This is a genomic window from Vibrio sp. 1-Bac 57, assembly GCF_037546855.1.
GTDB lineage: Bacteria > Pseudomonadota > Gammaproteobacteria > Enterobacterales > Psychromonadaceae > Psychromonas.
Map to the genome: position 1 here is coordinate 115,343 of NZ_JALAAC010000002.1, position 115,343 is coordinate 230,685.

99 protein-coding genes (2 of these 99 running past the window's edge) are annotated in these 115,343 nt (G+C 38.1%); 70 read left to right on the forward strand and 29 right to left on the reverse strand.

Going from position 1 to position 115,343, the window contains the following annotated elements; translation table 11 throughout:
• The 10 genes from ccmI to MT391_RS01895 all read left to right on the forward strand — a co-directional run.
• Positions 1-477, forward strand: the final stretch of a protein-coding gene (ccmI, locus tag MT391_RS01850; protein WP_499496754.1) for a c-type cytochrome biogenesis protein CcmI. It extends 864 nt beyond the left edge of the window; 477 of the gene's 1,341 nt are visible here — the last part of the coding sequence; its start codon lies off the left edge, out of view; it ends in the stop codon at positions 475-477.
• Between the two features lie 277 nt (positions 478-754).
• Positions 755-1,543: an MlaA family lipoprotein gene (locus MT391_RS01855; protein WP_499496755.1), complete on the forward strand. Its 789-nt coding sequence runs from the start codon at positions 755-757 to the stop codon at positions 1,541-1,543.
• Positions 1,544-1,753: 210 nt separating this feature from the next.
• Positions 1,754-2,440 carry a (d)CMP kinase gene (cmk, locus tag MT391_RS01860; RefSeq protein WP_166371890.1) on the forward strand — a complete coding sequence of 229 codons (687 nt, stop codon included), beginning with the start codon at positions 1,754-1,756 and terminating at the stop codon, positions 2,438-2,440.
• Between the two features lie 102 nt (positions 2,441-2,542).
• Complete coding sequence (rpsA, locus tag MT391_RS01865; protein ID WP_166371889.1) at positions 2,543-4,213, forward strand: 30S ribosomal protein S1; 1,671 nt, start codon at positions 2,543-2,545, stop codon at positions 4,211-4,213.
• Between the two features lie 83 nt (positions 4,214-4,296).
• Positions 4,297-4,584, forward strand: coding sequence for an integration host factor subunit beta (gene ihfB, locus MT391_RS01870; RefSeq protein WP_028867438.1), 288 nt, complete (start codon positions 4,297-4,299; stop codon positions 4,582-4,584).
• 218 nt (positions 4,585-4,802) lie between these two features.
• Positions 4,803-5,090 (forward strand): LapA family protein, encoded by a 288-nt coding sequence (locus MT391_RS01875; protein ID WP_166371888.1) that lies wholly within the window; start codon positions 4,803-4,805, stop codon positions 5,088-5,090.
• Between the two features lie 6 nt (positions 5,091-5,096).
• Positions 5,097-6,269: a lipopolysaccharide assembly protein LapB gene (gene lapB / locus MT391_RS01880; protein ID WP_499496756.1), complete on the forward strand. Its 1,173-nt coding sequence runs from the start codon at positions 5,097-5,099 to the stop codon at positions 6,267-6,269.
• A 106-nt stretch (positions 6,270-6,375) separates the two neighbouring features.
• A complete protein-coding gene (gene pyrF / locus MT391_RS01885; RefSeq protein ID WP_499496757.1) occupies positions 6,376-7,080 on the forward strand; it encodes an orotidine-5'-phosphate decarboxylase in 705 nt (234 codons plus the stop codon).
• 30 nt (positions 7,081-7,110) lie between these two features.
• Complete coding sequence (locus MT391_RS01890) at positions 7,111-7,797, forward strand: MaoC family dehydratase (protein ID WP_299660195.1); 687 nt, start codon at positions 7,111-7,113, stop codon at positions 7,795-7,797.
• Between the two features lie 728 nt (positions 7,798-8,525).
• Positions 8,526-10,637 (forward strand): flagellin N-terminal helical domain-containing protein, encoded by a 2,112-nt coding sequence (locus MT391_RS01895; protein WP_499496758.1) that lies wholly within the window; start codon positions 8,526-8,528, stop codon positions 10,635-10,637.
• A 668-nt stretch (positions 10,638-11,305) separates the two neighbouring features.
• On the opposite strand, the gene MT391_RS01900 is transcribed toward MT391_RS01895, so the two are convergent.
• Positions 11,306-11,683, reverse strand: a complete 378-nt coding sequence (locus tag MT391_RS01900) for a GxxExxY protein (RefSeq protein ID WP_499496759.1) — start codon at positions 11,681-11,683, stop codon at positions 11,306-11,308.
• Positions 11,684-12,683: 1,000 nt separating this feature from the next.
• On the opposite strand from MT391_RS01900, the gene MT391_RS01905 reads away from it, so the two are divergent.
• The 3 genes from MT391_RS01905 (at position 12,684) to fliD (ending at position 18,395) form a co-directional block, all read left to right on the forward strand.
• Positions 12,684-15,101, forward strand: coding sequence for a flagellin N-terminal helical domain-containing protein (locus MT391_RS01905; protein WP_499496760.1), 2,418 nt, complete (start codon positions 12,684-12,686; stop codon positions 15,099-15,101).
• 91 nt (positions 15,102-15,192) lie between these two features.
• Entirely contained in the window at positions 15,193-15,609 is a 417-nt protein-coding gene (locus MT391_RS01910; RefSeq protein ID WP_499496761.1) for a flagellar protein FlaG, read from the forward strand.
• 704 nt (positions 15,610-16,313) lie between these two features.
• Positions 16,314-18,395 carry a flagellar filament capping protein FliD gene (gene fliD / locus MT391_RS01915; RefSeq protein WP_499496762.1) on the forward strand — a complete coding sequence of 694 codons (2,082 nt, stop codon included), beginning with the start codon at positions 16,314-16,316 and terminating at the stop codon, positions 18,393-18,395.
• 497 nt (positions 18,396-18,892) lie between these two features.
• Here the strand turns inward: fliD and MT391_RS01920 are convergent, their stop codons facing one another.
• Complete coding sequence (locus MT391_RS01920; protein ID WP_499439932.1) at positions 18,893-19,192, reverse strand: hypothetical protein; 300 nt, start codon at positions 19,190-19,192, stop codon at positions 18,893-18,895.
• Positions 19,189-19,584, reverse strand: a complete 396-nt coding sequence (gene fliS / locus MT391_RS01925) for a flagellar export chaperone FliS (protein WP_499439934.1) — start codon at positions 19,582-19,584, stop codon at positions 19,189-19,191. Before fliS ends, MT391_RS01920 begins: the two co-directional genes overlap by 4 nt.
• Positions 19,585-20,015: 431 nt before the next feature.
• On the opposite strand from fliS, the gene MT391_RS01930 reads away from it, so the two are divergent.
• The 6 genes from MT391_RS01930 to MT391_RS01955 all read left to right on the forward strand — a co-directional run bounded on the left by MT391_RS01930 (position 20,016) and on the right by MT391_RS01955 (position 28,235).
• Positions 20,016-21,467, forward strand: a complete 1,452-nt coding sequence (locus tag MT391_RS01930) for a sigma-54 dependent transcriptional regulator (protein ID WP_499496763.1) — start codon at positions 20,016-20,018, stop codon at positions 21,465-21,467.
• 274 nt (positions 21,468-21,741) lie between these two features.
• Positions 21,742-22,860, forward strand: coding sequence for a sensor histidine kinase (locus MT391_RS01935; RefSeq protein ID WP_499496764.1), 1,119 nt, complete (start codon positions 21,742-21,744; stop codon positions 22,858-22,860).
• Between the two features lie 2 nt (positions 22,861-22,862).
• The gene (locus tag MT391_RS01940) at positions 22,863-24,416 is read left to right on the forward strand and encodes a sigma-54-dependent transcriptional regulator (RefSeq protein WP_499496765.1); all 1,554 of its coding nucleotides are present in this window, start codon (positions 22,863-22,865) and stop codon (positions 24,414-24,416) included.
• Positions 24,417-24,542: 126 nt separating this feature from the next.
• Positions 24,543-25,562, forward strand: a complete 1,020-nt coding sequence (locus MT391_RS01945; protein ID WP_166371086.1) for a Fe(3+) ABC transporter substrate-binding protein — start codon at positions 24,543-24,545, stop codon at positions 25,560-25,562.
• On the forward strand, positions 25,555-27,183 hold the full coding sequence (locus tag MT391_RS01950; RefSeq protein ID WP_499496814.1) for an ABC transporter permease: 1,629 nt from the start codon (positions 25,555-25,557) through the stop codon (positions 27,181-27,183). Before MT391_RS01945 ends, MT391_RS01950 begins: the two co-directional genes overlap by 8 nt.
• Positions 27,183-28,235, forward strand: coding sequence for an ABC transporter ATP-binding protein (locus MT391_RS01955; RefSeq protein ID WP_499496766.1), 1,053 nt, complete (start codon positions 27,183-27,185; stop codon positions 28,233-28,235). The genes MT391_RS01950 and MT391_RS01955 overlap by 1 nt, the downstream gene beginning before the upstream one ends.
• A gap of 288 nt (positions 28,236-28,523) precedes the next feature.
• Here the strand turns inward: MT391_RS01955 and glnD are convergent, their stop codons facing one another.
• A complete protein-coding gene (gene glnD / locus MT391_RS01960) occupies positions 28,524-31,139 on the reverse strand; it encodes a [protein-PII] uridylyltransferase (RefSeq protein WP_499496767.1) in 2,616 nt (871 codons plus the stop codon).
• A gap of 178 nt (positions 31,140-31,317) precedes the next feature.
• A complete protein-coding gene (gene map / locus MT391_RS01965; protein ID WP_166371078.1) occupies positions 31,318-32,106 on the reverse strand; it encodes a type I methionyl aminopeptidase in 789 nt (262 codons plus the stop codon).
• 398 nt (positions 32,107-32,504) lie between these two features.
• Here map and rpsB point away from each other — a divergent pair, with 398 nt between their 5' ends.
• From rpsB to tilS, 17 genes are all read left to right on the forward strand, one after another.
• Entirely contained in the window at positions 32,505-33,236 is a 732-nt protein-coding gene (gene rpsB / locus MT391_RS01970) for a 30S ribosomal protein S2 (RefSeq protein ID WP_028867456.1), read from the forward strand.
• Positions 33,237-33,335: 99 nt separating this feature from the next.
• Positions 33,336-34,205: a translation elongation factor Ts gene (gene tsf / locus MT391_RS01975; protein WP_299660245.1), complete on the forward strand. Its 870-nt coding sequence runs from the start codon at positions 33,336-33,338 to the stop codon at positions 34,203-34,205.
• Between the two features lie 196 nt (positions 34,206-34,401).
• Positions 34,402-35,142 (forward strand): UMP kinase, encoded by a 741-nt coding sequence (gene pyrH / locus MT391_RS01980; protein WP_028867458.1) that lies wholly within the window; start codon positions 34,402-34,404, stop codon positions 35,140-35,142.
• A 190-nt stretch (positions 35,143-35,332) separates the two neighbouring features.
• Positions 35,333-35,890, forward strand: a complete 558-nt coding sequence (gene frr, locus MT391_RS01985; protein WP_028867459.1) for a ribosome recycling factor — start codon at positions 35,333-35,335, stop codon at positions 35,888-35,890.
• A 68-nt stretch (positions 35,891-35,958) separates the two neighbouring features.
• Positions 35,959-36,699, forward strand: a complete 741-nt coding sequence (gene uppS, locus MT391_RS01990) for a polyprenyl diphosphate synthase (RefSeq protein ID WP_499496815.1) — start codon at positions 35,959-35,961, stop codon at positions 36,697-36,699.
• A 32-nt stretch (positions 36,700-36,731) separates the two neighbouring features.
• Entirely contained in the window at positions 36,732-37,583 is an 852-nt protein-coding gene (locus MT391_RS01995; protein ID WP_166371074.1) for a phosphatidate cytidylyltransferase, read from the forward strand.
• A 2-nt stretch (positions 37,584-37,585) separates the two neighbouring features.
• Complete coding sequence (ispC, locus tag MT391_RS02000; RefSeq protein WP_499496816.1) at positions 37,586-38,827, forward strand: 1-deoxy-D-xylulose-5-phosphate reductoisomerase; 1,242 nt, start codon at positions 37,586-37,588, stop codon at positions 38,825-38,827.
• Positions 38,821-40,221: a sigma E protease regulator RseP gene (gene rseP / locus MT391_RS02005; RefSeq protein WP_499496768.1), complete on the forward strand. Its 1,401-nt coding sequence runs from the start codon at positions 38,821-38,823 to the stop codon at positions 40,219-40,221. Before ispC ends, rseP begins: the two co-directional genes overlap by 7 nt.
• A 142-nt stretch (positions 40,222-40,363) precedes the next feature.
• Positions 40,364-42,781, forward strand: a complete 2,418-nt coding sequence (gene bamA / locus MT391_RS02010; RefSeq protein ID WP_499496769.1) for an outer membrane protein assembly factor BamA — start codon at positions 40,364-40,366, stop codon at positions 42,779-42,781.
• A 110-nt stretch (positions 42,782-42,891) separates the two neighbouring features.
• A complete protein-coding gene (locus MT391_RS02015) occupies positions 42,892-43,410 on the forward strand; it encodes an OmpH/Skp family outer membrane protein (RefSeq protein ID WP_299660267.1) in 519 nt (172 codons plus the stop codon).
• 9 nt (positions 43,411-43,419) lie between these two features.
• Positions 43,420-44,445: a UDP-3-O-(3-hydroxymyristoyl)glucosamine N-acyltransferase gene (gene lpxD, locus MT391_RS02020; protein WP_499496817.1), complete on the forward strand. Its 1,026-nt coding sequence runs from the start codon at positions 43,420-43,422 to the stop codon at positions 44,443-44,445.
• A gap of 50 nt (positions 44,446-44,495) precedes the next feature.
• On the forward strand, positions 44,496-44,909 hold the full coding sequence (gene fabZ, locus MT391_RS02025; protein WP_220485876.1) for a 3-hydroxyacyl-ACP dehydratase FabZ: 414 nt from the start codon (positions 44,496-44,498) through the stop codon (positions 44,907-44,909).
• Entirely contained in the window at positions 44,909-45,697 is a 789-nt protein-coding gene (gene lpxA, locus MT391_RS02030; RefSeq protein ID WP_166371067.1) for an acyl-ACP--UDP-N-acetylglucosamine O-acyltransferase, read from the forward strand. The genes fabZ and lpxA overlap by 1 nt, the downstream gene beginning before the upstream one ends.
• A 76-nt stretch (positions 45,698-45,773) precedes the next feature.
• Positions 45,774-46,922, forward strand: coding sequence for a lipid-A-disaccharide synthase (lpxB, locus tag MT391_RS02035; protein ID WP_499496770.1), 1,149 nt, complete (start codon positions 45,774-45,776; stop codon positions 46,920-46,922).
• Positions 46,922-47,542 carry a ribonuclease HII gene (gene rnhB / locus MT391_RS02040; RefSeq protein ID WP_299660282.1) on the forward strand — a complete coding sequence of 207 codons (621 nt, stop codon included), beginning with the start codon at positions 46,922-46,924 and terminating at the stop codon, positions 47,540-47,542. The genes lpxB and rnhB overlap by 1 nt, the downstream gene beginning before the upstream one ends.
• A 29-nt stretch (positions 47,543-47,571) precedes the next feature.
• Positions 47,572-51,114: a DNA polymerase III subunit alpha gene (gene dnaE / locus MT391_RS02045; RefSeq protein ID WP_499496818.1), complete on the forward strand. Its 3,543-nt coding sequence runs from the start codon at positions 47,572-47,574 to the stop codon at positions 51,112-51,114.
• 8 nt (positions 51,115-51,122) lie between these two features.
• Positions 51,123-52,511 carry a tRNA lysidine(34) synthetase TilS gene (gene tilS, locus MT391_RS02050; protein WP_499496771.1) on the forward strand — a complete coding sequence of 463 codons (1,389 nt, stop codon included), beginning with the start codon at positions 51,123-51,125 and terminating at the stop codon, positions 52,509-52,511.
• Here tilS and MT391_RS02055 read toward each other — a convergent pair.
• Positions 52,491-53,384 carry a GGDEF domain-containing protein gene (locus MT391_RS02055; RefSeq protein WP_499496772.1) on the reverse strand — a complete coding sequence of 298 codons (894 nt, stop codon included), beginning with the start codon at positions 53,382-53,384 and terminating at the stop codon, positions 52,491-52,493. The genes tilS and MT391_RS02055 overlap by 21 nt on opposite strands.
• An 849-nt stretch (positions 53,385-54,233) precedes the next feature.
• On the opposite strand from MT391_RS02055, the gene frsA reads away from it, so the two are divergent.
• The 4 genes from frsA to MT391_RS02075 all read left to right on the forward strand — a co-directional run bounded on the left by frsA (position 54,234) and on the right by MT391_RS02075 (position 58,586).
• A complete protein-coding gene (gene frsA / locus MT391_RS02060) occupies positions 54,234-55,493 on the forward strand; it encodes an esterase FrsA (RefSeq protein ID WP_499496773.1) in 1,260 nt (419 codons plus the stop codon).
• A gap of 57 nt (positions 55,494-55,550) precedes the next feature.
• Positions 55,551-55,925 carry a sigma factor-binding protein Crl gene (crl, locus tag MT391_RS02065; RefSeq protein WP_166371055.1) on the forward strand — a complete coding sequence of 125 codons (375 nt, stop codon included), beginning with the start codon at positions 55,551-55,553 and terminating at the stop codon, positions 55,923-55,925.
• A 261-nt stretch (positions 55,926-56,186) separates the two neighbouring features.
• On the forward strand, positions 56,187-57,296 hold the full coding sequence (gene proB, locus MT391_RS02070; protein WP_499496774.1) for a glutamate 5-kinase: 1,110 nt from the start codon (positions 56,187-56,189) through the stop codon (positions 57,294-57,296).
• Positions 57,297-57,338: 42 nt separating this feature from the next.
• On the forward strand, positions 57,339-58,586 hold the full coding sequence (locus MT391_RS02075) for a glutamate-5-semialdehyde dehydrogenase (RefSeq protein ID WP_499496775.1): 1,248 nt from the start codon (positions 57,339-57,341) through the stop codon (positions 58,584-58,586).
• A gap of 199 nt (positions 58,587-58,785) precedes the next feature.
• Here the strand turns inward: MT391_RS02075 and xseA are convergent, their stop codons facing one another.
• Entirely contained in the window at positions 58,786-60,114 is a 1,329-nt protein-coding gene (xseA, locus tag MT391_RS02080) for an exodeoxyribonuclease VII large subunit (protein WP_499496776.1), read from the reverse strand.
• A 177-nt stretch (positions 60,115-60,291) separates the two neighbouring features.
• Here xseA and guaB point away from each other — a divergent pair, with 177 nt between their 5' ends.
• The 12 genes from guaB (at position 60,292) to lpdA (ending at position 77,626) form a co-directional block, all read left to right on the forward strand.
• A complete protein-coding gene (gene guaB, locus MT391_RS02085) occupies positions 60,292-61,758 on the forward strand; it encodes an IMP dehydrogenase (protein ID WP_166371047.1) in 1,467 nt (488 codons plus the stop codon).
• A 190-nt stretch (positions 61,759-61,948) separates the two neighbouring features.
• A complete protein-coding gene (guaA, locus tag MT391_RS02090; protein WP_166371045.1) occupies positions 61,949-63,529 on the forward strand; it encodes a glutamine-hydrolyzing GMP synthase in 1,581 nt (526 codons plus the stop codon).
• A gap of 200 nt (positions 63,530-63,729) precedes the next feature.
• Complete coding sequence (gene ampD / locus MT391_RS02095) at positions 63,730-64,275, forward strand: 1,6-anhydro-N-acetylmuramyl-L-alanine amidase AmpD (protein ID WP_166371043.1); 546 nt, start codon at positions 63,730-63,732, stop codon at positions 64,273-64,275.
• Between the two features lie 696 nt (positions 64,276-64,971).
• Positions 64,972-66,258, forward strand: coding sequence for a glucose-1-phosphate adenylyltransferase (glgC, locus tag MT391_RS02100; protein WP_499439964.1), 1,287 nt, complete (start codon positions 64,972-64,974; stop codon positions 66,256-66,258).
• A gap of 679 nt (positions 66,259-66,937) precedes the next feature.
• The gene (locus tag MT391_RS02105) at positions 66,938-67,411 is read left to right on the forward strand and encodes a hypothetical protein (RefSeq protein ID WP_166371039.1); all 474 of its coding nucleotides are present in this window, start codon (positions 66,938-66,940) and stop codon (positions 67,409-67,411) included.
• Positions 67,412-67,446: 35 nt separating this feature from the next.
• Entirely contained in the window at positions 67,447-68,373 is a 927-nt protein-coding gene (locus tag MT391_RS02110; protein WP_166371037.1) for a tripartite tricarboxylate transporter substrate binding protein, read from the forward strand.
• 82 nt (positions 68,374-68,455) lie between these two features.
• Entirely contained in the window at positions 68,456-68,932 is a 477-nt protein-coding gene (locus tag MT391_RS02115) for a tripartite tricarboxylate transporter TctB family protein (protein WP_166371035.1), read from the forward strand.
• 9 nt (positions 68,933-68,941) lie between these two features.
• Positions 68,942-70,432, forward strand: coding sequence for a tripartite tricarboxylate transporter permease (locus MT391_RS02120; RefSeq protein WP_166371033.1), 1,491 nt, complete (start codon positions 68,942-68,944; stop codon positions 70,430-70,432).
• A gap of 403 nt (positions 70,433-70,835) precedes the next feature.
• On the forward strand, positions 70,836-71,585 hold the full coding sequence (gene pdhR, locus MT391_RS02125) for a pyruvate dehydrogenase complex transcriptional repressor PdhR (protein ID WP_028867485.1): 750 nt from the start codon (positions 70,836-70,838) through the stop codon (positions 71,583-71,585).
• Between the two features lie 202 nt (positions 71,586-71,787).
• Positions 71,788-74,448 carry a pyruvate dehydrogenase (acetyl-transferring), homodimeric type gene (aceE, locus tag MT391_RS02130; RefSeq protein WP_166371029.1) on the forward strand — a complete coding sequence of 887 codons (2,661 nt, stop codon included), beginning with the start codon at positions 71,788-71,790 and terminating at the stop codon, positions 74,446-74,448.
• Between the two features lie 57 nt (positions 74,449-74,505).
• Positions 74,506-76,089, forward strand: a complete 1,584-nt coding sequence (aceF, locus tag MT391_RS02135) for a dihydrolipoyllysine-residue acetyltransferase (protein ID WP_499439970.1) — start codon at positions 74,506-74,508, stop codon at positions 76,087-76,089.
• Between the two features lie 106 nt (positions 76,090-76,195).
• Positions 76,196-77,626 (forward strand): dihydrolipoyl dehydrogenase, encoded by a 1,431-nt coding sequence (gene lpdA / locus MT391_RS02140; RefSeq protein ID WP_299660339.1) that lies wholly within the window; start codon positions 76,196-76,198, stop codon positions 77,624-77,626.
• Positions 77,627-78,162: 536 nt separating this feature from the next.
• Here the strand turns inward: lpdA and MT391_RS02145 are convergent.
• Positions 78,163-80,967, reverse strand: coding sequence for a bifunctional aconitate hydratase 2/2-methylisocitrate dehydratase (locus tag MT391_RS02145; RefSeq protein ID WP_499496777.1), 2,805 nt, complete (start codon positions 80,965-80,967; stop codon positions 78,163-78,165).
• Positions 80,968-81,805: 838 nt separating this feature from the next.
• Here MT391_RS02145 and MT391_RS02150 point away from each other — a divergent pair.
• On the forward strand, positions 81,806-82,639 hold the full coding sequence (locus MT391_RS02150; protein ID WP_166371020.1) for a winged helix-turn-helix domain-containing protein: 834 nt from the start codon (positions 81,806-81,808) through the stop codon (positions 82,637-82,639).
• A gap of 192 nt (positions 82,640-82,831) precedes the next feature.
• Positions 82,832-83,194: a YacL family protein gene (locus MT391_RS02155; protein WP_166371018.1), complete on the forward strand. Its 363-nt coding sequence runs from the start codon at positions 82,832-82,834 to the stop codon at positions 83,192-83,194.
• A 130-nt stretch (positions 83,195-83,324) separates the two neighbouring features.
• On the opposite strand, the gene mgtE is transcribed toward MT391_RS02155, so the two are convergent.
• The 9 genes from mgtE to kdsC all read right to left on the reverse strand — a co-directional run bounded on the left by mgtE (position 83,325) and on the right by kdsC (position 90,263).
• On the reverse strand, positions 83,325-84,686 hold the full coding sequence (gene mgtE, locus MT391_RS02160; RefSeq protein WP_166371016.1) for a magnesium transporter: 1,362 nt from the start codon (positions 84,684-84,686) through the stop codon (positions 83,325-83,327).
• 15 nt (positions 84,687-84,701) lie between these two features.
• Positions 84,702-84,977, reverse strand: coding sequence for an HPr family phosphocarrier protein (locus MT391_RS02165; RefSeq protein ID WP_028867492.1), 276 nt, complete (start codon positions 84,975-84,977; stop codon positions 84,702-84,704).
• A gap of 6 nt (positions 84,978-84,983) precedes the next feature.
• Positions 84,984-85,826 (reverse strand): RNase adapter RapZ, encoded by an 843-nt coding sequence (gene rapZ, locus MT391_RS02170; protein WP_166371014.1) that lies wholly within the window; start codon positions 85,824-85,826, stop codon positions 84,984-84,986.
• A 16-nt stretch (positions 85,827-85,842) separates the two neighbouring features.
• On the reverse strand, positions 85,843-86,286 hold the full coding sequence (gene ptsN / locus MT391_RS02175; RefSeq protein ID WP_166371012.1) for a PTS IIA-like nitrogen regulatory protein PtsN: 444 nt from the start codon (positions 86,284-86,286) through the stop codon (positions 85,843-85,845).
• A gap of 94 nt (positions 86,287-86,380) precedes the next feature.
• Positions 86,381-87,826 carry an RNA polymerase factor sigma-54 gene (locus MT391_RS02180; RefSeq protein WP_166371010.1) on the reverse strand — a complete coding sequence of 482 codons (1,446 nt, stop codon included), beginning with the start codon at positions 87,824-87,826 and terminating at the stop codon, positions 86,381-86,383.
• Positions 87,827-87,875: 49 nt separating this feature from the next.
• Positions 87,876-88,601 (reverse strand): LPS export ABC transporter ATP-binding protein, encoded by a 726-nt coding sequence (lptB, locus tag MT391_RS02185; RefSeq protein WP_499496778.1) that lies wholly within the window; start codon positions 88,599-88,601, stop codon positions 87,876-87,878.
• Positions 88,602-88,603: 2 nt separating this feature from the next.
• A complete protein-coding gene (gene lptA, locus MT391_RS02190; protein ID WP_499496779.1) occupies positions 88,604-89,164 on the reverse strand; it encodes a lipopolysaccharide transport periplasmic protein LptA in 561 nt (186 codons plus the stop codon).
• The gene (gene lptC / locus MT391_RS02195) at positions 89,151-89,714 is read right to left on the reverse strand and encodes an LPS export ABC transporter periplasmic protein LptC (RefSeq protein WP_499496780.1); all 564 of its coding nucleotides are present in this window, start codon (positions 89,712-89,714) and stop codon (positions 89,151-89,153) included. Before lptC ends, lptA begins: the two co-directional genes overlap by 14 nt.
• Entirely contained in the window at positions 89,715-90,263 is a 549-nt protein-coding gene (gene kdsC / locus MT391_RS02200; RefSeq protein WP_499496781.1) for a 3-deoxy-manno-octulosonate-8-phosphatase KdsC, read from the reverse strand.
• Between the two features lie 370 nt (positions 90,264-90,633).
• Here kdsC and MT391_RS02205 point away from each other — a divergent pair, with 370 nt between their 5' ends.
• From MT391_RS02205 to murA, 7 genes are read left to right on the forward strand one after another with little or no spacing between them, the layout of a single operon-like run.
• Positions 90,634-91,440 (forward strand): ATP-binding cassette domain-containing protein, encoded by an 807-nt coding sequence (locus MT391_RS02205; protein ID WP_499496782.1) that lies wholly within the window; start codon positions 90,634-90,636, stop codon positions 91,438-91,440.
• Positions 91,440-92,228, forward strand: a complete 789-nt coding sequence (mlaE, locus tag MT391_RS02210) for a lipid asymmetry maintenance ABC transporter permease subunit MlaE (protein WP_166370998.1) — start codon at positions 91,440-91,442, stop codon at positions 92,226-92,228. The genes MT391_RS02205 and mlaE overlap by 1 nt, the downstream gene beginning before the upstream one ends.
• A gap of 1 nt (position 92,229) precedes the next feature.
• Positions 92,230-92,703, forward strand: coding sequence for an outer membrane lipid asymmetry maintenance protein MlaD (gene mlaD / locus MT391_RS02215; RefSeq protein WP_166370996.1), 474 nt, complete (start codon positions 92,230-92,232; stop codon positions 92,701-92,703).
• Complete coding sequence (locus MT391_RS02220) at positions 92,703-93,323, forward strand: MlaC/ttg2D family ABC transporter substrate-binding protein (RefSeq protein WP_166370994.1); 621 nt, start codon at positions 92,703-92,705, stop codon at positions 93,321-93,323. The genes mlaD and MT391_RS02220 overlap by 1 nt, the downstream gene beginning before the upstream one ends.
• Entirely contained in the window at positions 93,320-93,571 is a 252-nt protein-coding gene (locus MT391_RS02225; RefSeq protein WP_166370992.1) for an STAS domain-containing protein, read from the forward strand. Before MT391_RS02220 ends, MT391_RS02225 begins: the two co-directional genes overlap by 4 nt.
• Positions 93,572-93,580: 9 nt before the next feature.
• Positions 93,581-93,829: a BolA family protein gene (locus MT391_RS02230; RefSeq protein WP_166370990.1), complete on the forward strand. Its 249-nt coding sequence runs from the start codon at positions 93,581-93,583 to the stop codon at positions 93,827-93,829.
• Between the two features lie 19 nt (positions 93,830-93,848).
• Positions 93,849-95,108: a UDP-N-acetylglucosamine 1-carboxyvinyltransferase gene (murA, locus tag MT391_RS02235; protein WP_166370988.1), complete on the forward strand. Its 1,260-nt coding sequence runs from the start codon at positions 93,849-93,851 to the stop codon at positions 95,106-95,108.
• Positions 95,109-95,239: 131 nt separating this feature from the next.
• Here murA and MT391_RS02240 read toward each other — a convergent pair whose 3' ends face one another.
• The 4 genes from MT391_RS02240 to MT391_RS02255 all read right to left on the reverse strand — a co-directional run bounded on the left by MT391_RS02240 (position 95,240) and on the right by MT391_RS02255 (position 99,638).
• Positions 95,240-95,371 carry a hypothetical protein gene (locus MT391_RS02240; protein WP_499496783.1) on the reverse strand — a complete coding sequence of 44 codons (132 nt, stop codon included), beginning with the start codon at positions 95,369-95,371 and terminating at the stop codon, positions 95,240-95,242.
• Between the two features lie 45 nt (positions 95,372-95,416).
• Positions 95,417-96,481: an outer membrane-stress sensor serine endopeptidase DegS gene (degS, locus tag MT391_RS02245; protein ID WP_499496784.1), complete on the reverse strand. Its 1,065-nt coding sequence runs from the start codon at positions 96,479-96,481 to the stop codon at positions 95,417-95,419.
• A gap of 176 nt (positions 96,482-96,657) precedes the next feature.
• Positions 96,658-98,067 (reverse strand): pyruvate kinase PykF, encoded by a 1,410-nt coding sequence (gene pykF, locus MT391_RS02250; RefSeq protein ID WP_166370982.1) that lies wholly within the window; start codon positions 98,065-98,067, stop codon positions 96,658-96,660.
• Between the two features lie 224 nt (positions 98,068-98,291).
• Positions 98,292-99,638 (reverse strand): DegQ family serine endoprotease, encoded by a 1,347-nt coding sequence (locus MT391_RS02255; protein ID WP_166370980.1) that lies wholly within the window; start codon positions 99,636-99,638, stop codon positions 98,292-98,294.
• A 247-nt stretch (positions 99,639-99,885) separates the two neighbouring features.
• Here MT391_RS02255 and zapE point away from each other — a divergent pair, with 247 nt between their 5' ends.
• The 9 genes from zapE (at position 99,886) to MT391_RS02300 (ending at position 106,851) form a co-directional block, all read left to right on the forward strand.
• On the forward strand, positions 99,886-100,995 hold the full coding sequence (gene zapE, locus MT391_RS02260; protein WP_499496785.1) for a cell division protein ZapE: 1,110 nt from the start codon (positions 99,886-99,888) through the stop codon (positions 100,993-100,995).
• A 341-nt stretch (positions 100,996-101,336) separates the two neighbouring features.
• Positions 101,337-101,765, forward strand: coding sequence for a 50S ribosomal protein L13 (gene rplM, locus MT391_RS02265; protein WP_028867510.1), 429 nt, complete (start codon positions 101,337-101,339; stop codon positions 101,763-101,765).
• A 15-nt stretch (positions 101,766-101,780) separates the two neighbouring features.
• A complete protein-coding gene (gene rpsI / locus MT391_RS02270) occupies positions 101,781-102,170 on the forward strand; it encodes a 30S ribosomal protein S9 (RefSeq protein ID WP_025565144.1) in 390 nt (129 codons plus the stop codon).
• 111 nt (positions 102,171-102,281) lie between these two features.
• The gene (gene ftnA, locus MT391_RS02275) at positions 102,282-102,806 is read left to right on the forward strand and encodes a non-heme ferritin (protein ID WP_499496786.1); all 525 of its coding nucleotides are present in this window, start codon (positions 102,282-102,284) and stop codon (positions 102,804-102,806) included.
• A 248-nt stretch (positions 102,807-103,054) separates the two neighbouring features.
• Positions 103,055-103,645 carry a ubiquinol-cytochrome c reductase iron-sulfur subunit gene (petA, locus tag MT391_RS02280; RefSeq protein WP_166370973.1) on the forward strand — a complete coding sequence of 197 codons (591 nt, stop codon included), beginning with the start codon at positions 103,055-103,057 and terminating at the stop codon, positions 103,643-103,645.
• Between the two features lie 17 nt (positions 103,646-103,662).
• Positions 103,663-104,922, forward strand: coding sequence for a cytochrome b (locus MT391_RS02285; RefSeq protein ID WP_499496819.1), 1,260 nt, complete (start codon positions 103,663-103,665; stop codon positions 104,920-104,922).
• Positions 104,922-105,659, forward strand: coding sequence for a cytochrome c1 (locus MT391_RS02290; protein WP_166370969.1), 738 nt, complete (start codon positions 104,922-104,924; stop codon positions 105,657-105,659). Before MT391_RS02285 ends, MT391_RS02290 begins: the two co-directional genes overlap by 1 nt.
• A 106-nt stretch (positions 105,660-105,765) precedes the next feature.
• Complete coding sequence (gene sspA / locus MT391_RS02295) at positions 105,766-106,401, forward strand: stringent starvation protein SspA (RefSeq protein WP_499439989.1); 636 nt, start codon at positions 105,766-105,768, stop codon at positions 106,399-106,401.
• 24 nt (positions 106,402-106,425) lie between these two features.
• Positions 106,426-106,851, forward strand: coding sequence for a ClpXP protease specificity-enhancing factor (locus MT391_RS02300; protein ID WP_499496787.1), 426 nt, complete (start codon positions 106,426-106,428; stop codon positions 106,849-106,851).
• Positions 106,852-107,168: 317 nt separating this feature from the next.
• On the opposite strand, the gene MT391_RS02305 is transcribed toward MT391_RS02300, so the two are convergent.
• From MT391_RS02305 to MT391_RS02340, 8 genes are all read right to left on the reverse strand, one after another.
• Positions 107,169-108,137, reverse strand: a complete 969-nt coding sequence (locus MT391_RS02305) for an alpha-L-glutamate ligase-like protein (protein ID WP_166370963.1) — start codon at positions 108,135-108,137, stop codon at positions 107,169-107,171.
• A 3-nt stretch (positions 108,138-108,140) separates the two neighbouring features.
• Entirely contained in the window at positions 108,141-109,667 is a 1,527-nt protein-coding gene (locus tag MT391_RS02310; protein WP_166370961.1) for an inactive transglutaminase family protein, read from the reverse strand.
• Between the two features lie 9 nt (positions 109,668-109,676).
• Positions 109,677-110,468: an ATP-dependent zinc protease family protein gene (locus tag MT391_RS02315; protein WP_499496788.1), complete on the reverse strand. Its 792-nt coding sequence runs from the start codon at positions 110,466-110,468 to the stop codon at positions 109,677-109,679.
• Positions 110,469-110,569: 101 nt separating this feature from the next.
• Positions 110,570-111,940 carry an MATE family efflux transporter gene (locus tag MT391_RS02320; RefSeq protein WP_499496789.1) on the reverse strand — a complete coding sequence of 457 codons (1,371 nt, stop codon included), beginning with the start codon at positions 111,938-111,940 and terminating at the stop codon, positions 110,570-110,572.
• 64 nt (positions 111,941-112,004) lie between these two features.
• Positions 112,005-113,639: an apolipoprotein N-acyltransferase gene (lnt, locus tag MT391_RS02325; protein WP_499496790.1), complete on the reverse strand. Its 1,635-nt coding sequence runs from the start codon at positions 113,637-113,639 to the stop codon at positions 112,005-112,007.
• Positions 113,636-114,508, reverse strand: coding sequence for a CorC family transporter (locus tag MT391_RS02330; protein WP_166370953.1), 873 nt, complete (start codon positions 114,506-114,508; stop codon positions 113,636-113,638). The genes lnt and MT391_RS02330 overlap by 4 nt, the downstream gene beginning before the upstream one ends.
• A 9-nt stretch (positions 114,509-114,517) precedes the next feature.
• A complete protein-coding gene (ybeY, locus tag MT391_RS02335; RefSeq protein ID WP_499440000.1) occupies positions 114,518-114,982 on the reverse strand; it encodes an rRNA maturation RNase YbeY in 465 nt (154 codons plus the stop codon).
• 11 nt (positions 114,983-114,993) lie between these two features.
• Positions 114,994-115,343 carry the end of a PhoH family protein gene (locus MT391_RS02340; RefSeq protein ID WP_499496791.1) on the reverse strand. It continues 685 nt past the right edge of the window, so only the last 350 of its 1,035 coding nucleotides appear in the window; its start codon lies off the right edge, out of view — the gene reads right to left on this strand; it ends in the stop codon at positions 114,994-114,996.

Consider the following 115,343-nt stretch of genomic DNA (forward strand, 5'->3'; position numbering starts at 1 on the left):
TTAGCACAGCAGCAATTAGCACAGCAACAATCAGAACAAGCCGCTGCTACTGGTACACAAGCAGAGGGTGTTGATAGTGAGCAGACGCTGAGCACAAATCAAGCGACTGCAAAGGCACAAGCTTCGCCTGCTGTAGTAGGTGCTGCTTACCAAGTTAATATTACTGTTGCACAGCAAGTTAGCTATACTAAAAACAGTACGCTATTTGTTTATGCACAGGCAGTGAATGGTCCGGCTATGCCGATTGCGGCAGTTAAGTTACCCGTTAATGAATTTCCTGTGAAGGTTGTTTTATCCGATGCTAATGCCATGATGCAAGGTATTAAATTAAGTGATCATAAACAGTTTATTATAAAAGCACGTATTTCTGCCGATGGCACCGTAAATAAAACTAACGGGCAATGGTCTGGTGTAAGTCAGGTTATAAAAGCAGGTCAGAAAGCGGCGGTTAATATCGAAATAAATCAACAATCTTGATCACTTACATTTATCGGTCCTTTATAGTTGATGATTTATACTGGTGCTTTAATAACAGTTACTTTAATAACAGTGACTTTAATAACCGATAGCTTAATAACAGTCTAAAATAAGCAATTAACATCAACAGATAACAGTCATCATTACATACTGTTATCTGTTGGTTATTCAAACGACTTAACTTTTAGCCACAATAAAGTGGAGGCAGTTATTTCTTATAATAAGTTATTTCTTACAATAAGTTATCTCTTACTTAATTTGTCGCAAGGTACAGCATATGCTTAAACATTCTTTTCTACTTTCTCTGGTGCTCCTCGCTAGCAACTCTGTGTATGCGCAAAGTGTGCAGGGCGACAAAGAAACTTATATGAGTGACCCGATTGAACCCGTAAATCGCTTGGTTTGGGATTTTAACTATTATGTTTTAGATGGTTACATTTACAGACCAGTTACTGAAACCTACGTTGATTGGGTACCGGATGGCGGCAGAACAGCGCTTAATAACATGGTGCTTAATTTAGACGAACCCTCAAACATTGTGAATAACTTATTACAGTTAGAGTTTAAACAGGCTACCAATGCCTTTTTCCGCTTTACCTTTAATTCAACGTTTGGCTTGCTAGGCTTATTTGATATCGCTAAGTACGGTGGTATCGAACGCCGTCGAGAAAGTTTTGGTGATGTATTAGGACATTGGTATGTGCCGCACGGCCCGTATCTTATGGTGCCTGTTATTGGACCGCGAAGTACCAGAATATTAGTGGGCAATGTGGTGGATGGGTTGTACTTTCCAATGAGTTATTTGAACTTATGGCAATCAGGTGTGGTATGGGGTTTAAATGGCTTAGATGTACGTGAAGGTTTATTAGGTCAAGAAGCGTTAATCGATCAATCTCTAGACCCTTATACTTTTGTGAAAGAAGCTTACATACAATACGAAGCCTTTAAATTTTATTCGCAGGGAGCGAGTTCGGATGAATTTATTAAACTGCAACAGCAAAAATCACAACGTTCACAAAAACAAACAGAACAAGAGCTGAATGATTTCCTAGATGAAATTGATTAATAGCCGTGCAAACTAATAGCAGATCATGCTTCTTGGTTACAATTCATTGCAGATTGTTCCTGGTAACCTTTGCTCCTGACAATATTTGATCAAGCACTTAAATGAGTTGTTACAGCACAGTAAAAACAATATAAATACTAGTAATATAAGCACTAGCAGTATAAATAAAAAAAGACTAAAAACTAATTTAATCAAAGACTCGGGGTTGATATGTCAGTTGAAAATTTAATTACCATTGATGGACCAAGTGGTTCAGGTAAAGGGACCGTATGTCACATTTTAGCGAAAAAGCTAGGATGGCATTTATTAGACAGTGGAGCGCTTTATCGTATTTTAGCTTATGCCGCATTACAACAAAAAGTCGCATTAAACGACGCTCAAGCATTAGCGGATTTAGCATTAACATTAGATGTTTCATTTGTCTCTAATGGTAGCGGTGTAGATACCTTATTAAACGATGAAAATGTCGGTGATAAGTTACGCACTGAAGTGGTTGCACAAGCTGCATCCGAGGTCGCTTCTATTGAGCTGGTACGATCAGCCTTGCTAGCACGTCAAAAAGCATTCTTACAACAACCTGGTTTAATTGCCGATGGCCGAGACATGGGCACAGTGGTATTTCCAGAGGCTAAGGTCAAGATATTCTTAGATGCAAGCGCCGAGGAGCGAGCCCAACGCCGTTTTAATCAGTTGCAAGATAAGGGCTTTAATGTTAGCATCGCGCAAATTTTAAGCGAGATTAAAGAGCGTGATTATCGTGATCGTAACCGAGCTGTTGCTCCATTACGACCTGCTGATGATGCATTGGTTATTGACTCAACGACATTAACGATTGATCAAGTTGTAGACAAAGTATTAACCTTAACTGAACTTAAATTAAAAATTTCAACTGAATAATCAGTTGTTTACTAATACTACTTTATGGATGAAGTGGTAACTCTCTTGCCTCCCGTACGAATGGATTGTATGTGGTTGTATAAAATAAGTGTGAATAAATAGATGATGGAATCTTTTGCTGAACTATTTGAAGAATCTCTTCAACAAGTAGAAACTCGCCCAGGAACAATTGTTAAAGGTACAATCGTACGTATTAGCAATAATTTAGTATTCGTTGATGCTGGTCTTAAATCTGAAGCTGCTATCCCAGTTGAAGAATTCAAGAACGCTGCTGGCGAAATTGAAGTTGAAGTTGGCGATGTTTGTGATGTAGCTCTAGACGCTGTAGAAGATGGTTTCGGTGAAACTAAACTTTCTCGCGAAAAAGCTAAACGTCACGAAGCTTGGATCCAGTTAGAAAAAGCGTACGAAGACCAAGAAACTGTTATCGGTGTTATCAACGGTAAAGTTAAAGGTGGTTTCACTGTTGAATTAAACGGTATCCGTGCTTTCCTACCTGGCTCATTAGTTGACGTACGTCCGGTACGTGACACTGCTCACCTTGAAAACAAAGATATTGAATTCAAAGTGATCAAGCTAGACCAAAAACGCAACAATGTTGTTGTATCCCGTCGTGCTGTTATCGAAACTGAAAACAGTGTTGAACGTGATGAGCTTCTTGAGAACCTTCAAGAAGGTCAAGAAGTTAAAGGTATCGTTAAGAACCTTACTGACTACGGTGCATTCGTAGACTTAGGCGGCGTAGACGGCCTACTACATATCACTGATATGGCTTGGAAACGTGTTAAACACCCAAGCGAAATCGTAACTGTTGGTGAAGAAATCAACGTTAAAATCCTTAAGTTTGACCGTGAGCGTACTCGTGTATCACTAGGTCTTAAGCAATTAGGTGAAGATCCATGGGTTGCAATCGCTAAGCGTTACCCTGAATCAACTCGTCTAACTGGTAAAGTTACAAACTTAACTGATTACGGTTGTTTCGTAGAAATTGAAGAAGGCGTAGAAGGTCTTGTTCACGTTTCTGAAATGGATTGGACTAATAAAAACATCCACCCATCTAAAGTTGTTAACTTAGGCGATATGGCTGAAGTTATGGTTCTAGACATCGACGAAGAACGTCGTCGTATTTCTCTAGGCCTTAAACAATGTAAAGCTAACCCGTGGGAAGAGTTCTCTTCAACACACGATAAAGGCCAAAAAGTTTCTGGTAAGATTAAATCTATCACTGACTTCGGTATCTTCATCGGTCTTGACGGCAACATCGACGGTCTAGTTCACCTTTCTGACATTAGCTGGGAAGTTGAAGGCGAAAAAGCAGTACTTGACTACAAAAAAGGCGACGAAATCGAAGCTGTTGTATTACAAGTTGACCCAGAGCGCGAACGTATCTCTCTAGGTATCAAACAAATTGCTGCTGACCCATTCAACAATTACTTAGCAGAATTCAAGAAAGGAACTATTGTTACTGGTACTATTTCTGAAGTTGATGCTAAGGGTGCTACAGTTACTCTTACTGAAGGCGTTGAAGGTTACATCCGTGTTGCAGATATCTCACGTGATCGTATCGAAGATGCATCTACAGTATTAAAAGCTGGCGAATCTGTTGAAGCTAAATACGTTGGTGTTGATCGTAAAAACCGCGTAATCAGCTTGTCTATCAAAGCTAAAGATGAAGCAGATGAGAAAGATGCTATCGATAGCTTGAAGCAACAAGATGAAGCAAGCATGGGTAATGCAATGCTTGACGCGTTTAACGCTGCTAAAGGCAAATAATTAAAAGTGGCTGGTAACAGCCACCTTTAATAGCATTAACTGGTGTCTTTTTTAATTTGTATTCACATAATACGAGGTAAGTTATGACTAAGTCTGATTTGATCGAAAGGCTAACCAGCAAACACTTTCAATTGTCGGTTAAAGAAGTTGAAGATAGTGTTAAAGAAACATTAATGTTGATGACCAATTCCCTTGCCTCAGGCGAGCGTATTGAAGTCAGAGGCTTTGGTAGTTTTTCTTTACATTACCGTGCTCCACGCATTGGCCGTAACCCTAAAACAGGGGATAAGGTTGAACTAGGTGGGAAGTATGTTCCTCACTTCAAACCGGGTAAAGCATTGAGAGAACGTGTTAATGCAATAAATGCCTAAATAAAAATGGTGCTGAAAAGCACCATTTTTTTTATCTATTATTTCTTCTTAATTGCTTCCAATCTTTTTTAAAGTCCACTTCTGTCACCATTTCATCCCTAATAGTATTAATTTGATCAATATCCTAGAGGATAATGGCAAAGGAATCATATCAATGATTTATTCCCTGCTTGATTTATAATACACTCATCACTTCTTATTCTTGTGTGGGTATCAGTATGAAACGCTTTCTAACTATATTAATCACAGTGGTATTTTTTATTATTGTGATTGTAATAGGTTTAAAAAACCAACAACTCGTCACCTTAAATTATCTCATTGCGCAAAATGAATTACGCTTATCAACATTATTAGCGATTGTTTTCTCAATGGGTTTTTCAATGGCGATATTTATTGCTAGCTACTTTTATTTAGCATTAAAAATGAAGGCTCGTCAGCTACGTAAATTAACCGTTAAACAACGTAGAGAGCTGAATGATTTGCGCGCCAATATTGAAAAAGATTAATTCTTAGTGCAAGAAATATTCTTTCTCTTACTGCCCGTGGCTGCCTTTTATGGTTGGTACATGGGCGTGCGCAGCGTTTATCAGAAAAAACAGCAGAAAGGCAATAAATTAAGCCGTGATTATGTTCAAGGCTTAAATTTTTTATTAAATGAACAACCCGATAAAGCCGTTGATCATTTTATTGCATTGTTAGATGTTGATGATGAAACCATTGAAACACACCTCGCCCTAGGCAATCTATTTCGTCAAAATGGCGAAGTCGACCGTGCGATCCGTATTCATCAAAACTTAATTGCACGTCCTAACTTAACACTTGAGCAACGCGACCTTGCTATGTTGCAATTGGGTAAAGACTTCTATCAATCGGGTTTATTTGATCGCAGTGAAGAAACCTTTATTCAACTCAAGGAATCACCTGAGTACAGACAAGTTGCGCTAGAAAACCTATTACTTATCTACCAACAACTAAAAGATTGGCAAGAGGCGATTAACTGTACCGAACAGTTAAATAAAATGGGCCAAGATAAAGCCAAACCAAGAACCTTATCTTACCTGTATTGCAGCTTAGCGGATCAATTGAAAAAGCCTGATCAACAAAAGCAAGCCATCAAGTTATATCAAAAAGCATTAGTGACTTACCCTAAGTGTATACGCGCTTGTATCGCCATAGCCGATTATTACGATCAAGAACGCCAGCAGAAAAAAGCCTTAGAAGTATTACAACGTGTGCCTGAATTAGATATCGACTTTACCGAAGTGATATTAGAAAAATTATATGACCTACATAAAGAGCTACATACAGAACAAGCGTTAATAGATTATTTGTATCATATTGTTGGGTTGGGCGGAGGCGCAAGCGCGGTTATCCTGCTAGCTAGCTTAATTGCGGAATTTAAAAGCGTTGAAGAAGCCCAGGCATTTATGCTGCAAGAGCTAAGACGTAATCCGACCATGAAAGGCTTTAATCACTTAATGACTTATCACTTGCGATTAGCACAGTCAGATAATGAGAAAGAAAGTTTAGTCTTTCTTCATACCTTAGTGAGTGAGCAAATTAAATCTCGCTCTCAATATCGCTGTCAAAAATGTGGCTATTCCACTAAAAAACTATTCTGGCAGTGCCCATCTTGTAAAAGCTGGGGACGCATTAAACCGATTCGAGGTTTAGATGGCGAATAGTCGATTGTGCATTTACAATCACGTCGCTTTCATTCACGATCACACAGTAAATTCACAATCACGCATTATAAATATTTAATTACATCCGTTTGATATAGGAATAAAAATGACTCAGCTTACCGACCCTAAAGTGGTTATCGCATTAGATTACGATAACAAGCAACAAGCACTTGCTTTTATTGAGCAACTTGATCCTAGTACTTGCCGCTTAAAGATTGGTAAAGAGATGTTTACTCACTTTGGGCCTGAATTTGTTAAGTTAGTAGTGGCTAAAGGATTTGATGTATTTTTAGATTTAAAGTTTCACGATATTCCTAACACCGTCGCAAAAGCCGTTAAAGCAGCCGCAGACTTAGGTGTGTGGATGGTCAATGTGCATGCCAGTGGTGGCCGTCGTATGATGGAAGCCGCAAAAGAAATATTAATCCCCTACGGTGATAAAGCGCCTCTGTTAATTGCCGTTACCGTATTAACCAGCATGGATCAAAGCGACCTCGCAGAACTAGGCATTGAGTTAACACCTGCCGAGCAAGTGATACGTCTTGCTACATTAACCAAATCATCAGGGTTAGATGGCGTTGTTTGTTCATCACACGAAGCACAACAGTTAAAAGCCTTGTTAGGCGAGTCATTTAAACTGATCACGCCGGGTATTCGCCCAGCAGGCTCTGCAGCCGGTGATCAACGCCGTATTAAAACACCAAAGCAGGCAATTGACAGTGGATCCGACTATTTAGTCATTGGACGTCCTATTACTCAAGCGCAAGATCCCGTTGCCGTATTAAATGAAATTAACGCATCGCTAGGTTAATTAAGCTCCGTTAAAGGATCGCCAGTTTTTATGAAAAAAATAGATATAACTAAATACAAAGCAGATTTTATACAAAAAATTGCTTTTGATTTCAAACAATGGATGTCACCGGCAATACGTGATTATTATTCATTGTTTTTGAAAAATGCACATCAAAACCGTGAGCAGCTATTGTCGTGGGTAAAGGAATACTCAGTACTAGAGAATGGCCGCTCCGTTAAAGTAGCGCAAAAACCAATACAAGTTTCCTCGGAAGCCCGTGAATTGTTTTTATGTTTACAAACCAGAATCGGAGAAGAGGTGCACGTTGGTGAATGGCTAACAATCACACAGGATCGTGTAGATCAATTTGCACATGTCACTGAAGATCATCAATGGTTACATAATGATGTAGAACGTGCTGAAAAAGAATCACCCTTTAAAACCACCATTGCTCACGGTTTTTTGACGTTATCCTTACTGCCGCATTTAACTGACAGTGTGGATGCCAGTCGTCCTGCGTACCCTAATGCAAAAATGACAGTGAATTACGGACTTAATCAAGTACGTTTTCCTTACCCAGTGAAAACCGGCAGTGTGATCCGTGCGCATAGCCGCTTAATTAAAGTATCACCGATCAAACGCGGTTTAGAGATCGAAAAAGAGATCTCTGTAGAAATCCAAGGCACACGCCGCCCAGGTTGTGTGGCCGTTTCCGTGGTAAGGGTTTATTTCTAACTAGTTTTATAAGACCAACTAAACCGAGTGGTTACAATAAATTGACACTTTTTATTGTCACTACTCATTACCTGAACCTAGTTCGATTATAAAGCGCGTGAATTCAAACAATAAGCGGATAAAAGGACATTATTGCCACTTTATACAAGCTAATCATTATTTATTACTTATTAAAAACGTATAATTACACTCAGCCTTAATTCAGATAGAACGAAAGTAACCCCCTAAAACTCCCGCTATCTAAGATCCATTGAAGATCTTTTTTGTTTCAGTTAGCCTCTCTGCCGTTATTGTTTATCATCGCTTCTCAATACTTATTGTTAATATTCACGGACTTTATAGCACTCCTGAATTCGCATAAGTAGTTTGATAATACCCCACTAATACCATTGCCCCTTCTTTAATATCAATCCTCTAAATTTCTATCCTTTTAGCCACTAAAGCTATCGAGTCATTTTTTAGTAGCGGTAACAACACACCACCTCTATTTTTTGACTTTCTGAATATCTTCATCGAATTGAGTATTTATTTAATATCAACAACTTAATGTTGTAATTGTAAGTTACTAATATTAAATAAATTTATTTTACTTGTTCTCGATAGAACAGTAAAAATAAAAGTTGGCATAAAAATCGCTTTATAACCCTTGAGAGTAAAAATTGACGGCAAAACGAACAAATCTTGCCGATTTTCCCGATAAGGGACTGAAAGGAACAAAGGAGTAATTTATGGCCCAGGTAATTAATACAAATATCATGTCGCTAAATGCGCAACGCCAATTAAATAAAAGCCAACTCACACAAAACGAAGCCATGGAGCGTTTATCCTCTGGTTTACGTATCAACAGTGCAAAAGATGACGCGGCGGGGCTTGCTATTTCCACGGGAATGCAATCACAAATTAAAGGCATGAATCAAGCGGTTCGTAATGCCAATGATGGTGTATCAATGGCTCAGACTGCTGAAGGGTCAATGGATGAAATGACCAACATACTGCAACGTATGCGAGAATTGTCAGTGCAATCTGCCAATGCCACTAATTCATCTGATAATAGACAATCGATTCAAACAGAAGTGGACCAACTATACGCTGAGTTAGGCCGTATTTCTGAATCGACACAGTTTAATGGAACTAATTTACTCGATGGTTCTTCAGAGAATGTCACACTACAAATTGGCGCAAATAATGGCGATACCATGAAGGTTAATTTTACCGATGTCACCGCTCATGCCTTAGGTATTGATGGTGGAGTGACCAAAGGTGATTTAAATGGTGGTCGTGTCGAAGGTGGGGAAATACTTAAAGATACCGTACAAATTAACGGCATTGATATTGGCGCGGTCAATAACAAGAATAAATTAGGCGCGGCAGGTATTGCTGAAGCGATCAATAAAAAAACCAATGATACAAACGTAACAGCTGAAGCTTATAACTCTATAGAAGGTGCAATAAGCGACGATGCCGACGGTATGACCGTTGGTTTAGAAATAACTGTTGGAACAGGCGCTACAGTGACTCTAAACCCAACCAATAGTATGGAAAACCTCAGAGACACTATCAACAAAGAAGTATCAGGTGTTCAAGCCACTATTAGCTCTGAAGGGCAATTACAGTTAACCAATACAACAGGTGAAAGTATTGAAATTGGCGGAACAGATATTGCTGGTTCAGGTCTTGAAGCGGGTAAATTTGAAGGTTATGTTGCATTATCAAATACTAATGAGCAACCTATCAAAGTGGAAGGATCAACAACTAGTTTTGGTTTAATGGAAACTAATGGTGCGAGTAGTATAAAAGGGGCTAATGTTACAGGTCAATCTGATATAGAAGTTGCTGATAAGATTTCAATTAATGGTGAAATGTTAACTGTAACGGGAGCTGGGACTGGTGCTACTACTACTGCTACTATGACTGAAAAAGCGGAAGCAATTAATGCACTAACGGAAAAAACAGGAGTAACAGCTACAGTTATAACTGAAACAGCCGCTACTGCTGACTATGAGACTGGTGTAGCCGCAAAATCAGAAACTACCATTACAAATGCTCAAATCAAAGCTTTAAGTGATGATATAGCAGACCCTACGGCTGGGAGTGCAACTGCCTTAACCTTTGGGGGAGACCCTGTTGCTATGACTGGTGTGGAAACTTTAGATGATATGATTGGTGCGTTAAATGATTCCACTAGTGCTTATACGTTTGCCGCAAATGCTGATAATACAGGTTTCATCGCGACAGCTGTAGATACAGATACTGGTGCAGATACAATGCCTGGTTTTGTGGTTAAAGATGATGCTACAACTACTAATACTGTTGCAGTAGAAGCTGAAACAGCTCTATTAAATCCTACACTCGGAGATAATACGGCTCTTGGATCTAACGTAATTGGTACGGCTGGTGTAGAAAAACTTGTTTTAACAGCGACTGAAGGTACGGAAATTGTTATTACTAGTAATGCTGATACTGTACAGGGTCAAACAGATGCACTTGCTAAACTTGGTATGATTGAAACCGGTGGAGCTAAAGCCGATGATTTAGGTATTGATGTTACTACTGCTGAACATGCTGGTCGTAGTTTGGAGATGATTGATAAAGCATTAAGCACGATTTCATCTGCGCGTGCAGACCTCGGTGCAGTGCAAAACCGTTTAGACTCTACTATTTCTAATCTAGAGAATGTATCACAAAATTTATCGGCGTCTAACTCACGTATTCAAGATGCAGATTTTGCCGCTGAAACGTCTAAAATGAGTAAAGCGCAGATATTACAACAAGCAGGCACCTCAATGTTATCGCAAGCGAATGCAAGTACACAAAACGTACTGTCATTACTGCAAGGATAAAGTGAGTTGATAAAATCGTTTAATAAAGGCAATTTATTGCCTAATTAATTCGATTTATCATTACAAGTAAAATGGGTGAATATCTTACAGGTTTTTACTCTCATTTTCTCCTCAGTTCCCACCCATTTAAAGGCAGCCTAGGCTGCCTTTTTCTATTCTAGTTACCACCAAAGCCATTAACCACAAGAAAACCTTTAAAAAATTAAAAAACATTAAAGGGTTAAAAATAAATAAAGTGTTTTAATATTTTGACCTTAAAACCACAAACCCCATTAACCAAGAAGCCGCTCCGCTGCACAGAGATCACGAAGAAAACCCTTAAAAATTAAAAAACTTAATAAAGTTAAAAAATAAAAAAAGTGTTTTAGGTTTTTGACCTTACTTCTTCACCCTTCGTGCCTTCGTGGTTAAATCGCTTTTGACCTTGAAACCGCAAACCCATTAACCACGAAGCCGCTTCGCTGCACAGAGGACACGAAGAAGTGACTTAAAGAGGTTAAAAGATTAAAAAAATAAACAAAGTATTTTAGGTTTTTGACCTTACTTCTTCACCCTTCGTGCCTTCGTGGTTAATTAGCTCTTGACCTTGACCTTGAACTTTACCCCCCATAATTTCGTGGTTAATAGCTTTTGGTTTGGTATATCAGAGTCATCCGATTGCAGATAAATTAAAGCTTAAATCGCTTAATACCATTTTTCAAAGCAACGGTATTAAAATTGATTAATAACCCTGTTTGTATATTAGCTAGCTTCATATAAGTGATAATTTGCGCTTCATGTATCGCAGTTAAATGCTGAACACTTTTAAGTTCGACAATAAGCTCGCCTGCGATAACTAAATCAAGTCGATAAGCACAATCAATTTCAACGGACTTATATTTGATGGGTAAAGCAAGCTGTTGTTGATAAGGTATATTGAGGCATGATAATTCATAGGCTAGGCATTTTTCATAACTAGACTCCAGTAACCCTGGGCCTAATTGTTTATGAACCTCAATCGCACATCCAATCACTTGATACGATAAATCATCAAAATCGATATTCATATCCTCCGTATTTAAAGTAATTATGAGTATAGGTAGCTAATGCTAATCCCACCATTAACCTAGAGATCCATTTACATGAAGAAAACACTTAAAAAGCTAAAACCGTAAAACCCATTAACCACGAAGCCGCTGCGCTGCACAGAGGACACGAAGAAAACCCTTAGAAAATTAAAAAACGTTAAAGGGTTAAAAATCAATAAAGTATTTTAAGGTTTTGATCTTCCTTCTTCACCCTTCGTGCCTTCGTGGTTAAATTGTTTTTGATCTTGAAACCGCAAACCCCATTAACCACGAAGCCGCTACGCTGCACAGAGAACACGAAGAAAACCCTTAAAAATTAAAAAACTTAATAAAGTTAAAAAATAAAAAAAGTGTTTTAGGTTTCCCTAATAAATTTTTTTTGTGTCTTAGGTCTTGACCTTACTTCTTTACCCTTCGTGCCTTCGTGGTTAATTTGCTCTTGACCTTGACCTTGACCTTGACCTTTACAACCATAATTTCGTGGTTAATCGCTTTGATTCCCAAGGAAGTCCACAGAGTAGCTATCGCCACACAAAGAACACGAAGAAAAACCTAATAAAATTATTTTTTAGGTTTTTGACCTTACTTCTTCACCCTTCGTGCCTTCGTGGTTAATTAGCTTTTGACCTTGACTTTGATTTGGCTTTTACACGTAAAATTTTGTGGTTAATGCTTTTGATTTTCACCCCAGAAACCCTCGGTGGTTAAGGGTTTTAGATCCTTTTGAAAAATAAAACGATCTTTTTTTAATCTACCCCTAAAGTAATTGTTTTGTCGGTCGATAAAGTTATTAAGTCCGAACATCGACTGTTTTGAAAATGAACCGTTTAGCTAGAAAATTTTTAATTAAACAAAAACATTAAAGTTATTTTTTAAGCGGTCGATACTAATTACATACTTAATCAAACTGATTAAAAGTTTTAAAAACAACTTATTGAATCAGAAATAAATAATGAAATAAATAACCAAGGAGCACATCATGGCCTCAGTAGTAAATACAAATGTAATGTCAATCAACGCTCAGCGTCAATTAGGCAAATCACAAGCAACACAAAATGAAGCAATGGAACGTTTATCTTCTGGCTTACGTATCAACAGCGCAAAAGATGATGCCGCAGGTCTTGCTATTTCAACCGGCATGCAATCACAAATTAAAGGTAATACACAGGCCGTACGGAATGCCAATGATGGTGTGTCAATGACACAAACCGCTGAGGGTTCAATGGATGAAATGACTAACATCCTACAACGTATGCGTGAACTTTCTGTGCAATCTGCCAATGCCACTAACTCATCTGAAAACAGACAGTCTATTCAAACTGAAGTGGACCAACTTTACGCTGAATTAGGCCGTATTTCTGAAGCAACAGAGTTTAATGGTGTTAAATTATTAGATGGCTCTGCTGAGGATATAACACTACAGATTGGTGCTAATAACGGTAATACGATGCAAGTAAGTATTAAAGATGTATCTGCAGGTGCGCTAGGAATTGATGGCGGAGTCACTAAAGGTGATTTAAATGGTGGCCGAGTTTCTGGTGAAGAAATAACTGCTGGCACAGTACAAATTAATAATATCGATATCGATGCTGTAACTGAGGCTGATGGTGGAGCCGCTGGGATAGCTGAAGCTATCAATGCAAAATCCGACAAGACCGGTGTGACAGCAAGAGTTTATAATTCAGTTGAAGGCCAGTCACTTTCTGATGATGCAACTGTAACAGGACTTACTAATGGGCTTGAGATTACTGTTGGAAACAGTGAAAAAGTGAAGCTTGGTGCAACTTCTGATATGACATCTTTAAGAGACACCATTAATAAAGAAGTTTCAGGTGTTAATGCAACACTGAGCTCTGAAGGTCAATTACAATTGACCAATACTACTGGTGAAAAAATAGAAATTGGTGGAACAGTAACAGGCTCAGGTCTGGAAAAAGGTGTTTTTGAGGGATATGTTGCGTTAGATAGCACTGATGGCTCTCCCATTAAAGTTGACGGTAAAGATACAACTGATTTTGGTTTTGCAATCTCAAATGGAGCAGGTAGCATCACTGGTTCAGTAGCTGTGCCTAAAGAATTATATAATAGTTTAGATAATGATATCAAAGCAACAGATGCAGTTAAAATTAATGGCGTTGATTTAGTCGTTGAAGGCACTGGAGCTGTTACACAGGCAATGGTTGATGCAGGCGAAGGTGACGCAGTAGCCGCTGCTAAAGGTGCAACTATCCAAGACAAAGTGGATGGAATTAACAAATTAACCGAGCAAACAGGTGTTACGGCAGCAATAGATATCCATGATACGGGTGTGGCAAAGCAAACTGCCAGTGCAACGTTAGATTTTGAAGTTTTGGGAGGTACTGATACTGGTACGGTTTCTATCACAGTTGGTGGCAAGGACTATAAAACTGATTTAGGATCCGCTACTACCGCTGCTCAGGTAGCTACTGCACTAAATGCATTTGCTGATGAATCTGGGATAAATGTTACTGAGGACAGTGGTGCTTTGGTATTCACCTCTGCAACAAGTGATGGAGATGCCGCTGATTTTACGATTAAAGGCACCTCTACTGCTGCTGATAAGGGGCTTGTTGGTACCACAAATGGTAATGTGACTGGCTCAACTGACTTCACGCAGGCAGTGAACGCTCATGCTACGCAAGTAGTAGGTGAAGATGTCGCTACTATTGATATGAGTGCTAGTACAATAACTATTAATGATGTAGAAATAACGATGGGAACGGGAACAGATATCGCGGCTAGGGTTTCTGAATTCAATGCTAAATCCGCAGACACAGGTGTTACAGCTGAAAGAGTTGGTAAAGATATTGTATTTTATAATACAGATGAGTCTTCAGATGAAATCAAGTTTAGTGGCGTGAGCGAAGCATTGTTTACAGGAGGAACTGGGACAGGCGACCCTGCTACAGCAAGTAGCACAGCAGGAAATGTACAAGAACAACGTTTAGTATTGACAGCAGAGGCGGGGACGGAAGTAGTTATTACCAGTGATGCTGAAGGTGCTATCGCCCAAAAAGCGGCACTGGATAAACTAGGCATGATTGAAACCGGTGGTACTAAAGCTGATGATTTAGGCATTGATGTTACCACTGCTGAACATGCTGGCCGAAGCTTAGAGATGATTGATAAAGCGTTAAGCACTATTTCATCTGCGCGTGCGGACCTTGGTGCGGTGCAAAACCGTTTAGGCTCTACTATTTCTAACTTAGAAAATGTAACACAAAATTTATCAGCGTCTAACTCACGTATTCAAGATGCAGATTTTGCAACTGAAACGTCTAAAATGAGTAAAGCACAGATATTACAACAAGCAGGTACGTCAATGTTGTCGCAAGCTAATGCGTCTGCACAGAGTGTATTATCTCTTCTTGGTTAATCAACGAAGGGTCGCTAGTTAAATAATAATATAGCTCCCTAGTCATAGGGGGCTTTTTTGCCATTAAAGAGACAATAAAGTAGGAGGTAGTATGCCTGATTTAAGTGTTAATAGTGCATCCATTAGCTCGTTGAGTGTTGATACAAGCACTGATAAAAATATATCTCAACACAATATTACTAATGCGACTAATGATGTTAGTCAATCATCGTTTAGCGCAGATGCTGCTACAAAAGTAACTGACAACGCGCAGGTTCAAAATGTACATCAAGAAAAAAAAGTGTCTGCAGAAGAAGCTGAAAAAGCCGTTAATGAAATGAATAATTTTATGACAAGCATGCAGCGTAACTTATCTTTTAGCTTTGATGATGACCTAGGGCGAAACATCGTGTCAGTTAAAGATATTGAGAGTGATGAAGTGATTCGTCAAATTCCATCGGAAGAGTTGGTCGTATTAATTAAAAAAATGGATGATGTTGCTGGGATATTGTTCGATAAAAAAGTGTAGCAGTGGGAGGGGGAGTCATATTAACGCCAGTATCTACCCTGTATAAGTAAGCGTTTGATTAATAACAGAATAAAGAGTTACCCTGTTTACTATTTTTGGCTACTATTTAAATTGCTATTTTAGTTGATATTTTAACTTGGATTTTAACAAAAGTTTTAACCATGACTTTAACTGCAGGCTTAACTATCACAGCAGCGGTAAGTTTATTAAATATGTTGACACTATTGATAATAAGTCGCTTAGGCTTAATAACCTTATTGTTTTTAATGTGGTAAGCACAGTAAGGTTAATCAATTTTTTTGTTAAATTTAATAAGTCGGCAGAACTTAGAAGCTACTCGCTAATTGCATTTGTTAATAATAGAAAGACAGTGAAAATAAATAACAAAAAGGTAAATAATATTTACAATTAATATTGTTCACCCTTATGTTATTCAAAGCGTGATGTGAAAATACTTATTGGTAAAGTTGTATCAGTAAAAGCTATCGATAAAACTATTGATAAAAGTGCTGATAAAGCTCGAGTGTATCAGTAGCCACAAGGTTATATGGCTCGATTATTGCTTTTAATTATTGGTTGTTAGTCATTATTGTTTCTTATTCTTCATATGTTTTCAATATTTCTACCAATAAGAGTTGCACTGACATCAGTGTTAACAAATAAGTGAAATAGTACATTAAGTTAATTGTCATTAAGGAGTAGGTATGTCTACCATTACATCAACAGGTTTAGGCTCAGGGCTAGATATTAACAGTATCGTTACTGCTATTGTTGATGCAGAAAAAGATCCTGCTTTAGCGACGATTACGGAAGGTACTGCAGAAGCAACGGCTAAAATTTCTGCCTATGGTTTGCTTAATAGCGAACTAACTTCTTTTAAATCCTCTTATAAAGAGCTGGCTTATACCTCTAGTTTTTCAGCCACGACTTCAACCAGCAGCGACAGTGAGATTTTAGATGCAACATTAGGGTTTGGTGCTGAAACAGGTCAATGGGAGTTTGAAGTTAATCAGCGTGCACAGGCACAAACCTTAGTCTCTGCTGAAAGTAATGAATTTACTGCTGTTAACGATGAAGTGGGCGAGGGGATCCTTAAACTATCATTTGGTACCTATAGCGAAGACGGTACTACTTTTACCGCTAATCCAGATAAAGCCTTTGAAAGCATCACTATTAGTAATGAAATTGACCCCGTTACAGGGCAAAGTAATAACTCGTTGGAAGGTCTTAGAGATCAAATTAATGACGATGAGAATAATTACAGCGTATCAGCATCGATTATCAATGATGGTAGTAACTACCGTTTAATCTTAACCAGTAAAGAGACCGGTGAACAAAGCGCTGTTGAAATAACCGCAACAGACCTTAATGGTGACCCTCTTGATGCAGGCACAGGGCTCGATCGTTTTACCTATGGTGCTGATAATCAAAATATGACGCAGACGGTAGTGGCACAGGATGCAGAGATAATGATGAATAATATCTCCATCAGTAGTGCAAGTAATGAAGTTAGCAGTGTTATTCAAGGGGTAACCTTAAACTTAAAAACTGCCGAAATTGGTAAAACTGTTACGTTAACAATAGAAAGTGATACCAGTGAAGTTAAAGAAAAGATTAATGCTTTTTTTGAAAGTTATAACAGTACCGTTGCTAAAATGACGGAGTTAACGGCTTATAACAGTGCGGATTCTTCTAGTAATGGTATTTTGAATGGTGACTCGACGGTCAGAAATATTCAAAATATGATGCGTAGTGTTTTGAATACACCGATGGATCATATTGAAGGCTCTATTCATAGTTTTGCTGACCTCGGTATGCTAACGCAACGAGACGGTACCTTAGAGTTAGATGAAGATAAGTTTGCTGAAGCACTTAAAAATGATTTAGCCGGCGTGGCAGATTTTTTTACGGCTACGGGAGCCGCTAGCGACGCTAATATTTTATATGACAGCCATACCAGTGCCACTACTCCGGGGACCTATGATGTTGAGGTGACTCAAGTTGCCACCCAAGGTACTTTGGCTGGCCTAGCAGAGCCTGGTTTGTTGTTTGATGACAGTAATAATAGTTTTCAAATCAAAGTGGATGGTTATGAATCAAGTTCAATCGATTTGCAGATAGGCTCTTATGTCAGCATTGATGAAATGATTATCGACTTACAGTCTAAAATAAATTCAGATCCCAATTTTGTGAGTAATGGTGTTGCTGTCAATATCACTAATGAAGACGGTAAGTTGTCAATCAACTCCACTAAGTACGGTGCTTTCTCCAATGTGTCATTTACTAATAGCGACGCAGATTTTATATCTAACCTAGGATTTACAGGTGCGAGTAGTGTAGATGGAGTAAATGTTAAAGGCACAATTGGTGGCGAAAGTGCGACCGGTAGCGGCCAATATTTATTATCTTCCGCTGGTGATGCAGAGGGTATAAAACTGCTTATTGAAGGTAGCTTATTAGGCAGTCGTGGCTCGGTGACCTATAGTGAAGGCATTGCGCAGACGATGAATAATGTTTTAGATAGTATTATTGATTTAAGTGTGTCGGAGTCTAGTGTTGATGTAGATTCAAGTTCTGGCACTATTGATAGTAAAATCGATTCATTTTATAAAAAAATAGAAACATTAGGTGAGCAACAAGAGGCGCTAACATTACGCATGGATAGTTATGAAACTCGTTTATATGCAGATTTTAATGCCATGGATATTGCGGTATCGACTTTAAATAATACCATGAGTTATTTAGAAGCAACCTTAGATGCGTTACCAGGTTATACCAACGATTAGTATTAGCAGCTATGTATTATTCAATACATAGCTGCTTTCCTCCTCAAAGTTCCATTCCAAAGCATCAATAGTATTTCACCACTAGCCTTTCGGTTAAAAGCCAAAGTCTAAAGTTAAAAGCTAATTAACTACGAAATTGAGGGCTGTAAAGGTCAAAATCAATATCAAAGTCAAAAGCAATTTAACCACGAAGGCACGAAGGGTAAAGAAGTAAGGTCAAAACATAAATGCTTTATTTTTTTAAATTTTTTAAGGTTTTCTTCGTGTTCTCTGTGCAGCGCAGCGGCTTCGTGGTTAATGGGTTTTGTGGTTTTAAGGTCAAAAGCGGATTAACCACGAAGGCAGGAAGAGTGAAGAAGTAAGGTCAAAAACATAAAAGCAATTTTTAATATTTAACTTTTTAACTTTATAAAGTCTTAATGTTTTTAAGGTTTTCTTCGTGTTCTCTGTGCAGCCTAAGGGCTTCGTGGTTAATGGGTTTTGGATATTTAAAAAGGCTATTTATAAGCTTTAACGCCTTTTCTTCCTCGTTTTAGTGCTAATGATTTTTCTTTTAATTCAGTTTGTAATATTGCTGATTTTGCTTGTGTTTGGGCAACTGTTTTTTTGATACTTTTAAGCTGTGTTAGTACTGAAAGTAATTCATCTTCACTGGCGCGAGTTAGGACTTGTTGCATTTTTTTTGAAAAAAAGGCTTGTTGTTCAGAGAACTCAATGTATTGCTGATCGGCAATGCATTGATCCATTGTTTCTATTAACGCAAATAGTTGGTCTATCTCTTGTTCTATATTCATCATCTGTACTGCTGACGAATATCGTCAGGAATACCATCCCAACCTGCTTTGATTTCACTTAGTAACATACTAACTTCTGTTAATAATTCCGGATCATTCTTGATATTCGCGCGTGTTACTAGCGTTAACATGTAGGCATATAGATTAAATAAGTTGGTTGAAATTTCTCCGCCTTTTTCCATATCTAAACTATCTTGCAGTTCACCAATTAACCCGATTACTTTACCTAAGGTTTTATTTTTTATTACAATATCCTTTCGAGAAATTGCACCTTTTGCCGCTGCCAGATTACCTAATATATGCTGCATTATTAAGGATATAAGTGTATGAGGGTCTGCATTCTCAACTTGGGATAAGCCGGTATTTTGATATTGTCTGATCGATGAGCGAGTCATAAAATTCCCTTAGCTAACTTGTTTTTTAATTCTACATTGGTTCGATTATTAGTTTATTCGGATCATTAAGTGAGTGCTATTTAACGAAATAGCCATTTATTTACTTATTCACCTTTTATCTATTTACCAAGTTACATTTTAGCCGCTAATTGAAGCTATGTAATGGTTGCAATCATGATAGTGCCAAAAGTTAAACACTGCTTTTAATAAAGCAAAATATATACCATTTTTATTATTTTTTAATGGGTTTCAATTGTTTTACTTATTTTTATCATGACAGTCGCATAAATGTTGTTATTTACACTACCTCTAAAGGTTTATTGTGTCATTTTACAGGCATCGTCATCTTTTTGACGATTTTTCAATGCAAATAGTAAAAATTGTTCTATCATAACCTTCACATCTTGGTTTCTTTGATATGAGTACTGATTATGCCACAACGCCCGCCCATTTATTTAGTCGATACAACCGCTCAACAAGTAGAGATATTACAAACTGTTTTACATTTTGTTGGTGAAGCTTATCAAACGGTTGCTGTTGAACATTTAGCGCAGCAGGTAGAGCAACAAGCGCCTTTGTGCGTTATTTATGGTAATCAACATCAGCAATTGGATGCACTACTAAATAGCTTTGCTAAAACTCCTTTTATTAGTATCTCTGGGCAAGTGGCAAGTGTGGACAGTAATCATATCGGTGTGCTTCATTTACCTATCGTCTATTCAGAGTTGACGCAGTTATTACATTATTGCCAAACCTATTCGAATCCAAATCATAAATTAAGTAAAGCCAATAAATATTTAATTACCTCTTTGGTGGGCAAAGGGTTACGTATTCAAGAAATTCGTTATTTAGTAGAGCAAGTCGCTGAAAGTAATGCCAATGTGTTGATTTTAGGCGAATCAGGAACGGGTAAAGAGGTAGTTGCGCGTGCTATTCATGAAGTGTCTGGTCGAAATAAAGGGCCTTTTGTACCGGTGAACTGTGGTGCCATTCCCGCTGAACTATTAGAGAGTGAATTATTTGGGCATGAAAAAGGCGCATTTACTGGTGCTTTTTCTGCTCGTAAAGGGCGCTTTGAGTTGGCTGAAGGCGGGACGCTATTTTTAGATGAAATTGGCGACATGCCCATGCCGATGCAAGTGAAATTATTACGTGTGTTACAGGAAAGAACCTTTGAAAGGGTCGGTGGTAATAAGTCTTTGCAGGCGGATGTGCGCATTGTAGCGGCAACCCATAGAAACTTAGAAGATATGATTATTGCAGGTTCTTTTCGAGAAGATCTGTTTTATCGTTTAAATGTATTTCCTATTGAAAAGCCTGCATTACGTGATCGCCAAGAAGATATTCCTTTGTTGCTACAGGAGTTGTTATCTCGATTAGAAAAGGAACATAAAGCGACACTGCGTTTTACTCAACGTGCGTTAGATTCATTAATGAAACATGCTTGGCCTGGAAATGTGCGTGAGCTGTCTAATTTATTAGAGCGTTTATTAATCTTACACAGTAATAAAATAGTGGATGTGACTGAGTTACCGCTTAAATATCGTTACTTAGATGAGCAGGGTGAGGCGGTTGAACATATTCACTATAACCCAGAAGAAGAAGCATTGATGGAGCGTGATGCGTTATCGGGTATGTTTGGTGATGCGCCTATTTTATCCGACGAAAGTGAAATGCACGATGAATCACTTGGATTTTTAGGGCATTTGCCTGCGGAGGGCATGAATTTAAAGAATAAGTTAGTCGAGTTTGAAATTGAGATGATTCGTCAAGCTATTGACTCTCAAGATGGTGTGGTGTCACATGCTGCTGAGTTATTATCGATGCGCCGAACCACCTTGGTAGAAAAAATGAAAAAATATGGGTTGAATAAAGAAGGCTAAGCTATCCATTAAGCTAATCATCAAACTGATTAGCAAAACTAAGCATTAAATTCATCTTCAAAAAGTAGCATCACAAAGTGACATCAAAAAGTAAGCTGAGTACTTAGCGATACCTTTGCATAAGAAACCGCGCTTTTAATTGTGCGGTTTTTTCATTTTTAGCACTGTCATTTTTATGGCTATTTACTTTTATCTTGCTGTAAAATAATCAGTTTATTCGGTTGGCATAATAACTGCTTAATAGTGATATCTATCTTAATTTTTAGGTGTTGCTATGACAACTTCACAATCAACAAATAATACGCCATTACAAACTGAACGTTATGTCGGTGAGCTACAGCAGTTACGTGCTCAAGCGAACTACATGGATCAATTGTATAAAGAGTTGCCGTCTGGGTTGATTGTGATTAATGGTAACGGGATTGTGGAACAAGCAAACCGTGTTGCCGTGCAGTTGTTAGGTGAACCCTTAGAGAATATGCTTTGGGGTGATGTGATTAAACGCTCCTTTAGCCCTAAAAATGACGATGGCCATGAAATATCATTGAAGAATGGTCGCCGTATTCAGTTATCAATCTCCTCTTTGCAAGGCCAGCCTGGGCAGCTCATTCTGCTTACGGACCTTACCCATACTCGTCAACTACAAGAGCATGTTGCAACATTAAAGCGTTTATCCTCTTTAGGTAAAATGGTGGCGTCATTAGCGCATCAAATCCGCACTCCATTATCGGCGGCTATGTTATATGGCGCTAACCTTGCCAATAAAACTTTAAATGAAAGCTCTCGTGCTCGCTTTCAAGGCAAGTTAATGAACCGCCTGCAAGATTTAGAAACACAAGTGAACGATATGCTGTTATTTGCCCGTAGCGGCGAACAGAAGATTGTAGAGGAAGTCTCCGTTGCAACATTATTAGAAGAAGTACAGGAAGCCAGTGATGCCATGTTATTAAGTGTTAATGGCCATTTACAGTGTCGTTTACCCAATCCTGATTTATTTATTCTGGCCAATAAAAATGCATTAACCAGCGCCATGACTAACCTTATCTCAAATGCAATTGAAGCTACCGGTGAAGGGGCGCAATTATATATTAGTGCTGTGCAGCGAGGTGCAACGCATTTAGAAATTTCTGTGATGGACAATGGACCAGGTATTGAAAAACAACGTTTAGCGCAAGTGATGGAAGCTTTTTATACCACTAAATCTCAAGGTACAGGTCTTGGCCTTGCGGTGGTGCAAAGTGTTGCTCAGGCGCATAGTGGCACGGTGGAAGTAAAGTCAGAAGTCGGCAAGGGGAGCAGTTTTACTTTAGTGTTGCCCTTACACCGTATTGCTGAGTTTAGAGAAGAGGGCAACCTACAAAGTAATGCACTGAGTAAGGTAATAGGAGCTTAATTATGTCGCATAATCAATCACAGGGTCGATTATTAGTCGTAGAAGATGATGCTGGATTACGTGAAGCGTTAATTGATACTTTGTTATTAGCAGGTTATGACTGTCAAGAAGTCGACAGTGGCGAAGCTGCGTTGGTTGAACTTAATAAAGCAGCACTTGGTAAATCACGTTACGACTTGGTGATCAGTGATATTCAAATGGGCGGCATGAGTGGTTTAACCTTATTGCAAAATATTAAAAGCCTTCACCCTGAAATACCTGTTTTATTGATGACAGCCTACGCAACTATTGATGATGCGGTCAAAGCCATTCGCGATGGTGCCATTGATTATTTAGCAAAACCCTTTTCACCTGAGGTGTTATTAAATCAAGTTAGTCGCTATGCGCCTGTACATAAAGTGCCTTCGTGTACGCCTATATTTGGCGACCCTAATACTGCGGCTTTATTTAAAATGGCTGAAAAAGTAGCTGCTTCCGATGCCTCAGTTATGATCACTGGCCCAAGTGGTTCAGGTAAAGAAGTGTTATCACGTTATTTACACGATAAATCATCGCGTAAAGATGAAGCTTTTGTGGCGATTAACTGTGCGGCTATTCCCGATACCATGCTTGAATCGACCTTATTCGGTTATGAAAAAGGGGCCTTTACTGGCGCTGTTCAAGCTTGTCCTGGTAAATTTGAACAAGCGCAAAACGGCACGATTTTATTAGATGAAATTAGCGAAATGCCCTTAGAGTTACAAGTTAAGCTATTGCGTGTTTTACAAGAAAGAGAAGTGGAGCGTTTAGGCTCACGCAAAACGATTAAATTAAATATTCGTGTATTAGCGACCAGTAATCGTGACATTAAAAAAGCTGTCGAAGCGGGGACTTTCCGTGAAGATCTGTATTATCGCTTGAATGTTTTTCCACTACAGTGGTTACCGCTAAAGCAGCGTAAAGGCGATATTATTCCACTTGCTGAACACTTATTATCACGTCATGCAAAGGAGCAATCTTCTGCGATCCCTTCATTATCGGAAGCGGCTAAGCAATGCTTATTTGCTTATTCATGGCCTGGTAATGTGCGTGAATTAGATAATGTAATGCAACGAGCCTTGATTTTAGGTAATGATGATGTGATTGACTGTGACGCGCTGATTTTAGAAGATCAACAATTTGAACATATGCAACAACCAACTATTTCAACGACTACAGTGCAAGCTCAATCAGCAGCAATGGATGCTGTTTCGACAGGTCACGTTGATTCTCTCTCTGAGGGGCAAATACATAGTACTAATCGTATTGATAGCGGTTTTGATAGTGAACTTGGTAAAAACCCTATTAGCAACTCTGAGAACGCAGCAATAAGTAGTAGTGCAGTAAGGACTGAAACTGAAGAGCCAGAAGCTTTAGGGCAAGGCCTCAAACAGCAAGAGCAAAAGATTATATTAGAAGCATTACAGACCTGTCGTGGTAAGCGTAAAGATGTGGCAGAGTTACTGGGCATCAGTCCTCGCACATTGCGTTATAAAATTGCGCGGATGAAAGAGCAAGGCATTGCTTTACCTGCGTAAAAATAACGATTTTTGACAAAAACTGACACTTTTTATGCATTAATTGGTCTATTAAACTTGTAAATAAGAATTATTATCATTAGAATGCCGTTCTATTGATCATCACGCTTATTTATGGGAAACAATATGTCTATTAAAAAAAGTTTAACAGTTTTGTTAGCAGGTACATCTGCACTTGCGAGTTCAATGTCTTTTGCTGCTGAAGAAGTGAACGTATATTCGTATCGCCAACCGTTTTTAATTGAGCCGATGATGAAAGAATTCACCGCTGAAACAGGCGTTAAAGTAAATATTCTATTTGCTAAAAAAGGCCTGATTGAGCGTATTAAACGTGAAGGTAAATTATCTACAGCCGATCTTATGTTAACGTCTGATTTTAGTCGCTTAACTATGTTTACTGAAGAAGGTCTAGCACAGCCCGTTGATAGCGACATTCTAAATAAAAACATTCCGAGTCAATTTCATGGCGCTGAAAAACAGTGGTACGCATTAACTAGCCGTGCACGTAACATTTATTCTTCTGTAGAACGCGTGGGTCCTGCTCCTACTATTACTTACCAAGATTTAGCGACACCTGCTTTTAAAGGCAAAGTATGTATGCGCTCTGGTAAACACCCTTACAATGTTTCTTTGTTAGCGTCTATTATTGCTCACGAAGGTGAAGCAAAAGCAAAAACTTGGTTAGAAGGTTTAAAAGCAAACTTAGCACGTAAACCACAGGGTAATGACCGTGCACAGGTTAAAGCCGTTAAAGAAGGTTTATGTGATTACGCTTTAACTAACAGTTACTACTTAGGTAAAATGTTAAACGATCCAAAACAAGTTGCTTGGGCTGAATCAGTTCATATCAATTTCCCTAATCAAGCGACAACGGGCACACATGTTAACGTAAGTGGTATTGCACTGACTAAGTACGCACCTAATAAAAACAATGCTATCAAATTGATGGAATTCCTATCGGGTGATGTTGCACAGAAGATGTATGCTGAAATCAATTACGAATATCCTGTAAAAGAAGATGTACAACCTTCTAAATTGGTTGCATCATGGGGCAAGTTTAAAGCAGACGATATCAAACTATCTGATATTGCTGCGCAACATCAAGCCGCCATTAAGTTACTGGATGAAGTGAAATTTGATCTCTAAGTCGTTCAACCTGTACAAGTTACTGCCTTGGGTAGTAACTTGTATTTTGTTATCCCCTGTTCTTGCTATATTTTTCAGCGCTTTCTCTGTCGACGAAAGTGGTAGTTTTCAACACCTGATTGATACCGTTTTATCAACGTATATTAGTAACTCTCTCTTAGTTATTGTGTATGTTGTTCTATTAAGTATTCTGTTTGCTTTGCCCTGTGCTTGGTTTGTCGCCTGTTGTGAGTTTCCTACTCGTGAGAAGTTACAATGGATGCTGATGTTACCCCTCGCTATGCCGCCCTATATTATCGCGGTTGTTTATACCGATTTATTAGACTTTGCTGGCCCTGTACAGTTAACGATACGGGCTTTGTTTGATTGGCAACCAAACGATTATTATTTCCCTGAAGTGCGCACCTTATTTGGTGCTTCTGTTATTTTAGCGTTATCGCTTTTTCCTTATTTATATCTGTTATTACGTGGCGCTTTTTTAACGCAATCTGCGGGATTATTTCAAGCGGCAAGAACCTTAGGTGTCCCTCCTTTACGTGCCTTTTGGCGAGTCAGCATTCCTTTATCTCGTTCTGCGATGGCAGTGGGCGTCTCATTAATTGCCATGGAAACATTAGGTGATTTTGCAACGGTTAACTATTTTGCTGTGCATACGCTAACCACCGCCATCTACGATACTTGGTTAGAATTAGGCAGTTTGACTACCGCCGCCAAAATATCGTCTTTAATGCTGTTAGCGATTGTGATCTTAACCTCCTTAGAAAGTTATAGTCGCCGTAAACAACAAGTTTATCAGCGCAATGGCAGTGGTAATACAGAGCTGCGTTTTGTATTAACGGGTTGGCAAAAGTGGGGCGTATTAGCATTCACTTGGTCGTTATTAGCTTTCTCTTTATTTATACCGATTGCGACGCTTTTATATTATGCGGTTAACTATTTTAATGCTTCGTTAAACAATGACCTAATGCACTACACCTTAAATAGTCTGTGGTTAGCCTTTTTAGTCGCTATATTGGCTATATTAGTGGCGCTGCTGGTTAATTTTTATCAACGTTTAAGCCCAGGTTTAGGCGCAAAATCTAGCATTCGCCTGTCTTCACTTGGTTATGCGGTACCGGGGACTGTGGTTGCGATTGGTGTGTTGATCCCGCTTACAAGTATCGATTTATGGTTAAATGATCTGTTGCTAGCTTGGGACCTTAAACCTGTGGGGTTGCTGTTATCTGGCTCATTGGTTATTTTAGTCTTAGGTTATTTAGTGCGTTTTAGTGCTATTGCCGTGGGCAGTGTTGATAGTAGTTTAGTACAGGTTTCACCTTCATTAGATCTCGCCTCGAGAACCCTAGGTAATGGCCCTGTTAAAACACTCTGGCGGGTTAATATTCCGTTAATTAGAAAAGGCATGCTCACGGCTTTTATTTTAGTTTTTATTGAATCTATGAAAGAATTGCCTGCGGCGCTATTATTACGACCTTTTAATTTTGAAACATTAGCCACTTACGTTTATCAATTTGTATCCGATGAGATGATAGAGCTAGCAGCATTGCCTGCGCTAATGATTATTGGCTTAGGCTTAGTTCCTTTTATTGTGGTAAATCGTTTGTTGGAGAAAAAAACTTAATGAGTGCGTTAAATATCCAAAATTTAAGCTGTTCTTATCAAAAAACAGCGGTCTTAGAAAACTTGGATCTGAGCTTACATGATAATGAAATTGTGTGCTTATTAGGTGAAAGTGGCTGCGGTAAAACTACCTTACTAAGAGCGGTTGCCGGTTTGCAAACAGAATTAACCGGGCAAATTAGTATTCGTCAAAAAATATTAAATGATCCACAAACCTATGTACCACCTGAACTGAGAAAAATTGGTCTTATTTTTCAAGATTATGCACTTTTTCCACATTTAAATGTTTTTGATAATGTCGCCTTTTCACTTACCAAAATGACTAAGCAAGAAAAACAACAGCGTGTGCAGGAAGTCTTGGCGCTAGTGCAATTAAGCGACCTTAGTGCGCGTTTCCCGCATCAATTATCTGGCGGACAACAACAGCGTATCGCTATTGCACGTGCTTTAGCTTATCAGCCTGATTTAATGCTGTTAGATGAACCTTTTTCTAATTTAGACCAGCATGTGCGTTTTCAATTGATCCATGAGATCCGTCAATTATTTAAACAGCGTCAAATGAGTGCTTTATTTGTGACTCACTCTAAAGAAGAAGGCTTTGCTTTTGCTGACCGTATTGCATTGATGCAAGCGGGAAAAATTGTACAAATAGATACGGCTCAAAAATTGTATCGTAAACCTAACTCTCCCTATGTCGCTAATTTTATGGGACAAGCTAATTATATTGATGTGCAAGTGGTGGACAAATACAGTTACCAAAGTTGTTTTGGTTTATTAGGCAGTAATAGCGTGATTGAACAAACGATTGGTAAGCAGCTACGTTTATTATTACGCCCCGAGCATATTGAGATAACCCCTGACCTAAAAGGTGAAGCAACAGTCAAACAGGTCGATTTTCAAGGTGCATTACAACAAATTAGTGTGCAGTTCGCTGGGCAAGAATTCACCGTGAGGTACAGTAATAGTAGTAGCGAATGTTTAGCGTTTAGTGTCGGTGATAGAGTTTCTTTGACGATATTGAATCATGAATTTGTTACCTTTGAGAATTGCTAGCTGGCGCTGATTTTGAGTATCGTCTGACTTTAATTTTTGATGTGCTAAGTTTCAATTAGTGAGTTACTAGGTTATAGGTTAGTGAATTACTAGCTTATAGATTACTGGGTTACAGGTTCACGCTAGTAAATTAATTAATAGCTGAATAGTTAGCAGAATAAGAAAAGCCAGCGATGCAATGTATCGCTGGCTTTTTTGTTTTTAAAGCGTACGAGTTTAAAGTGCGCTTGTTTCTAATGTGCTGTGGCAGTGACAGTAAAAGCAAAAGAGAAAATAAAATGCAGGCGATTAAGTACTTGGGCTTAGCTCGTACATTAAACTCGCCTTTAAGCTTTCTTCTTGCTCTTTTGTCAGTGAATCCCCATCAGCAGTGGAAACGATAAATAAATCTTCTGCACGTTCGCCTATGGTCGATATTTTCGCTGTATCAAGCATTAAACCATGGTCAACAAATACAGTTCCTATATTAGCCAGAATACCGGGCGCATCGAATGCTACCACTTCAATCTGAGTGCGTTTACGACGTGTCGGTAGAAACGTTATTTTAGGCTCAAATTTAAAGGGACGCTTAACTCGCTCCAGTCTAATGATGTTGGAGTTAACCACATCTGGTTTTAATAAAGTATCCGTGATCGCTTCTCGCAAACGTTGAATTTTATCGTCATCAATATGTTCACCATCTTCTTCTAATACGGTGAAGGTACTGAGTGAATAATTATCTCGGCTAGAAAGAATTTTTGCATCGTGCACACTTAGTTTCTTATTATCTATTTCAGTCACAACGGAAGAGAATAAAAGCGGCATATCTTTATGATAAACAAATATCTCACTGCCCCCGCGTGCGTTATTAGTACTGATCAAAACCAAAGGTTTAGTGTGGTCTTGGTGATGTAATAAGTTCTGCGTGTGCCAGCAAATCTGTGCCGAGGTATAACGGAAAAAGTAATTGAGCCTAAAGCGTTTCCATAATGGCTTCACTTTTTCTTCGCTAATTCCTAACTCAGCTAAAATACCCAATGCTTTTAATTGACGATCTCTAATACGATCACGAATATCCGGTGGATTTTCTAAACCGCGACGTAACATGGTCAGTGTTTTGTAATAGAGGTCACGTAATAAAGTGCCTTTCCAGCTATTCCATGTTTCCTCATTGGTTGCACAAATGTCAGCGACGGTTAAGCAATACAATAAGTTAAGGTGTTTTTCATCACGCACGGTTTTAGCAAAGGTAATAATAACATTAGGATCACTTATATCACGGCGCTGGGCGGTAACAGACATGGTTAAATGTTGTTCTACTAACCAAGCAACTACTTTTCCTTCATGGCGAGTAAGTCCATGCAATTCACAAAACGCTAAGGCATCCACAGCACCTAATGTCGAGTGATCACCTTGTTGGCCTTTTGCAATATCATGGAAAATAGTGGCTAAGAATAACAACTCTGGTTTCTCTAACTTTTTATATATTTCATGGGCTAGTGGATGCTCGGCTTTGCTTCTTGGGTAGTTATAGATGAATTTAGCGAGCTTATGCGTATGTGCGTCCACCGTGTAAGCATGAAACAGATCGAACTGCATTTGCCCGACGATACGGCTCCATTGTGGAATGTAAGCGGCTAACACACCATACTCATACATTAAGGTAAAAGGGATACCCATGCCGCGAGGATGCCTAATAATTTGCATAAATACAGCGCGACATTCTGGAATATTTTGCAACCAATGGGTCAAGCAGCGTCGTGCTTCACGCAGTTCACGTAGCGTGCTTGAATAAATACCTTTAATACGTGAGTCATCGGCAATATGCACAAACAGTTGTAATATCGCTTCAGGGTTATCCTGAAAGTAACCGGAGGTGGTTAGTTCGATTTTATTACCACGGATTCGGAAATTGTCATCAATGTCATGAAATTCAGTGGTTGTTACATTACCTAAAATCGCTTCATCAAAATATTGTAGTAACATTTCATTAAGTTCTTTCACACGGCGAATGGTTTGGTAGAACATCTTCATCATCTGTTCTACGGCTTCATTGCGCTGACCTGTGTAACCTAATAGCTTTGCTACTTCACTTTGGAAATCAAATAGTAAGCGGTTATCTGGGCGGTTTGTGACTGTATGTAAAGCAAAACGTATGGTCCAAAGCTGCGACTGACAATCACTAACTTCGTGGTATTCACCCTGTGTGATATAACCGTAAGTAGTTAATTCTAATAGGCTATGAGCATCAAAGTGACGTTTGGAAACCCAGGCAATAGTCTGAATGTCACGTAAACCACCACAACCATTTTTAATATCTGGCTCTAGGTTATATCCATCACCTCGGCAGTTTTTATGGCGTCCAAACTGTTCTTCTTTTTTGACTGTAAAAAATTCATCCGATGGCCAAAAGTCATCTTTACTAATCAGCTCTTGTAGTTTTTCAAAAGTGCTTTCATTACCTTTAATCAAGCGAGATTCAATCATGCTGGTGGCAACAGTAATATCCGCTTTACCCTGCTCTAAACAATCCTTTAAGGTGCGAACGCTATTACCCACATCCAGTTTTAGATCCCAGAGTAGGGTGATTAATTGCCCTATTTTTTCTTCTGATTGTTTACTAAAACCATGGTCTGAAAGTATTAACAGGTCGATATCAGATTTGGGGTGTAGTTCACCACGGCCATATCCACCGACAGCTAAAAGACTTAAATCATAGCTTTCATCTAATCCGACTAAGTTCCATAAACGACTTAAAAGTTCATCAACATAACGTGCACGTAAGGACACAATTTTATTAATGTTTTTTTTCGCTTTAAATTGTTCAAGTTGCCAGTCAGAAAATTGTTTTAGATGTTTTTTGATGAAAGGAATAGTGAGATCTTGTTGTTGAATTTGTAGCGGGGAATACTGTTCAAAGTCCATTTAATGCCTCGATTTTATGCCTTAACGTTATGCCTTAACGTAGTGCCTTAACGTAATACCTCAACGTTGTGCCTCAACGAGATGCTTCGATATTAACGGCCCGATATTAGCGCCTTGATAATAGCCAGTACGTTATTGACAACGAGCTGGCTATTTACGTTCATTCTTTAAATGCTACTTACGCTGGGTTAATTATTCGCTCAATGGTTTCTTCTGGACGTAATGTTAAAATTTCAACACCCGTTTCAGTTACCAATAGAGTATGTTCCCATTGTGCCGATAGTTTTTTATCTTTAGTCACAACAGTCCATTCATCTTTTAATACTTTACAATCACGTTTACCGGCATTAAGCATTGGTTCAATGGTAAAACATTGGCCTGCTTTTAAAACTTCGCCTGTGCCTTTTTTACCGTAGTGCAATACTTGTGGTTCTTCATGGAAACCCGCACCGATACCGTGTCCGCAATATTCGCGAACGATTGAGTAGTTGTGGTTTTCAGCATGCTTTTGAATTGCAGCACCGATATCACCTAAACGAGCACCAGGCTTAACCATATTAATCCCAATGTATAAACATTCTTGTGTTACACGAGCTAAACGCTCAGCCAGAATAGATGGTTTTCCGACCATGAACATTTTAGAGGTGTCACCGTGGTAACCATCTTTGATAACGGTGATGTCTATATTTAATACATCGCCGTCTTTCAGTGCTTTATCGTTAGGAATGCCGTGACATACAACATAGTTTAATGACGTACAGATAGACTTAGGAAAACCATGGTAGTTCAACGGAGCTGGAATGCCTCCTTGTTCATTAACGATGAAATCATGGCAAAGCTGATTTAGTTCGTTAGTAGTCACCCCTTTCTTAACATGAGGTTCAATCATGGTTAATACGTCAGCAGCTTGTTGTCCTGCGATGCGCATTTTTTCTATTTCTTGAGCAGTTTTAATGAGTCCAGACATATTATATCTCTATACTTTGAATAAATTGTTATAGGACAACTATAAAGAATTTTAGGCGATGGTGCTAGATAAAATCTATTTCAGAAAGCCTTACAATGGGCAAGGATTTGAATGTCATATAGGGGATTAGAAAATATCTTATTTAGTACGCTATTTATTGAGCTAATTCGGTAACTGTGGTATAAAGCGCACCGAGATTGATAGATTAATTTTTTAATCGCTTTCTCAAATAATCAATATAATCCATTCAAAACATTCAATGTATTGAATAATAAGGATTATTACTTAAATAACACACACGCATCGACACGTCACTCGGGGTGCCTTTTTCTGTATAAGAAATTAATGGTCGAGTGTATGGGATGTGTGGAGGCCTAACCCCCTAAAAGGAAATTCAAATGGCAACAGTATCAATGCGCGATATGCTACAAGCAGGCGTTCACTTCGGTCACCAAACTCGTTACTGGAACCCAAAAATGAAACCATTCATTTTTGGTGCTCGTAATAAAGTTCATATCATCAACCTTGAAAAAACAGTTCCAATGTTTAACCAAGCGCTTAACTTCTTAGAAGCTAAAGCATCTAAAAAAGGTAAAGTCCTTTTCGTTGGTACTAAACGTGCTGCATCAGAAGCGGTTAAAGAAGCAGCTATTGCTTGTGACCAATTCTATGTTGATCACCGTTGGTTAGGTGGTATGTTGACTAACTGGAAAACAGTTCGTCAATCAATCAAACGTTTGAAAGATCTTGAAGTTCAAAGCCAAGACGGTACTTTTGACAAGTTAACTAAGAAAGAAGCGCTTATGCGTACTCGTGAATTAGAGAAGCTTGAAAAAACACTTGGTGGTATCAAAAACATGGGTGGTATCCCAGATGTAATCTTCGTAATCGATGCAGATCACGAGCACATTGCAATTAAAGAAGCGAATAACCTAGGTATTCCAGTTATCGCTGTTGTAGATACTAACTCTTGCCCAGATAACATCGATTACATCGTTCCTGGTAATGATGATGCTATCCGTGCAGTTAAGCTTTACTTAAGTGCAGCTGCTACAGCTGTTAAAGAAGGCCGTACTGCAGAAGTAGTAGTAGCTGAAGGTTTTGTTGAAGAAGAATCAGCTGAGAAATAAGTTCTTCTAATAATAGAAGCTCTTATTAACCAATCATTGGTTGGTTATCAGGGGTCTATATGACCCCTTTTTTATAGAATAAAAATAGGAATTCGAACAATGGCTATTACAGCTCAGCAAGTTAAAGAACTTCGTGACCGCACTGCTGCGGGTATGATGGATTGTAAAAAAGCATTAGTTGAAGCAGATGGCGACATCGAGCTTGCAATTGAAAACATGCGTAAATCAGGTGCAATCAAAGCAGCTAAAAAAGCAGGCCGTATTGCTGCTGAAGGCGCTATCTTTGCAAAAACTAACGGTACTACTGCACTAATCATTGAAGTTAACTGTGAAACAGACTTCGTTGCAATGGATAAAAGCTTCTTAGCATTTGCTGAAAAAGTAGCTGATATCGCGCTTGCAAATAAAGTAGACAGCGTTGAAGCATTAAACTCACTAGCATATGACGATTCTACAGTTGAAGAAGCACGTGAATTGTTAGTTGCTAAAATCGGCGAAAACATCTCTGTACGTCGTTTACAAATCGTTGAAGGTGAAAACCTTGGCGCTTACGTACACAGCCGTAAAATCGGTGTTATCTCTGTGCTAACAGGCGGCGATGCTGACCTAGCTAAAGATATCGCGATGCACGTTGCTGCAGCCGCTCCTCAGTTTGTTAAACCTGAAGATGTACCTGCTGACGTTGTTGCTAAAGAGAAAGAAATCCAGTTACAAATTGCTATCGAAAGCGGTAAACCTGCTGAAATCGCAGAAAAAATGGTTTCTGGTCGTATGGCTAAATTTACTGGTGAAGTAAGCTTAACTGGTCAAGCATTCATTAAAGATCCATCAATGAGTGTTGCTAAACTTCTTAAAGGTGCAAGTGCAGACGTTGTCTCTTTTGTTCGTTTAGAAGTTGGTGAAGGTATTGAGAAAAAAGTAGAAGATTTCGCTGCTGAAGTTGCTGCAACTATGGCTGCTTCTAAGTAATTTACTTTAAAAACAATAGGTAATGTTTTTTAGCATTGTTCCGTTGTAAAAAAGAACCGCGGCATGCCTGCGGTTCTTTTATATTCAGAAGAAAGTGAATATAGCTGCTTAATAAACCAATTTGAGACCTATTTTTTAAAATATCTTGCATGATTTTTTAAAAAATCGGTATTATTTCAACTTAAGGAATGAAATTATGAGCACTAACCCTAAATCAGCATATCGTCGTATTTTATTAAAACTGAGCGGTGAAGCCCTCGTTGGTGAAGAAGGGTTTGGTATTGATCCTAAAGTATTGGATCGTATGGCCTTAGAGATTAAATCTTTGATTGAATCTGGTGTACAAGTTGGTTTAGTGATCGGTGGTGGTAATATTTTCCGTGGTGCGGGCCTTGCTCAAGCTGGAATGAATCGTGTAGTAGGCGATCACATGGGAATGTTAGCGACTGTGATGAATGGATTAGCAATGCGTGATGCATTACACCGTTCACACGTTAATTCTCGTTTAATGTCTGCTATTCCTCTAAATGGTGTTTGTGACGATTATAACTGGGCCGAAGCAATTAAATATTTAAAATTAGGCACTGTGGTTATTTTTGCTGCGGGTACAGGTAATCCTTTCTTTACTACCGATTCTGCTGCTTGTTTACGTGGTATCGAAATTGAAGCGGATGCAGTACTTAAAGGTACTAAAGTTGATGGTGTTTACGATGCAGACCCAGTAAAAAATCCAGATGCGAAATTATACAGCGTATTAGATTACCAAACGGTACTAGAGAAAGAGCTACAAGTAATGGATTTAGCTGCATTTACCTTAGCACGTGACCATAGCCTGCCAATTCGTGTGTTCAACATGAATAAACCCGGTGCATTAAGTCGTGTTGTTTTAGGTGGTGATGAAGGTACAACTATCACCCACGCACAGGAAAATATTTAATTATTTATTTATCGATTACAACGCTAAATAAAGTTGTAGTCGTTAAAAGCAGTGACTATTTGTAATATATGACGATTAAAATATCGTGGTTATTATTAAAGCAATATTGGTTAAAAAGCGTGCCAGTTAAAAATAGTTGCCAATTTAGATAACAAAATTTGATAATGAACTAATAAGTTAGGAACTAAATATGATTAACGAAATCAAAGATGATGCTCAAACTCGAATGAATAAAAGCATCGAATCATTTAAAAGCCAATTAGCTAAAGTACGCACAGGTCGTGCACACCCTAGTTTACTTGATGGCATCATGGTGCCTTATTACGGTTCTAACACACCGTTACGCCAAGTGGGTAATGTATCAACTGAAGATTCACGTACATTAACAGTGACAGTATTTGATGCGACTTTAATTGCAGCAGTAGAAAAAGCAATTATGGGATCTAACTTAGGTTTAAACCCTATGTCTGCTGGTACTGTTATTCGCATTCCTTTACCGCCATTAACAGAAGAGCGTCGTAAAGACTTAATTAAAGTGGTCCGTGGTGAAGCTGAAAATACACGTGTTGCTATTCGTAATATTCGCCGTGATGCTAATGGTGACTTTAAAGATCTAGAAAAAGAAAAAGAAATCAGCGAAGATCAACAACGTCAAGGTGAAGAGTTAGTACAAAAAGTAACTAATGAAAGCATCAAAAAAGTGGATGAAGTATTAGCGGTTAAAGAAGCTGAATTGTTAGAAGTATAAAACTAACTAGTGTTCAAAAATGCACCCTCTAGTGACTAGTCGGTGCATTTAATTGTTAATAAAGGATTATTGTGAGATCAGAAACACTTAAAAGTAATTTCCCTAGACATGTTGCCATCATAATGGATGGAAATGGCCGTTGGTCAGAACAAAAAGGAAAACACCGAGTTTTTGGTCATAAACACGGCGTAAAAGCGCTACGTAAAAGTATTGCTTTTGCCGCTGAAAAAAATATTGAAGCATTAACCATTTTTGCTTTTAGTAGTGAGAATTGGAAACGTCCTGAACAGGAAGTCAATATGCTGATGGAGCTGTTTTTTACTGTGCTTGGTAGTGAAGTAAAAAAACTCCATAAAAATAATATTAAGTTAACTATTGTTGGTGATATCTCTGGTTTTAGTGATCGCCTGCAAAAAAAAGTACATGCAGCACAGTTATTAACTGCAAATAATACCGGTTTAGCATTAAATGTAGCTGCTAACTACGGCGGCCGTTGGGATATTGTTAATGCAACCCAAAAAATAGCGCAACAAGTAAAAGAAGGTGCTCTAGAAGTTGAGAGTATCGACGAACAATTATTATCTAGCACACTGTCTTTAGGTGAATTACCTGATGTTGATTTGATGATTCGAACGGGAGGAGATTACAGAATTAGTAATTTCTTACTGTGGCAACTTGCTTATGCGGAGTTATATTTTACCGATATATTATGGCCTGATTTTGATGCCAAAGCCTTTCAATTAGCTCTAGATGTGTTCTCAGGTAAAGAGCGACGTTTTGGACAAACCAGTGCACAAGTAAATAACTAATTTTTACCCAACAGATATAACGGGATTTCTCTGTGAAGCAACGAATTATTACCGCGCTTATATTAGCGCCACTAGCCATTGCGGCTATTTTCTTTTTACCTCTTCAATTTTTTATGCTGTTTGCTGCCGGTATCTTTTTACTCGCTAGTAAAGAGTGGGCCGGTTTTGTTAGTAAAGAACCTTCTTCAGCTACCCTTTATATCTTTGGTTTGATACTCGGTATTACGCTGATGTTGATGCCTATTGGCTTGATCTGGGGACCTGAACTACCTCATCATTATATAATTACTGGATTAACTGTGGCTGCGGCTTGGTGGTGTGTTGCCTTAGTGATGGTTGTGCGTTATCCGACTTCAGCAACACTTTGGCGAAACAGTAAACTCCTAAAAAGCATTTTTGGGTTACTTACTTTAATTCCTTTTTTCTGGGGATTAGTAGTATTACGTTCAGTGAATATGCATCACGACTTCTATTTTGGTGCGGAATTATTGATGTTTGTATTTTTATTGGTGTGGGCTGCTGATTCTGGTGCTTATTTTGCGGGAAGACAATTTGGTAAACATAAGTTAGCACCTAATGTAAGTCCGGGTAAAACCATTGAAGGATTATTAGGTGGCTTAGTGAGTGCCGTTATCGTTGCTTATTTTGCGAGTCATTACTTTGCTATTCCGGCTGAAAAATTAGGATTGTTTTTTGCGGCTTCAGTGATCACTACTTTAGTCTCTGCATTAGGTGATTTAACCGAAAGTATTTTTAAACGAGAAGCTGGTTTAAAAGACAGTAGTAATTTATTACCTGGACATGGTGGCATTTTAGATCGCATAGATAGCTTGACCGCTGCTGTTCCGGTGTTTGCTCTTATTTATATTTATTGGCTTGTTTAATGATGACCAACAATACAACCAACAATAACGCACTAAAGCAATCAGTGGCTAAAAACTTAGCCGTATTAGGTGCAACGGGATCAATTGGTGATAGTACTCTGAGTGTCTGTCGTCATAATCCTGAGCTGTATAATGTGCAGTTTTTGTATGCGGCAAGCAATATTGAAAAAATGCTCGCTCTTTGTATCGAGTTCAAACCTGCCTATGTTGCGTTATCAAATCCGCAAGCGGCATCACAACTGAAAGTCTCATTGCAAGAAAACAAACTCAACTGTCATGTGTTACCTGAGTCTGAAGTGCTGGCATTATTAGGCAGTGCTGAGATTGATTCTGTGATGGCTGCAATTGTAGGTTCAGCGGGTTTAAAAACAACGCTGGCAGCTGTACATGCAGGGAAAGAGGTTTTCTTAGCAAATAAAGAATCTTTAGTCATGTCCGGTGCATTATTTATTGATGCGGTTAAAAAGTCGGGTGCAACACTGTGGCCCGTTGATAGCGAACATAACGCTATATTTCAATCTATGTCGCCGAACTTACAACAAACCATTGGCCACTGTGATTTAACTGCTGAGGGTGTTTCTAAGATTTTATTAACTGGCTCTGGTGGACCTTTTTTAACTAAGCCGTTGCACGAGTTTTCAAGTATTACCCCTGATGTGGCGATTAAGCATCCTAATTGGAGCATGGGCCCTAAAATTTCTATCGATTCTGCAACCATGATGAATAAAGGCCTTGAGTACATTGAAGCAAGGTGGTTATTCAATACCAATAAAGATCAGTTACAGGTTATTATTCACCCCCAATCAGTGATCCATTCTATGGTTCAATACCAAGATGGTAGTGTCATTTCACAAATGGGTAACCCAGATATGCGCATACCTATTGCACATGTTATGGGTGGTAAAAAACGCATTAAAAGTGGGGCTGCAGAGTTTGATTTTTTTAACACGGCAAACTTTACCTTCGCTGAACCTGATTATGACCGTTACCCTTGTTTGAAATTAGCGATACAGGCTTGTTATGAAGGGCAGCATGCGACCACATCACTGAATGCGGCTAATGAAGTAGCAGTGCAAGCCTTTTTAGAACAACGTATTAAGTTCACGGATATTCCACGTATTGTGGATAGTATTTTAAATACATTAGAACATCAAAAAGTCTCGTCCATTGAGCAGTTATTAGAAATTGATAAGCAGGCTAGAGCCGATGCGATAAAATTGATTAATCGAGGTGGAGTTTGTTAGATTTTATATGGAATACAGCGGCATTTATTATTGCGTTAAGTATTCTAGTTGCCATTCATGAGTATGGCCATTTTTGGGTTGCTCGTCGCTGTAAAGTAAAGGTACATCGTTTCTCCATTGGTTTTGGTAAAGTCCTTTTTAAAAAATTGGATAAGCATGGTACTGAGTTTGTGATTGCAGCTATTCCATTAGGCGGTTATGTGAAAATGCTTGATGGGCGGGTTGAAGAAGTGCCTGAAGCATTGTCTGAATTCTCTTTTGATAAAAAGTCAGTATGGCAACGCATTGCCATTGTTGCAGCAGGGCCTATTGCCAATTTCCTATTGGCTATTATTGCTTTCTTTTTAATGTACATGATTGGTGTAGGAAGTGCTAAACCCGTTGTTAATGGTGTACTTGAAAATTCACCAGTTAGTGTGATCACAACTCAATCCCCTTTTCAAGTGAGTGCGGTTAATGGCCGAACGGTTAATGATTGGGAAGCGCTCAACCTTGCTTTAGTTGCACAGATTGGAAAACCTAGTGTTGAGCTCAGCGTAACGCCTGTTAATTTGTTTGACTTGAGTTCAAACTCTCAATCAACACTGAGCGAGAATAGGGAACCAAGTCAAACTTATACAGTCTCATTAGCTAACTGGAAATTTGACCCTAAAAAAGAGTCGATTATTAGTAGTTTAGGGCTTATTCCTTACTCTCCCAAAGTACATTTAAGTGCCGCCAGTATCGCTGAAAATGGTGCCGCACAACGAAGTGGGTTAGAAATTAATGACAAATTAATCGCCATTAATGGGATCCAGTTAGACGATTGGCAACAATTTGTTAAGTTGATTCAAGAAAATGCAAATCAACCATTACGACTAGTGATTGAAAGAGGGGCGATAAAACACACGCTAACACTTGTCCCCGACGCTCGTGAAAGTGCTGATGGTACTTTACAAGGTTATATAGGTGTTGCTCCAAAGGTTGACCCTTACCCTGAACAGCTTAGAGTAAGCTTAAAATATGGACCGATTGACTCTTTCTTAAAAGGAGTTGATAAAACTTGGCAGCTCAGTGAGTTAACTTTTTCGACATTAATTAAATTAGTGACCGGTGATTTATCGGTGAAAAACCTTAGTGGGCCTGTTGGAATTGCAAAAGGTGCCGGAATGAGTGCGGACTATGGATTTGCATACTTCTTAGGGTTTATTGCTTTAATTAGCGTTAATTTAGGTATTATGAATTTAATACCTTTACCTGTTTTAGACGGTGGTCATTTGATGTATTACTTTGTTGAAGCGATTACGGGTAAACCAGTTCCTGAAAGGATCCAAGAGTTTGGTTTTAAAATTGGTGCTGCGGTTTTATTCACATTTATGTCAATTGCTGTGCTGAACGACTTTAATTTATTGTAAAAGAAACAATAAAATTTATTATAGAATATAAACAATGAGGTAGTGCTACTTTCTAACACGATTTGAAAGTAATATTCACTCCCCATTGACCTGGATATTTAAATTGTTTTGCACTGATGTGCAGTAAAGGATTTTGTAGATAATGTTTAAGAAATATTTGTTAGCATTGACATTTACTGTCACCAGCTGTTTTTCTAACCTTGCTTTAGCTGAAAAATTTACCGTCTCTGACCTACAGTTCGAAGGGCTTCAACGAGTAACACTGGGCGCAGCATTATTGAGTCTACCAATCCGTGAAGGCGATGTGGTCGATGAATATGATCTATCGCAGGCTATTAAAAAAATGTATAGCAGTAGCTACTTCGAATCGATTCAGCTATTCAAAAATGAGTCTGTACTTATTTTTAAAGTGAAAGAACGCCCAACGATCAGTGCCATTGAATTAACAGGTAATGACAAACTTACTGAAGAGCAAATATTTGATTCTTTAAAATCTTCTTCTATCCAAGTTGGTGATGCGTTAGATAGAACCGTTCTGACCAGTATTGAAAAGAGCTTAGAAGATTTCTATCACAGTGTGGGTAAGTACAGCGCACAAGTAGAAACAATTGTGACACCTTTACCTAGGAACCGTGTTTCTATTCAATTTGTATTTCGTGAAGGGTTGACGGCAAAAATCGAACAAATCAATATTGTTGGTAATAATGTTTATTCCGATGAAGACCTGTTAAAGCGATTAACATTAAGTGATTCTGCTGGTTGGTGGGATCTTTTTGCCGACGATAACTACCAAAAACAAAAGTTAGCCGGTGATTTGGAAGTTATTAAAAGTTATTACTTAGACCGTGGTTACATTCGTTTTAAAATTGATGAGACGCAAGTAGCACTTAGACCTAATAAAAAAGGGGTTTATGTTACGGTCAATGTTAACGAAGGTAATATTTACAAAGTGTCAGATGTAACTTTTATTGGTGATCTATTAGGGCACGATGCAGAAGTAAAAAGCCTTGTTGCATTTGCTAATGGAGATACTTATGCCGCATCTGACGTGGCTGCTTCGGAACAAAGTATTCGTAAGTACTTTGGCCGTTTAGGTTACGCATTCCCTGAAATCAATACTTACCCTGAAATCGATGATGCAACTAATACCGTTGTGGTTAATTTCTCCGTAGCTCCAGGGCAGCGTGGTTATGTTAGACATATTAATATTTCAGGGAATACCACCACCAAAGATGTTGTGTTACGTCGTGAAATGCGCCAGATGGAAGGCGGATGGTTATCCAGTGAAGCAATTGAAACATCGCGCGCACGTTTAAACCGTCTAGGCTTTTTCTCAACCGTTGATATTAATACTGAACGTGTTAGTGATGATTTAGTTGATGTGAGTGTTAACGTGGCGGAACAAGCGTCTGGTAGTTTTAATGCCGGCATCGGTTTTGGTACGGAATCTGGGATCAGCCTAAGTGGTGGTATTCAGCAGAATAACTTCCTAGGCAGTGGTGATAAGATTGGCTTCCAAACTAAGTTTAACGACTATAGTGTTAGTGCTGATATTAGCTACGATACCCCTTACTTAACCAAAGATGGTGTGAGTGGTGGAGCTCGAATTTATTACGATAAATTTGAAGCGGGCGATGCGAATATTGTCGATTACACCAATACGACTTATGGTTTACGTTTCAGTACTGGTTTTCCTGTTAATGAAATAAACCGTTTAGGGTTCAGTGTTGGCTGGGAAAATAACGGTATTTCTCAGCTCAAGAGTTACGAGCAATTAAGTACGTTTTGGGATATCTATGGTTCAATGCAAGATGATGATGGTGGAGCTGACTTTAGAAACTTTGACCTTACCACTACCTGGTCGCGCAATAACTTAGACCGTGGTCAACTAGCTACGCAAGGTATGTCACATACTCTACGTGCTAAAATAACGATTCCAGGTTCAGACCTACAATACTTTAAACTTAACTTTGATATTCGTAATTACCAACGTATTACTGAAGACGGTGATTGGACTACCCTTTTACGCGGTAGTTTAGGTTACGGTAATGGTTACGGTAAATTTGAAGGTAATGATCAAATATTGCCGTTCTTTGAAAACTATTACGTGGGTGGTTACCGAACTCTTCGTGGATTTTCTAGCAATACGGTAGGGCCTCGTGCATTGTATACTGGCGAGCAGAATGGTAATGGTAATGCTACTTATACCAACAGTGCTGTGGGCGGTAATGCAAAATATACATTAAGTGCGGAACTTATTTTCCCTGTACCGTTCTTAGATGAAGCCTATGCACGCCAAGTGCGTAGTAGTTTGTTTGTTGATGCCGGTGAAGCGTGGGATACCGAGTTCGATTATGATGCGTATAAGGATATGTGTGCGTTCAATTGTGATTACGCTGGTGACTACTCTAAACCTGGACGTATACGTGCATCCTTCGGTACTCAGTTGACTTGGGTTTCTCCAATGGGACCGTTAGTATTTACATTTGCCGTTCCAATAAAAGATTATGCGGGCGATAAAACCGAAGTGTTCTCATTTAACATCGGTGATGTTTTCTAAGTATATTTAATGGATGTTCGAACAATGCCATTGTATCGACATTAAAATGTGTACTCAGTGCACGATTTCTTTTTTATTTTATTACAGATTTATTAATACGGAGTTATAGCATGAAAACCATGAAGACCTTTTTTAAAGTAATTACCTTAGCCGCTGCAATGGTATCTGTGTCAGCAGTTCAAGCCGCAGAAACATCAAAAATTGGTGTTGTATTCCCATCAAAAGTGATGAAAGAGTCTCCGCAACGTGCACGTATTATTAAACAGTTAGAAGGTGAGTTTAAAGGCCGTTACGAAGAGTTACAGAGCTTAGAAAAAAGTATTAAAAGTATAGAAACTAAAATTAAGAAAGATGGCGAGCTATTAAATAAAAGTGAAGTCACTGCCTTACAACGTGACATCGAAGGTAAAATTTCTGAGTACAAATTAAAACGTAAAGCTTTTGAAGAAGATAACCGTCGTCGCCAAGGTGAAGAGAATCAAAAAGTCCTAGCAGTAGTTAGCAAAGTGATTAATGAAGTTGCTAAAGAAGGCGGATACGATTTGATTTTAAACGGCGAACAAATTGTTTTCTCAAAACCTGCTTTAGATATTTCAGATAAAGTTATTCAAAAAATTAGCACTAAGTAGGTTTAGATTATTATGGCTTATTCATTAGCAGATTTGGCACTTCAACTTTCAGCGCAATTAAGTGGTGAAGAAGATCTACAAATATTACGTTTAGCGACCTTTGAGTCCGCTACACAAGGTGATATTACTTTTGTATCTGACATTAAGTTATTGGCTCGCTTAGATGAGTGTGAGGCGAGCGCAATTGTATTGCCTTCATCAATGCAAGACAGCTATAAAGGCAATGCGTTATTTATGGATAACCCTTACGTTGGCTATGCATTGTTAGCGCGTTTGTTTGATACCACACCCAATTTAGCAGTGCTTATCGCTGAGTCAGCTCAAATTCATGATACAGCGGTGATCGGCAATAATGTGGCTATTGCAGATAATGTGGTGATTGGAGCAGGTGTTACGATTGGAGATAATACGCAGTTATTTGCGAATTCTGTGATTGGAGAAGGCTGTCAATTAGGTGCGGGCTGTAAAGTTTACCCGAATGTGTCTATTTACCATGCTTGTGAAATTGGCAAAAATGTCATTATTCATGCGAATGCTGTTATAGGATCCGATGGGTTTGGTAATGCCCCTTACCAAGGGACTTGGGTGAAGATCCCACAAATTGGTAAAGTAATTATTGGTGATAATGTTGAAATTGGATCGAATACGTCAATTGATAGAGGTGCGTTATCAGATACTATTATTGGTGACGGCGTTAAGATTGATAACCAGTGTCAAATTGCCCACAACGTGCAAATTGGTGACCATTCTGCTGTGGCTGGCGGTACCAGTATCGCTGGCAGTACTAAAATAGGAAAGAACTGTATTGTAGGTGGTAGTGTTGCGATGAATGGCCATATTACCGTTGCTGATAATGTTATTATCACCGGTGACAGTATGGTTATGCGTAGTATTAAAAAAGCAGGTGTTTATTCATCTGGTGTACCTGCTCAAGAAAATAAAGCATGGCGTAAAACAACGGCTTATACATTAAAAATTGAAGAATTATTCAAGCGCGTTAAGCAACTTGAAAAACAAATTGAAGATAAAAACTAAGGAAAATCATCGTGTCTAACGAATTAAACAGTCTTGATATTAAGGAGATCATGGATCTTCTACCGCATCGTTACCCATTTTTATTAATCGATCGTGTAGTTGATTATGTACCTGGTAAAACACTAACAGGTTACAAAAATGTCTCTTTTAATGAACCACAGTTCACAGGACATTTTCCAGGCACACCTGTTTTCCCTGGAGTGATGATTTTAGAAGCATTAGCGCAAGCAACGGGTGTATTAGCGTTTGCCACTTACGGCAAACCTGCAGAAAATGAGCTATATTTTTTAGCGTCTATTGACCAAGTACGTTTTCGTAAACCGGTTGTGCCTGGTGATAAATTAGACTTAGAAGTTATTTATCTTAAAGAACGTCGCGGTATGGGCAAATTTGAATGTATCGCTAAAGTTGACGGCGAAGTCGCTTGTCAAGCAATGATCATGTGTGCAAGAAGAGAAATTTAATGATTGATTCTACAGCAAAAATTCATCCAACAGCGATAGTTCATGAAAATGCAATTATTGGTAAAAACGTAGAGGTCGGTCCCTATAGCATCATCGGCGACAATGTTGAAATTGGTGATGATTGCTGGGTCGGTCCGCATGTTGTGGTTAAAGGCCACACTAAAATGGGTAAAAATAATAAAATTTACCAATTTGCTTCGGTCGGCGAAGATTGCCAAGATTTAAAATATAATGGCGAAGTTACCTATCTTGAAATCGGTGATAATAATGTTTTCCGAGAAAGCTGTACTATTCATCGTGGCACAGCGCAAGATGAAAGCTTAACTAAGATTGGTAATAATTGTTTATTAATGGCGTATGTACATGTCGCACATGACTGTATACTGGGCAACAATATTATCCTGTCAAATAACGCAACTTTAGCTGGGCACAGTAAACTGTCTAATAATGTGATTATCGGCGGTTTAACGGCCTTGCATCAATTCACTCGAGTGGGTGAGTATGCAATGATTGGTGGTTGTTCTGCAGTTAATAAAGATATTCCGCCTTACTTTATGGCATCGGGTAATTACGTTCAAGCTCAAGGAATTAATTCCGTTGGCTTAAAGCGTCATGGTTTTAGTAGTGCGACAATTATGCAAATTAAACGCGCTTATAAATCAATATGCCGTAACGGTAATACGTTAGCACAAGCCAAAGCTGAAATAGCAGAAAATGCTGCAGATTGCCCAGAATTAAAAACGCTTTTAGATTTCATTTCAGATGAAAATCGCGGTATTGTTAGATAAGCCACTTTCTTAAAATATCGTAAAAAAAGGCTCTTTTGGAGCCTTTTTTTTTAACTTCATTATATAAGAGTAGATCATGACTAAACCATTGCGTATTGGATTGATAGCCGGTGAAACATCTGGAGATATCTTAGGTGAAGGGTTAATTAAAGCCCTAAAAAAACAATATCCTAATGCTATTTTTGAAGGTATTGCCGGCCCTCGAATGATGGCGCAAGGGTGTACTGCTTTGCATCCTTTAGAAGCTTTATCAGTAATGGGATTTGTTGAGGTATTAGGTAAATTACGCAGTATTTTACGTATTCGAAAATCAATTATTGAACATTTTATCAATAATCCCCCTGATATATTTATAGGCATTGATGCACCTGACTTTAATTTGACGGTAGAATTAAAACTTAAACAGCAGGGCATTAAAACCATTCATTATGTGAGCCCTTCGGTGTGGGCTTGGAAGCAATGGCGTATCCATAAAATTGCCAAAGCAACGGATCTTGTTTTGGCTTTTCTACCTTTTGAGAAAGCCTTTTACGATAAGTTTAATGTACCATGCCAATTTGTGGGGCATACTTTAGCGGATAAACTGCCGTTACAGCGCGATAAATCAAGCGCACGTGCGCAATTAAATATTCATCCTGATGAAAAAATATTAGCCTTATTACCTGGCAGTCGTAAGGCTGAAGTAGAGATGCTTGGCCCTATATTTTTGCAAGTGGCACAAGTTATCCATCAAAAATACCCCGACTATCGATTTATTGTGCCGGTGGTCAATGATCGTCGCAAACAGCAATTCCAACTGCAAATAGAGGCGTTGTCAGAAACACTCCCTATTACTCTGATTGATGGTCAATCCAGTACTGTTTTACAGTCTGCGGATACTGTGTTGTTAGCATCTGGTACTGCCGCATTAGAAGCTATGTTAGCTAAAGCTCCGATGGTGGTTGCCTATAAAGTCTCACCAATCACTTATCTGATCGCTAAAGCATTAATAAAAGTTAAATATACTTCACTACCCAATTTAATTGCCGATAGAGAAGTGGTTAAAGAACTGAGTCAAGATGATTGTACCGTAGAGAACATAGTGGCTGAATTAGAGCGTTTAATTGCACATGACGGACAAGCAATGGTTGAAACCTTTACCGAGTTACATAAACTTATTCGATGTGATGCGGACACTCAGGCTGCCAATGCAGTGGTTGATTTATTAAATAGAGATAATAAATAATGGTTGTTAAAAAGATACAATACCCAGACGTTATTTATCCAGATGTTGCTTTTATTGCAGGGGTAGATGAAGTTGGCCGTGGGCCTTTAGTAGGGGATGTTGTCACTGCTGCTGTAATTTTAGACCCTAACAAACCAATCGCAGGGTTAGCTGATTCTAAGAAATTAAGCGAAAAAAAATTAGCTTCATTATTTGAACAGATAAATGACAATGCGTTAGCAGTGAGTATTGGCAGAGCATCACCGGCTGAAATCGATGAGCTAAATATATTGCATGCGACTATGTTAGCCATGCAACGAGCAGTGCAAGGTTTAACAATAACACCTGAATTTGTTTTTATTGATGGTAACCGTTGTCCTTCATTAGCAATGCCTAGTGAAGCGATTGTGAAAGGCGATTCACGTGTTGCTGAAATCAGTGCTGCATCGATCATTGCTAAAGTTACCCGTGATAGAGAGATGGTCGAGTTAGATAAACGCTACCCAAATTATGGTTTTGCTCAGCATAAAGGTTATCCTACTAAAGCGCACTTTGCCGCCTTAGAAGCGCACGGTGTGATTGCTGAATATCGACAAAGTTTTAAACCTGTTAAAGCTATTTTAGCTTTAACTTCAAAATAGGTTCTTGAAAGTATAATGTTATGTCTGAAATGAGTACCGAAACATCTGAGTTATTACCTGTAGAAGCTCCTTTAACAGCGCCTAAGTTTGTACATTTACGTGTGCACAGTGATTTTTCAATGGTTGATGGTTTAACTAAAATAAAACCATTAATTGCTAAGACTGCTGCATTAAAAATGCCGGCCATAGCGATCACTGATCAAACTAACTTTTGTGGCTTAGTTAAATTTTATACCGCGGCACATGGTGCAGGTATTAAGCCTATTGTGGGTGCTGATTTTTGGGTTAAAAGTGAGTTATTAGGTGATCAACAGTTTCGTTTAACGGCATTAGCCATGGATGCGGTTGGTTACAAAAATATTACTGAACTTATTTCAAAAGCATATTTACGAGGTCATGTTAAAGGTCGTGCGGTATTAGAACAATCTTGGTTAGTAGAACATCAACAGGGTGTTATTTTATTATCGGGAGCCAAAGACGGTGACCTAGGTAAAATGCTCTTAAAGGGCAATACTGCGGCGACTGTTGAGATCACTGAATTCTATAAAACGTATTTTCCAAACAGATATTATATCGAGCTAATTCGTACTAATCGCGTTGCTGAAGAAGATTATTTACATCTCGCCATTGATTGGGCTGCTCAATACCAGCTCCCGGTTGTTGCAACTAATGAAGTAGTGTTTGCAGACCGTTCATTATTTGATGCCCATGACATTCGTGTCTGTATTAACCAAGGGTATGCACTCGGTGATGAAAAACGTCCCAAAGATTATAGTCCTGAACAGTACTTACGAAGTGAAGAGGAGATGTGTGAACTCTTTTCTGATATTCCCGAAGCTTTGCAGAACAGTGTTGAAATAGCAAAACGATGCAATGTGACGCTGCGTTTAGGTGAATATTTCCTGCCCGACTTTCCAACGGGTGATTTAGAGATCGATGAGTTCTTTTGTAAAGTTTCTCGTGAAGGATTAGAAGCTCGCTTAGAATTTTTGTTTGATAAAAATAGTAAAGATTTTGCAGAAATAAGAAAACCCTATGATGAACGCTTAGAAATAGAGCTGTCGGTTATTAACAAAATGGGCTTTCCGGGTTACTTCTTGATCGTAATGGAGTTTATTCAATGGAGTAAAGATAATAATATTCCAGTTGGACCTGGCCGTGGATCAGGTGCTGGATCGTTAGTGGCTTATGCATTAAAAATCACTGATCTTGACCCATTAGAATTAGAGTTACTGTTTGAACGATTTTTGAATCCCGAACGTGTTTCTATGCCCGATTTTGATATCGACTTTTGTATGGATAGACGTGATGAGGTGATCGACCACGTTGCACAGTTATATGGGCGTGATGCGGTATCACAGATTATTACCTTTGGAACCATGGCGGCAAAAGCGGTTATTCGCGATGTGGGGCGTGTATTAGGTCACGCCTATGGTTTTGTTGATGGCATTTCAAAGTTAGTGCCACCAACACCGGGTATGACGCTAAGTAAAGCCTTTGAAGAAGAGCCCCGTTTACAAGAACGTTATAATGCGAGTGAAGACGTACGCGCATTAATTGACATGTGTCGTACCTTGGAAGGTACCATTCGTAATGCAGGTAAACATGCCGGTGGTGTTGTTATATCACCGACCACTATTACTGATTTCGCGCCCCTGTACTGTGATGATGAAGGCCATAACCCCGTCACACAATTCGATAAGAATGATGTAGAAACCGCTGGTTTAGTTAAATTCGACTTTTTAGGATTACGTACTTTAACGATTGTGCAATGGGCTTTGGATATGGCCAATGCACATAAACATGAGCGTGATGAAGAACCTATTTTTATTGAAAAAATAGATTTAACTGAACCAGCTTGTTTCGAGCTGTTAAAACGTTATGAAACTACCGCGGTATTCCAATTAGAGTCGCGCGGAATGAAAGACTTGATCCGTAGATTACAGCCTGACTGCTTTGAAGATATGATCGCCTTGGTGGCATTATTCCGTCCGGGTCCACTTCAATCGGGCATGGTAGATAACTTTATCGAACGTAAGCATGGCAGAGAGGTGGTGTCCTATCCTGATGAAAAGTGGCAGCATGAATCCTTAAAAGAGATCCTTGCACCTACCTACGGTATTATTTTATACCAAGAACAGGTAATGCAGATTGCGCAGGTATTATCGGGTTATACGCTTGGTGGTGCCGACATGTTACGTCGTGCAATGGGTAAGAAAAAACCAGAAGAAATGGCCAAACAACGTGCGACTTTTGAATCGGGTGCGATTGAAAATGGTATTGATGGCGAGCTAGCCATGAAGATATTTGACTTAGTAGAAAAATTTGCCGGTTACGGGTTTAATAAATCCCATTCCGCTGCTTATGCATTGGTGTCTTATCAAACCTTATGGATGAAAACATTTTATCCATCCTATTTCATGGCGGCGGTAATGTCTGCGGATATGGATAACACTGATAAAGTCGTTATCTTAGTGGATGAATGTCAAAACATGGGGTTAACTCTGTGCCCGCCGGATGTTAATGAAGGTTTATTTAAATTTAACGTCGACAAAGACCTGCGTATTATTTATGGAATAGGGGCGATCAAAGGCGTTGGCGAAGGGCCCATTGATGCCATTATTGAAGCTAGAACTGAAGGCGGAAAATTCAAAGATTTATTTGATTTTTGTACACGGGTTGATTTAAAGCGTTGTGGTAAACGTATTATTGAAAAGCTAATTTTAGCCGGTGCATTGGATAACTTAGGGCCACATCGTGCGGCGTTAATGAGTAACTTGAGTGATGCACTGACTGCTGCATCACAATACAAAAAAGCAGAGTCATCGGGACAATCAGATTTATTTGGCGTATTAACTACTGACCACGATGAAATCGAACATAAATTTTCTGCAGTTGAAAAATGGCCTGAAAAACAATGGCTGAAAGGTGAAAAAGACACCCTAGGATTGTATTTGACTGGACATCCAATCAATCAATATGAACCACATCTGCGTGCGATTAACTGTCTCAAACTAGGTGCGTTAACGGTTAATGGACGAGGTCAAAATAGCCGAGTCTGTGGCTTAGTGTTGGCAATGCGAGTGATGGTTACCAAAGCGGGTAAGCGCATGGGAATTTTGACCTTGGATGATAAAAGTGCGCGTATGGATGTGACGGTTTTTGCTGACTTACTGGACCAGCATGAAGCTTTATTGTTCACTGACAATATTGTGGTTTTACAAGGTCAGGTAAGTGAAGATTATTTCAATGGCGGCTTGAAAATGAATGCCCGTGAAATAATGAGTATTGACCATGCTCGTGAACGTTTTGCGAGTAAATTACGTTTAACAATTACTTCTAATGTTCTGCAACAGCAATCATTGCCACAATTTCAATCTCGTTTAAATGAAATATTAGCGCCCGCTTCAGGTGGTTTATGTCCGGTTTTTATTAACTATCAAAATCATCAAGCACAAGTTGAAATTGAACTCGGAATTGAGTGGTCTATTACCCCAAGTGACGATCTGTTATTTGAATTAGGGCGATGGTTAGGCGAAGACAATGTGACTTTGCATTTTGACCAAGGTTGATGTTAGCAATGCAGGCAGATATATTTAAAAGCTTTGATAAACACTTTACTGAGTTACTGGCTATGCTAACCGTTAGTTCAGCAAAAAGTATTAACAACAGTGATGATAACGTTATCTTAGGGTCCCTTAAGCCGCGTATTGTAGTGGCGTTAAGTGGCGGTGTTGACTCCGTTGTGTTGTTACATTTATTGTCTCGTTATCAGCTTGAGCATAAAAACATTACTGTGTTAGCACACAATGTTAATCATGGCTTGAGTGACAATGCTGAAAATTGGGCTGCTTTTTGTACTGCCTATTGCCAACAGCTGGATGTTAAATTAATTTGCTCTCATGTCCATATCCAGAAAAAAAATAGAACTAGCTTAGAAGCGCTGGCTAGAGATGCGCGTTATCAATGTTTTCAAGAAAAAATGCAACCTCATGATGTGATTGTTACTGGTCATCATCAAGACGATCAACTTGAAACATTGTTATTAGCTTTAAAAAGAGGATCTGGTAGTACAGGTTTGCAAGGGATCCGTCTTTTTCAGACTTTTTTTAACGGTTATTTATTACGGCCTTTATTAAACTTTTCTCGACAGCAATTAATGGATTATGCTCAGCATCACCACCTGCAATGGGTTGAGGATGAAAGTAACCTAAATATCGATTTTGATCGTAATTTTATACGCCAACAAATCTCACCCTTACTAAGCGCTCGTTGGCCTGCTATTGCACAGTCAGCATCGCGAACTGCTCAGTTATGTCAAGAACAGCAAAGTTTATTAGATGAAGTGGCGAAGCAGGACCTAAATCTTTGTATAGAAGAACGCTTTACACAGCAAACTTTAACTATTGCGACTCTCTCGCAATTTAGTGAAGTAAGACGAAATAATATATTACGTTATTGGCTTAAAAGTAATGGCTTGCAATACCCTAGTAGCAAGCAATTAATGGTTTTATGGAATGAGGTTGCACTGGCACAGAGTGATAAACAACCGAAATTACAGTTACCTATGGTGGCTATTTGTCGTTATCAAGGCCAGCTATATATTGTGCCTGATCAAACCCTAAACATCCCTGAATATCCCATCTTGTGGTCCGGTGAGCCTATATTATGGTTACAACCGGGTTATTTAAGTGTTGATTTTTCGCAGGTAGATAGCGCTCTGTCAAAGCGTTATAAAGTGCAGTGCTGCTTAAGATCTCATTTGAATGCTCAGTTAACTTGCTTACCTGAAGGGCGAGATAAAAAACGAAGTATTAAGAAGTTATTACACGAATACCATGTGCCGCCTTGGTTACGTGACCAAGTGGTTTTTATTGTTGTCGATGGTCAACTACTGGAAGCCTTAGGGTTGTGGCGATGCCAAATCAAAGACATGCCACAAATGCAGTTATCTCACCACTTTTGTTGATGCTTTATGATGGTATAAATTTTGGTCTGCAGATTCAAATAGCTGAATTGAACTCATACCAATTTCCCAATGGCTATGTCCTAAGCTAAATGTACAACCTATCTCTTTTAAAATTGTATTTTTAAGTATCGCTTGATTGATACGCCTATGCACTTTAGCTATAGAGCAGTTTTCAGAGGGTTGTAATATGATTGCAAACTCATCCCCACCTAAACGAAATGGCATATCCGAAGCTCGCACACTCTGCGTTAATATCCGTGCAAATTCTTTTAATACTTGATCACCCTTGAGATGTCCGTAAGTATCATTAATAGGTTTGAAATCATTAATATCTAATATCATTAATGACAGCCCTAGATGAGTACGGTTACTTTGCTCAATGGCATACTGGATAGATTTTTCATAATAAGCTCGGTTACCAATGCTGGTTAAATGATCTTGATAAACCATTGTATTTAATTCAGAGAACTTGAGAGCATGCTTTAAACTGGGCAATAATAATTGGTGTAGTTCGGTTAATAATTTATCTTCGTCTAAGGTTAATGCAACTTCACTTTGATAAGTGATAGTACCTAATCTAGTTGATTGCCCCATTGAGCCTAAATTAAAACTTTTACTAAAACTGTTACGTTGCATTTGCACTAAGCTAAAGAAACCATGAGCAGATTGAAAACGAATATTAAAAGGGCGGATAAAGTCTGCCACTAAAGCGGCAAAATTGTTCATCATCTCTTTTAAGTCTAAGTTTTGTTGCAGTGATTCTAAACTAGAGAGTTTATCTTCAATACTTAGTAAAGGTTCATTGGAAAATACAGTAAACAGCGGCGCAGTATGTTCGAAAGTACTGTGGTTTGTGTTTGGTATGGTTTCCATGCGAGTTTCCTTATCTATGTCACAATTAGTATTTTGCTAAGTGTGTAACGAAACCTTTGTTACTTTTTAGCACTTACTTTTATTTATTACTACTATATGAATAGTATTTAAACGATTATTTGCAGTATTTATGCCAACTTTTAATTGTTCAATGGCGATGCAAACAGGTAAAGATCTTTAGCTGATCTTCAGTGATTTATAATTAATATTTATCAATCTTAGGCTCGCATAATAATTTATTGTCATTTGTTTTTTAGTAAACTAAAACAGTGCCTTACATCTATATTTTAAGTAGATGATAACTGGTATCTTTTGTGTAATAGCTTCACTGTAGTTATAGAACTAATGCTCTAAAATAGAAGTCATATTTTTTGAGTGTGATAATAAATAACATTTATTTGTTATCTCTTCTTAAATAGTCGTGAAATTGACAGCCTTTAAGTCAAAGTGTGTAAATGGCAAGCTGTAGATGAATAGATTAATAAATAAACGAAGAAGAACTAAATAAAGCATCTCGATTGATAACGGGTATATATAAAATCAAGACTGTTAAGTCTGAGTAGAATTTACTTATTCGAGATCAGCTTAATGGATCGTACGCTATTAATTGTTGTGTTTTGTCATTGTTGGCAATTTTTAACATGTTATTCTAAGTCACTACATTCGGTTTTATTGGGTGACAAACAGATTACAGTAAGCTTTGTTTGAGTGTGATTAGGGATTATTTTCGTGAACTTTTGCTCTAAACTATTTTCAAATAAGTTGATGCAGCACTAGCACTAGCTCGAGATTAAGTTTACTAACTCGTTTATTGAAATATTTTAAACTCCGTTATTTAATGGGAAATTTATGTCTGAGAATTTATCTGAAGTTTTATTTTCTGAAAAGTTTAATGTGCAAGAAACCTCTACTTTGATAGCAAATAGTGGTTCTAAGAAAAATAAAAAATTGTATAACTCAACCATGGACGGTGAAGAAAAGGTGGGGTGGTATCGACTGCTTAAATTGCTGCAATGGGCTTGGCAGGGATTAGATATTATTGACTGCTATGAAGTGCTTGCCAAAATAAGTGCTTCCACTAATAAGCGCAGTGATCCCGATTTATTAGATACTGTGGTTGGGTTCCGTTCCGGTAATTGGAGTTATGAATGGTCAAAAAAAGCCATGCAATTTCAAAAACAGGCTAATGAGCTTGTTCAATACGGTCAAAAAGAACAAGCTAAAAATGCTTATTATCTCGCTTCTCAATATTATAGTGTGGCCAGTTACCCTCACCTTAAGGGAGATGAAAGCAGTATTCAGGCGCAAACCTTAGCATTTAGTAATTATCGTAAAGCCTTTGAACAAGATGAAAACGCGTTGCTTAAAGAGATTGACGTTCCCTTTAAAGGCAAAACAGTGCGTTGTTATTTACATTTACCGCACGATGAAACTATTCACCCAGTGGTTATTGTAAGCGGTGGTATTGATACTTTACAGTGTGATTTATTGCCTTTATTCGAAAAGCAGTTAAAACCTGCCGGCATTGCAATGTTAACGGTAGACATGCCTGGAGTTGGTTTCTCAAATCATATTAAATTAGAGCAAGACACTTCTAATTTACACAAAGCGGTATTGCATCATATGGATAATGTACCATGGGTGGATCAGTCCCGTGTTGCATTAATGGGAATGCGTATGGGTGGCAATGCACTAAATCGCTTGGCTTATGTAGAGCCGAAACGAGTGCGTTCGGTGGTGAGTGTTGGCGCAGCTGTGGGTAGTGTGTTTGATAGCTTTGATAACTTTTCAAAATTACCACCAATGACCTTAGATTGTCTTGCTAGTCGTATGCAAATGAGTCATTCTGATGTGGCAAGTTTATATCAACTTTGTGTTCCTTTTTCATTAATTAAACAGGGATTGTTGGGGCGCAAACGTATTAATACGCCGATGCTGAGTATTGGCCATTCACAGGATATTATGTGTAATGAGCAGGACTTAAAATTAATTGCACGGGCAAGCTATGGCAGTGAGTCTAAGATTATTGATAAACCTCCCATTTTTGACTCTTATTTGAGATCTTTGGAGTACTCTGCACAATGGTTAACAAAACATTTACAAGAGTAAGTGATATATTGAAGATATTATTGATCGCTATTAAATTATACAAGGAAGCCTCTTAACATGTCAGATACTCTTATAAAGGGACCATCACGTGGGCGCTTATTCAAATTATTTACTGATTTTGGACCTTTTTTCCGTAAATTAAAATCAGATGAAAAAACGTTCTTTTTTGATTGTTTAGAAATATGTGTTGATGATAAAAAAGAGCCAGAGGAAAGAATCTTTTTAGGCTGGTGGGCGGAATTAACACGTAATGGTAATACATTTACTTATCAGCGTTTTAATGGACTGTATGATATTGAAGGCAATTGGGTTAGCAATAAAATAACTAAAAAAGAAATGCTACAAATTGATCAATCATTTAATACTTTTATTGAAAAATTAACTGAAATGATTGATGTCGAAGTGGGCTATGAATTAACAGAGCAGATATAGCTAGTTAGATCTTCAACTTTTTGCCTAGAAGCTAACCACCTCACAACTTGCTGAACTTTGCATCTTGAATGGTAACGGGTATATATGCGTAAGTTTTAAGCTCCCTCTATTTTTGCCCCTTTAATTTGCGCAATAATGGTATACTAATCAACAGCAGCTATTTAAGTTGCTGTTTTTTTTTGAGCTCAATGACGGTTATTATTGGTAGATCACCTCATATAAATTGAGCTTTTTTATTTTTCTGAAATGAAGCATAAATAAATGAACGCGAATAAAAAAACAATTGTAGTTAAATTGGGTACCAGTGTATTAACTAGCGGAACAGCTAAGTTAGACCGAGCGCAAATGGTTGAAATAGTTCGCCAGTGCGCGATATTACATCAACAAGGTCATCCTATTGTAGTGGTCACTTCAGGCGCAATTGCTGCAGGTAAAGAGCATTTAAATATGCCCAATATTGAACCCACTATTGCCAATAAACAGATGCTAGCCGCAGTGGGGCAAGGGCAGCTTATTCGGGAATGGGAAAACCTATTTAAAATATATGGGTTACATGTTGGACAAATGTTGCTTACACGTGCAGACCTAGATGATAAAGGTCGTTTTCTCAATGCACGTGATACACTTAATACGTTACTAAAACATCGTATCGTGCCATTAATAAATGAGAATGATGCGGTTGCTACACGTGAAATAAAAGTAGGTGATAACGATAATTTGTCGGCATTAGTCGCTTTATTAGCTGATGCAGATCAGTTGATACTATTAACTGATCAACCCGGGTTATTTACAGCCGACCCTCGCAGTAACCCTGATGCAAAATTAATTACAGAAGTAACTGAAATAACAGAAGCTATTCATAGCATTGCCGGCGGAAGTGTTGGTGGGTTAGGAACGGGAGGTATGGCAACCAAGATCGAATCGGCGACGGTTGCTAATCGAGCAGGTATTGAGGTAGTGATTGCCTCTGGCCATCGTAAAAATGTTATTTTAGACGCCGCTAATGGTCTACCAGTTGGCACAAAATTTGTGTCTGCAAATAACCGTTTAGAAGCAAGGAAAAATTGGATCTTCGCTGGCTCTCGCCCAGCAGGACTGATTGTTGTTGACCCAGGAGCAGAGCACGCCATTATTAACGGTGGTAGTAGTTTACTTGCAAAAGGTATTAGCTCTGTGCAGTCGCACTTTTTACGAGGTTATGTGGTCTCAATTTGTAACCATAAAGGTAAAGAGATTGCGCGCGGTATCGTGCGTTATAAAAGTGTCGATATAGAACGAATTAAGGGACAACATTCAGATCAAATTGAAAAAATATTAGGTTATGAACACGGTACTGTTGTTATACACCGTGATGATCTAGTTATTTTATAATAAAGACTCGTTAATTATGGAGTCTGTTTTAAAGGAGTAGAAATGAATTTACAACAAATAGGTCAACAAGCGAAAGAAGCAAGTTACGAGTTGGCAATCACTGATACGACTACAAAAAATGCAGCGCTTGAAGCGATTGCGATTGAATTAGAAAGTAATGCGGCAGAAATAGTCGCTGCTAATCAAAAAGATATTGAAGCAGGTAAAGTGGCTGGATTAACCGACGCTTTATTGGATCGCCTGTTATTAGATGAAACCCGCTTAGCCGGTGTTATTAGTGATTTACGTAGTGTGATTGGACTTTCTGACCCAGTTGGAGAAGAATTTGATAGTAAGCTATTAGAAAATGGCTTAAAACTTTGTAAGCGCCGTGTACCTGTAGGCGTGTTAGGTGTTATTTATGAAGCGCGTCCTAATGTAACCATTGATATTGCTGCATTGAGCTTGAAAACGGGTAACGCTAGTATTTTGCGTGGTGGTAAAGAAACCATTAACTCTAATTTAGTGCTCGTTAAGTTTATTCAAAGCGCATTAGTAAAAGTAGGCTTACCAAAAACGTCTGTGCAATATATAGAAAATACAGATCGCGCATTAGTAGGCGAGTTATTAAAATTAGATAAATACGTGGATATGATCATACCTCGTGGTAATGCTGGCTTACAAAAATTCTGTAAAGAGAATAGTACTATTCCTGTGATTATTGGTGGTATTGGTATTTGTCATTTATTTGCAGAGAAAACGGTTAATGTTGAAAAAGCCTTAGCGATTATCGAAAATGCTAAAGTACAACGTCCAAGCGTTTGTAATGCGTTAGATACGTTATTAGTAGAAGCTGATATTGCTGAGACTTTCTTACCTAAATTGGCTGCACACTTATTACCGCTAGGTGTTACGTTAGTGGCAGAAGAAAAAGCGAAAGCTATTTTAGGTGATGATGCACAGCTTGCTCAAGAAGGCGACTTTTCACGTGAGTGGTTATCTCTAAACTTAGGCGTTAAAGTGGTGGCTAATTTACATGAAGCCTTGATGCATATCCGTGAGCATAGCTCTGAACATTCTGATGGCATTTTGACCAATGACTTTACCGTGGCGAATAAATTTATCAATGCGGTTAACTCGGCGGCGGTTTATGTTAATACCAGTACTCGGTTCACTGATGGCAGCCAATTTGGTTTAGGCGCTGAAGTAGCAGTATCAACCCAGAAGTTACATGCACGTGGGCCAATGGGCTTACCTGAATTAACTACCTATAAATGGATCGGGACCAGTGATAATTTAATCCGTTCTTAGGAATGTAATACGAAGCTAAATTTTTAGCTGAAATAACTAAAAAGGGCTTGATACAATTTGTATCAAGCCCTTTTTGTTTTTTATTAATTAATACATTTACTTAGACTGTAACAATCAATCAATCAATCAACCAAACAACCATATAATTACATGTTTACATCAGGACAGTTTTAAAATAACTACAACCAAATAACTACAACTAAATAACCTGTGCTTTAAACTGCCCTTTATCAAGGGTCACTTCAACTGTTTCACCAACTTTGAGTTTTGCAGGATCAGTGCTTACCTTGCCTTTTTCATCTTTAACTATTGCATAACCACGCGCTAAGGTCGCTAGTGGACTAAAAGCATTTAGTTGTTGTATTTGATGATGTAAGTTCTGTTCCGCGTTATTTAATTTTGCCGTCATTGCTTGTGTTAATTGACGTTTTAATTGTTGTTGCTTTTGCAGTTCAATATTAATGTGATGAGCAGGGCTAGCCTGTTGTAATCTATTTTTTAACTGTGAATTCTGGTGTTGCTGCCATTGCATTTTTTGTTGCATAGCATGTTGTAAGCGTAAACTTAATTCATCTAAGTTTTGTGCCTGTTGTTGTAATTTATGTTTAGGATCGTGTTGTAATAAGGTTTGTTTTAATACACTTAGCTGGTGGGTCTTATGTTGCAGTCTATTTTGTATAGATTGCTTAAGGCGTGCGACTAAGTTATTGAGTTGACTAGAAACAAAGGTTTTATGCTGGCTTACTAACTCAGCAGCTGCTGATGGCGTCGCAGCTCTGAGATCGGCAACAAAATCACTAATGGTGACATCTATCTCATGCCCAACAGCGCTAATTACAGGTAATTGGCTATTATAGATGGCATAGGCGACATCGGGCTCATTAAAGCACCATAAGTCTTCTAAGGAGCCACCACCACGACCGACGATCAACACATCACATTCATTACGAATATTCGCTAAGGCAATTTGAGCAGCGACGGAGAATGCACTACCTTGTCCCTGTACTTGAGTCGGATAAATAACCACTTGTAAACGTGGATCTCGACGTTGTAAAACACTCAGTATGTCATGTAGCGCAGCACCGGTTGATGAAGTAATAATGCCGACACGTTTGATAATCTCAGGTAAAGGTTTTTTTATCGCTTCAGAAAATAAACCCTGTCCTGCTAATTGGCATTTTAATTCTTCAAATTGTTGTTTTAATAATCCATCACCTTCTGGTGCCATGGTTTCTGCGATTAACTGATAATCTCCACGTGCTTCGTACAAGCTTAATTTTCCACGCACTAATACTTGCTGCCCGTGTTTAGGTGTAAACCCCGCACGGCTATTATTGCCTCTAAACATAGCACATTTTATTTGCGCGCCATGATCTTTTAACGTGAAATACCAATGCCCTGAAACTGCGATAGTTAGGTTAGAAATCTCACCAGATAACCAAATCACCCCTAATCCTGTCTCTAGTAAGGATTTTGCGGCTTTATTGAGTGAGCTTACGCTATAGATGTTGTTGTTTTTTATCGCCATAACAAAAAATTTTACCAATTAAATCAGGGGCTAAATATTAACACAGTAAAAACTGTGTATAAAAACATAAATTGTATTGTACTTATCATAATTTACGATTAAAATCCCACCGCAATATCATACCCAAGCAATTTTGGGTATATCTAAAATGCTCCCAACTATAAGTGAGATATTGCAATGCTAAGAATAGCAAAAGATGCGTTAACATTTGACGATGTATTATTAGTGCCAGCCCACTCGACAGTACTACCTAACACTGCCGATCTAAGAACTCAATTAACAAAAAATATCTCGTTGAACATTCCTGTCGTTTCTGCGGCAATGGATACAGTTACAGAGGCACGCTTCGCTATTGCTTTAGCTCAAGAAGGCGGCATGGGCTTTATCCATAAAAATATGTCTATTGAAGTACAAGCTGAACAAGTTCGTTTAGTAAAAATCCACGAAAGCGGTGTGGTAGCTACGCCTATTACTGTTTCTCCTTCTACAACCCTGGGTGAAATTAAAGAGTTAACTGAAAAACATGGTTTTGCCGGTTACCCTGTAGTTGAAGACTCTGGCGAATTAGTCGGTATCATTACTGGTCGTGACGTCTTATTTGAAACTGATTTAACAAAACCTGTTTCTGCTGTAATGACAATAAAAACCGACCTAGTTACTGCAAAATCGAATACTCCTCGTGATGAAATCGAAGCTTTAATGCATAAACACCGTATCGAAAAAGTTTTATTAACAGATGATAACTTTAAGCTTAAAGGCATGATCACTGTTAAGGATTTCCGTAAAGCAGAGCGTAAACCAAACGCATGTAAAGACGAATTAGGTCGTTTACGTGTTGGTGCCGCTGTAGGTGCTGGTGCAGGTAATGAAGAACGTGTTGATGCATTAGTAGAAGCGGGTGTTGATGTCTTATTAATTGACTCTTCTCACGGTCATTCGCAAGGTGTTTTAGATCGTATTAAAGCAACTCGCGCAGCATACCCAAACCTAGAAATCATTGGTGGTAATATTGCAACAGGTGACGGTGCTAAAGCATTGGTTGCTGCTGGTTGTAGCGCTGTTAAAGTAGGTATCGGCCCTGGTTCAATCTGTACTACACGTATTGTTACAGGTGTAGGTGTTCCGCAAATTACTGCTATTTCAGATGCAGTGGATGCATTACAAGGTACTGGTATTCCTGTGATTGCTGATGGCGGCATTCGTTTCTCAGGTGATATTGCTAAAGCACTGGCTGCTGGCGCATCATGTGTGATGATGGGAAGTATGTTTGCTGGTACTGAAGAATCGCCAGGTGAAATTATTTTATACCAAGGTCGTTCATACAAATCATACCGTGGCATGGGCTCTTTAGGCGCGATGTCTCAAGGTTCATCGGATCGTTACTTCCAATCTGATAATGCAGCAGACAAGTTAGTACCTGAAGGTATTGAAGGACGTGTTGCTTATAAAGGTAAAGTAAAAGAAATTATTCATCAGCAAATGGGTGGCGTACGTTCATCGATGGGGCTGACCGGTTGTGCAACTATTCAAGAAATGAATACTAAAGCAATGTTTGTAAAAATTACCAGTGCAGGTATGGGTGAAAGCCACGTGCATGATGTTGCTATCACTAAAGAAGCGCCTAACTACCGTAGTGGTGGTTAATTAATGTAATAAGCGTTCAGGTTTGTGTAATGTAGAAAGCGGCTTAATCGTTAGCAAATGACATTACACAATAACACTGAACATCTTATGCCGTTAATTTAGCTTCATTAAAGCATCAATTTAAAGACGATATTTATCGTCTTTTATTATTTTTAGCAATAAAAATTTAAGTAAGATAAAGGACAATATGATGAGTACAAATATTCATGAGCAACGCATCCTAATATTAGATTTTGGTTCTCAATATACACAGCTAATTGCACGTCGTATTCGTGAAATTGGTGTTTACTGTGAGCTTTGGAGCTGGGATGTTGACGAACAAGACATCAAAGAATTTAATCCTAACGGTATTATCCTTGCGGGTGGTCCTGAAAGTGTAACCGCTGAAGGTTCACCACGAGCTCCTGAATATGTATTTAACGCTGGTGTGCCAGTATTAGGTATTTGTTACGGTATGCAAACTATGTCGCATCAATTAGGCGGCGCAGTGATTAAAGGTGAAGGCGAGGGTGAGTTTGGCTACGCAAAAGTTGAAGTGCAAGCTGAATCTGCTTTCTTTAATTCGATTGAAGATGCGATTTCAGAGCAAGGCAAACCTTTATTAGACGTATGGATGAGCCACGGCGATAAAGTGTCAGCTATTCCTGCTGATTTTATTACGGTTGCTAATACTGCGACTTGTCAATTTGCTGCTATTGCCAATGAAGAAAAACATTTTTACGGTGTGCAATTTCACCCTGAAGTAACACATACTCGCCAAGGTGAGCGTATGTTACGTAATTTTGTCGTTGATATCTGTGGCTGTGAAACACTATGGACGCCTGCATCAATTATCGATGATGCCGTGGCTCGTATGAAAGAACAAGTCGGTGATGATGAAGTTATTCTAGGTTTATCTGGTGGTGTTGATTCATCGGTGGTGGCGATGTTATTACAACGTGCTATTGGTGATAAGCTGACTTGTGTTTTTGTTGATAACGGTTTATTACGTTTAAACGAAGGCGCGCAAGTAATGGATATGTTTGGTGATCATTTTGGATTAAATATTATCCATGTTAATGCTGAACATCGTTTCCTAGAGCAAATGGCTGGCGAAAGTGATCCTGAAGCGAAGCGTAAAATTATCGGTCGTGTATTCGTTGAGATCTTTGATGAAGAATCTAAGAAATTAGCCAATGCAAAATGGCTTGCACAGGGCACTATTTACCCTGATGTAATTGAGTCAGCAGCTTCTAAAAACGGCAAAGCACATGTTATTAAATCTCATCATAATGTTGGTGGGTTACCTGATGATATGGCGATGGGCTTAGTTGAACCTTTACGTGAATTATTTAAAGATGAAGTACGTAAAATTGGTTTAGAGTTAGGCTTACCATACGATATGCTATACCGCCATCCATTCCCTGGACCAGGTCTAGGTGTGCGTGTACTAGGCGAAGTGAAGAAAGAGTACTGTGATTTATTACGTCGTGCAGATGCTATCTTTATTGAAGAGTTACACAAAGCAGAGTTATACCATAAAGTAAGCCAAGCCTTTGTTGTATTCTTACCTGTACGCTCTGTGGGTGTAATGGGTGATTGCCGTAAATATGACTGGGTTGTGTCATTACGTTGTGTTGAAACTATCGACTTTATGACGGCTCGCTGGTCACACTTACCATATGAATTAATCGGTCACGTATCTAACCGTATTATCAATGAAATTGATGGTATCTCACGTGTTGTTTATGATGTATCAGGTAAACCACCTGCGACGATTGAATGGGAATAACCATTAATAGAAAGTAACTATTTATTAGAAAGTACTATTTAATAAAAAGTAACTATTTCATAGAAAGTGCTACTTAATAGAAAGTACTATTGAAGTTAAGTTAGGTTATGATCTATAACTATAAAAGGTGGCTACTTAGCCACCTTTTTTGTTGGATTTTTTACTTTTTAGCTTACGATTTGTTTTGATGAGGAATAATAATGATCAACTCACTTGGTTTATTGAGTACTGCACAATTCATTAAAAGCCCATTTTATAATCAACGTCCTGTTGAGGCTGACATTAGTTTATTAGTGATCCATTGCATTAGCTTACCGGAAGGGCAGTATGGTACTGAACATATTAAGAACTTATTTACAGGATGTTTAGATTGCGCAGCTGACCCTAGTTTTGTTGATTTGCAAGGATTAGAAGTGTCTGCACATTGTGTCATTCGTCGAGACGGTTCAATAGAACAATATGTTCCTTTTACAAAGCGTGCATGGCATGCCGGTATTTCGAACTTTGAGGGGGTAGCAGGTTGTAATGACTATTCAATTGGTATCGAGCTAGAAGGAACTGATTGCACTGCCTACACAGAGTTACAATATCAAGCGTTAGTTGATGTTACGTTACAAATACAACAGCAATACCCTTTAATTACTAAGCAACGTATCGTTGGCCATAGTGATATTGCACCTAGGCGAAAAACCGACCCTGGTAGTAAATTTGATTGGCACTCTTTTAAGTTAAGCCTAGCCCTTTAAGCTACGTTTAGCGCTTTAAATTATTTTTAGGGCTTTAAATTACGTATAGAACTTTCAGTTATTTTTAGAAAAATAATTCTCGTTCAGAGAACGTTATCAGCAGTGTTTAGAAAACAATCTCAGTGTTTACTAGAGTGGATGAAGTTACCTAGGTCTATGGTAAACTTTTCATTTGTTATCAACGCTGATGCGGAGTAACACCAATCAGTTCATCTCTTTGATTAAAAATTTAAGTGCTGCATTGCCCTGAATCCTTATGATTAGATATTCAATAATCAACTAGCTGACCTTAACTATCTTTCCTTAATTATCTTTTCTTAACCATCTTTTCTTAACTACCTTTCCCTAACAAATTCATCACTCTTCATTCATCACTTAGGGCATCAAAATCACGATTAACGGTGGTCTTAGAGTGCCACTACAACCTTATCGTTTAGATCTTGTTGTTTGATTTATTTTTTATGGTTTTTCAGGTGTTAATTGTTAGTTTTTCTATGCTTGTATTTGATTCTGATTATCTAGTAACTGTTTGTTAAGTAACGTTTATATATTATTAATTTGATCTAGATCAATAGGTGAATTTTTGTTGCAATTTTCAGCTTGCTTGTTTAACTTATAAAGCGCTAAATAGTTATATATTGCTTTAATGTTGACTTTTATTGTGATTGATTAAGGTTTAGCTAAAGGGAGGGGAGTATGTTGAATAACGATCAACGATATATAAGTAATTTGAGTAAAGATACCTATGCAATTATTTTAGCGGGAGGGCGCGGTAGTCGTTTATTTGAGCTAACTGATCGTCGTGCTAAACCCGCCGTTTATTTTGGTGGCACATTTCGTATCATCGATTTTCCACTTTCTAATTGTTTAAACTCAGGTATTGGCCGTGTAGGGGTTGCAACCCAATATAAATCACACTCTTTAATTAGTCATATTCATCGTGGATGGGGTACTTTTAAGGCTGATCTATCAGAATTTGTTGAGGTATTACCAGCATCGCAACATAAAATGAATGATTGGTATTCAGGCACTGCCGACGCAGTTTATCAAAATATAGAGATTATTCGCACTCACAAACCTAAGTACGTTTTAATTTTATCTGGTGACCATGTTTACCGCATGGATTACGGTAAGTTACTTATGCAACATGTAGATAATAAAGCGGATATGACGGTGTGTTGTATTGAGGCAAGCATTGAAGAAGCCGCAGGTAGCTTTGGTGTGATGACGGTGGATGAAACAGGTAAAGTGATTGCATTTAATGAAAAACCAAGCTCCCCTAATGAAATCCCCGGTAAACCTGGTTTCTGTTTAGCATCAATGGGAAATTATGTTTTTAATACTGATTTTCTATTTGAGCATTTAAATAAAGATGCGGCTAATCCTAACTCAAGCCATGATTTTGGTTTAGATGTTATTCCTTCTATTATTAAAGAATATAATATATTTGCTTATCCCATTGAAGACCCTGATGCAGACAAGCAAGCTTATTGGCGTGATGTGGGTACAATAGATTCACTTTGGGAAGCTAATATGGAGTTAATAGAGCCTGAGCCACAGTTTGATCTTTATGATCGATCATGGCCTATTTTTACTTACCAAAGCCAGTTACCTCCTGCTAAATTTATCTTTGATAATGAGACTCGTCGAGGTACCGCACTTGATTCCACCGTGGCTAGTGGTTGTATTATTTCTGGATCAACTATTCGTAAATCAATATTATATTCAAGTGTACATACCCACTCTCACAGTTTAATCGAACAATCTGTATTGATGCCGGAGTGTGATATCGGTGAGAACTGTAAATTGTTTAGAGTCATTGTTGATGCTAACTGTCATATTCCCGCAGGGTTCATTATTGGTTATGACAAAGAAAAGGATGTTGCTAGAGGCTTTCGAGTCTCGAATAAAGGCGTTACTTTAGTGACTAGTCCGATGATTAATGCACTCACTAAAAAAGAAAAGCAGCTTATGGCACATTAAATCGTACATTGTGCAGACAAAGATGATGTCTGCACTGATCGTGCGCGGCTAATACTATTAAGTTGCGCTTATTAAATTACTGGCTATTAACGACCTACCTATTAACGACCTACCTATTAACGACCTACCTATTAACCCCTATATATTAATCCCTTATCAATTAAGAATTTGGAGATTAAACCTTCATTTATTAAATTATCGCAAAGTGAAGTCATGTATGACATTTCAATTTTTTTAGTACAGAAACATTGTAATAATGAGTCGAGATGTAAAGCTTGTTTATTTAAATAAATATCTCGTTGTTACCTTTATTCTATATATGATCATAATATCACCCTACTTAAAATGTAATTTATAGAAACAGCTAATCACTACTTTTTTAAACGATTAAATCTAAAGAAATGAAATTATTATTTCTTAAGTTGTTGATTATCATTATTAATTGCATTTGTTTTTTAAAGGGATTATCTCTTGTTAATTAACTTTTTTATGTAAATTTGCTTTTAAAAGTTAGATTCTGGTAAGTCAATTCTTGTCGCTAATGATTACTTCGAATTTGGGGGATAGCTCTCATAATTGTTTGTGTAACAGGAGGCGACTCACAAAAATTACCGTGCTTACTTTCGATTATATAATACTACAATACTATTAAATAATATCTAAACAGAAGGAATATGACGTGATATCGCACAAGCAGTTAGCAATTGATGCAGTTGAGTTAGTGACCCCAGCAATTGAACGCCTTTTTGAGAGGACTAATCGAAAAGAGCTTCATATTGTCATTATGGACCCGACTATAAAACCGTGGGAGTCATGCTTTGAAGATGCCATTTTGTATCAGTCTTCTCTCGGTAACCCTGAACAATGGACCATTCCATTTGATCAGCTTGCTAGAAAAAAAGCACATCAAGCATGGCGAGAAGGTAGTGCCAATATGAATCTTCAAACATTGCATCCAACATCGTTGCACCAAGGTGACGTCCTTTTTTATGGATCATTTGTTTACGGAAATATTGTAGTTGCTTGCAGTGGCGTCGAACAGTGGTTTGATATGTTAGTAAGTGGTTGGATTGCTGTAGCTATTGAACAGTTAGCAATACATGACTATCAAACGACAAAAGTAAAAAATCCAACTCAAACCTATAGAGATTAATTAGTAGAATTTATTTAATACAAAGGGAATATAAAATGAAAAAGTTATTGAAAACAGCCTTGATCAGCGCCGGATTATTAATGTCAGCAAGCTCTTTTGCTGCTGATTATCCATCAAAAAACATACGCTTAATTGTGCCGTTTGGCGCAGGTGGTGGTACTGATGCAGTAGGGCGTACATTAGCAAATAGCGCTAAAGATATTCTAGGTACAAGTATTTCAGTCATGAACCGCACAGGTGGTGCAGGTGCAGTGGGCATGAGTTTTGGTGCTCGTCAACGTGCTGATGGTTACACATTAACCGTGGTAACTCGTGAAATTGCTTCTTTACCGCAAATGGGATTAATGCAAAATACCGCCGACGATTTTAAATTAATTCGTATGGTTAACTTAGATCCTGCTGTTATTTTAGTACCTGCTGATAGCCCATTCAACACGGTTAATGACTTAGTGGCTGAAGCTAAAAAAATGCCGGGTAAAGTTAAATTTGCATCAACTGCTGCACCAAACTTCTACTTAATGGCTCTAGAGCAATCGCAAGATATTAAACTTAATGCTGTTCCTTACAATGGTTCATCGGAAGCGATTCCTTCTGTATTAGGTCACCACACACAAGTCACTATGGTAACGCCTGGTGAAGCAATCGCACAATTACGCTCTGGTCAACTTAAAGCACTAGGCGTGATGTCGGAAGAACGTATTTCTTATATACCTGATGTACCAACATTAAAAGAGCAAGGTATTGATGCAACTACGGGTACATGGCGCGGTATTGGTGCACCGAAAGATACACCAGATGAAATCATTGAAATCTTAGGTAATGCCTTTGACCAAGCAATGGCGTCGGCAGAATTTAAAGACTTTATGGCAAAAGGTGCGATGACAATTCACCCACTTAAAGCACAAGAGTTTACTGATTTTGTAAAAAAAGATGAGAAAGTGTTAAGTCAATTTATTAAATAACCCCTACTACAAAAACCAAGGAATAGGCCTTGGTATTTGTTTCTCATGACTAAGCGCAATAGCGTTTATTAGCGAGTTTATTATGCTTAATCGTAATATTTTTTTTCCCAGTTTAATTATTTTACTGAGTCTTATCTTCTTAGTGTTTATCTCTCAATTTCCTGAGCCTCGATACCAAGATGCACCCGTTGGAGCTGGCTTTTTTCCTGCCGTAATAGCGGTCCTTCAGATTATTATTTGTAGTGTGTTAATTTTTCAATATAAGCAAAAACAAAACAATCAACAGGCAGATAAGCAAAAACAACAAGAAACAAACGAGATCCCACTAGTATCCAAACATTCCATTTTTGGTTTTACGCTGTTGATTGGCTATGCCGCGCTGATAACGCTAGTCGGTTACTTACCAGCTAGTTTGGTTGGTTTTACTTATTACTTGGTCTATTACCGAGTGAAAAAACCACTTTATTATGCAATTGCGTGGATATTTGTATTCACTATCTATTTTCTGTTTGGTGAAGTTTTTGTTATTTCACTACCAGAAGGTTTACTTTTTTTCTAGGTTATTATTATGACAGAATATTTATTAAGCGGTTTTGCTTCTGCGTTTAGTATGGCGGTTTTCCCTGTCCTAGTGTTTGGAGTCTTGGGGGGCGTAATATTAGGTGCCTTACCCGGTTTAACTGCAACCATGGGGGTAGCTATATTACTACCTTTTACTTTTGGTATGGACGCAACACCCGCATTAGTAATGCTGATTGGTGTTTACATCGGTGGTATTTATGGCGGTTCGATTGCTGCTATTTTATTAAAAACACCGGGTACTCCCGCTTCAGCAGCTACTGTGTTGGATGGGCATACCATGGCCATTAAAGGCTTAGCAGCAAAAGCGTTAAGCATTGCCGCGGTAGCTTCTTTTATTGGTGGATTAATCAGTACCATAGTATTAATTGCGGTAGCGCCTATTTTAGCTGACTTTGCACTACGTTTTAATGCGCCAGAATATTTTGCATTAGCCTTATTTGGTTTAACTATTATTGCCAGTGTCTCCGCTAAAAACATAATGAAAGGTTTGTTAGCAGGGACCATTGGATTGTTGGTATCAATGGTGGGTTTAGACCCTATTAGTAGTGTGCCTCGTTTTACCTTTGGTGTAATGGACTTATACAGTGGTATTAATATTATTCCGGTGTTAATTGGTTTGTTTGCGATTGCAGAAGGGTTAAATCAGCTAGAAAAAATGTCTAGCGATAAACAAGAGATGCCGCCTAAATTTAGTTACAAACTACTTAGTTTTGCTGATTTTAAAAAGATATTACCGACCACCATAAAAAGTGGTTTAATTGGTACTTCAATTGGTTCTGTTCCCGGTGCCGGTGCAGACATTTCAGCCTTTGCTTGTTATAACGAAGCTAAGCGTGTGGCGAAAAATCCAGAAGAGTTTGGTAATGGTTCAATGCATGGATTAGCGGCAGCAGAGTCTGGTAATAATGGTGTTACTGGTGGTTCTTTAGTGCCGCTACTCACTTTAGGTGTACCAGGTGATGCGGTATCAGCTGTATTATTAGGTGCTCTAATAGTACAAGGATTAACACCTGGGCCGTTGCTGTTTACACAAAACCCTGAAATTGTTTATGGTATTTTTAGCTCGATGATTGTGGCAAATATTGTGATGCTGATTATTGGTTTTCTGGGTATTCGCTTCTTTTGTCGAATTATTGAAGTGCCAAAAATCCTGATGATCCCGATTATTATCTTTTTGTCTGTGATCGGTGCTTACGCTATCAATAACTCTATGTTTGATGTGGGTATTGCTATTACTTTTGGTTTATTAGGCTTCCTATTAAACAAATTAGATATTCCTTCATCACCTATTTTATTAGCGATTATTTTAGGGCCGATGGCAGAAACAAACTTACGTAAATCATTGATTATGTATGAAGGCAGTTGGTCTTTTTTATATGACCGTCCGATTGCTTTAGCGTTTATTTTGTTTGCTATCTTCTCGGTTTATTCAACGATTAAGCTTAAAAAGAAAGAGCGTCTAGCAGAGAAAAAGTAAGTGTTCCATAAGCTAATTTTTTAATATAATAAAGGCCCAGTGAAAGATTGCTGGGCTTTTTCTTATTAATAATTGGCGTTATCTTTGTATTGATTATTTAGCGCATGAAGTAGGTTAAAAATAATGTTAATTTAACGCTTTATTTGTTTTATAAAAGTGATCTTATTTTTTCTTTTTTTTGTCATTAATGCAAATGGTCTTACCAATTGTTTGTTTTCTAGCAACTTCTAGGTATAACTGCCTTTATTCATCATTTAAGTTTGATTTGGATCATAAAATTCTAGACATAAATTGTTAATTTTGTTAATTTCTATGCCTAATTATTAATTGGTAATACCATTTTACATTTTGATGTTATTAATGCATCTCAATAACCTGTGCGATTAACTGATTTAGGGCTTTCATGACTTACGCAAAAATTAAACAACCTAAGCTTGCAGATGTGATTGAATCACAGCTAGAAAGCATGATTTTAGAGGGGAGTTTAGAGCTAGGTGAGAAGTTGTTACCTGAACGTGAGTTGGCTAAGCAGTTTGATGTATCTCGTCCTTCATTGCGTGAAGCTATTCAACGTTTAGAATCCAAAGGTTTGTTAACACGTCGTCAAGGCGGTGGTACTTATGTTAAAGAAGAGCTACGAGCACAATTAACGGATCCATTATTTGAATTATTAAATACCCACCCTGAATCAAAGTATGACCTATTAGAATTTCGTCATGCAATTGAAGGGTTTTCTGCTTATTACGCTGCTTTGCGTGGCACTTCTGATGACTTTAATAAAATAAAAACAAGTTTCACTGCTATTGATATCGCTAATGCTGCTGGTAACATCGAACAAGAGATTGCGTCGGTTGCGCAGTTTTATCTTGCGGTTATCGAAGCATCGCATAATGTGGTATTTTTACATTTAGCGCGTGGCATTAATCCATTATTACATCGTAATATCTCGGATAATGTTAAACAATTGTATTTATATCCTGAAGTGGCTAAAAAAATTCATCAACATCGTTTACAGTTGGTGGATGCTATTTTATCAAAGCAACCGATGAAAGCGAAAGAAGCATCAGATCAACATCTGAATTACATTGAAGAAACACGTTTGGTTATGTTACGTGAAGAGAGTGCCTTTAAACGCGAGTTGGGTGGCTTTTGAAAAAAACTGCCGTTTTCGTTTTATAGTATAACGGGCACAGTTTTACTGTGAAAATATACTTATATAAATAACTATTTAGATTACTTATTGCCGAAATGGCATACAAACGTGCTGTGAAGCAGGTAGTGGTTAATGTAAATAATTATAAAACAACGCTTGGCTTTCGAGCTGAGATTATCTAGTGATATAGAAGGAAAGTGTCATGACTGACATCCTAAAAGATATTGATGCGCAAGAAACTTCTGAATGGCTTGAAGCATTATCAACCATTCTTGAAGATGAGGGCTCAGAACGTGCTCAGTTTATCCTTGAGCAAGTGATGGATAAAGCACGTAAAGAAGGTGTTAATTTGCCACACGGCATTAACACTAATTATGTGAATACTATCCCATCTGACCAACAACCTGTTTACCCAGGCGATCTAAAAATAGAACAACGTATTCGTTCAATCATTCGCTGGAATGCGATCATGATTGTTATGCGCGCTTCTAAAAAAGATTTAGATCTTGGTGGACACATGGCTTCTTATCAGTCAGCTGCTGCATTTTACGAAGTATGTTTTAACCACTTTTTCCGTGCTCCAAATGAAACAGATGGCGGTGATTTAGTTTATTACCAAGGTCATATTTCTCCTGGTATTTATGCGCGTGCATTTCTTGAAGGTCGCTTAACTGCTGAACAGTTAGATAACTTCCGTCAAGAAGTAGATGGTAAAGGTTTACCTTCTTACCCGCACCCTAAACTACTTCCTGAGTTTTGGCAGTTCCCTACTGTATCAATGGGTCTTGGTCCAATTGCTGCTATATACCAAGCGCGTTTCTTAAAATACCTTGACGGTCGTGGTTTAAAACCAACGTCTGCACAACGTGTTTATGCGTTCTTAGGTGATGGTGAAATGGATGAGCCAGAATCTCGTGGTTCATTATCTTTTGCTTCTCGTGAAAAATTAGATAACTTATGTTTCTTAATTAACTGTAACTTACAACGTTTAGATGGCCCAGTAATGGGTAACGGTAGCATCATTCAAGAGCTAGAAGGCCTATTTACAGGTGCTGGTTGGAATGTTGTTAAAGTTATTTGGGGCGGTAACTGGGATGCCTTAATTGCTAAAGATACGTCTGGTAAATTATTACAGTTAATGGAAGAAACTGTTGATGGTGATTACCAAACATTCAAATCTAAAGACGGTGCTTATGTTCGTGAGCATTTCTTCGGTAAATACCCTGAAACAGCTGCACTAGTTGCAGATATGACCGACGAGCAAATTTTTGCACTTAAACGTGGTGGTCATGATTCATCTAAACTGTACGCTGCATTTAAAAACGCAGAAGAGACAGCGGGTAAACCAACAGTAATTCTAGCTAAAACAGTTAAAGGTTACGGTATGGGCGCTGCGGCTGAGGGCAAAAATATTGCTCACGGCGTGAAGAAAATGACTGAAGAGCATATCGAAACGTTACGTGATCGTTTAGGTTTACAAGACTTATTAAGTGATGAGCAAGCTGCAACACTGCCTTACTTAACACTTGAAGAAGGTTCTGAAGAGTACAACTACTTACACGGTAAGCGTGAAGCATTATTAGGTTACACACCTAAGCGTCTTCCTAAGTTTACTGAAAAACTAGCTGTGCCTGAATTAGATAAATTCTCAGCGCTATTAGGCGAGCAAAAACGTGAAATTTCAACAACAATGGCTTACGTACGTATTCTAAATATATTGTTGAAAGATAAAGGTATCGGTAAAAATATCGTTCCAATCATTGCCGATGAAGCGCGTACTTTTGGTATGGAAGGTTTGTTCCGTCAAGTGGGTATTTATAATCCGCATGGTCAAGATTACATTCCTGAAGACCGTGGCGTCGTTTCTTACTATAAAGAAGCAACGTCTGGACAAGTATTACAAGAAGGTATCAATGAACTAGGTTCTATGTCTTCTTGGGTTGCTGCTGCAACGTCATACAGTACTAATGACTTACCAATGATTCCATTCTACATTTACTACTCTATGTTTGGTTTCCAACGTATTGGTGATATGGCATGGATGGCGGGTGATCAACAAGCACGTGGTTTCCTATTAGGTGCTACTGCTGGTCGTACTACATTAAACGGTGAAGGTTTACAGCATGAAGATGGCCACAGCCATATTCAAGCAAATACTATCCCTAACTGTATTTCTTATGACCCAACATTTGCGTACGAGCTAGCGGTTATCGTTCAACACGGTATTGAGCGTATGTACGGTGAGAAACAAGAAAACATATATTATTACTTAACGGTAATGAATGAAAACTATGCAATGCCAGCTATGCCAGAAGGTGCTGAAGAAGGTATCCGTAAAGGTATTTACAAATTTACTTCATTGCCTGGTAAGAACAAAGTACAGCTATTAAGTTCTGGTACCATCATGAACGAAGTACGTGCTGCTGCGACTATTCTAAGTGAAGAATATGGTGTTGCTTCTGATATCTTCTCTGTGACTTCATTCAATGAATTAACACGTGACGGTCAAGACGTTGAACGCTTTAACATGTTAAACCCTGAAGCTGAGCAAAAAGTACCTTACATCACATCTGTATTAGGTGATGAGCCAACGATTGCTGCAACGGATTACATGAAAAACTATGCAGAGCAAGTACGCGCATTTATCCCTGCTGATTCATACAAAGTACTAGGTACTGATGGTTTCGGCCGTAGTGATAGCCGTGAAAACTTACGTCGTCACTTTGAAGTTAATGCCGGTTACGTTGTTGTAGCTGCGTTAACTGAGTTAGCAAAACGTGGTGATGTTGAACGTAAGGTCGTTACTGAAGCGATTGCTAAGTTTGATATCGATGTAAACAAAATCAACCCATTATTTGCATAAATCAGTCTCGGTGTTAGTCAAACCTAACACCGACTTTTATTGATTAGGAAAATTATTATGTCTGAATTAAAAGAATTTTTACTACCTGATATTGGTGCTGATGCGGCTGATATTACTGATATCTTAGTTGCAGTTGGCGATACCATTGCTGAAGACCAAGATGTATTAACGATTGAAGGCGATAAAGCGTCAATGGACGTACCTTCATCAGTTGCTGGTGTAGTTAAAGAAATTAAAGTAAGCGTTGGTGACAGTGTTTCTGAAGGTAACCTAGTATTAATCGTTGAAGTTGCTGGTTCTGCAGCTGCTGAAGCACCTGCAGCCGCTGAAACGCCAGCTCCTGCGGAAGAAGCTGCACCTGCAGTAGCTACTGCGACTGCTGTTAAAGAATTATGTGTGCCTGATATCGGTGGTGATGAAGTTGAAGTGACTGATATTCTTGTTGCTGTTGGCGATACGATCACCGAAGACCAAGATGTTATTACTGTTGAAGGTGATAAAGCATCAATGGACGTTCCTGCACCATTTGGTGGTGTTGTAAAAGAAATTAAAATCGCAACAGGTGATAAAGTATCTGAAGGGACTTTGATCCTATTAATTGAAGCTGAAGGCGATGCGCCTGCTGCTACTCCAGCTGCTGCCTCTGCTCCTGCTGAAGCACCTAAAGCTGCACCTGCTGCGGCGCCAGCTGCTCCTGCAAAAGTTGAAGTTGCACCTGTTAGCGCTGCGATTAAGGCTTCTCCATCGGTACGCCGTATTGCACGTGAGTTTGATTTAGACTTAAATGCAATCGCTGCTTCTGGTCCTAAAGGCCGTACAACTAAAGAAGACGTACAAAAATTCGTTAAAGCACAATTACAAGCTGCTAAAAACGGTGGCGGTGCTGGCGCAGGTGGTTTAGCTGTTGCTGCTTCACCTAAAGTAGATTTTGCTAAATTTGGTGAAGTGGAAGTTAAAGAACTTTCTCGTATCCAAAAAATCTCTGGTCCTGCTCTACATCGCAACTGGGTAACGATTCCACATGTTACACAGTTTGATGAAGCTGATATCACAGATTTAGAAGTGTTCCGTAAAGAGCAAAATGCAATCGCTGCAAAACAAGATCTTGGCGTTAAAATTAGCCCATTAGTATTCATGATGAAAGCAGTTGCTAAAGCGTTGGCGTTATACCCTAACTTTAACTCTTCTTTATCTGAAGATGGTCAAAGCTTGATCCTTAAAAAATACTACAACATTGGTATTGCAGTAGACACACCAAATGGTCTAGTTGTACCGGTTGTTAAAGATGTATTAAACAAAGGTATTTTTGATATTTGTCGCGAAATTGGTGAAATTTCTAAGAAAGCACGTGCAGGTAAATTAACATCTAAAGATATGCAAGGTGGTAGCATGACTATCTCTAGCCTTGGCGGTATTGGTGGTACACAATTTACACCTATCGTTAATGCACCTGAAGTCGCTATTTTAGGTGTTTCTAAATCTGCTATGAAACCACAGTGGAATGGTAAAGAGTTTGAGCCTCGTTTAATGGTTCCTCTTGCGCTTTCTTATGACCATCGTGTTATTGATGGTGCTGACGGTGCACGCTTTATTACAGCTGTTAACAACTACTTATCTGATCTACGTACCCTGATCTTATAATCTTTGTTAACTAGGTCGGCATTTGTGCCGACCATTCATTTTACATTCATATAACATTTGAATAGACTATAAACCCTATTTTGAGTGTTCGTTTATTGAGGTCAACATGAGTAAAGAAATTAAAGCACAAGTTGTTGTATTAGGTTCTGGCCCTGCGGGATACTCTGCAGCTTTCCGTGCAGCGGATCTAGGTCTTGAAACTGTATTAATTGAAAAATATGAAACGCTTGGCGGTGTTTGTTTGAACGTTGGTTGTATTCCTTCTAAAGCATTACTACATGTGTCTAAAGTAATTGAAGAAGCAAAAGCATTATCTGAGCATGGTGTACTATTTGGTGAGCCATCAACAGATATCGATAAAATTCGTATCTGGAAAGAAAAAGTAGTATCACAGCTAACTGGCGGCCTACAAGGCATGGCTAAAATGCGTAAAGTAACCACCGTTAACGGTTGGGGACGCTTTACTGGCGCGAATACTATCGAAGCTACAAACCGTGAAGGTGAAGTAACAACAATCACTTTTGATAACGCAATTATTGCTGCCGGTTCTCGCCCTGTTAAACTTCCGTTTATTCCACATGATGACCCACGTGTTTGGGATTCTACTGATGCATTAGAGCTTAAATCAGTACCAAAACGTTTACTTATTTTAGGCGGTGGTATCATCGGTCTTGAAATGGGAACTGTTTACAAATCATTAGGTTCTGACGTTGATGTTGTTGAATTTGCAGACCAATTAGTACCTGCTGCCGATAAAGATATTGTGCAAGTTTATACTAAGAAAGTTAAAAATAAATTCAACATCATGCTTTCAACTAAAGTAACTGCTGTTGATGCAAAAGAAGATGCGTTATACGTTTCTTTTGAAGGTAAAAATGCACCTGCTGAAGCAAAACCTTATGATGCTGTATTAGTTGCTGTTGGTCGTGTACCTAACGGTCTTACTATTGATGCTGAAAAAGCTGGCATTAAAGTAACAGAGCGCGGTTTCATTGAAGTTGATAAGCAAATGCATACTAATGTACCGCATATCCATGCTATCGGTGATATTGTTGGTCAACCAATGTTGGCTCATAAAGGTGTGCATGAAGGTCATGTTGCTGCTGAAGTTATTGCTGGCAAAAAACATTACTTTGATCCTAAAACAATTCCTTCAATTGCCTACACAGAGCCAGAAATGGCATGGGTTGGTGTAACTGAAAAAGAAGCAAAAGAGCAAGGTCTTAACTACGAAAAATCAGTATTCCCTTGGGCGGCTTCTGGTCGTGCAATCGCGTCTGATTGTTCTGATGGTTTAACTAAGCTTATCTTTGATAAAGATACTCACCGTATTATTGGTGGTTCAGTGGTTGGTACTAACGCAGGTGAACTACTAGGTGAAATCGGTCTAGCAATCGAAATGGGTTGTGATGCTGAAGATATCGCATTAACTATTCATGCTCACCCAACGTTACATGAGTCAGTTGGTTTAGCTGCAGAGATTTATGAAGGTTCAATTACTGATCTTCCAAATGCTAAAGCAGTAAAACGTAAATAATACTCGTTTATTTCTAGCATATTAAAAAAGCTTGTTGCCTTAGGGTAGCAAGCTTTTTTTATGGGCGAAGGTTTTTCAGCGCTTTATCTCATATGGTTTATGCATTCCTGTTTTCATTAATGCTGTTTTCATTGATACAGAACGATATTGTAGTGTTTGATATTGTAATGACTGATAGTACCTTGATCGAAATACTTCAATAAGTTAGTAAGAGCGATTGCTAGAATCAGAACCTAATAGGCGTAATATAAGCGACTTTCGTAACGCTTTAATACAACTAGGTTATACAAACGCATTATACGGGCTTGGCTTGCAATAAGGTGCTTGACGGGCGAAGGTGATATGACGTTGGAAAATATGAGTTAAAGCGGTGAGGTTGTTATTAATTTTATAAAAAAGGGCTACTTATTATGGTTGATTATAAGATTTCTCTTAATCAACCAAAATAAATAACCCATATTTATTTTAAGTATTTTAATTATTATTCAAGTAACTATTCAAATGACTGTTCAAGTTACTCTTTAATAAATAATATGTTACAGCATTCTAACAGCAACAGGTTTGCCAGTGTATTTAGTGTTCATCTCTTGTGCAGGTGGCACAAAATCAGTTAGGTTAATACCTTCTACTGCTTGTTTGTACTCTTCAATCGTAGGGAATCGACCTAATACGGTTGCTAGCACAACTAAAGGTGTAGAACCTAACAATGATTCACCTTTCTTCTCGCTAGTATCTGCTACCACACGACCTTGGAATAAGCGTGTTGATGTTGCAATAACAGTATCACCTGGTTCAGCTTTTTCTTGGTTACCCATACACAAGTTACAGCCTGGGCGTTCTAGGTACATAATATTTTCATATTTAGTACGCGCCGAACCTTTAGGGTTAGCGTCATCGAATTCAAAACCTGAGTATTTCTGTAAAATATCCCAATCGCCTTCAGCTTTTAGCTCATCAACAATATTGTATGTTGGTGGGGCAATAACTAATGGTACTTTAAATTCAACTTTGCCATTATGTTTTTCAATGTTGCGTAACATTTGAGCGATGATTTGTATGTCACCTTTATGCACCATACATGAACCAACAAAGCCTAAATCTACTGGTTTATTATTGTAGAAAGAAAGAGGGCGGATCACATCATGTGTATAACGCTTAGATACATCGTCATTATTTACATCTGGGTCAGCAACCATTGGCTCATCGATAGTATCTAGGTCAACAACTACTTCTGCGAAGTACTTCGCATTGTCGTCCGGTGATAAAGCTGGGTTTGTACCAGATTTGATTTCTTCAATACGTTTGTCAGCTAAAGCGATTAAACCGTGTAGTGTTTTCGCTTTATTTTCCATTCCCTTGTTGATCATTATCTGGATACGGCTCTTAGACAGTTCAAGAGACCCAATTAATGTATCATCCTGAGAAATACAGATAGAAGCTTTTGCTTTCATTTCTGCAGTCCAGTCAGTGAAAGTGAATGCTTGGTCTGCTAATAAAGTACCAATGTGTACTTCAATTACGCGGCCTTGGAAAACGTTATCGCCAAATTGCTTAAGCATTTGCAATTGAGTTGCATGTACCACATCACGGAAATCCATATAAGGTTTCATATCACCTTTAAAGGTAACCTTAACTGATTCAGGGATAGGCATTGTTGCTTCACCTGTTGCAAGTGCAAGTGCTACAGTACCTGAGTCAGCACCAAATGCGACACCCTTAGACATACGCGTATGAGAATCACCACCAATAATAATCGCTTGGTCATCAACGGTTATATCATTCAATACTTTATGAATAACATCGGTCATTGGAGCGTATACACCCTCTGGATCACGGGCGGTGATCAGACCAAATTTACTCATGAAACTCATCAACTTAGGGATGTTAGCCTGTGCTTTACTATCCCATACTGATGCAGTGTGACAACCAGACTGGTAAGCGCCATCAACAATAGGAGAGATTACCATTGCTGCCATTGACTCTAGTTCTTGAGAGGTCATTAATCCCGTTGTATCTTGAGAGCCAACGATATTCACTGTTACACGTACGTCAGAACCCGCATGTAGATCTGATTCTGAAGCAACACCTACTGCATTTTTATTGAATATTTTTTCAACTGCAGTTAAGCCTTGTCCTTCATGAGAAATCTCTTTAGAAGGGGCATAAACAGGTTGTAGTGGAACACCTAGTGTTTCAGCTGCAAAGTTTTGTAGTTTTTTACCAAAAACAATTGCGTAAGAACCACCGGCTTTCATGAATTCAACCGATTGCGGTGTGAATGCAGAAGAGATATCTACTAGCTCTTCATCACCGTTGTATAGTTTCTTAGTTTTGGTGTTAATAGTCAGTACGGTACCTGTTGCTACTGAATAAACTTCTTCTAATACAGGGTCACCATTGTCGTTGAGTACTGTTTTACCATCGGCATCGGTCTTTTTAACCCAGTTTTTAAGGTCTAAACCAATCCCACCAGTTACACCAACTGTGGTTAAAAATATTGGAGATATACCATTGGTGCCGGCTACAACGGGAGCAAAGTTTACAAATGGAATGTAAGGACTTGCCTGTTCACCAGCCCATAAAGCAACGTTGTTAACACCAGACATGCGAGAAGAGCCCACGCCCATTGTGCCTTTTTCAGCAATTAACATTACTTTTTTGCCTGGGTATTGCTTTTGCAGTGCTTGAATGTCTGCTTGTGCTTCTGGAGATATTAAGCACTTTCCGTGTAGTTCACGGTCTGAACGTGAATGCGCTTGATTACCTGGCGATAATAAGTCAGTAGAAATATCACCTTCACCAGCGATGTAGGTAACAACTTCTATTTTTTCAGCTATTTCAGGAAGTTTGGTATAAAAGTCTGCTCTGGCATAACTTTCAAGAATGTCTTTAGCAACAGTATTACCTGCTTTGAAGGCTTCCTCTAAACGGCTTGTATCTGCTTCATACAAAAATACTTGTGTTTTTAATACTTCAGCGGCGGGGTGTGCAACTGATGAATCGTCAGATAATGCTAAATCAAGAAGAACTTGAATTGAAGGCCCACCTTTCATGTGTGACAACAACTCAAAAGCAAATGTAGGGGTAATTTCTTCTACTACTGACTGACCTAAAATAATTTCTTTTAAAAACTCAGACTTAACACCTGCAGCGCTAGTTGTGCCCGGTAAGGTGTTATAGATGAAAAAATGCAGTGAATCTTTACGATACTCATTATTTACATCTTTAATTTGAGCAATTATTTCAGATAATAATTCAGCACCATCAATCGGCAGAGGAGCCAATCCAAGATCCTTTTTACGACTTTCAATTTCCTTGATGTACTCTATATATAGATTCATTTAAAACTCTCTCTAGCTATAATGTGCTAACAATATTGTCATCATTAGCAAGGACAAAATTCAGCAGTAGTTTACCTTATTTTTCTACTACTAAGAATCATTTGCTTAATTTAACATTAAATTAACATTAATCTTGTGATTTATGCCTGATAGAATAGACACTTATATTAATCTTATTAAATTATTACTCATTCCGTTAACGCTTTTCCTTGATCTCTCCTATGTGTATTTATTTTTGCTTATTGAATGGTAACGGCCATACATAATTAAAAATTTAATGTCTAAGAAAGGTACGATTTTACTATAAAAATGGCTCTGCTTAATGATAACTGCGCCGCTTATTTTCTTTTATTATGAACTATTAATAGTTATAAATGTGATTATTTCTTGGTCATACACTAAGCATTTAAACAAACACCATGATGAAGCGGCTTATAAGGGTGTTTGTACTAATATTAGGGAAATTATTTGCTTAGCAACTGAGATAAAAAGGGATCAAATAAAAAGCTGATTTAGTAAAGCTGATACAGTGCTAGTGACTTGAAAGGCTGAGTTTTTAATATGGCATTCATACTATTTTTAGAATGAAAAAGCGTGCTTAGGTAACTAATTTGGTTTTTTATTTGCATGATATAAAACTTACCCTATAGTAAATGTTTATGATAAAATTATTACAAAATTATGATGATCATGAAATACGTTTGTGTTTTTATGTTAATTTGATAATATGTTTGAGATTCTATAAGAGATTGCTCAAGCAGTCCGAAAATTAAAATAAAAAATGGTCAAATCCACAGAGATTGGCATTTATATAAAACAAAAAATGGGTACTATTATTATGTTAGAAAAAAGTTTAGTTGTGGGTGAATTCCACATTGATACAAGCCAAAACAGTTTAATACACGGAAGTCGAAAAGTTTATTTAGGTCCATTGCGTACATCACTTTTACATTTTCTATGTAAAAACGTAAACACAGTGGTTACTCGCGAAGATCTTGCTCAACATGTATGGGGACGTCTAGTTACAGACCATACTATCAACCAACATATTTCTCAACTACGCAAGAGTGTAGGTACTTTAAGTCTTCATGGTTTAAACATTTCTACTATCCCTAAGCGTGGCTACATTGCGCGTATGGAAGGGTTAGCTGTTTCTGAAAGTACAGTATCTCCAATGGCTCAAGGTGATTTAACTGCAAATGCGATTACAAATATGAAAGTATTAGTCGTTGAAGGTGAAGCTGAAGGTCGTATTCAACTGATTGAACAACTTGAAGCATTGAATGTTTCTTATGTTGAAGGTGTTGCTACTCGCGTAGAAGCAGAGCGTTCAATCGCCCTACAGGATTTCGATTTAATCATTGTTGATGCATTATTAGCTGATTGCTCTGGTATCGAGTTAATTAAATCAATTCGTACTGGTCAAACATCAGCATCTGCTGATATTAGCATCCTAAACTCTCACCACGACGTACAACGTGAGTTATTAGGGTTAAATAGCCTATTAGACGTTCAAGGTTTATTGTTAAAACCATTTGAATCAAACCGTTTGAAACAAATGTTGATGGTAGCAAGTAAATCTAATGTTGTTTTAAAACCACAAGCTGCTTATGAATTAATACCAACTAATGTTGTGGCAACTGCACAACTAAAGGTAGCAGTTAACTCTTAGTAGTTAACGTATATATAAAAAAAGCCTTTGCATCAGCAAAGGTTTTTTTTTGCCTAAAATATCATTGATATTCATTAACGACTACTATTACCCATCAAAACTATTAACTTATGGTTTCGCATAAATTTCCATGCAGCTATTCTAAAACTGTTTATACTTCTGCTATTAAATAAATCAAAAGAGATTAACGTAATGGAATTTGACTTTAAAAAAGACTATTTCAGTGATAAAGCGACAGTGAAACTGTCCATGGGTCATGAAGCATTTGGGACTTGGTTAGAGCAAGAGGGTCAAAAGAAAGACTGGGTAGAAACATTAATTACTGTGATTAAAAAACTGCAACAACGTGAAATGAAAGAGTATAAATTAATAGGTAGTGAGTTTTGTTTATACTTAAATACAGAAGAAGCAAGTATCATCAATCATAGTTTACATCATTCAGAGTCTGATTTAGAGGATGCAAATGACTTGAATTTTTATGATCAAGAAATCCAAGCTGAATGTGGCTTGGAAGACTTTTTGAATTTATTAGAATCTTGGTTAGACTTTATCTGATCCTGTCATCGCTAAAAATGATAACAAATAGACAGTTATTTATTTCAACCATTTACTTTAATTAAAAAAGTAAATGGTTGTTTATTTCTGCTAAAATTTTGAAGCTATATCGAATCTTTAAAAAATAGGACTAGTGGCGTAATACTAATGTAGCCATTCCTAAGAATGAGAATAGACCAATAACATCCGTTACCGTTGTTAATGCCATACCACCCGCTAATGCAGGGTCTATTTTATATTTATGCATCAATAGCGGAATACATACGCCCGCAACACCTGCAATTGAAAGATTGATGAACATCGCGCCAGCAATAATATAACCAACTTGCATATCACCTTTCCATAGAACAACCGCAGTAGCTACTAACACTGCCCAAATCATACCATTTAATAGGCCAATGGCGGCTTCTTTACCAATTAACCAGCGCGTATTACTACTACTTATGTGTCCAACGGCAATGCCGCGTATGACTAAGGCTAAGGTTTGATTACCGGCAATACCGCCCATACTAGGAACAATGGTCATTAATACAGCAAGTGTTGCTACTTGCTCTAAAGTGGCTTCAAACATATTGGAAACAGAAGCGGCGATAAAAGCGGCAATCAAGTTAACTGATAACCAAACCGTACGACGTTTAGCACTGGGTAAAATGGGAGCGAAGGTATCTTCATCGTCATCCATACCCGCCATACCCATCATTGAATGTTCTGCATTCTCTCGAATGATATCAACGACATCATCGATGGTAATACGACCTAGCAGTTGCTTATTATTATCGATAACGGGCGCTGAAATCCAATCATGCCGTTCAAATAGTTTTGCTATTTCATTTTCTTCCATTAACACTTGTAGTGGTTCAGTGTCATGATTCATTACATCACTGATAATAGAGGTAGGCTCTACAGTTAATAAGGTCGATAAGGAAACATCACCGAGTAATTTGTTATCAGTGTCGACTACGTACAAGGCATCCGTAGTATCTGGAAGTGAACCTTTTAAACGTAAATAGCGTAAAACCACTTCTATAGTGACATCGGGACGAACGGTTACCGTATCGGTATTCATCATTGAACCGGCGGTATCTTCTGGAAAGGCCAGAGCTAATTCGACTCGTTGTCTATCTTGCGCATCCATTTGCTCTAATACAGCACGGTAAACTGTATCGGGAATACCACGAAGGACATAGGCTAAGCCATCGGTTTCCATACCTTCAGTCGCTGCGACTAGATTATCGGTGCCCATTAAATTAATGATGCCATCTTTTGCATCTTCGTTTAATTCTTCGAGGATTTCCCCGTGTTGATCATGGTCTGTTAGATTCCATAATACTTTACGGTTAGCAGGGGGAGAGGACTCTAATAGAAAGGCAACATCACAGGCTGGCATTTTGTCCAAAATACTACGTGCTCGGACAAACATTCCACTATCGAGTGCTTTATTAACTTCTTTAAGTCGTAGCTGGGTATTATCAACCTTAGTGTTTTCCAGCATACGAACTCCTTTTTATTATTCTTCTTCTAAGAACTTATTTTCAATGAGTTCTGTGACGGCTTGCATCGCTTGTTTTGCTTCTGGGCCTTTCGCTTCAATTTCAATTTCTTGACCAAAACACGTTTCTAATACTAATAATCCTAAAACACTACCAGCATCAGCTTGTTTACCATTATGAGTGATGATAATTTGCGCATCAAAAGCGTTGACGAGTTCAACTAATTTGATGGTTGCTCGAGTGTGCAGACCTAATTTATTTTGTATTGTAATTGTTTGCTTAATGATATCCAACAGGAATTACTCCTTTAAACATTTATGTTCAATTTGTACTTGGTATTTGTGTTTGAAACGGGCTGCTATTTGCTCTGTAACATAAACTGAACGGTGTCTACCACCGGTACAACCGATAGCGATTGTTACATAGTTTCTATTGTTTTGTTCTAAATGTGGTAACCAAGTAAGAAACAAGTTTTCTATATTCGTGATTGTTTCTTTGACTAAAGGAAATGTATTCAAATAATCTTGGATCAGTTTGTCCTTGCCAGAATATTGTTTTAAATTCTTTTCCCAGTAAGGGTTAGGCAGAAAACGGACATCAAAAATATAATCAGCGTCTTCAGGGTGTAAGTGTTTAAACCCAAAAGATTGAAAAATCACTAATACATTGCTTTTACTAGAGCCTTGCAAGTAAATCTTAAGGTGTTCATTTAAGTTGTGGACGGAGAGCGAGGTGGTATCAATTGAAAAAGCGGCCAATGCTTTTAAAGGAGCAAGCATTTCATTTTCTAACTCTAAGGCCTGAGATAAAGATAACTTTTGTTTAGACAGTGGGTGTAAACGTCGAGTTTCGCTATAACGTCTAATTAACTCACTGGTTAATGCGTCGATATAGATAATTTCTAATTCGACTTTTTGTTGCAGTGATTCAATCAGTTTTTTTATCGCATCAACGTCAGAGGGCATATTGCGGATGTCTAAACTGACTGCTACTTTGTTATCTTTAGGAGCTACCGTATCAACTAATTGTTCTAATAATTGATACGGGACCCCATCAATGCAGTTGTAACCTAAATCTTCCAGGACATGGAGGGCAATTGTTTTTCCTGAGCCTGACCGACCACTAATAACAATTAACTTCATATGTTCTCCTAAAATTTTATAGGGTTAATAACTCAAATAACTCTTCATTAGTCTTTGCGCAACGTAATTGACGCAGAAATTGCTTATCTAATAGCTTTTGGCTTATTTCTGACAGCGCAGCAAGGTATTCTTTACACAGATCCTCAGGAACAAATATAGCAAATAATATATCTACTTTGTTACCATCATATGAATCATAATCGATACCTGATTCACATTGCAAAAATACAGCTGTCGCAGGGGAGTCGCTAGATATTTTAACATGAGGGAGAGCAATGCCAGAACCTACACCAGTAGAGCCAATTTTTTCGCGGGCAATTAAACTTTCGAATAATTCCTGAGCATCTAAATTTAATTGTTGTGCAGCAATAATACTGATTTTTTCTAATGCACCTTTTTTACTGGTGCATGCCGTTTGGCAGAAGACTGAATCTTTATTTAATAAAGTAGATATTTTCATAATATATTTAACTGTATTTAACGAACGCGCGAGTTTAGCAGGTTAGTATTAAATGACTATAGTTAATCTCATTTTTATTTGCATTGCTCACTATTTAAAGTAATTGTTTACGTTGGTTAGAAGGCGGAATACCTAAAGATTCGCGGTATTTTGCAATGGTGCGCCGTGCAACCTGAATACCTTTTTCTTCCAGTAATTGTGTTATTTTATTATCACTTAAGGGTTTATTTGTCGGCTCTGCTGCGACTAATTTTTTAATTAATGCACGAATTGCCGTTGATGAACATTCGCCACCACCATCTGTTGCAACATGACTTGAAAAGAAAAATTTTAATTCATAAATACCGCGAGGTGTGTGCATAAATTTTTGTGTTGTCACTCGGGATATAGTCGATTCATGCATTTCTACTTCAAAGGCAACATCATTTAATACCATAGGTTTCATGGATTCATCGCCATATTCGAAAAAGGCTTGTTGCTGTTGAACAATACAGTTAGATACTTTTAACAAAGTTTCGTTACGGCTTTCTAAGCTCTTAATAAACCATTTTGCTTCTTGTAAATGACCTTTGATAAATTGTGAATCTGTTTTACTGATATTACCTTTACAAAGGCTAGCATATTGTTCATTTATAGATAAGTTAGGGTCACAATCTTGATTTAATGAAACACGCCACTGGCCGTTAATTTTCTTAACATAAACATCAGGCACTATATATTGCGTTTCACTGGTTTCAATACTGTTACCAGGCCTCGGTTCTAGGCTCTGAATTAAGCGCATTATTTCAGATAGTTGGCTTTCTTTGAATTTGCTTTTTCTGGCTAATGTTCGATAGTCTCGATTACCGAGTAACTCCATATATAGCTCAAGAATTAAAATAGCTTCTTCACGCCAAGGAGTGGTAACGGGTAATTGGCGTAGTTGAATTTGCAAGCATTCTTGTGTTGAACGTGCGGCAACGCCTAGCGGGTCAAAATGTTGAATGCGCTTTAATACAACTTCAACTTCATCCAACTCTAAGCCTTCAAGATCTGCTTCTAAACTTTCTAAAATACTGTCACAACTTGTCGTTAAATAACCGGATTCATCAATTGAATCAATAATCGCCATGGCAATGACTTGGTCGGTTTCAGTAAAGGGAGTGAGTTGCATTTGCCATAACAAGTGATCCTGTAATGAAGTTGAGGACTCACCTTGGTAAACGGAATCTTCACCATCATAGGCTACAGCATTGGAGCTAGTGCCTGTAATAGGTGTTGACGTGTAAGACTCTTCCCACTCTTTTTCTGCCGGTAAATCATCGGAAAATTCTTGTTGTGAGATAGCGTCAGAAGTATCAAGTTGGCTACTGTCAGATTCTTTGACTGTTTCTTCTGAGCCCGTTTGATCGTCTTGTTCTAAAAGAGGATTGGAATCTAGCGCGTTTTGAATCTCTTGTTGTAGATCGAGTGTTGAAAGCTGCAACAATTTTATTGCTTGTTGTAATTGAGGGGTCATCGCTAATTGCTGACCCATTTTCAATTGTAAACCTTGTTTCATCAAAACATATATTCCTAGAACTTATTGCTCAATTAAAAATAACTATACCTTAAAGTTTAAATTGTTCACCTAGATAAACGCGTTTTACATGATCGTTTGCTAATATTTCGTCTTGCGTCCCAATAGCTATAATTTCTCCGTGACTTACGATATAAGAGTGCTCACACACATCCAAGGTTTCACGTACATTATGATCTGTAATTAATACACCTAACCCACGGTCTCGCAACTGTTGGATAATATTCTTAATATCAATAACCGAAATAGGATCGACACCAGCAAAGGGTTCATCGAGTAAAATAAATTTGGGTTCAGTAGCCAGTGCACGTGCAATTTCAACACGGCGTCGTTCGCCACCTGATAAGCTCATGCCTTTATTATCTCGAATATGAGTAATATGAAACTCTTCGAGTAGCGTATTCAATTTATCGTCTCGCTCAGCCTGCGTTAATTCTTTACGGGTTTGCAGAATACCCATGATATTTTCTGTCACAGTTAAACGACGAAAGATAGAAGCTTCCTGTGGTAAATAACCAATGCCTTTTTGCGCGCGAATATGCATAGGATCACTGGATATATCTTGATCATCAATGATAATAGAGCCTTGATCTTGTTTCACTAAGCCAACAACCATATAAAATGAGGTGGTCTTACCTGCACCGTTAGGCCCTAATAACCCTACGATTTCACCTGTTTTAACCGTTAACCCTACACCGTTAACAACAGTTCGGCCTTTATAGCTTTTTACTAATCCCGTCGCACGTAATTCAGCCATCGTTATTTTTCCTCTTCTATTGTTTTTGGTGTAGAGGAATTAGATGACTTTTTAGTTTTATCTTTTTCAAATTGAGCGGGTAAAAAAACTGTTTGAACCCGTTCTTGTTTTGCTTTATCGGTGCTGACATTAAGTTCTTGAGATTCTAAAAAATAAACAATTTTAGCGCCATTAATTTGGCTATCTAGTTGTTTTACCTGCGCATTTTTAGTCAAGGTTATGGTGCCTTTCGCGACATCATAGAGAATATGTTTTGCTTGAGCATCTAGGGGTTTTCCATCATCCTGCGTTTGATGAAAAGTAGCCACATTACCTTCTGCTATCATCGTTTCATGGTTAGGTTTATTACCACGCACAACAGTAAGCTTATCGGCTGTAATTTTAATCGAGCCTTGTGTGAGTAAAACTTCATCTGTGAAAATGACAGTATTGCTCTTCATGTTTGCATGCTGTTTTACCGATGAAACATGGATCGCTTGATCAAAATCAGACTCTAATGCCAGTGCGCTTGCACTGAACAATGTGATAGTAATAAGTGAAACTGCTAATTTATTTAGATTCATTAAAATATACCGCTTTTGTATTCGAATTAAGTGTCATTTCTTCTGTTTCCATCGATGCCCACATTCCAACCCCTTGTTGGCGCATTTGTGGCCCAGTCCAGTCGACTTGTAATGGCGTGGTGATAATTTTACTATCTAGCATTACCGTGGCTTCATCGGTAGACATTGTTTGTACAATCTGATCTTTACTTAAGTTTTCAATCAATACTTTACCTGAAAGTACTAATTTATATTTATCCGTTAACGTACCCTTTAGGCTTGTTAATTGCCATGTAGAAACGACACCAGTTTGTATGTTTTTGTTATAAACGACTACTTTAGGCGACTCAAAGTGAGTTGACTCATCTTCCGAATAGTTAGTCATTTTATCTGCAAAAACACGATAATCATTGAACCCTAGTGGATCATAATGCTGGCTTGTAACATCATCGGCGATATAACTTGGATGGTGTTCAGGTAATGAGGGCACCTCTATTTCTGGTTTAATATACACCCAAAATACAAAGGCGACGATTAAAGCAATAAAAGGAATGCTTTGACGTTTATTCATTTATTCACTTTTACCTTGCGTCATAGATAGTTGACCATGGCATTGTAGGAATAGGTCACATATTTCACGTACCGCACCAAATCCGCCTTTAGTCGTTGTCACTAAATCTGCCTGCTGAATCACCAACGGGTGAGCATCATTGACAGCAACACCTAATCCAGAAAGTACCATGACAGGCAAATCCACAACATCATCGCCGATATAGGCCGTTTGCTCAGGTGTTAATAGTAATTGTTCAAGTAATGACTGATAAACCGTTAACTTGTCATCTTTACCTTGAAAAATATGTTTAATACCCAATGCCGTCATTCTATTTTTTACGATGTTAGATTCTCTGCCTGTAATAATGGCAACATCAATACCTTGTTGCATGATCGCTTTTAATCCAAAACCATCTTTTGTATGAAATGCTTTTAATTCTTCGCCGTCATTTCCCATATAAATCCGACCATCTGAAAAAACACCATCTACATCACAAACAAAAAGTTTTATTTTTTGTGCTCGTTGAAAATTAGTTGTGCTGATTTTTCCATAGGGTGTATCGATCATTTATAGGCTCTTTTTTAAATAGGTGGTGATTTAAGGGTAAAAATATCAAAATGTGTACATTAAGGCGAGCATTGTTTACTTGAGTATTTAACTGTCATCATAACAAGACTGCTTATTATTAAATAGCGTAAACAATACTAATACTTAGATTATTTAGTTAATTTACTGACTAAGTGAATAATGAAAACAAAGAACAGCCTATGATAATTGAAAATAACCGCTATTCTTCGACTAATTTTTGCTTATTTAGAACTTTATGGGGTAAATTCGCTCTAAATTGATACTTTACTGACTTTATCGTCGATTATTAATTGCCTTTCTTGTCTGAATTATTAGACTGAGCTTTCGTTTCCTTAGAGAAAATGTATTCATGCCAACATCACACATTGTTATTAATCAACTTAGTTTCTCGCGCCAGCAAAAGAAAATATTTGATAACCTCGATATGCAATTTGAACGAGGTAAAATTACTGCCGTGCTTGGGCCAAGTGGAATAGGTAAAACTACCCTATTAAAATTAATCGGTGGACAGATTCCCGCGGACAATGGCGAGGTCATTTTTAATGGCACATCTATTCACCAATGCTCGCAAAAAGCGCTTTATGAAGTTAGAAAAAAAATGGGCATGTTATTTCAAAGCGGTGCTTTATTTAATGATCTAACGGTATTTGAAAATGTCGCTTTTCCGCTACGAGAACATACTCAGTTAGACGAAAAGCTCTTAACAACATTAGTGTTAATGAAATTGAATGCGGTCGGTTTACGTGGCGCAAAGGATCTACATCCTTCGCAATTATCAGGAGGGATGGCAAGGCGTATTGCGTTAGCACGTGCGATTGCACTGGATCCTGAAGTGGTCATGTATGATGAACCTTTTACTGGCCAAGATCCTATTTCAATGAATGTATTATTGAAACTAGTTAAACAACTTAATGATACCTTAGGTTTGACTTCTATTATTGTTTCCCATGATGTCAATGAGGTACTTTCAATTGCCGACAATGTGTATGTATTTGCAGAGAAAAAAATCATCGCTGAAGGCTCTGTCGAGGAAGTGTTAGCGCAAAAAGATAATGCATTATTACAACAATTTTTAGCCGGTGCAGTGCAAGGTCCTGTTCCATTTCATATGCCTGCTGATGATTACCAAGCAGACTTAGAAAAGGCGAATTTATAATGCTACAAGGGGGACTGCAATTGTTACAAAATATTGGTGCATTTACTTTACAACAAATCGAGGGTGCCGGGAAATCAGCGTTGATGTTTTATCGTACGTTGTTTACTAAACCTCATCCTAAATTATTTAGTTTGTTTATTAATCAACTATATCATTTAGGTATTTTATCCTTGCCTATTATTGTTACAGCTGGCTTGTTTATTGGTATGGTGCTGAGTTTACAAGGTTATTATGTTTTAGTGGATTATGCAGCGGAAGAAAGTTTAGGCAGTATGGTCGCGCTATCATTATTACGCGAATTAGGGCCTGTGGTTGCAGCATTGTTATTTGCGGGAAGAGCTGGATCTGCGTTAACTGCTGAAATTGGCCTTATGCAAAGTACAGAGCAAATTGCGAGCATGGAAATGATGGCGGTGTCGCCATTAAAACGTGTTATTGCACCTCGACTCATTGCTGGTGTGGTGGCATTACCTTTATTAACACTTATTTTTAATGTGGTGGCTATTTGGGGCGGATATTTAATTGGTGTGAGCTGGATGGGAATAGATGGTGGTGCTTTCTGGTCTGTAATGGAAGGCAGTGTTAATTTCGGTCCCGACGTGCTCAATGGTATAATCAAAAGTCTGATCTTTGCTGTTATTGTTACTTGGGTTGCTTTATTTAATGGCTTTCACGTTATCCCTAATGCACAGGGCATTAGTAGAGCAACCACAAAAACCGTGGTGTTAGCTTCATTACTCGTTTTAGGAATGGATTTTTTACTAACTGTTATTATGTTTGGAGGCTAAAATGCCACAGAAAAAATTAGAAATATGGGTCGGATTATTTGTTGTTGCAGCGATAGCCTCTTTTGTCGTGTTAGCATTTAGTGTTGCAGGACTATCATTTAAAGGTGAAGGTAATAGTTATACGTTACAAGCTAATTTTAATAATGTCGGTGGGTTGAAACCTCGTGCACCGGTTAAATTAGGTGGTGTTGTTGTTGGCCGTGTGGAATCTATTACCTTAGATAAAGAGTCTTATACACCGCTAGTGACACTTTCAATGTTTGAAAAACAAGGTTTTTATCCTGAAACTTCTTCACTTGCCATTTTAACCTCTGGTTTATTAGGTGAGCAATATGTCGGTATTAAACCTGGTTTTATCGATGACGGTATTGAAATGTTAGCCAACGGTGACATGGTTGAAGATACTAAGTCTGCATTGGTGCTTGAAGACCTAATTGGGCAGTTTATTTACTCTATTAATAATAAGGACGACTAATGCGTTTATTTATTTATGTTTTTGCATTTTTATATTCTCTATCATTTTCACTGATCGCAAGTGAGAGTGACATTACCAACCCTAATCAAGTACTACATTCAGTCTCAACAACCACTTTTAAGCGCTTAAACGATGAAAAAAGCCGCTTACAGAGTGAGCCTGAATATATTAAAGTGATCATTAAAGAGGAACTTATCCCTTTCTTTGATTACAAATACACTGCCTATAGTGTGGTAGGGCCTAATTTAAAAAATACCACCCCTGAACAGCGTGAACAATTTGTAGATGCTTTTCTTGCATATTTAATCAATGCTTATGGACACATATTAGGTAAATACGAGCAACAATCACTGTTGATACTTGATATTAATAACTTTAAGGGTAAGAAAATTGTCAGTATTCCTGTTAGAATGACCGACAATAATGGACAAGTAACGCAATTAGATTTTAAATTGCGTAACAATTCAAAAACAGGTGAATGGAAAGTTTTTGATGTGATTGCGGAAGGTGTCAGCATGTTAGATACCAAAAAATCTGAATTACGACCATTGATCCAGAAACAAGGGATTGATGAAGTGATCAAACTACTATTAGAGAAAAATAGTGAGTTTGTATCATGAGCAACGACCTGTTGCTTAGTCTAGATTTATTGCTCGCTAATTTAAGTGAGCAAACTTACCCTGCGATAGAGACTTACCAAACGGTTAATAATGTCGATTTATCTCAAATAAATAAAATTGATTCCGCTGGTGTCGCTTACTTAGTGCAAATTAAAACCAAATACCCTGCGCTGAAGTTGATTAATGCTTCGGACAAATTACGCATTCTCGCTGAGCTTTATGGTGTAGAAAACCTTTTTGAAAAATAGTGGTTTATTATGAATACAGAAACAATTAAAGAGAAATTGGAGCAAGCTTTAACATTAGATGTTTGTATTGTTAAAGGGGAAAGTGGCACTTTTCAAGTGATCGCAGTAAGTGAGATGTTTATTGACATGAGTCGTGTTAAAAAACAACAAACAATTTATGCTCATTTAGCGGATGATATTGCTACTAATGCAATTCATGCGTTAACCATTAAAGCATTAACGCCAGATGAGTGGCAAAAACAAAAACATTTTATTTAGTAGGTTAATAAGGATTTTCATGGGTCAATTTATTATTCAAGGTGGCTGCCAGTTAAATGGCGAGGTAACTATTTCTGGGGCAAAAAATGCCGCATTACCAATCCTATTTGCTACTTTATTATCTGAAGGTGATATTACATTAAGTAATGTACCTCTATTAAAAGATATCTCTACAACGCTTGAGTTGTTGCAAGAACTTGGTGCAACCACACAACAGGATAAGCACACTGTAAAAATTAATGCTAAAGGCGTTAAAAATTACACCGCTTCTTATGAGTTAGTAAGAAGTATGCGCGCTTCTATTTTAGCATTAGGACCATTGGTTGCGCGTTTTGGTGAAGCAGATATCTCGCTACCTGGTGGTTGTGCAATTGGTGCTCGCCCTGTGAATCTACATATTCACGGTTTAGAGCAAATGGGTGCCACAATCAAAGTTGAAGACGGCTTTATTAAAGCACGTGTTGACGGTCGTTTAAAAGGTTGTCATTTATACATGGACCTAGTGAGCGTAACAGGTACGGGCAACTTAATGATGGCTGCTGCGTTAGCCGAAGGTGTTACTACCATTGAAAATGCAGCGAAAGAGCCAGAAATTGTTGATCTTGCTAATTTCATTAATGGTATGGGTGGTAAAATATCAGGTGCTGGTACTGATACCATTACTATTGAAGGTGTTGAGACTCTAGGTGACTGCACTTATCAAGTACAACCTGACCGCATTGAAACCGGTACCTTTTTAGTTGCTGGTGTAGTGAGTGGCGGTAAAGTACGTTGTGTCAAAACTGATCCTCAGCTATTAACCGCTGTTCTGTCTAAGCTTGAAGAAGCAGGTGCATTAGTGACAACCGGTGATGACTGGATTGAAGTTGATATGACTGGTCGTACTTTAAAATCAGTTAATATTACGACTGCTCCACATCCTGCGTTCCCAACGGATATGCAAGCACAATTTACGCTACTTAATACGGTTGCACCAGGCACAGGTCGTATCAAAGAAAATATCTTTGAAAACCGCTTTATGCACGTACCTGAATTAATTCGTATGGGCGCTAATATCGAGCTAGATGGCAATTTAGCTATTTGTGGTGATAATGATAAGTTAAGCGGGGCAATCGTTATGGCAACTGATTTACGGGCATCTGCTAGCCTTGTTATTGCTGGTTTAATTGCACAGGGCGAAACAATTGTTGATGAAATTTATCATATAGACCGTGGCTATGAAGCGATTGAAGATAAATTGATTCCATTGGGCGCAAAAATGCGTCGTGTAGAGTCTTAATTGATATAGCGTATTCTCGCTATTGATGAGACAGATAAAAAAGAAAGCTAAGGCTTTCTTTTTATTATCTAATTTTTACGAATAATGGATCATGCTTGGGCTTTATTAACAGAATGAAGTAGCTAATTTGGCTACTTTAGTACTGAAATTGTCGTAGCTGTTTTACTTGTTTTAGTCAGTGAAGGTGTTGTAGTTGCTTTGGTTGTTTTAGTTGCCGTAGATTCTTTAGCTGCTTTGGTTATTTTAGTGAATATAGTTGTCATAGCTGCTTATGCCTGATCTAAAATCAGACAGATTATTGATAGCTTTTATTGTTGTAATTCACCAATCATGACATCAAGGACTTGTTCTTTACCCTCTCTTAAGATTGTTATTTTTGTTGCAGAGCCAGGTTTAATTTTAGCTATTTTATCCATCGTTACAATTAAGTTAATTGCATCTTTATCATCAATTTTTAGAATAATGTCATTCTTTTGCATGCCGGCTTTTTGTGCTGGTCCGTTGTCGATTATTTTTTTAACTATAATACTATTTTTAGCCTCTAGCCCCCATAAGCGAGCTAGTAAAGGATCTAAATTCTCCGCTTCAATGCCTAATGAACCACGAATTACTCGGCCATCTTGAATTAGACTCTGCATTACAAATTTTACTAGACGGTAGGGGATTGCAAAGCTAATACCGTAAGTCACATTACGTGTACCTGTGTAAAATTCTGACGTATTAATACCAACCAGTTCTCCGTAACTATTAATCAATGCACCACCGGAATTGCCTTCATTAATCGCAGCGTCGGTTTGAATAAAGTCTTGTCGTCCTGTGCTGCTCATTCCGCTGCGACCAGTTGCACTGATCACGCCTTGAGTAATGGTTTGGCCAAGATTGTAAGGATTACCAATAGCTAAGACTAGATCTCCAATTTCTGCAATATAATCAGAATTTTGTGGGATCACTGGAAGGTTGTTTGCTTCAATTTGTAATACTGCTAGGTCAGTGATCACATCACTACCAATGACATTAGCCGTGAATAAGCGACCGTCCTGTAAAGCAATTAAGATTTGATCTGCCTCTGCGATAACATGGTGATTAGTGACAATATAACCTCTCTTATCAAGGATAATGCCCGAGCCTAATCCCGTAGGTTGTAACTGTTGTTTGGATCCCACACTAGAGTCTATATATTGCTGAGAGTAAATGTTAACAACTGATGGTGCTGCTTTTTTTACTGCATCTGAGTAACTAATAAGTGCAGGTTTATAACTGCGATCATTTTCTAAGCTCTTATATATTTTTGGCCCATAAATAATCAGCGCGGCAAGAAATAACCCCCACAGAACAGGTTTAACTAGATAATTAACGTATTGTATTAGCTTCATATTTTTGACTAATGGGTAATGAATACAAAAAATGGAAGCTTAGTATATAGAAAACTATGCACAGACGGAAAATTAGTTTTTAATTAATGGGAATTTGCACAAAAAAAAACATCGCCCTGAAGCGATGTTTGATTAATTTATTTTCTTATTTCAATCGCTCAAATAGCGACTAATCATTAAGAAATAACGTGTACAGAAGAAGTATTAGTTGTACCAGAAGAAACTAGTGCACCAGTTACCATCACGACTTTATCGCCAGTAACTACTAAACCTTGCTCTTTAGCTAAATCCATACCTAATTTATAGAATTCTTCCATTGATGCCTGTTGTTCGATAACCTTTGCAGAAACACCTTTAGTTAATGCTAATTGTTGACGAGTTTTAGCATTACTAGTTAGTGCTAAAATAGGCATTGATGGGAAATATTTACGAATTGAACGTGCTGATTTACCTGCACCTGTCGCAACGATAATTAATTTAGCACCTAGTTGCTCTGCATTTTTAACTGCACCGCTACATACTGCTTCAGTAATACGAAGGTCCGCATCTTTTTCTTCTACTACTGGGTGAAGTACACTGTCAGTACGTGCACAGATAGAAGCCATAATTTCCACTGCTTCTGCAGGGTATTTACCTTTAGCTGACTCGCCTGAAAGCATTACTGCATCAGTACCATCGATAATTGCATTCGCAACATCACCAGCTTCAGCACGTGTTGGACGTGGGTTTTTGATCATTGAATCAAGCATTTGAGTTGCTGTAATAACAGGCTTACGTGCTTTATTTGCTTTCTCAATCATCATTTTTTGTGCAAAAATTACTTCTTCAACCGGAATCTCAACACCTAAATCACCACGAGCAACCATGATTGCGTCAGAAACCGCTAGGATCTCATCAAAGTTATCAACGCCTTCTTGGTTTTCAATTTTAGAGATGATTTGAATGTTTTCGCCGCCATTTGCTTTTAATAGCTCACGAATTTCTAGTACGTCTTCTTTCTTACGAATAAATGATGCTGCAATGAAATCGACATCTTGCTCACAACCAAAGATTAAATCGCCTTTATCTTTCTTAGACAATGCAGGTAGTTGAACTTTAACACCAGGTAGATTAACACCTTTGTTTTCGCCTAGCTCACCCGTATTCATTACTGTACAGATAACATTAGTATCAGTGATGCTTTTTACTGTCATTTCAATTAGACCATCGTCTAACAATACAGTGTTTCCAATAACAAGATCTTTTGTTAAGTTTTCGTAAGTTACTGCAACGATAGTGTTATCACCAACGATTGTTTGGTCTGTAGAAAGTGTGAATTCTTGACCTGCAGTTAATAATACATCATTACCGTTTTCTAATTTGACAGTACGGATTTCTGGACCTTTAGTATCTAAAAGAACAGCAACATTTTTACCAGTTTCTTCACACACTTCGCGGATACGTGTAATTCGAGTACCATGTTCGATGAAGTCACCGTGTGAAAAGTTAAGACGCATTACATTCATGCCGTTCTCAACTAGTTTTGTTAACATTTCTTTAGATTCTGATTTTGGACCTATCGTACATACAATTTTAGTTTTTCTCACCGTCTTTTCTCCAAGAGTGATTGTGCTTTTATTACTTATATTATTTATAGTTTTCTTTAATTTTCTTTTTTATTCTTTAGGGCGCGTATTTTACAAGAATTTTTTGAATAAAAAATGATTTATGATCAATAAATCTCCGTTAAGTAGATATTTATCCAAATTAAGCAGATATTTATCTAAGTTTTTGTAAATTTCTGTAAATTTATTACATTTTCTAGTTGAGCCTAGTCCAAAATAATATAAATGAGTCGGTTATTCCGCATTATATTTAATGCTCTCATATTTTGGGCTTGCTCCAGTGCAGAAACAAGTTCCGCTTGATTACTGATCGCAGTCTTATTAACCGCTATTATTTTATCATCTTCAAGTAAACCGATACGGCTTGCCATTGAGTTTTGTTTTACTTCAACTACATTAACGCCAACGACTGATTGCCCAGGTGCTATATCCTTTAAGATCGCACCTTCAAAAATAACCGGCAGGATAGGTGTTAATTTTGCTTTTGCAGTTGCTGTGTTGCCGCCTAATATAACGTTAATATTTTTATATTTATTGTCCTGAATCACGCTTAGGCTTACTTTTTTGCCTGCACTTAACGTTCCTATTTTTGCACGTAATGCTGCAAATGATTTTATAGCGGTTCCATTGATCGCGGTAATTACATCTCCTGCTTTTAAACCGGCTTTATCGGCAGCTGAATCAGGAGTGACTTGATAGATAAAGGCTCCTTTTGTTACATCTAATGAAAAGCTTTTAGCTAAATCTGGTGTCACTTCCCCCCCCTTAATACCTAGAATACCTCGACGAATTTCGCCAAACTCCAATAATTGTTGTGTGAGGTTTTTAACCATGTTTGATGGAATAGCAAAAGCAATACCAATGTTGCCGCCATTAGGACCCAAAATAGCAGTATTAATACCAATTAATTCGCCATTTAAGTTAAGTAATGCACCACCAGAATTACCGCTGTTAATGGCTGCATCTGTTTGAATGTAGTTTTCTAGGTTTTGTAAATTAAGACCACTTCGCCCTAATGCACTGACAATGCCCGAGGTAACCGTTTGCCCTAAACCAAAGGGGTTGCCGATAGCGATGGTAAAGTCACCGACCTGCAATTGGTCTGAGTTTGCAAATGTGATCGCAACTAAAGGCTGCTTACTTTTTATTTGTAATAATGCAATATCACTTTGTGGGTCTTGCCCAATCACTGTGGCTTTATATTGATGCCCTGAAGTTAGACTGATAACGATATCATCTGCATTTTCAATTACATGATAATTAGTGATGATATATCCCTGCTGTGCATCAATAATTACACCGGAACCTAATCCTGAAAATTGTTGTGGAGGGCGTTGTGGTTGTAAAAATTCTAATAACTCATTGGGTACACCTGGTGTTGCTGTGCTTTCACCAAACACTGAAATATCAACGACGGCGGGACTTACTTTTTTAATCAGCGGTGCGAGTGTAGGTAATGCTTTACCATTGATGTTATTAGGTAAGGCGGCAATGGAGTTAAAGCTAGTGATTACTAAAATCACCAATAAAAGGGAATGTTTAAAAACACGCATTGGGGCTCCTTGTAAATGATGTTCAAAGCATCTGTTATTTATTCATTATAAAAGATAATAATGATGATTGATGACATTTCAACTTTTTTAATAATGTGACTACTAACCTTTATTAAGTTGTTAACCATTGCATCAGTATTTCGAGAGATAAACCGCAAAACCTATTTCCGATTGCCTTTGGTACTATTTAAATAGTGCCAAAATATGTTATATAAAGATTAACTTACTGAATTATTAAGACATTAATGTGACACCACTTTCTTTATATCAAGCCGACTTATTAAAACCCAACTTTTTTGCAGATCCTGCTCAATTGCAAGCCGTTACTATGTTACAACGGTTATATGATGATTTATTACAAAATCAGACTGAGCCAGTACAAAAAAGTTCACTATTGCAACGACTATTCAAAACCACTAGCTCGTCTAAATCCGAGATCAAAGGTCTGTACTTTTACGGTGGAGTAGGGCGCGGTAAAACTTACCTTGTGGATTTGTTTTTTCATGGCCTTAAAACAGAGCGTAAGCAACGTTTACATTTTCACCATTTCATGCTGCAAGTCCATAAACAGTTAACCTTATTGCAAGGGCAATCAGACCCATTAAAAGAAATTGCTAAGCAGTTTGCGAGTAAAACAGACATTATCTGTTTTGATGAGTTTTATGTGGAAGATATTACCGATGCAATGATATTAGCTGGTATGTTTGAGGCATTATTTGCACAAGGAGTCGTACTAGTTGCAACCTCTAATATACATCCCAACAATTTGTATCGAAATGGCTTGCAACGGGCACGATTTCTACCTGCGATTGATTTAATTAATCAGCATTGTGAAATATTTAACCTCGATGGTGGAAAAGACTATCGATTAGGACGATTAATTGAAGCTGAAATTTATCACTATCCGTTAGATAAAAATGCAGAAACTCAAATCAAAAGTAGTTTTGAAACCTTTGCTGCCGGAGATAAAGAGTATCAGCAAACGATTGTTATTAATGACCGTTCGCTAAAAACAATCGCCTTTAGCAACGATACATTAAGCATTGAATTTAGGGAGCTGTGTGATGGTCCTCGAAGTGTGCATGACTATATCGAGCTGGCTATTTTATATCGAACAGTATTAGTGTCGAATATTCCTAAAATGGATGACCAACATAACGATCTAACACGCCGTTTTATTGCTATGGTTGATGAATTTTACGACCGCAATGTAGTCCTTATTATTTCTGCAGAAGTGGATGTATTAGATCTATATCATGGAACTCGTCTTGCTTTTGAATTTCAGCGCTGTGTTTCTCGGTTATTAGAAATGCAGAGTAAAGCCTACCTAAGTAAAGCCCATCACCTAGATTTATAGACCTTGCTTTATAAATTTTGAGTTCTATTTTCATCAAAAAGTAGAACTCAAATAATGTGTTTTTATGGGTAATCGCGATAGGCATTTTAGGTCCGCCATGAAGCTTTTATAATGCTAAATCCTTGCCTGTTAAAAACTTGTACATAAATATGTAATAAACAGGTGATCTCTGTTGTTGTTTTCTATACAATATGGCCGCCCACGTTATCCACCTCCCCAATTGTTATGGTGGATCTGTTTACGCTAGACGTATTCGAAGGGATACGGAAAGGCGAAAAATACATTTTTGACTGCAATTATGCTGTCATATTTTTTTAAATCATTAATTTGGGTATAACTTAATGAAAACTTTTGTTGCAAAACCAGCTGAAGTAAAACGCGACTGGTTCGTAGTTGACGCTGAAGGTAAAACACTAGGTCGTTTAGCTACTGAAATCGCTTTACGTTTACGCGGTAAACATAAAGCTGAATACACTCCTCATGTTGATACTGGCGATTACATTATCGTTATCAATGCTGAGAAAGTTACTGTAACTGGTAACAAAGCTAAAGGTAAAATTTACTACCACCACACAGGTTTCATCGGTGGCATTAAAGCAATTAGCTTTGAAGACTTAATCGTACGTGCTCCTGAGCGTGTTATTGAAAAAGCTGTAAATGGTATGTTACCACGTGGTCCTTTAGGCCGCGCAATGTATCGTAAATTGAAAGTTTATGCTGGTTCTGAGCATCAACATTCTGCACAGCAACCACAAGTTTTAGACATCTAATAGGAATATAAAACAATGGCAAATCAATACTACGGCACAGGTCGTCGCAAAAGCTCTACAGCTCGTGTGTTTATGAAAGCAGGTAGTGGTCAAATCACTATCAACAAACGTAACTTAGATGAATACTTCGGTCGTGAAACTGCATGTATGGTTGTTCGTCAACCATTAGTGTTAGTAGACTCTGCTGAGAAATTCGACCTAAACATCACTGTTAAAGGTGGTGGTACAACTGGTCAATCTGGTGCAATCCGTTTAGGTATCACTCGTGCATTAATGCAGTTTGATGAAACACTACGTTCTGAATTACGTGGTGCAGGATTTGTAACACGTGATGCTCGTAAAGTTGAACGTAAGAAAGTCGGCTTACATAAAGCACGTAAACGTCCACAATTCTCTAAACGTTAATTTCGTTTTCACGAATTGCAAAAAAGCCCAGTTTATACTGGGCTTTTTTTTGCTTGTTTTTTAGTGGTATGAGCCTTAAGGTTAGGCAATAAATAATAAGAGGAGAAAATAATGCTGAACGTGGCGATGGTTGAAAAGTTGAATGAGCAAATTAACCTAGAGTTCTATTCTTCAAATTTGTACTTACAAATGAGTGCTTGGTGTGAAGATAAAGGTTATGAAGGTGCTGCGGAAATGTTGCGCAAGCATGCAACAGAAGAGATGGAGCACATGAATCGCTTATTTACTTACGTTAGTGAAACAGGTGCGTTACCTATTTTAGGTTCAATTGATGCGCCCCCTGTTGGTTTTAAATCATTGAAAGAAGTATTTCAAGAAACCTATGAACATGAATGTTTGATCACCAGAAAGATAAATGAATTAACACATGTTGCTTTTACTACTCAAGATTACTCAACATTTAATTTTTTACAGTGGTATGTGGCTGAGCAACACGAAGAAGAGAAATTATTTAAAGGTATCTTAGATAAAATCGATTTAGTTGGAGAAGATGGTAAAGCGCTATATTGGATTGATAAAGATCTTGCTGAAATGGCAAAATCGGGTGCAACTTCAATTATGGATAGTGCTGTTTAAGCTGATAAAATTGAGTCGTTTCTTGCTTACAGAGCAAATCTAATGAGAGCATGGTCAATTAAGCCATGCTTTTTTGTATTTCCCCCTCAAAAGTAATGTTAATGGCTTGTAAATGGCAAGCGACTTCTTTAAAATTCAGCGAGTTTTTATGCAAACATTCGTAATTCATGATTCAACGGATTGATGTATACCCCCAGTTTTGTATTTTTTGAACTGCTTTTTTAGTAGCTCACAATGGAGATGGTTAAATGAGCAATGCGCCTGTTAATTCTGGTCGTCGCAAGTTTCTGACACTAACAACAGGAGTTGTTGGTGGAATAGGGGCTGCTGCAGTGGCAGTACCTTTTGTGAAATCTTGGAGTCCAAGTGAAAAAGCTAAAGCTGCTGGTGCGCCAGTTAGTGTAGATATTAGCAAAATCCAGCCAGGTCAGTTAATTCGTGTTGAATGGCGAGGTAAACCTGTATGGGTTGTCTCGCGTACACCAACAGTAATTGAAGAACTCGCTACGTTAGATAGTAAATTACGTGATCCTGAATCTAAAGAACCTCAACAACCTGAATATGCGAAGAACGCTGGACGTTCTTTAAAACCAGATTTATTCCTTGCTGTTGGTATTTGTACTCATTTAGGTTGTTCACCAACTTATCTACCGGATTCATTCAACGAGCAAGTTGAAGGGGTAGAGTCTGGATTCTTCTGTCCATGTCATGGATCAAAATTCGATATGGCAGGACGTGTATTCCAAAACGTACCAGCACCATTAAATTTGGTGATCCCTCCGCATTATTATGTGGATGAGACAAATATTCTCATTGGCGTAGACAAAGGAGATGCCTAATGCTTAAAAAATTAGTAATGGACGGCATCGATTGGATCGATACTCGTATCCCAATGACGGAAACGTGGAATAAACATCTTGCGCAATATCCAACACCCGTTAACTTTAATTTTTGGTACTTTTTTGGTTCATTAGCGATGTTAGTGCTAGTTAATCAATTATTAACAGGTATCTGGTTAACAATGCACTATAACCCTTCTGCTGAAGGTGCATTTGCGTCAATTGAATACATTATGCGTGATGTACCTTACGGTTGGTTATTACGTTACATGCATTCAACCGGTGCATCTGCTTTCTTCGTGGTTATCTATTTACATATGTTCCGTGGATTAATTTACGGATCATATCAAAAACCACGTGAATTAATTTGGATCTTCGGTATGTTGATCTTCTTAGTGTTGATGGCTGAAGCATTCATGGGTTACTTATTACCTTGGGGACAAATGTCTTTCTGGGGTGCGCAAGTAATTATTTCATTATTCGGTGCTATCCCTGTTATTGGTGATGACCTAACACTTTGGATTCGAGGTGATTACGTTATTTCTGGTGCGACGCTTAACCGCTTCTTTGCATTACATGTGGTGGCATTACCACTGGCTTTAGTGGCCTTAGTCTTCTTACATATTGTTGCCCTACATGAAGTGGGTTCAAATAACCCTGATGGTGTAGAGATTAAACAGAAGAAAGGTTCTGCCTCAGAAGAAGCTAAAGGCAAGTTCACGTTCCACAAACAATACAGTAGTAAAAAAGATATTATTGATGCAATTCCGTTCCACCCGTACTTTACAGTGAAAGATATCATGGGCGTGTCAGCATTCTTAATCTGTTTTGCCGCAGTGATATTCTTTATTCCAGAGGGCGGTGGTTTCTTCCTTGAGCCACCTAACTTTGAAGCTGCAAATGGTTTGAAAACACCTGCTCACATTGCACCAGTTTGGTATTACACGCCGTATTACGCCATTTTACGTGCGATACCAGATAAATTAATTGGTGTTGTGTTCTTTGGTGGCTCTATTGCGATCCTATTCTTATTACCATGGTTAGATCGCTGTAAAGTTAAATCAATACGTTACCGTAGTTGGATTCATAAACTAAATATTACACAGTTCATTATCTGTTTCATCGTATTAGGTGTGCTAGGTGCCTTACCAGCAACACCGTTATATACGCTTATTGCACAGATTGCATCTGTCGGATATTTTGGATTCTTTATTGCACTGTTCTTGTACAGTAAAAATGAAAAAACCAAACCACTACCAACGAGGTTGACACACTAATGAAAAAATTATTGATCGCCTTAGTGGCATTTTTACCAAGTTTAGTATTTGCATCGGGTGCAGCGATTCATTTAGATAAAGCTAACTATGATTTAACGGATAAAGCTTCACTGCAAAATGGTGCAAAATTATTCATGAACTACTGTTCTGCTTGTCACTCAACTGCACATCAACGTTATCAACGTGTTGCGACTGATTTAGGGATTCCTGATCAGTTAATGAAAGACAACCTAATTTTTACAAATAGTAAAATTGGCGAGTTAATGAAAAACAGCATGGATAAAAAAGATGCGGCTAAATGGTTTGGTAATGCACCATTAGATTTAACCTTAGAAGCCCGTTTACGTGGCCCTGATTGGATATATACTTACTTACGCTCTTTCTATAAAGACCCTAATCGTCCATTCGGCGTAAATAATGTTGTCTTTAAAGATGTGGGTATGCCGCATGTATTAGAGGAACTGCAAGGTATTCCAACGGCTATTATTGAAACTCACGTTGATGAGCAAGGTGTCGAACACCATACCGTTGTCGGGCTTGAAAGTAGCGGTACAGGTGAGATGTCATCCGATGAGTATGACCGAGCGGTGTTAGATCTGGTAAACTTCCTAGTCTATTCAGGTGAGCCGAATAAACTAGAGCGTCAAAGCTTAGGTTTCTGGGTAATTGGTTTCTTAATTATCTTATTTGTACTGAGTTACTTATTGAAGAAAGAGTACTGGCGCGATATTCACTAATCGTCGCAACACTTTCTCTATTATCTTATCGGCAATGGTGTCACTATGACGTCATTGCCGTTTGTGTTTTTTAAACACTTAATTTTTTAACTACTAGGGGTATTCCATGGCCGTAGCTGTAAATAAACGTTCAGTAATGACGTTGTTCTCAGGACCATCTGACTTATATAGTCATCAAACTCGCATCGTATTAGCTGAAAAGGGTGTCAATGTTGACATCACATCAGTAGACGAAGAGAACCCATCTGAGGAGTTAGCTGAGTTAACGCCAAATAGTGATGTTCCAACATTAGTTGACCGTGAATTGGTTTTATATAACTCACGCATCATCATGGAATATTTAGATGAGCGTTTCCCGCATCCACCATTAATGCCTGTATACCCAGTTGAACGTGCTAAAAGCCGTCTACTAATGCAACGTATTGAAAGTGAATGGTATCCTTTAGTAGCACTGATCATGTCAGGTAATGAATCTAAAGCTGAGCCTGCTCGTGTAAAATTACGTGCTAAAATTCTTGAAGTTGCACCTGTATTTGAACATTTCGCTTATTTCATGTCTGAAGAGTTTACGATTGTTGATTGTTATATGGCTCCTTTACTATGGCGTCTACCTGAGTTGAAAATTGACTTAGGTTACGACAACGTAACAGGCTTGAAGAGTTACATGGTTAAAGTATTTGAACGTGAATCTTTCCAAGCATCAATGACTGAAACTGAACGTGAAATTCGTATCGGTGCTTAATTCTTAATTTTGTAGGTATTTTATATGTCGGAAATGTTAGTACAACGTCCTTATTTAATGCGTGCTTTCTATGACTGGATAGTTGATAGTGAATGCACGCCTCATGTAATTGTCGATGCGACCAAACCACATGTTGATGTACCATTACAATTTGTAGAAAATGGCAAAATTGTATTAAATATTGCGCCACGCTCTGTGCTTGATTTTTCATTAGATGATAATGCGTTATCCTTTAATGCTCGATTCTCTGGCATACCTACACAAGTTTATGTGCCTATGTATGCTATTGAAGGTATTTATGCGCGTGAGAATGGCGCAGGCACTATTTTCCCCGATGAGCCAGCGTATGATGAATATGATGCGCCTATGCAAGCCGTTGAAGATAAGAAACAAGTACAGCAAGATGCAAAAGGTACTAACAAAAAATCGTTTCTTACTGTTGTTAAGTAGCTAAATACTAGTGGTTAAGTAGTTAAGTAGTTAAGTAGTTAAGTACTAAGCTGCTAAGTAACTTCTACAGTATATAAAACTTTTAGTTATACCTTGAAAAACCGAGCTTGCTCGGTTTTTTTATAAGTTTTAAAATTAGTAAATCAATGGCTTAGGAAGTTACTGGCGAATCTGAGCATGCGGATTTATGCATTAAAAAATAAATAATCAAAGATTAGCTTATGAAAGTAAAAAGCCGATAACAGGATATGTTATCGGCTTTTTCGTATGTGCTGAGTCAGCCTTTAAAAAGAATGCTACTTAATATTTAATTATGTTCACTCTGTTTCTATTAAGGGCGTTTCTGCAAAATGTTGTTTAGAAAAAGCAACGCGCTCTTCCACGGTCATTTTGTCTGCATCCTTTAAACTTTCCACTAATTTAAGGCGAGGCAAGATGCCGGTGCCATTAGCAATTTGAATAGCCAATCCAGGGCGAGCATTGAGTTCTAATAGCATTGGTCCTAAATCGCGATCTAATACCATATCCGTTCCTAGGTAGCCCATTCCTGTCATCTCGTAGCAACTAGCTGCTAAGTAAATCAAACGTTCCCAGTTAGGCACTACAAGCAATTTTAACTCTTTATCTGTGTCAGGGTGGCGTTCAACAGGTAAGTCGAACTGAACCGCATTAATAGCTTTTCCTGTTGCGATATCAATGCCAACACCGACAGCACCTTGATGTAAATTTGCTTTGCCATCGGAAGCGGCCGTTGAAAGGCGCATCATTGCCATCACAGGAAAACCTTTAAATACGATAACACGTACATCAGGAACACCTTCAAAGCTAAAACCATCAAATGCACTATCAAATTGAATTAAACCTTCGATCACCGCAACATCTGCGCTACCACCTAAGCTGAATAAGCCCGCTAAGATATCCGTTACATGACGTTTGATCTCTGAAAGGCTTTCTTCATTACCATTGGATTTATAATAGCGACCATTTTCAACTTTAGTAATAACAAGAATACCCTTACCACCACTGCCTTTAGCGGGTTTTATTACAAAGCCTGGAGTATTAGTAATGAATTGTTCTACAGTTTCTACTTCCGCTTGCATGGTGATCACACCTAAAAGAGCAGGGGTAGTGACATTTGCATCGCGCGCAATAATTTTAGTTTTTAATTTATTATCCACTAAAGGATATAAACGTCTAGGGTTGTAACGGCCGATATAGCGGCTATTACGTTCATTCATCCCCATTATGCCTTTTTTCTTTAACTTAAAAGGGCTACTGAAAAACATGCGCTACTCCTTGTCCACTAATGGCTTGAAGCGGCGTAATTCTAGTAAGCGGTAACCAGTGTAACTACCCAGTAATAATACTAGCGCCATGACCACAAACTGCAGTCCAATAAAGTTAAACATTAGGTGTCTAGTGACATCATTACTCATTACAAAGTAAGCAAATACAGCCACGATCAAACTACCGCCACCTTGCTTGAATACTTCTTTAGCACCTTCCTCTTCCCATAACACTGACATGCGCTCGATGGTCCAAGATAAGATGATCATTGGGAAGAAGGTGATTTTGAGGCCTTCGGTTAACCCAAGCTTGTACGATAAAACACCAAATAGGGCGATCAGTAAGATAACCATTATTATCACTGTCGAGATCCGCGAAACCAGTAATAGATTTAAGTGAGAAAGATAGGAACGAATAAATAAACCTACTGCCACCAACATCACAAAGCCGACAATACCAGTGATTAAGCTAGTTTGAATAAAGGCCATTGCGATCAATACCGGCATGAAAGTACCAGATGTTTTTAAACCAATCAAAACACGCATCATAACTACGATCAGCACACCCAATGGAATCATTAAGATGCCTTTAAACAAAGACTGATCTTCAATAGGTAAACTATGGATCGAGAAATTGAATAAATGTTCGTTGTCATTCTTTTGCAAAATAGCCGCCAACGCTGGTTGGTCTTGCTGAATCATTGAGAAGCTGACTTTAGAATTCACTCCTCCAGTTAATTCTAATAATGCTTTACCACTTTGATCCCACAGTAATAGATCTTTGCGATCCACCTCTTGAAGGCTTGAAGCATCAAATAAGCGAGATTCAATTTTTCCATTTTTTTCTTGGAAAACTTCAACCAAAGGTTGCAAATGCTGACGACGACGACCATCTTCTAGAGCTAATGCTCCCACTTTTTTAGTAGGAATTTTAGCTTCGTTGAGTAATCCAATCAGAATGTTTGTTTTAGAGCTTTTAGACGCAAGGACTAATCTTATGCTTTGATTAGGCTGTTCTGTGTTTAATTGCTTTAAAATTTCGCGGGTAAAACTAAAAGCATCTGCACTGGTTTTAAAAGCATCTTTAATAATATCAGTGCCAGCGGCTAAGCCGGCAGCACCATATTCAGTATCAAACAACTCTGGCATTTTAGTGATGGGTTGATCCACACTATCACTATCAACTAATAGCTGAATATTATAATAAAGTGTCTGAGGACCTGTCGCTTGACGGATTGTCCATTGTGCTTGTGGTTTATTATCTTCATATAAAAAAGATAAACCGTAACCCGGAGAAGCTGCATTTTGACTGATTTGCGTATAGCCTGCTTGGCTATTTGGCGTACTCAATGAGGCGAGTACAGGTTTTCCAGTCGCTTCAAATTCAATCTTGGCATCAATATTCCAGACCGACCGTGTTTCACCTGGCATCCAAGGAATATCAAAAGCCAAATGGCGTTGTACTGTTTGAAACACACCCAGTAAAAAAAGTCCTGCTACTAAGGTGAAAAAGAAAATACGAGCATTCATGGGGGTTTCCTATTTATTATCTTCAGCTTGATACTTAGGATGAATATAATCTTGGCTAACATCAACAATCATCACGTCTTGTATAAAGCTACGCCCAATGAGTACTGCATAGTCCATATGTTGACGGTCGGTTAAGGTAAATTCAGATTGTTGAGTAATACCACCCATACGAACATTAAGCTTGATCACTGGACGTCGATCTCTTTCACCAGGTTCACTAGACTGTAATATTTTCACGTAACGATCTATTCTTGCTTCAATGATGTTGGCTTCTGCATCTTTATCGTGTGCGATGTTAAATCGAACCCAATTTTTACCATCACGTTCAAAATGTTGAATATTCACCGCGTTAATTGATGAGGTAGCGGCACCAGTATCAACACGTGCTCTAAAACTTTTCTTCGCTTTATTGATATATAGCCATTCAGTTTGACCCAATACCGTTTTATCTAGATAAATATCGCGTTTGCTCACTTTGCTAACTACAACATTGCTTCTTTTGGGTGTTTTTGCTGCAACAGCTTTTTGTTTTGCTATTTGCTGAGCTAATTGTTGGTTAAGTGTTTGCGCTTCTTTTTGGGTTTTTTCTAAGTCAGTTTGTACAGCTTTTAATGAGTTTTGTTTTTTCTCAATATCTGCTTTAGAAGTCACTAATTCAGTTTCTAACTCTGTAATTTTTGTCGCTTGTTCGGTGAGTGTTTGCTGAATTTTTTGTTCAGTTTCAGTAGTAGAAATAGAGATACATCCAACGGTCAAAAATAGTGAAGTAAGTGTTATAATGGCCGTTTTTTTTAAAAACATGCGATTTCCTTAGCGTTAGTTAAAAATCAAAAAAATATGGTATCAGTTTGCGTTATAAATAGCAGTGATAAATTGTTTGTGACGCCCTTTATCGTTCAGGTTTAAGTAGGTAATACATTCCTAAGCCAGTGTTTTTTGTGCACACGATGAATGACTAATATTACTTTTATTAACTCTTCGGAAAGCGTAACAATATAAGCTTCTACTAAACTGAAATTATAATAAGTAACTGCAACGTAAGTCAGTGGAATACCAACACACCACATGCAAAAAATATCCATAAACGTACTGTAATTGATATCTCCACCGCTGCGTAATACGCCAATAATACCGATAAAGTTCACAACACGAATAAACAGGGCACAAGCAAGTACCAGTAACACTTGTGATGCGCTCGCATTAGCGGACGCAGAAAGTGAAGGAAATAGCGATAATACCGGCTCTCTAAAATAAATGATCAGCGGTATAAATATAAATGCTAAAACCGGCACAAATAAAATAAATGTCCAAGCCTGTTGCCAAGCTCTATCGAATGCTTTTGCTCCTAGCTCATGACCAATCATTGTGCCACTCGCAATTGCTACGCCGATAAATAAGGCGAATATAGTTTGTTCTATCGTCGATACCATGCTCATTACTGCTAGCTCTTGCACACCAATCATGGCAAAGATCAACGTGTAAACAAAAACACCTAAAGCCCATCCGCTATCATGCAATATCATTGGAATTGCAAGTTTCAAATAACGTTTGATGTCTAACAGCGATAAAGCAGTCTTTATCTCTACTAAACTGGCTAAGATAAAAGGCCTTTTTTTAGCAATAAATAATATCAATAATAGCATTTGAATAGCGCGAGCTAAAAAAGTTCCCCAAGCACTGCCTTCTACTCCCATAACGGGGAAACCAGCATGCCCAAATATTAAGATATAGTTAAAAAAAGCGTTCAGTGGCAGCACTAAAAAACTAATATTCATGGCCGTTTTAGTATCGCCAGCAGAACGTAGTGCGGTTTCTAATGGTAAGACGACTGCGATAAATAAAAAGCTGTAGGCTGTGATTTTTAAATATTGGTTAGCAAAAACAAGCAATACAGGGTCATCACTGGCTAAACTTGTGACAGTGCTTGGTGAGAGCACATAAAATGCAACAAAAGGTAGGGTGACAACAAAACTAATTAATAAAGAGGTGATTAAACTACGACGTAAGCCTGAAAGCTCTTTGGCACCAAAATATTGAGCGGCGAGCACACCGCCTGCATGGCTGACACCGACCATCATTAATAAGTTAAAGAAAAATACTTTATTACCTAAGCCGACGGCAGCAATTTCAGATTCGCCAAGTTGACTCACCATCAGAATATCTACTAACCCGAGAAATGAATAAAGTAGTGATTGTAGAGTGATAGGTAGTGCCAAGGTCCACAATTTTTTTTGAAAGCTTTTATCGCGAAACGTAAGGATTTTATTTTTCATAACACGCCTTAATCAACCTCTGAGAGAGCAGTTTAGGAAATAGTTTTTGTGAAGGTACTGATGATTAAGCGGTTTGTCTTTTGTTTAAAATAAAAGCTGATAATAAAGCAAAAAAACAAAAAATAAATAAAGGGATTTGGCCCATTTTTTGATAGGGGGTTTGTCCATAGGCTGGCTGTATTGAACGTCTTAATACTGCGGCTGTATTTGATGGTAATCGCCCTAACTCATTACCCTTACTGTCATAGATAGCTGTGATCCCGTTATTGGTACTACGTAATAACGGACGTCCTAACTCAATAGCACGCATTCTGGCTATCTCTAAATGTTGTGCAGGGCCAATTGAGTGTCCAAACCAAGCATCATTGCTCAGGGTAATAATCATACCCGTTTCTATGCCTACATTTTTTCGCAATAGTTCGGGAAAGGCAATTTCATAACACAGGGAAGGGGCCATGGTTGTTTGCTCAATACTTAGGTTTTTTTGCATTTCAGGTCCACGATTAAAGCTCGACATGGGTAAATTAAAATAAGGTGCTAACGGGCGTAAAAGATCTTCAAAGGGCACAAACTCACCAATCGGTAAAAGGTGATGTTTATTATATCTATTTGGACTTATTGGTGAATAACCTTGCCCTTCAGGAAGTTTGCCAAGCATGATAATGCTATTAAAATACTCATTTTCTCTAATATTATAATTAATAATCCCGGTTAATAGAGTTTTGCCTTGTAGTGCCAACTCCTTTGATAGAGGTTGTAAAAAGCGCTGCATATCTATTTCCAAGCCTGCAATAGCGGATTCAGGCCAAATGATTAATTCATTATCATTTGTCTGCACTTTATTACTCTTTTGCGAAATAGTATCAGGGCTGTTTTTATTTGTTGCAGGAGAAATGAGCTTCGAACTTGCTTTGGACAAGTCTAAATATTTAAACAAAGAAGGGTACAGTTGGTCTGCTTTCCATTTTTCATTCTGATCGATGTTACCTTGCACTAATGCAACGTTGACCGCTGGTTGTAATTCGGTAAAGGTCAGTTGTTTTAAAGCATAACCACTCGACACTAAAAAAATAATTAACAAGTAAGATAAGCGCTGAAATTGTTTGATTAATATTAACGTCAGCGCACAACAAATAAGCATTACCGCTAAAGTGATGCCTTGCACACCAAATATAGGAGCAAAACCTGCTAATGGTGTATCTGCATGGCTGTAACCGAGGTAGGCCCAAGGCATACCCGTTAATACCCAACCCCGTAACCAATCCGTGAGCAACCACAAACTAGGTAAAATGAGTAGCAACCTAATAGCTGGACTATTTTCTGGTAATTTAATTTTATAACTTAACCATAACGCGAGGGTTGGAAACAAGGCGAGATAAGCACACAACACAACAATCAATAAGCCGCTAACAATACTCGGCATTCCGCCAAAAAGATCCATGCTGACATAGATCCAATGCATAGTGGCAATGAACATTGATAGGTTAAAACTAAAGCAGACTAAGAATAATTTTTTGTTTACTAATTGCGTTTGTTGCAGCAATAAAAACAAGCCAACAAAGGATGGGTATAAAACCCACCATTGTTGAAAAGGTGCAAAAGCAAATACTTGTATCGCGCCTAACAATACTGCAATTATTAATTGCGCGGCCAGAGAAGAGATGATCTTGCCCTGTAATTTGCTTAAGCTTTTTTTCAATCTCTTTTGAGCTCTTTTTTAAGTTCTTTTGGAACACGTACTTGTAACTGTACTAAGCGACGATTATCTGCATTAGTGACTTTAAACTTATGCTCTGCAATAGTTATTTTTTCACCACGGCTAGGTAAGTGACCTAGCTCATGCAAAATTAAACCGCCAATCGTATCTTGAATTTCAATATTATAATCAGTTTCAAAAAAAGCATTAAAATCAGCCAGAGTGGTGAGTGCACTTACAGTATAAGTACGTTTACCTATTTGACGAATTTCATCTTCTTCTTCGTAATCAAATTCATCTTCAATCTCACCCACAATCACTTCTAAAATATCTTCAATAGTGACCAAGCCAGATACACCACCGTACTCATCGACGACGATAGCCATATGGTAACGTTGACTGCGGAACTCTTTTAATAGGGTATCTAAGCGCTTACTCTCAGGCACCACTACGGCTTCTCTGAGAATATCTTCTATTTTAAAATCATCTGGATCCGAGCTGAAACCATATTGAATCAAGTCTTTTGCCAATAGCAAACCGACGACATGGTCTTTATCTTCTGTGATAACAGGAAAGCGGGAGTGTGCAGATCTGATAATTTCTGGCAACAACTCTTCAACAGGCTGATGTAAACCTAGGGTTACCATTTGTGAACGTGGGATCATGATGTCTCGAACGCGCATCTTAGATACGTCGATCACACCTTTTATCATTTCTTTGGTTTTTTGATCGATAACTTGGCGCTGTTTAGCGCTATCAATCACATCTAATAACTCTTCTTGACTCTTTGGCTCGCCTTGGAAAAGGTTGCCGATTTTATCGAGCAGGCCTTCTTTAGGCTGCTCGTTGCTAGAATGATAATCTTCCGACATTAATTTTATTTACTCTTTTTCGCTTAAATAAGGGTCACTGAAACCTAACTCAATCAGTAGTTTAGTTTCAATGCTTTCCATCTCTTCTGCTTCATCATCATCAATATGGTCGTAACCTAATAAATGCAGCGTACCATGTACTAGCATGTGTGCCCAATGTGAGGTCAACGCTTTCTGTTGTTCCATTGCTTCTTTTTCAACCACCTGTTTACAGATTACTAGATCCCCTAATAAGGGTAAAGTGATCCCAGGCGGATTTTGGAAAGGAAAAGATAAAACATTAGTTGGTTTATCTTTGTCTCTATATTGGTGATTCAACTGCTGACTTTCTTCACTGTCTACAATACGCACCGTTAGTTCCGCATCATCGCGCATTTCATCGCTAGCTGCAAGGAGGGTTGTACTTATCCACTTTTCTAATTGGGCTAAGTCTGGCAGTGCTTGTTGGTCTTCAGTCGCCAGCTGTAAATCCACATAAAGTTCCATTACGCGTTACTCGCTTCGCTTTCTGCAATTTCTTTTTTTCTATCAAAGGCATCGTAAGCTTTCACAATACGCGCAACAACCGGATGGCGTACTACGTCATCGGCTAAGAAAAAGTTAAAACTGATACCCTCATCGACTTCGCCTAGTACTTCAATGGCATGGCGTAAACCAGACTTTTGATGGCGTGGTAAATCGATTTGCGTGATATCACCGGTAATAACCGCTGTAGAGTTAAAACCAATACGGGTCAGAAACATTTTCATTTGTTCTGTTGTCGTATTTTGGCTTTCATCCAAAATAACAAAAGCATCATTTAGAGTACGCCCGCGCATATAAGCCAACGGTGCAA

Coding starts and splice junctions, on each gene's coding strand:
- MT391_RS02150 (WP_166371020.1), top strand. CDS start 81,806: ATGTTAGAAAAAAGTTTAGTTGTGGGTGAATTCCACATTGATACAAGC.
- MT391_RS02240 (WP_499496783.1), bottom strand. CDS start 95,371: ATGACAACTATATTCACTAAAATAACCAAAGCAGCTAAAGAATCTACG.
- MT391_RS02075 (WP_499496775.1), top strand. CDS start 57,339: ATGAATTTACAACAAATAGGTCAACAAGCGAAAGAAGCAAGTTACGAG.
- aceF (WP_499439970.1), top strand. CDS start 74,506: ATGTCTGAATTAAAAGAATTTTTACTACCTGATATTGGTGCTGATGCG.
- MT391_RS01955 (WP_499496766.1), top strand. CDS start 27,183: ATGAGTGCGTTAAATATCCAAAATTTAAGCTGTTCTTATCAAAAAACA.
- MT391_RS01875 (WP_166371888.1), top strand. CDS start 4,803: ATGAAACGCTTTCTAACTATATTAATCACAGTGGTATTTTTTATTATT.
- petA (WP_166370973.1), top strand. CDS start 103,055: ATGAGCAATGCGCCTGTTAATTCTGGTCGTCGCAAGTTTCTGACACTA.
- sspA (WP_499439989.1), top strand. CDS start 105,766: ATGGCCGTAGCTGTAAATAAACGTTCAGTAATGACGTTGTTCTCAGGA.
- rpsA (WP_166371889.1), top strand. CDS start 2,543: ATGATGGAATCTTTTGCTGAACTATTTGAAGAATCTCTTCAACAAGTA.
- guaB (WP_166371047.1), top strand. CDS start 60,292: ATGCTAAGAATAGCAAAAGATGCGTTAACATTTGACGATGTATTATTA.
- mlaE (WP_166370998.1), top strand. CDS start 91,440: ATGCTACAAGGGGGACTGCAATTGTTACAAAATATTGGTGCATTTACT.
- lpxA (WP_166371067.1), top strand. CDS start 44,909: ATGATTGATTCTACAGCAAAAATTCATCCAACAGCGATAGTTCATGAA.
- fliD (WP_499496762.1), top strand. CDS start 16,314: ATGTCTACCATTACATCAACAGGTTTAGGCTCAGGGCTAGATATTAAC.
- murA (WP_166370988.1), top strand. CDS start 93,849: ATGGGTCAATTTATTATTCAAGGTGGCTGCCAGTTAAATGGCGAGGTA.
- xseA (WP_499496776.1), bottom strand. CDS start 60,114: ATGGCGATAAAAAACAACAACATCTATAGCGTAAGCTCACTCAATAAA.
- MT391_RS02255 (WP_166370980.1), bottom strand. CDS start 99,638: ATGCGTGTTTTTAAACATTCCCTTTTATTGGTGATTTTAGTAATCACT.
- lptB (WP_499496778.1), bottom strand. CDS start 88,601: ATGGCTGAATTACGTGCGACGGGATTAGTAAAAAGCTATAAAGGCCGA.
- MT391_RS02300 (WP_499496787.1), top strand. CDS start 106,426: ATGTCGGAAATGTTAGTACAACGTCCTTATTTAATGCGTGCTTTCTAT.
- aceE (WP_166371029.1), top strand. CDS start 71,788: ATGACTGACATCCTAAAAGATATTGATGCGCAAGAAACTTCTGAATGG.
- MT391_RS01895 (WP_499496758.1), top strand. CDS start 8,526: ATGGCCCAGGTAATTAATACAAATATCATGTCGCTAAATGCGCAACGC.
- fliS (WP_499439934.1), bottom strand. CDS start 19,584: ATGACTCGCTCATCGATCAGACAATATCAAAATACCGGCTTATCCCAA.
- MT391_RS01890 (WP_299660195.1), top strand. CDS start 7,111: ATGAAAAAAATAGATATAACTAAATACAAAGCAGATTTTATACAAAAA.
- glnD (WP_499496767.1), bottom strand. CDS start 31,139: ATGGACTTTGAACAGTATTCCCCGCTACAAATTCAACAACAAGATCTC.
- dnaE (WP_499496818.1), top strand. CDS start 47,572: ATGAGTACCGAAACATCTGAGTTATTACCTGTAGAAGCTCCTTTAACA.
- map (WP_166371078.1), bottom strand. CDS start 32,106: ATGTCTGGACTCATTAAAACTGCTCAAGAAATAGAAAAAATGCGCATC.
- bamA (WP_499496769.1), top strand. CDS start 40,364: ATGTTTAAGAAATATTTGTTAGCATTGACATTTACTGTCACCAGCTGT.
- frr (WP_028867459.1), top strand. CDS start 35,333: ATGATTAACGAAATCAAAGATGATGCTCAAACTCGAATGAATAAAAGC.
- MT391_RS02015 (WP_299660267.1), top strand. CDS start 42,892: ATGAAAACCATGAAGACCTTTTTTAAAGTAATTACCTTAGCCGCTGCA.
- MT391_RS01905 (WP_499496760.1), top strand. CDS start 12,684: ATGGCCTCAGTAGTAAATACAAATGTAATGTCAATCAACGCTCAGCGT.
- rapZ (WP_166371014.1), bottom strand. CDS start 85,826: ATGAAGTTAATTGTTATTAGTGGTCGGTCAGGCTCAGGAAAAACAATT.
- MT391_RS02285 (WP_499496819.1), top strand. CDS start 103,663: ATGGACGGCATCGATTGGATCGATACTCGTATCCCAATGACGGAAACG.
- ampD (WP_166371043.1), top strand. CDS start 63,730: ATGATCAACTCACTTGGTTTATTGAGTACTGCACAATTCATTAAAAGC.
- kdsC (WP_499496781.1), bottom strand. CDS start 90,263: ATGATCGATACACCCTATGGAAAAATCAGCACAACTAATTTTCAACGA.
- MT391_RS02290 (WP_166370969.1), top strand. CDS start 104,922: ATGAAAAAATTATTGATCGCCTTAGTGGCATTTTTACCAAGTTTAGTA.
- ihfB (WP_028867438.1), top strand. CDS start 4,297: ATGACTAAGTCTGATTTGATCGAAAGGCTAACCAGCAAACACTTTCAA.
- tsf (WP_299660245.1), top strand. CDS start 33,336: ATGGCTATTACAGCTCAGCAAGTTAAAGAACTTCGTGACCGCACTGCT.
- lptC (WP_499496780.1), bottom strand. CDS start 89,714: ATGAATAAACGTCAAAGCATTCCTTTTATTGCTTTAATCGTCGCCTTT.
- MT391_RS02145 (WP_499496777.1), bottom strand. CDS start 80,967: ATGAATCTATATATAGAGTACATCAAGGAAATTGAAAGTCGTAAAAAG.
- rnhB (WP_299660282.1), top strand. CDS start 46,922: ATGGTTGTTAAAAAGATACAATACCCAGACGTTATTTATCCAGATGTT.
- MT391_RS02110 (WP_166371037.1), top strand. CDS start 67,447: ATGAAAAAGTTATTGAAAACAGCCTTGATCAGCGCCGGATTATTAATG.
- frsA (WP_499496773.1), top strand. CDS start 54,234: ATGTCTGAGAATTTATCTGAAGTTTTATTTTCTGAAAAGTTTAATGTG.
- MT391_RS02230 (WP_166370990.1), top strand. CDS start 93,581: ATGAATACAGAAACAATTAAAGAGAAATTGGAGCAAGCTTTAACATTA.
- MT391_RS02155 (WP_166371018.1), top strand. CDS start 82,832: ATGGAATTTGACTTTAAAAAAGACTATTTCAGTGATAAAGCGACAGTG.
- cmk (WP_166371890.1), top strand. CDS start 1,754: ATGTCAGTTGAAAATTTAATTACCATTGATGGACCAAGTGGTTCAGGT.
- ispC (WP_499496816.1), top strand. CDS start 37,586: ATGACCAACAATACAACCAACAATAACGCACTAAAGCAATCAGTGGCT.
- glgC (WP_499439964.1), top strand. CDS start 64,972: ATGTTGAATAACGATCAACGATATATAAGTAATTTGAGTAAAGATACC.
- crl (WP_166371055.1), top strand. CDS start 55,551: ATGTCAGATACTCTTATAAAGGGACCATCACGTGGGCGCTTATTCAAA.
- MT391_RS02115 (WP_166371035.1), top strand. CDS start 68,456: ATGCTTAATCGTAATATTTTTTTTCCCAGTTTAATTATTTTACTGAGT.
- proB (WP_499496774.1), top strand. CDS start 56,187: ATGAACGCGAATAAAAAAACAATTGTAGTTAAATTGGGTACCAGTGTA.
- pyrH (WP_028867458.1), top strand. CDS start 34,402: ATGAGCACTAACCCTAAATCAGCATATCGTCGTATTTTATTAAAACTG.
- guaA (WP_166371045.1), top strand. CDS start 61,949: ATGAGTACAAATATTCATGAGCAACGCATCCTAATATTAGATTTTGGT.
- rpsI (WP_025565144.1), top strand. CDS start 101,781: ATGGCAAATCAATACTACGGCACAGGTCGTCGCAAAAGCTCTACAGCT.
- MT391_RS02180 (WP_166371010.1), bottom strand. CDS start 87,826: ATGAAACAAGGTTTACAATTGAAAATGGGTCAGCAATTAGCGATGACC.
- MT391_RS01920 (WP_499439932.1), bottom strand. CDS start 19,192: ATGATGAATATAGAACAAGAGATAGACCAACTATTTGCGTTAATAGAA.
- MT391_RS02330 (WP_166370953.1), bottom strand. CDS start 114,508: ATGTCGGAAGATTATCATTCTAGCAACGAGCAGCCTAAAGAAGGCCTG.
- MT391_RS02320 (WP_499496789.1), bottom strand. CDS start 111,940: ATGAAAAATAAAATCCTTACGTTTCGCGATAAAAGCTTTCAAAAAAAA.
- MT391_RS02055 (WP_499496772.1), bottom strand. CDS start 53,384: ATGGAAACCATACCAAACACAAACCACAGTACTTTCGAACATACTGCG.
- ptsN (WP_166371012.1), bottom strand. CDS start 86,286: ATGAAAATATCTACTTTATTAAATAAAGATTCAGTCTTCTGCCAAACG.
- tilS (WP_499496771.1), top strand. CDS start 51,123: ATGCAGGCAGATATATTTAAAAGCTTTGATAAACACTTTACTGAGTTA.
- MT391_RS02225 (WP_166370992.1), top strand. CDS start 93,320: ATGAGCAACGACCTGTTGCTTAGTCTAGATTTATTGCTCGCTAATTTA.
- lpdA (WP_299660339.1), top strand. CDS start 76,196: ATGAGTAAAGAAATTAAAGCACAAGTTGTTGTATTAGGTTCTGGCCCT.
- lpxB (WP_499496770.1), top strand. CDS start 45,774: ATGACTAAACCATTGCGTATTGGATTGATAGCCGGTGAAACATCTGGA.
- lptA (WP_499496779.1), bottom strand. CDS start 89,164: ATGAATCTAAATAAATTAGCAGTTTCACTTATTACTATCACATTGTTC.
- MT391_RS02310 (WP_166370961.1), bottom strand. CDS start 109,667: ATGAATGCTCGTATTTTCTTTTTCACCTTAGTAGCAGGACTTTTTTTA.
- MT391_RS02205 (WP_499496782.1), top strand. CDS start 90,634: ATGCCAACATCACACATTGTTATTAATCAACTTAGTTTCTCGCGCCAG.
- MT391_RS01930 (WP_499496763.1), top strand. CDS start 20,016: ATGCCACAACGCCCGCCCATTTATTTAGTCGATACAACCGCTCAACAA.
- MT391_RS01910 (WP_499496761.1), top strand. CDS start 15,193: ATGCCTGATTTAAGTGTTAATAGTGCATCCATTAGCTCGTTGAGTGTT.
- MT391_RS01945 (WP_166371086.1), top strand. CDS start 24,543: ATGTCTATTAAAAAAAGTTTAACAGTTTTGTTAGCAGGTACATCTGCA.
- MT391_RS02305 (WP_166370963.1), bottom strand. CDS start 108,137: ATGTTTTTCAGTAGCCCTTTTAAGTTAAAGAAAAAAGGCATAATGGGG.
- MT391_RS02220 (WP_166370994.1), top strand. CDS start 92,703: ATGCGTTTATTTATTTATGTTTTTGCATTTTTATATTCTCTATCATTT.
- mgtE (WP_166371016.1), bottom strand. CDS start 84,686: ATGCTGGAAAACACTAAGGTTGATAATACCCAGCTACGACTTAAAGAA.
- MT391_RS01855 (WP_499496755.1), top strand. CDS start 755: ATGCTTAAACATTCTTTTCTACTTTCTCTGGTGCTCCTCGCTAGCAAC.
- MT391_RS01940 (WP_499496765.1), top strand. CDS start 22,863: ATGTCGCATAATCAATCACAGGGTCGATTATTAGTCGTAGAAGATGAT.
- rplM (WP_028867510.1), top strand. CDS start 101,337: ATGAAAACTTTTGTTGCAAAACCAGCTGAAGTAAAACGCGACTGGTTC.
- rpsB (WP_028867456.1), top strand. CDS start 32,505: ATGGCAACAGTATCAATGCGCGATATGCTACAAGCAGGCGTTCACTTC.
- mlaD (WP_166370996.1), top strand. CDS start 92,230: ATGCCACAGAAAAAATTAGAAATATGGGTCGGATTATTTGTTGTTGCA.
- ftnA (WP_499496786.1), top strand. CDS start 102,282: ATGCTGAACGTGGCGATGGTTGAAAAGTTGAATGAGCAAATTAACCTA.
- pdhR (WP_028867485.1), top strand. CDS start 70,836: ATGACTTACGCAAAAATTAAACAACCTAAGCTTGCAGATGTGATTGAA.
- degS (WP_499496784.1), bottom strand. CDS start 96,481: ATGAAGCTAATACAATACGTTAATTATCTAGTTAAACCTGTTCTGTGG.
- MT391_RS01900 (WP_499496759.1), bottom strand. CDS start 11,683: ATGAATATCGATTTTGATGATTTATCGTATCAAGTGATTGGATGTGCG.
- MT391_RS02315 (WP_499496788.1), bottom strand. CDS start 110,468: ATGTTTTTAAAAAAAACGGCCATTATAACACTTACTTCACTATTTTTG.
- pyrF (WP_499496757.1), top strand. CDS start 6,376: ATGACTCAGCTTACCGACCCTAAAGTGGTTATCGCATTAGATTACGAT.
- MT391_RS02120 (WP_166371033.1), top strand. CDS start 68,942: ATGACAGAATATTTATTAAGCGGTTTTGCTTCTGCGTTTAGTATGGCG.
- MT391_RS01935 (WP_499496764.1), top strand. CDS start 21,742: ATGACAACTTCACAATCAACAAATAATACGCCATTACAAACTGAACGT.
- fabZ (WP_220485876.1), top strand. CDS start 44,496: ATGGATCTTCTACCGCATCGTTACCCATTTTTATTAATCGATCGTGTA.